Origin of the sequence: Streptomyces sp. NPDC049837, from assembly GCF_040674455.1 — a bacterium.
Classification (GTDB): domain Bacteria; phylum Actinomycetota; class Actinomycetes; order Streptomycetales; family Streptomycetaceae; genus Streptomyces.
This window is the reverse complement of the sequence record NZ_JBFAMP010000007.1, coordinates 1-115343: the sequence shown is the minus strand read 5'-3', so window position 1 is coordinate 115343 and position 115343 is coordinate 1. Positions and strand designations below refer to the sequence as shown.

The 115343-nt window shown below is 72.5% G+C and carries 90 protein-coding genes and 1 tRNA gene (1 of these 91 running past the window's edge); 33 read left to right on the top strand and 58 right to left on the bottom strand.

Annotated elements, in window-relative coordinates; all coding sequences use genetic code 11:
• Window positions 1-540 carry the 5' portion of an IucA/IucC family protein gene (locus AB0J57_RS20655; RefSeq protein WP_366129688.1) on the bottom strand. Its footprint begins 1431 nt before the window's first position, so 540 of the gene's 1971 nt are visible here — the first part of the coding sequence; the start codon lies at window positions 538-540; its stop codon lies off the left edge, out of view.
• A 31-nt stretch (window positions 541-571) separates the two neighbouring features.
• Window positions 572-1939: a diaminobutyrate--2-oxoglutarate transaminase family protein gene (locus AB0J57_RS20650; RefSeq protein WP_366129687.1), complete on the bottom strand. Its 1368-nt coding sequence runs from the start codon at window positions 1937-1939 to the stop codon at window positions 572-574.
• A 288-nt stretch (window positions 1940-2227) separates the two neighbouring features.
• On the opposite strand from AB0J57_RS20650, the gene AB0J57_RS20645 reads away from it, so the two are divergent.
• Both AB0J57_RS20645 and AB0J57_RS20640 read left to right on the top strand, forming a co-directional pair.
• Entirely contained in the window at window positions 2228-3403 is a 1176-nt protein-coding gene (locus tag AB0J57_RS20645) for a hypothetical protein (protein WP_366129686.1), read from the top strand.
• 247 nt (window positions 3404-3650) lie between these two features.
• On the top strand, window positions 3651-4832 hold the full coding sequence (locus tag AB0J57_RS20640) for a hypothetical protein (protein WP_366129685.1): 1182 nt from the start codon (window positions 3651-3653) through the stop codon (window positions 4830-4832).
• Window positions 4833-4916: 84 nt separating this feature from the next.
• On the opposite strand, the gene hflX is transcribed toward AB0J57_RS20640, so the two are convergent.
• From hflX to miaA, 6 genes are all read right to left on the bottom strand, one after another.
• Complete coding sequence (gene hflX / locus AB0J57_RS20635; RefSeq protein ID WP_366129683.1) at window positions 4917-6422, bottom strand: GTPase HflX; 1506 nt, start codon at window positions 6420-6422, stop codon at window positions 4917-4919.
• Window positions 6423-6620: 198 nt separating this feature from the next.
• Window positions 6621-8135, bottom strand: a complete 1515-nt coding sequence (locus AB0J57_RS20630) for a M1 family metallopeptidase (protein WP_366129682.1) — start codon at window positions 8133-8135, stop codon at window positions 6621-6623.
• Window positions 8136-8253: 118 nt separating this feature from the next.
• Window positions 8254-10560, bottom strand: a complete 2307-nt coding sequence (locus tag AB0J57_RS20625; protein ID WP_366129912.1) for an HD domain-containing protein — start codon at window positions 10558-10560, stop codon at window positions 8254-8256.
• A 229-nt stretch (window positions 10561-10789) separates the two neighbouring features.
• Window positions 10790-11662, bottom strand: coding sequence for a diaminopimelate epimerase (gene dapF, locus AB0J57_RS20620; RefSeq protein ID WP_366129911.1), 873 nt, complete (start codon window positions 11660-11662; stop codon window positions 10790-10792).
• A gap of 81 nt (window positions 11663-11743) precedes the next feature.
• Complete coding sequence (locus AB0J57_RS20615; protein WP_366129910.1) at window positions 11744-12211, bottom strand: hypothetical protein; 468 nt, start codon at window positions 12209-12211, stop codon at window positions 11744-11746.
• Window positions 12212-12318: 107 nt separating this feature from the next.
• Window positions 12319-13257: a tRNA (adenosine(37)-N6)-dimethylallyltransferase MiaA gene (miaA, locus tag AB0J57_RS20610; RefSeq protein ID WP_366129681.1), complete on the bottom strand. Its 939-nt coding sequence runs from the start codon at window positions 13255-13257 to the stop codon at window positions 12319-12321.
• 182 nt (window positions 13258-13439) lie between these two features.
• Here miaA and AB0J57_RS20605 point away from each other — a divergent pair, with 182 nt between their 5' ends.
• Together AB0J57_RS20605 and AB0J57_RS20600 are read left to right on the top strand one after the other, a co-directional pair.
• A complete protein-coding gene (locus tag AB0J57_RS20605; protein ID WP_366129680.1) occupies window positions 13440-13688 on the top strand; it encodes a gliding motility protein in 249 nt (82 codons plus the stop codon).
• 36 nt (window positions 13689-13724) lie between these two features.
• Window positions 13725-13979, top strand: coding sequence for an antitoxin (locus tag AB0J57_RS20600; RefSeq protein WP_366129679.1), 255 nt, complete (start codon window positions 13725-13727; stop codon window positions 13977-13979).
• A 106-nt stretch (window positions 13980-14085) separates the two neighbouring features.
• Here the strand turns inward: AB0J57_RS20600 and AB0J57_RS20595 are convergent, their stop codons facing one another.
• The 3 genes from AB0J57_RS20595 to AB0J57_RS20585 all read right to left on the bottom strand — a co-directional run bounded on the left by AB0J57_RS20595 (window position 14086) and on the right by AB0J57_RS20585 (window position 17141).
• Window positions 14086-14796 (bottom strand): class III extradiol dioxygenase subunit B-like domain-containing protein, encoded by a 711-nt coding sequence (locus tag AB0J57_RS20595; RefSeq protein ID WP_366129678.1) that lies wholly within the window; start codon window positions 14794-14796, stop codon window positions 14086-14088.
• Between the two features lie 73 nt (window positions 14797-14869).
• The gene (miaB, locus tag AB0J57_RS20590; RefSeq protein WP_366129677.1) at window positions 14870-16396 is read right to left on the bottom strand and encodes a tRNA (N6-isopentenyl adenosine(37)-C2)-methylthiotransferase MiaB; all 1527 of its coding nucleotides are present in this window, start codon (window positions 16394-16396) and stop codon (window positions 14870-14872) included.
• Between the two features lie 115 nt (window positions 16397-16511).
• Window positions 16512-17141 carry a TetR/AcrR family transcriptional regulator C-terminal domain-containing protein gene (locus AB0J57_RS20585; protein WP_366129676.1) on the bottom strand — a complete coding sequence of 210 codons (630 nt, stop codon included), beginning with the start codon at window positions 17139-17141 and terminating at the stop codon, window positions 16512-16514.
• A 128-nt stretch (window positions 17142-17269) separates the two neighbouring features.
• Here AB0J57_RS20585 and AB0J57_RS20580 point away from each other — a divergent pair, with 128 nt between their 5' ends.
• Window positions 17270-18814, top strand: a complete 1545-nt coding sequence (locus AB0J57_RS20580) for an APC family permease (protein WP_366129675.1) — start codon at window positions 17270-17272, stop codon at window positions 18812-18814.
• 52 nt (window positions 18815-18866) lie between these two features.
• Window positions 18867-19997, top strand: a complete 1131-nt coding sequence (locus AB0J57_RS20575) for an agmatine deiminase family protein (protein ID WP_366129674.1) — start codon at window positions 18867-18869, stop codon at window positions 19995-19997.
• Between the two features lie 7 nt (window positions 19998-20004).
• On the opposite strand, the gene AB0J57_RS20570 is transcribed toward AB0J57_RS20575, so the two are convergent.
• On the bottom strand, window positions 20005-21366 hold the full coding sequence (locus AB0J57_RS20570; protein WP_366129673.1) for a cytochrome P450: 1362 nt from the start codon (window positions 21364-21366) through the stop codon (window positions 20005-20007).
• A gap of 146 nt (window positions 21367-21512) precedes the next feature.
• Here AB0J57_RS20570 and AB0J57_RS20565 point away from each other — a divergent pair, with 146 nt between their 5' ends.
• Window positions 21513-22238, top strand: coding sequence for an alpha/beta fold hydrolase (locus AB0J57_RS20565; protein ID WP_366129672.1), 726 nt, complete (start codon window positions 21513-21515; stop codon window positions 22236-22238).
• Here the strand turns inward: AB0J57_RS20565 and AB0J57_RS20560 are convergent.
• On the bottom strand, window positions 22210-23580 hold the full coding sequence (locus tag AB0J57_RS20560) for a class II 3-deoxy-7-phosphoheptulonate synthase (protein ID WP_366129671.1): 1371 nt from the start codon (window positions 23578-23580) through the stop codon (window positions 22210-22212). The two genes, AB0J57_RS20565 and AB0J57_RS20560, sit on opposite strands and share 29 nt — an antisense overlap.
• Window positions 23581-23771: 191 nt before the next feature.
• On the opposite strand from AB0J57_RS20560, the gene AB0J57_RS20555 reads away from it, so the two are divergent.
• Together AB0J57_RS20555 and AB0J57_RS20550 are read left to right on the top strand one after the other, a co-directional pair.
• Window positions 23772-25304 carry an anthranilate synthase component I family protein gene (locus AB0J57_RS20555; protein WP_366129670.1) on the top strand — a complete coding sequence of 511 codons (1533 nt, stop codon included), beginning with the start codon at window positions 23772-23774 and terminating at the stop codon, window positions 25302-25304.
• A complete protein-coding gene (locus AB0J57_RS20550) occupies window positions 25301-25936 on the top strand; it encodes an aminodeoxychorismate/anthranilate synthase component II (RefSeq protein WP_366129669.1) in 636 nt (211 codons plus the stop codon). Before AB0J57_RS20555 ends, AB0J57_RS20550 begins: the two co-directional genes overlap by 4 nt.
• Here the strand turns inward: AB0J57_RS20550 and AB0J57_RS20545 are convergent.
• Window positions 25911-27305, bottom strand: coding sequence for a PLP-dependent aminotransferase family protein (locus tag AB0J57_RS20545; protein ID WP_366129668.1), 1395 nt, complete (start codon window positions 27303-27305; stop codon window positions 25911-25913). The genes AB0J57_RS20550 and AB0J57_RS20545 overlap by 26 nt on opposite strands.
• A gap of 131 nt (window positions 27306-27436) precedes the next feature.
• Between AB0J57_RS20545 and trpD the strand changes: the two genes are divergently transcribed.
• Entirely contained in the window at window positions 27437-28540 is a 1104-nt protein-coding gene (trpD, locus tag AB0J57_RS20540; RefSeq protein ID WP_366129909.1) for an anthranilate phosphoribosyltransferase, read from the top strand.
• Between the two features lie 202 nt (window positions 28541-28742).
• On the opposite strand, the gene trpC is transcribed toward trpD, so the two are convergent.
• Entirely contained in the window at window positions 28743-29561 is an 819-nt protein-coding gene (trpC, locus tag AB0J57_RS20535) for an indole-3-glycerol phosphate synthase TrpC (protein WP_366129667.1), read from the bottom strand.
• Window positions 29562-29740: 179 nt separating this feature from the next.
• Between trpC and AB0J57_RS20530 the strand changes: the two genes are divergently transcribed.
• Window positions 29741-30529 carry an FkbM family methyltransferase gene (locus AB0J57_RS20530; protein ID WP_366129666.1) on the top strand — a complete coding sequence of 263 codons (789 nt, stop codon included), beginning with the start codon at window positions 29741-29743 and terminating at the stop codon, window positions 30527-30529.
• A 75-nt stretch (window positions 30530-30604) separates the two neighbouring features.
• On the opposite strand, the gene AB0J57_RS20525 is transcribed toward AB0J57_RS20530, so the two are convergent.
• The 14 genes from AB0J57_RS20525 to sbnB all read right to left on the bottom strand — a co-directional run bounded on the left by AB0J57_RS20525 (window position 30605) and on the right by sbnB (window position 56295).
• Entirely contained in the window at window positions 30605-31570 is a 966-nt protein-coding gene (locus AB0J57_RS20525; RefSeq protein WP_366129665.1) for a TauD/TfdA family dioxygenase, read from the bottom strand.
• A gap of 1 nt (window position 31571) precedes the next feature.
• The gene (locus AB0J57_RS20520; RefSeq protein WP_366129664.1) at window positions 31572-32867 is read right to left on the bottom strand and encodes a cytochrome P450; all 1296 of its coding nucleotides are present in this window, start codon (window positions 32865-32867) and stop codon (window positions 31572-31574) included.
• 26 nt (window positions 32868-32893) lie between these two features.
• Entirely contained in the window at window positions 32894-33721 is an 828-nt protein-coding gene (locus AB0J57_RS20515; RefSeq protein ID WP_366129663.1) for an ABC transporter permease, read from the bottom strand.
• Window positions 33718-45264, bottom strand: a complete 11547-nt coding sequence (locus AB0J57_RS20510) for an amino acid adenylation domain-containing protein (protein ID WP_366129662.1) — start codon at window positions 45262-45264, stop codon at window positions 33718-33720. The genes AB0J57_RS20515 and AB0J57_RS20510 overlap by 4 nt, the downstream gene beginning before the upstream one ends.
• Before the next feature lie 102 nt (window positions 45265-45366).
• Window positions 45367-46074 carry a DsbA family protein gene (locus tag AB0J57_RS20505; protein ID WP_366129661.1) on the bottom strand — a complete coding sequence of 236 codons (708 nt, stop codon included), beginning with the start codon at window positions 46072-46074 and terminating at the stop codon, window positions 45367-45369.
• Window positions 46075-46109: 35 nt separating this feature from the next.
• Complete coding sequence (fabG, locus tag AB0J57_RS20500) at window positions 46110-46856, bottom strand: 3-oxoacyl-[acyl-carrier-protein] reductase (RefSeq protein WP_366129660.1); 747 nt, start codon at window positions 46854-46856, stop codon at window positions 46110-46112.
• Window positions 46857-46979: 123 nt separating this feature from the next.
• The gene (locus AB0J57_RS20495; RefSeq protein ID WP_366129659.1) at window positions 46980-48065 is read right to left on the bottom strand and encodes a beta-ketoacyl synthase N-terminal-like domain-containing protein; all 1086 of its coding nucleotides are present in this window, start codon (window positions 48063-48065) and stop codon (window positions 46980-46982) included.
• On the bottom strand, window positions 48065-49300 hold the full coding sequence (locus AB0J57_RS20490) for a beta-ketoacyl-[acyl-carrier-protein] synthase family protein (RefSeq protein WP_366129658.1): 1236 nt from the start codon (window positions 49298-49300) through the stop codon (window positions 48065-48067). The genes AB0J57_RS20495 and AB0J57_RS20490 overlap by 1 nt, the downstream gene beginning before the upstream one ends.
• Window positions 49301-49329: 29 nt before the next feature.
• Window positions 49330-49605: an acyl carrier protein gene (locus AB0J57_RS20485; RefSeq protein ID WP_366129657.1), complete on the bottom strand. Its 276-nt coding sequence runs from the start codon at window positions 49603-49605 to the stop codon at window positions 49330-49332.
• A 55-nt stretch (window positions 49606-49660) separates the two neighbouring features.
• The gene (locus AB0J57_RS20480; protein ID WP_366129656.1) at window positions 49661-50626 is read right to left on the bottom strand and encodes a LysR family transcriptional regulator; all 966 of its coding nucleotides are present in this window, start codon (window positions 50624-50626) and stop codon (window positions 49661-49663) included.
• Window positions 50627-50819: 193 nt separating this feature from the next.
• A complete protein-coding gene (locus AB0J57_RS20475) occupies window positions 50820-51614 on the bottom strand; it encodes an AfsR/SARP family transcriptional regulator (protein WP_366129655.1) in 795 nt (264 codons plus the stop codon).
• Window positions 51615-51785: 171 nt separating this feature from the next.
• Entirely contained in the window at window positions 51786-54020 is a 2235-nt protein-coding gene (locus tag AB0J57_RS20470; protein ID WP_366129654.1) for an MMPL family transporter, read from the bottom strand.
• Between the two features lie 220 nt (window positions 54021-54240).
• On the bottom strand, window positions 54241-55218 hold the full coding sequence (gene sbnA / locus AB0J57_RS20465; RefSeq protein ID WP_366129653.1) for a 2,3-diaminopropionate biosynthesis protein SbnA: 978 nt from the start codon (window positions 55216-55218) through the stop codon (window positions 54241-54243).
• A gap of 15 nt (window positions 55219-55233) precedes the next feature.
• A complete protein-coding gene (sbnB, locus tag AB0J57_RS20460) occupies window positions 55234-56295 on the bottom strand; it encodes a 2,3-diaminopropionate biosynthesis protein SbnB (protein WP_366129652.1) in 1062 nt (353 codons plus the stop codon).
• A gap of 312 nt (window positions 56296-56607) precedes the next feature.
• Here sbnB and AB0J57_RS20455 point away from each other — a divergent pair, with 312 nt between their 5' ends.
• The 8 genes from AB0J57_RS20455 (at window position 56608) to AB0J57_RS20420 (ending at window position 65358) form a co-directional block, all read left to right on the top strand.
• A complete protein-coding gene (locus AB0J57_RS20455) occupies window positions 56608-58158 on the top strand; it encodes a tryptophan halogenase family protein (RefSeq protein WP_366129651.1) in 1551 nt (516 codons plus the stop codon).
• A gap of 40 nt (window positions 58159-58198) precedes the next feature.
• Window positions 58199-59542: a cation:proton antiporter gene (locus AB0J57_RS20450; protein WP_366129650.1), complete on the top strand. Its 1344-nt coding sequence runs from the start codon at window positions 58199-58201 to the stop codon at window positions 59540-59542.
• Window positions 59539-60078 carry a flavin reductase family protein gene (locus AB0J57_RS20445; RefSeq protein ID WP_366129649.1) on the top strand — a complete coding sequence of 180 codons (540 nt, stop codon included), beginning with the start codon at window positions 59539-59541 and terminating at the stop codon, window positions 60076-60078. Before AB0J57_RS20450 ends, AB0J57_RS20445 begins: the two co-directional genes overlap by 4 nt.
• Window positions 60079-60229: 151 nt before the next feature.
• Entirely contained in the window at window positions 60230-60559 is a 330-nt protein-coding gene (locus tag AB0J57_RS20440; RefSeq protein WP_366129648.1) for a winged helix-turn-helix domain-containing protein, read from the top strand.
• Window positions 60556-60789 (top strand): hypothetical protein, encoded by a 234-nt coding sequence (locus AB0J57_RS20435; RefSeq protein ID WP_366129647.1) that lies wholly within the window; start codon window positions 60556-60558, stop codon window positions 60787-60789. The genes AB0J57_RS20440 and AB0J57_RS20435 overlap by 4 nt, the downstream gene beginning before the upstream one ends.
• Window positions 60786-61952 carry a sensor domain-containing protein gene (locus AB0J57_RS20430; RefSeq protein ID WP_366129646.1) on the top strand — a complete coding sequence of 389 codons (1167 nt, stop codon included), beginning with the start codon at window positions 60786-60788 and terminating at the stop codon, window positions 61950-61952. The genes AB0J57_RS20435 and AB0J57_RS20430 overlap by 4 nt, the downstream gene beginning before the upstream one ends.
• Window positions 61949-62776, top strand: a complete 828-nt coding sequence (locus AB0J57_RS20425) for an ABC transporter ATP-binding protein (RefSeq protein ID WP_366129645.1) — start codon at window positions 61949-61951, stop codon at window positions 62774-62776. Before AB0J57_RS20430 ends, AB0J57_RS20425 begins: the two co-directional genes overlap by 4 nt.
• Window positions 62773-65358: an FtsX-like permease family protein gene (locus AB0J57_RS20420; protein WP_366129644.1), complete on the top strand. Its 2586-nt coding sequence runs from the start codon at window positions 62773-62775 to the stop codon at window positions 65356-65358. The genes AB0J57_RS20425 and AB0J57_RS20420 overlap by 4 nt, the downstream gene beginning before the upstream one ends.
• Window positions 65359-65448: 90 nt before the next feature.
• On the opposite strand, the gene AB0J57_RS20415 is transcribed toward AB0J57_RS20420, so the two are convergent.
• From AB0J57_RS20415 to AB0J57_RS20375, 9 genes are all read right to left on the bottom strand, one after another.
• The gene (locus AB0J57_RS20415) at window positions 65449-66393 is read right to left on the bottom strand and encodes a winged helix-turn-helix domain-containing protein (protein ID WP_366129643.1); all 945 of its coding nucleotides are present in this window, start codon (window positions 66391-66393) and stop codon (window positions 65449-65451) included.
• Between the two features lie 78 nt (window positions 66394-66471).
• Window positions 66472-67413: an ATP-binding cassette domain-containing protein gene (locus AB0J57_RS20410; RefSeq protein ID WP_366129908.1), complete on the bottom strand. Its 942-nt coding sequence runs from the start codon at window positions 67411-67413 to the stop codon at window positions 66472-66474.
• A 19-nt stretch (window positions 67414-67432) separates the two neighbouring features.
• Entirely contained in the window at window positions 67433-67651 is a 219-nt protein-coding gene (locus tag AB0J57_RS20405) for an MbtH family protein (RefSeq protein WP_362319600.1), read from the bottom strand.
• Between the two features lie 135 nt (window positions 67652-67786).
• Window positions 67787-69355, bottom strand: coding sequence for an amino acid adenylation domain-containing protein (locus AB0J57_RS20400; protein ID WP_366129642.1), 1569 nt, complete (start codon window positions 69353-69355; stop codon window positions 67787-67789).
• A gap of 60 nt (window positions 69356-69415) precedes the next feature.
• A complete protein-coding gene (locus AB0J57_RS20395) occupies window positions 69416-70387 on the bottom strand; it encodes a TauD/TfdA family dioxygenase (protein WP_366129641.1) in 972 nt (323 codons plus the stop codon).
• 619 nt (window positions 70388-71006) lie between these two features.
• Window positions 71007-71240: a hypothetical protein gene (locus AB0J57_RS20390; RefSeq protein ID WP_366129640.1), complete on the bottom strand. Its 234-nt coding sequence runs from the start codon at window positions 71238-71240 to the stop codon at window positions 71007-71009.
• A complete protein-coding gene (locus tag AB0J57_RS20385) occupies window positions 71237-71626 on the bottom strand; it encodes a winged helix-turn-helix domain-containing protein (protein WP_366129639.1) in 390 nt (129 codons plus the stop codon). The genes AB0J57_RS20390 and AB0J57_RS20385 overlap by 4 nt, the downstream gene beginning before the upstream one ends.
• Window positions 71627-71653: 27 nt before the next feature.
• Window positions 71654-72346 carry a 4'-phosphopantetheinyl transferase superfamily protein gene (locus tag AB0J57_RS20380; protein ID WP_366129638.1) on the bottom strand — a complete coding sequence of 231 codons (693 nt, stop codon included), beginning with the start codon at window positions 72344-72346 and terminating at the stop codon, window positions 71654-71656.
• A gap of 7 nt (window positions 72347-72353) precedes the next feature.
• Window positions 72354-73646, bottom strand: a complete 1293-nt coding sequence (locus AB0J57_RS20375; protein ID WP_366129637.1) for an AMP-binding protein — start codon at window positions 73644-73646, stop codon at window positions 72354-72356.
• Window positions 73647-73780: 134 nt separating this feature from the next.
• Between AB0J57_RS20375 and AB0J57_RS20370 the strand changes: the two genes are divergently transcribed.
• Window positions 73781-74779: a TAXI family TRAP transporter solute-binding subunit gene (locus AB0J57_RS20370; RefSeq protein WP_366129636.1), complete on the top strand. Its 999-nt coding sequence runs from the start codon at window positions 73781-73783 to the stop codon at window positions 74777-74779.
• Here AB0J57_RS20370 and AB0J57_RS20365 read toward each other — a convergent pair whose 3' ends face one another.
• Together AB0J57_RS20365 and AB0J57_RS20360 are read right to left on the bottom strand one after the other, a co-directional pair.
• Entirely contained in the window at window positions 74780-76171 is a 1392-nt protein-coding gene (locus tag AB0J57_RS20365) for a HAMP domain-containing sensor histidine kinase (RefSeq protein WP_366129635.1), read from the bottom strand.
• Between the two features lie 15 nt (window positions 76172-76186).
• A complete protein-coding gene (locus AB0J57_RS20360; protein WP_366129634.1) occupies window positions 76187-76921 on the bottom strand; it encodes a response regulator transcription factor in 735 nt (244 codons plus the stop codon).
• 274 nt (window positions 76922-77195) lie between these two features.
• Between AB0J57_RS20360 and AB0J57_RS20355 the strand changes: the two genes are divergently transcribed.
• The 8 genes from AB0J57_RS20355 to AB0J57_RS20320 all read left to right on the top strand — a co-directional run bounded on the left by AB0J57_RS20355 (window position 77196) and on the right by AB0J57_RS20320 (window position 83679).
• Window positions 77196-77981 (top strand): amino acid ABC transporter ATP-binding protein, encoded by a 786-nt coding sequence (locus AB0J57_RS20355; protein WP_366129633.1) that lies wholly within the window; start codon window positions 77196-77198, stop codon window positions 77979-77981.
• A gap of 83 nt (window positions 77982-78064) precedes the next feature.
• The gene (locus AB0J57_RS20350) at window positions 78065-78985 is read left to right on the top strand and encodes a glutamate ABC transporter substrate-binding protein (RefSeq protein WP_366129632.1); all 921 of its coding nucleotides are present in this window, start codon (window positions 78065-78067) and stop codon (window positions 78983-78985) included.
• 204 nt (window positions 78986-79189) lie between these two features.
• Window positions 79190-79837, top strand: coding sequence for an amino acid ABC transporter permease (locus AB0J57_RS20345; RefSeq protein WP_366129631.1), 648 nt, complete (start codon window positions 79190-79192; stop codon window positions 79835-79837).
• Window positions 79834-80775, top strand: coding sequence for an amino acid ABC transporter permease (locus tag AB0J57_RS20340; protein WP_366129630.1), 942 nt, complete (start codon window positions 79834-79836; stop codon window positions 80773-80775). Before AB0J57_RS20345 ends, AB0J57_RS20340 begins: the two co-directional genes overlap by 4 nt.
• A 186-nt stretch (window positions 80776-80961) precedes the next feature.
• Window positions 80962-82560, top strand: coding sequence for an FAD-dependent monooxygenase (locus AB0J57_RS20335; RefSeq protein WP_366129906.1), 1599 nt, complete (start codon window positions 80962-80964; stop codon window positions 82558-82560).
• A 42-nt stretch (window positions 82561-82602) separates the two neighbouring features.
• Window positions 82603-82689 carry a putative leader peptide gene (locus tag AB0J57_RS20330; RefSeq protein WP_338015579.1) on the top strand — a complete coding sequence of 29 codons (87 nt, stop codon included), beginning with the start codon at window positions 82603-82605 and terminating at the stop codon, window positions 82687-82689.
• Window positions 82690-82768: 79 nt separating this feature from the next.
• Window positions 82769-83296, top strand: coding sequence for a cysteine dioxygenase (locus AB0J57_RS20325; protein WP_366129629.1), 528 nt, complete (start codon window positions 82769-82771; stop codon window positions 83294-83296).
• 2 nt (window positions 83297-83298) lie between these two features.
• Window positions 83299-83679 (top strand): rhodanese-like domain-containing protein, encoded by a 381-nt coding sequence (locus AB0J57_RS20320; protein WP_366129905.1) that lies wholly within the window; start codon window positions 83299-83301, stop codon window positions 83677-83679.
• Between the two features lie 227 nt (window positions 83680-83906).
• Here AB0J57_RS20320 and recX read toward each other — a convergent pair whose 3' ends face one another.
• From recX to AB0J57_RS20300, 4 genes are all read right to left on the bottom strand, one after another.
• Complete coding sequence (gene recX, locus AB0J57_RS20315) at window positions 83907-84470, bottom strand: recombination regulator RecX (protein ID WP_366129628.1); 564 nt, start codon at window positions 84468-84470, stop codon at window positions 83907-83909.
• 4 nt (window positions 84471-84474) lie between these two features.
• Window positions 84475-85611, bottom strand: a complete 1137-nt coding sequence (gene recA, locus AB0J57_RS20310; RefSeq protein ID WP_366129627.1) for a recombinase RecA — start codon at window positions 85609-85611, stop codon at window positions 84475-84477.
• Between the two features lie 207 nt (window positions 85612-85818).
• Entirely contained in the window at window positions 85819-87066 is a 1248-nt protein-coding gene (locus AB0J57_RS20305) for an AI-2E family transporter (RefSeq protein ID WP_366129904.1), read from the bottom strand.
• Between the two features lie 254 nt (window positions 87067-87320).
• Window positions 87321-87515 (bottom strand): DUF3046 domain-containing protein, encoded by a 195-nt coding sequence (locus AB0J57_RS20300; RefSeq protein ID WP_366129626.1) that lies wholly within the window; start codon window positions 87513-87515, stop codon window positions 87321-87323.
• A gap of 79 nt (window positions 87516-87594) precedes the next feature.
• Between AB0J57_RS20300 and AB0J57_RS20295 the strand changes: the two genes are divergently transcribed.
• Window positions 87595-88503, top strand: a complete 909-nt coding sequence (locus AB0J57_RS20295) for a hypothetical protein (protein WP_366129625.1) — start codon at window positions 87595-87597, stop codon at window positions 88501-88503.
• A 35-nt stretch (window positions 88504-88538) separates the two neighbouring features.
• Here AB0J57_RS20295 and AB0J57_RS20290 read toward each other — a convergent pair whose 3' ends face one another.
• Genes AB0J57_RS20290 through AB0J57_RS20280 form a run of 3 tightly spaced genes read right to left on the bottom strand, consistent with a single transcriptional unit; the run spans window position 88539 to window position 90466 of the window.
• Entirely contained in the window at window positions 88539-88847 is a 309-nt protein-coding gene (locus AB0J57_RS20290) for an AzlD domain-containing protein (RefSeq protein ID WP_366129623.1), read from the bottom strand.
• A complete protein-coding gene (locus tag AB0J57_RS20285) occupies window positions 88844-89584 on the bottom strand; it encodes an AzlC family ABC transporter permease (protein WP_366129622.1) in 741 nt (246 codons plus the stop codon). Before AB0J57_RS20285 ends, AB0J57_RS20290 begins: the two co-directional genes overlap by 4 nt.
• Before the next feature lie 9 nt (window positions 89585-89593).
• On the bottom strand, window positions 89594-90466 hold the full coding sequence (locus tag AB0J57_RS20280; RefSeq protein WP_366129621.1) for an AraC family transcriptional regulator: 873 nt from the start codon (window positions 90464-90466) through the stop codon (window positions 89594-89596).
• A 101-nt stretch (window positions 90467-90567) separates the two neighbouring features.
• Between AB0J57_RS20280 and AB0J57_RS20275 the strand changes: the two genes are divergently transcribed.
• The 3 genes from AB0J57_RS20275 (at window position 90568) to AB0J57_RS20265 (ending at window position 96996) form a co-directional block, all read left to right on the top strand.
• Window positions 90568-95199, top strand: a complete 4632-nt coding sequence (locus tag AB0J57_RS20275) for an ATP-dependent helicase (RefSeq protein WP_366129620.1) — start codon at window positions 90568-90570, stop codon at window positions 95197-95199.
• Between the two features lie 148 nt (window positions 95200-95347).
• Entirely contained in the window at window positions 95348-96166 is an 819-nt protein-coding gene (locus AB0J57_RS20270) for a DNA-formamidopyrimidine glycosylase family protein (protein ID WP_366129619.1), read from the top strand.
• 65 nt (window positions 96167-96231) lie between these two features.
• Window positions 96232-96996, top strand: a complete 765-nt coding sequence (locus AB0J57_RS20265) for an SDR family NAD(P)-dependent oxidoreductase (protein ID WP_366129618.1) — start codon at window positions 96232-96234, stop codon at window positions 96994-96996.
• Here the strand turns inward: AB0J57_RS20265 and AB0J57_RS20260 are convergent.
• The 10 genes from AB0J57_RS20260 to AB0J57_RS20215 form a co-directional block, all read right to left on the bottom strand.
• Window positions 96944-97210, bottom strand: coding sequence for a hypothetical protein (locus tag AB0J57_RS20260; RefSeq protein ID WP_366129617.1), 267 nt, complete (start codon window positions 97208-97210; stop codon window positions 96944-96946). The two genes, AB0J57_RS20265 and AB0J57_RS20260, sit on opposite strands and share 53 nt — an antisense overlap.
• A gap of 132 nt (window positions 97211-97342) precedes the next feature.
• Window positions 97343-97828: a DNA starvation/stationary phase protection protein gene (locus tag AB0J57_RS20255; protein WP_366129616.1), complete on the bottom strand. Its 486-nt coding sequence runs from the start codon at window positions 97826-97828 to the stop codon at window positions 97343-97345.
• A gap of 202 nt (window positions 97829-98030) precedes the next feature.
• Window positions 98031-98414: a helix-turn-helix transcriptional regulator gene (locus AB0J57_RS20250; RefSeq protein WP_019889909.1), complete on the bottom strand. Its 384-nt coding sequence runs from the start codon at window positions 98412-98414 to the stop codon at window positions 98031-98033.
• Between the two features lie 109 nt (window positions 98415-98523).
• Window positions 98524-99045 (bottom strand): CinA family protein, encoded by a 522-nt coding sequence (locus AB0J57_RS20245; RefSeq protein WP_366129615.1) that lies wholly within the window; start codon window positions 99043-99045, stop codon window positions 98524-98526.
• Window positions 99042-99716: a CDP-diacylglycerol--glycerol-3-phosphate 3-phosphatidyltransferase gene (gene pgsA, locus AB0J57_RS20240; protein WP_366129614.1), complete on the bottom strand. Its 675-nt coding sequence runs from the start codon at window positions 99714-99716 to the stop codon at window positions 99042-99044. The genes AB0J57_RS20245 and pgsA overlap by 4 nt, the downstream gene beginning before the upstream one ends.
• On the bottom strand, window positions 99713-101191 hold the full coding sequence (gene rimO, locus AB0J57_RS20235) for a 30S ribosomal protein S12 methylthiotransferase RimO (RefSeq protein ID WP_366129613.1): 1479 nt from the start codon (window positions 101189-101191) through the stop codon (window positions 99713-99715). Before rimO ends, pgsA begins: the two co-directional genes overlap by 4 nt.
• Before the next feature lie 267 nt (window positions 101192-101458).
• On the bottom strand, window positions 101459-102373 hold the full coding sequence (locus AB0J57_RS20230) for a helix-turn-helix domain-containing protein (RefSeq protein WP_366129612.1): 915 nt from the start codon (window positions 102371-102373) through the stop codon (window positions 101459-101461).
• 207 nt (window positions 102374-102580) lie between these two features.
• Window positions 102581-105427, bottom strand: coding sequence for a DNA translocase FtsK (locus AB0J57_RS20225; protein ID WP_366129611.1), 2847 nt, complete (start codon window positions 105425-105427; stop codon window positions 102581-102583).
• A gap of 130 nt (window positions 105428-105557) precedes the next feature.
• Entirely contained in the window at window positions 105558-106238 is a 681-nt protein-coding gene (locus AB0J57_RS20220) for a response regulator (RefSeq protein ID WP_366129610.1), read from the bottom strand.
• 244 nt (window positions 106239-106482) lie between these two features.
• Window positions 106483-112017, bottom strand: coding sequence for a HAMP domain-containing protein (locus AB0J57_RS20215; protein ID WP_366129609.1), 5535 nt, complete (start codon window positions 112015-112017; stop codon window positions 106483-106485).
• A 283-nt stretch (window positions 112018-112300) separates the two neighbouring features.
• Here AB0J57_RS20215 and AB0J57_RS20210 point away from each other — a divergent pair, with 283 nt between their 5' ends.
• Window positions 112301-114952 carry a SpoIIE family protein phosphatase gene (locus AB0J57_RS20210; protein WP_366129608.1) on the top strand — a complete coding sequence of 884 codons (2652 nt, stop codon included), beginning with the start codon at window positions 112301-112303 and terminating at the stop codon, window positions 114950-114952.
• 59 nt (window positions 114953-115011) lie between these two features.
• Here the strand turns inward: AB0J57_RS20210 and AB0J57_RS20205 are convergent.
• A tRNA-Thr gene (locus AB0J57_RS20205) sits at window positions 115012-115084 on the bottom strand.
• Between the last annotated feature and the right edge of the window lie 259 nt (window positions 115085-115343).

Here is a 115343-nt window from a genome sequence, read left to right as displayed (position 1 = left end):
CCGGTGTCCCTGATCGGCGCCGTCCCGGTGGTGGCCCTGCTGGTCCCGGTGGCCCCCCTGCCCCCGGTGCCCTCGGGCGTCACCGGCGGGGCCGGATTCGCGGCCGATGAGGGCGGCGACGGTCACCGCGTCGGCGGGCGGGGCGGTGTGCGGGGCGCCTTCGAGGGTGGGCGGGCCGAAGCGGTGCCAGCCGGTGGGCGACCAGTAGTGGACGGGGACGAGGAGGGCGGTTCCGCTGGCGTCGAGGGGGATCCGCAGGGTGTGCCCGGCCGGCTGGGCGAGGTTCTTCTCCCGTACCCAGCAGCGGAGGAGGTTCTCGATGGTCGCGGCGTCGGCGGCGTGGTGCGGGTCCGGGTCGTCGAGGTGATCGGCCCGGTCGGGGTGATCGCGGGTGCCGGCCGCTGTGGGGCGGCCGGGCAGGTCTTCGTACCCTCCCGAGTGCTGTCGCGGCACTGTCGTCGACTCGCCCGGGCGGGGGCCGCCGGGGGCGGGGGGAGGGCCGTCGGCGCCGGGCGCTTGGGGTACGGGAGTGGGGTTCACGGAGGGGTCTTTCTGGTGAGGAGGTTCGGGTTCAGCAGGACGGTCCTGGGTCGTTCGGATGGGAGGACGTGCGCTCGGCGGCGGCCAGGGCGTCGGCGAAGCGGTCGAGGACGGCCACCGCCTGTTCGTCGGTGAGCGTCAGCGGGGGCAGGAGGCGCACGACGGAGTTGTGCCGGCCGCCGAGTTCGACGATGAGGCCGCGCCGGAGGCAGGCGCGCTGGACGGCCGCCGCGAGGCCGGGGTCCGGGGGCGGGACGTCGGCGGTGGTGTCGGGGTCGACGAGTTCGACGCCGATCATGAGGCCCCGGCCCCGTACGTCGCCGATGCGGGGGTCGGCGGCGGCCAGGCCCTGGAGCTGTCCCAGCATGCGCCCGCCGAGGGTCGCCGCCCGCTCGGCGAGGCGGTTCTCGCGTACGAAGGCGAGGGTGGCCGCGCCGGCCGCCATGGCGAGCTGGTTGCCCCGGAAGGTGCCCGCGTGGGCGCCGGGCTGCCAGACGTCGAGCCCCGACCGGTAGACGATGACGGCCAGCGGGAGGGAGCCGCCGATGGCCTTGGACATGACCATCACGTCGGGGACGACGCCGCTGTGCTCAACCGCCCAGAACGCTCCGGTGCGGCCGACGCCGGTCTGCACCTCGTCGGCGATGAGCGGGATGGAGCGGTCGGCGGTGATCCGGCGCATCCGGCGCAGCCAGGTGTCGGGTGCGGGGATCACACCGCCTTCGCCCTGGACGGGTTCGAGGATCATCCCGGCCGGGGTGGGCACGCCGGACTTGGGGTCGTCGAGCAGGCTCTCGGTCCAGCGGGCGGCGATGTCGGCGCCGCGTTCCCCTCCGACGCCGAAGGGGCAGCGGTAGTCCTGCGGGAAGGGCAGGCGGGTGACCCGTACGTCGGTGGCGCCGCCGGAGGCGGCCAGGGCGCCGGCCGTCATGCCGTGGTACGCGCCGGTGAAGGCGAGCAGGCCGCGGCGGCCGGTCGCGTTCCGCACGAGTTTGAGCGCCGCCTCGACCGCGTCCGTTCCTGCCGGGCCGCAGAACTGGATCCGTGCGTCGTCGGCGAATTGGCGGGGCAGGGTGGCGAACAGCTCTGTGGTGAAAGCGTCCTTGACCGGTGTGGCCAGATCGAGGACGTGCAGCGGGGCGCCGGAGTCGATGACCTTCTTGATGGCCTCCAGGACGACCGGGTGATTGTGTCCCAGGGCCAGTGTCCCGGCGCCGGAGAGGCAGTCGAGGTAGCGTCGCCCGTCGGCGCCTTCGATCGTCAGCCCGCGTGCCCGCACGGGGACGATGGGCAGGGAACGCGCATAGGTGCGGGCGGCCGATTCGCGCAGCGACTGGCGCCGGAGGATTCCCTCGTGCGCGGACGTCGGTGCCACCGGGGCTGATTGGGTCACGGCCACGGTTTCGGGTCCTCCCGGTAACGGTTGTGTCGCTCATCGGTATGTAACTCGTCCGCCGCGAGGCGGCGTCGAGCGCCGACCTTGTGTCCCCCGTACGTACCAACGACGACATGTGTTCCGGATCACGGTCACCGCGAAGATCCTTGTGGCGGGGGAACCGTGGCCCTGCCGCACGCCGTCCCCATCGGCACCGGCATAGTGGGGGCCGCACTCCGGTGCCTTGAAGTTCAGCCATTCACATGTGCCATGCAGATGTGCTCTGACACGTAGTCCCAGGGGGATCACGACATGCGACCCATTCGTCCGCTGCTCGCCGCAGCCTCCGTCGCCGCGGCGCTGGCGCTGACGGCCACCGCCTGTGGCCCGACGGAGGACAACGCGGGCGGTGCGCCGACCGCCTCCGCGAGCCAGACGGCCGACGGCAAGATCACGATTCCGGACGACCTGAAGGACCGGCTCAAGGAGCACGGGATCGACCTGGACAAGTGGCGGAACGGCGAGTGGAAGAACTGGGACAAGGACAAGTGGCTGCGTGAGGCCAAGGACTACGTCAACCCGATCATCGAGGACCTGTGGGACCCGGACCGCATGCGGGACGCGGAGGAGCCCGAACGGCCGGTCGAGGACGGGGACATCGGCGGTGACGAGGGCGTGACGGACCCGACGCCCGAGCCGGTCGAGGCGCAGGCCGTGAAGGCGCCGTACCACTCCAGCGTCCCGGAGGCCGGGAAGGTCCTCTTCGACGGGCCCGAGGGCTCGATGGTCTGCTCGGCGACCGTGGTGAAGGACCCCGCGAACCCCGGCAAGTCCAACCTCGTGTGGACCGCGGGCCACTGCGTGCACGCGGGCAAGGAGGGCGGCTGGTACCGCAACATCGCCTTCGTCCCCTCGTACAACGACAGCGGCAGGACGGGGGCCGCGCTGGAGAACGCCACCCGCGAGGACATGGCGCCCTACGGCGTGTGGTGGGCCGACTGGGCGCAGACCTCCGAGCAGTGGATCTCCCAGGGTGCCGCCACGGGCGGCCAGGGCGCTCCGTACGACTACGCGGTCATCCACGTGACGCCGGAGAAGGGCGGTAACGGCAAGTCGCTGGAGGAGACGGTCGGTTCGGCGCTTCCGGTCGAGTTCGGCGCCCCGGCCGCGCCGGAGATCGCGAAGATGGAGGCGACCGGTTACCCGGCGGCGCCGCCGTTCGACGGCCAGCAGATGTTCCAGTGCGCGGACAAGCCGGGCCGGCTGTCCCTCGACGCGGCCCAGCCGACGATGTACCGCATCGGCTGCACGATGACGGGCGGTTCCTCCGGCGGCGGCTGGGTCGCGCAGGGCCGGGACGGCAAGCCGGCGCTGGTGTCCAACACCTCCATCGGCCCGGTCACGGCCGGCTGGCTCGCCGGCCCGCGCCTGGATGACGGGGCGAAGGGCATCTACGAAGCGGTCAGCAAGAAGTTCGCGGGCCGGTAGGGCCGGTAGGGCCGGTAGGGCCGGCAAGTCCGGTGAGACGGGCCCGCTCGCCGGTGGACGGTGACCTCGTACGGTGGAGACTCCGTGCAGGTCACCGTGGCCGGCAACTGCCCCTGCCGCGACCGGCATAAAGTAGTGGCGCATTCTCACGCGGGCGGTCCCGGAGGACCGCCCGCTTGCATGCAACGTTCATGACAGGTTCATGGCATTTCGCACGGCACATGCACTAACAGGGGGAATCGTTCTCATGCGATCCATACGTCCGCTCCTGGCCGTCACCGGCCTGGCCGCGGCGCTCACGCTGACGGCCACCGCCTGTGGCCCCACGGAGGACAAGGCGGCCGACAAGCCCGCCGCGGCGACGCCCGCCGACGGGCAGGGCGGCGGCCAGGGCGGCGCCGAGCTTCCCGCCGATCTCGCCGACAAGCTCAAGGAGCACGGCGTCGACCCGGAGAAGTGGAAGAACGGCGAGTGGAAGAACTGGGACAAGGACAAGTGGCTGCGTGAGGCCAAGGACTTCGTCAACCCGGTGATCGAGGGGCTGTGGAAGCCCGAGCGGATGCAGTCCGCCAAGTCCCCGCAGAAGACGATGGCCGCCGGTGCCGCCACGGGTGACCAGGGCGCCACCGACCCCGAGCCGCGGCCGGTCCAGGCCGTGGCGGAGGAGAAGCCGTACCACAAGAACGCCGCCCCGGTCGGCAAGGTGTTCTTCGACGCCCCCGAGGGCTCGATGGTCTGCTCAGCGACCGTCGTCAAGGACCCGAAGAACCCGGGCAAGTCCAACCTCGTCTGGACCGCGGGCCACTGCGTGCACGCCGGCAAGGCGGGCGGCTGGTTCCGCAACATCGCCTTCGTCCCGGCGTACAACGACCTCGGCAAGTCCCCGGCCGCGCTGGAGAAGGCCCCGCCGCAGGAGGTGGCCCCCTACGGCGTCTACTGGGCGGACTGGGTGGCGACCTCCGGCGAGTGGATCTCGCAGGGCGGTCCCACCGGCGGTGAGGGCGCCCCGTACGACTACGCCGTGATGCACGTGAAGCCCGAGAACGGCACCAAGTCGCTGGAGGAAACAGTCGGCGTCGCGCTCGACATCGACTTCAACGCCCCCGAGGCCGCGGGCATCCCCGCGATGGGCGCCTGGGGCTACCCGGCCGCCGCGCCGTACGACGGTGCGCTGATGCACAAGTGCGTCGACCGGCCCGGCCGCCTCACCCTGACGCCCGGGACGCCGACCATGTGGCGCATCGGCTGCACCATGACCGGCGGTTCCTCCGGTGGCGGCTGGTTCATCGAGAAGCCGGGCGAGAAGCTGGCCCTGGTGTCCAACACCTCCATCGGCCCGGTCACGGCCGGCTGGCTGGCCGGCCCGCGCCTCGACCGGGGCGCGGAGCAGATCTACACGATGATGAGTGACAAGTTCGCCGGCCAGTAGGCGGCCGGACAAGCCGAAGGCCCGCCCCCTCACCAGGAGGGGGCGGGCCTTCGGTCGTTCAGGCCGTTTTGGCCGGCACGGCCGTCAGTGCGCCGCGGGCACGTACGGCGCCAGCGCGGCGGCCAGCTCCTCGTGCACCCGCGCCTTGAGGTGCGTGCCCTCCGGCGTGTGCTCCTCGGAGAGCACCTCGCCCTCGGCGTGCGCACGCGACACCAGCGCGCCCTGCGTGTACGGCAGGAGCACCTCGACCTCGACCCGCGGCCGCGGCAGCTCGGCGTCGATGAGCGCGAGCAGCTCGTCGATGCCCTCGCCGGTACGGGCCGACACCGCGATCGAGTGCCGCTCGATGCGCAGCAGCCGCTGGAGGACGAGCGGGTCGGCGGCGTCCGCCTTGTTGATCACCACGATCTCGGGCACGTCCACCGCGCCGACGTCGCGGATCACCTCGCGCACGGCGGCGAGCTGCTCCTCCGGCGCCGGGTGCGCGCCGTCCACCACGTGCAGGATGAGGTCGGAGTCGCCGACCTCCTCCATGGTGGAGCGGAACGCCTCGACGAGGTGGTGCGGCAGGTGCCGTACGAAGCCGACGGTGTCCGCCAGCGTGTACAGCCGGCCGCTCGGCGTCTCGGCCCGGCGCACGGTCGGGTCGAGGGTGGCGAACAGGGCGTTCTCCACGAGGACGCCCGCGCCCGTCAGCCGGTTCAGCAGGGACGACTTGCCGGCGTTGGTGTAACCGGCGATCGCGACCGACGGCACCTTGTTGCGCCGCCGCTCCTGCCGCTTGATCTCGCGGCCGGTCTTCATCTCCGCGATCTCCCGGCGCATCTTCGCCATCTTCTCGCGGATCCGCCGACGGTCCGTCTCGATCTTGGTCTCACCGGGACCACGGGTGGCCATACCGCCGCCCGAGGAACCGGAGCCACCGCCACCCATCTGACGGGACAGGGACTGACCCCAGCCTCGCAGCCTCGGCAGCATGTACTGCATCTGGGCCAGCGAGACCTGCGCCTTGCCCTCTCGGGACTTGGCGTGCTGGGCGAAGATGTCGAGGATCAGGGCGGTCCGGTCGACCACCTTGACCTTGACGACGTCCTCCAGGTGGATCAACTGGCCGGGGCTGAGCTCACCGTCGCAGACGACGGTGTCGGCCCCGGTCTCGAGCACGATGTCGCGCAGTTCGAACGCCTTGCCCGAGCCGATGTAGGTGGCCGGGTCCGGCTTGTCGCGGCGCTGGATCACTCCGTCGAGTACCAGCGCACCCGCCGTCTCGGCGAGCGCCGCCAGCTCCGCGAGGGAGTTCTCCGCGTCCTCGACGGTCCCCGAGGTCCACACGCCGACCAGCACCACACGCTCCAGGCGCAACTGCCGGTACTCGACCTCGGTGACGTCCTCGAGCTCGGTGGAGAGGCCCGCCACGCGGCGCAGCGCCGCGCGCTCGGAGCGGTCGAACTGGTCGCCGTCCCGCTCTCCGTCGATCTCGTAGCTCCAGGCGACGTCCTCTTCCATCAGGGCATCGGCCCGAAGGCTCTCGGTGCGGTTCGTGTCCGCGAAGCTCTGCGCGTCCTGGGAAGGGGAAGAAGAGGAGGTCATTTGATCCTTACGTAGTGGGATTGCCCGGCCGGCTCACGCCGGTCGAGCGGCTCATCAGTCACAACGCGTGACTCCCCCGGATCATTCCCGGGGCGGGGCGTCGGCATTCCAGGGGCCCGGCAGCGCCGCCGACCCGTTGATGGTCGCATGGTACGGCCGGGCCCGTCACCCCGGTTTTCCGGGCCCTGGGCGCCCCGGTCAGCGCTTGGCGGCGGGGGCCGCCGGTGCCTTGGTGGCGCCCTTGGCCGGTGCCTTGCTGCGCCAGTCCGGGTGGCCCGGCATCTTCGGGGTGCGCTCGCCGTACAGCCAGCCCCGCATGAACTCGGTCAGGTCCCGCCCCGCCTCCGCCGAGGCGAGGCGTACGAAGTCGGCGGTGCTCGCCGTCCCGTGCGCGTACTCCGTCACCCAGCGCCGCTCCAGCCGCTCGAAGGCGTCCTCGCCGATCTCCTGCCGCAGCGCGTACAGGACCAGGGCGCTGCCGTCGTAGACGACCGGCCGGAACAGGCTGATCTTCTGGCCCGCAGCGGGCGGCCTGGGCGCGGCCGGCGGGCCGCCCGCGGCGCGCCAGCGGTCGGAGTCGAGGTACGCCTGGCGCATGCGCCGCTCCAGGGGCTGCTTGGCGGTCTCCTCCGCGTACAGCGCCTCGTACCAGGTGGCGTGTCCTTCGTTGAGCCACAGGTCCGCCCACCGGCGCGGCGAGACGCTGTTGCCGAACCAGTGGTGGGCCAGTTCGTGCACCATGATCGATTCGACGAACCACTTCGGGAGGGTGCTCCGGGTGAACAGCGAGCGCTCGAAGAGGGAGAGCGTCTGGGTCTCCAGCTCGAAGCCCGTGTCGGCGTCGGCGACGAGCACGCCGTACGTCTCGAAGGGGTAGCGGCCGACCTTGCGCTCCATCCACTCCAGGTGGGCGGGGGTCTTCTTCAGCCAGGGTTCCATCCGCTCGACGTCGGCGGCCGGTACGACGTCGCGTACGGGCAGGCCGTTCGGGCCGGTGCGGTGGAGCACGGTGGAGCGGCCGATGGACACCTGGGCCAGCTCGGTGGCCATGGGCCGGTCCCCCCGGTACAGCCAGGTCTGGGTGTCACCGGCGAGCGCCCGGGCGACCCTGCGGCCATTGGCCACCACCGTCAGGCCCTTCGGAGCGGTGACGCGGAAGGTGAAGTACGCCTTGTCGGCGGGGTGGTCGTTGCCGGGGAAGACGCGGTGGGCGGCGTCGGCCTGGTTGGCCATCGCCAGGCCGTCGGCGGTACGGACCCAGCCGCCCGCGTTCCTGGGGCCGGCCGGGTCGCTGGTGTGGGCGACGGCGATGTGTACCCGCTCGCCGGCCCCGACCGCCTGTGACGGCTCGATGACCAGGTCTTCGCCGCTGATCGCGAACTCGGCGGGCCGGCCGTCGACCTCGACCGTGCGCACGGTGCCGTGCGTGAAGTCCAGGTTGATGCGGTCGAGCCGGTCGGTGGCCCGCGCGTCGATCTTGGTGACCGCGTCCAGCGGCTTGCCGTTGTCGCCCCGGTAGGTGAAGGCGATGTCGTACGCGAGGACGTCGTACCCGGGGTTGCCGAGCTGCGGGAAGAGCGGGTCGCCGATGCCGAGGGGCTGGGGCGAGGGCAGCGCCGCGCCGAGGAGGCCGGCCGAGGCCGCCGCGACCAGGGCCACGCGGAGGCGTCGCGCGGTGCGGGCTGTGCGGGGTGCACGCGATGTGAGGGACATGGAGCAACCGCTACCAGCGCGCAGCGCCGGGACCGCGACGGCGCGCGCCCGGCGCACCACGAACGTACTCGGACGGACCCGGAGGGGGACTCGGCCCCGCGCCCGGGCCGGGGGCGGCTCAGCCGGTGGTGGTGGCCGGCTGCTGGGCGCGGCTCACGTCGTACACCCCCGGTACGTCGCGCATGGCGCGCATCAGGCCGGGCAGCTCGGCGGCGTCGGCGAGCTGGAGCGTGTACGTGTGCCGGACGCGCTGCTCGCTGGGCGGTTCGACGGTGGCCGAGACGATCGCCGCGCCCGCCGTGGCGATGGCCTCCGTGAGGTCGGCGAGCAGCCGGGGCCGTCCGAAGGATTCGGCGACCAGGGTGACCCGGCACTCGGCCGTCTCGCCCCACCGCACCTCGACCGGCACCCGCCCGGCCGCCTCCATGCGCCGTACGGCGGGGCAGCCGACGCGGTGGACGGTGACGTTTCCGCCGCGTACCGGAAAGCCGGTGACCGCGTCGGGCGGGACGGGCGTGCAGCAGCGGGCCAGCCGCACGTGGGCGTCCGGCAGGTCGGTCACCACGGCGTTCGCCCCGCTTGCGGTGTCCCGGGCCGGGGGGTCGGCGTTCAGGGTGGTGGACGGCGGGCGGGGGGCGGCCGCCGGGACCTTCGCGCCCTCGGGGTGCGCGGCGAGCCAGCCGGTGATGGCGATCCGTGCGGCCGGGGTACGGGCGTGCTTCAGCCAGTCGGGCGAGGGCCCGGCGGCGGGGTCGTCCTGGGCGGAGCCGTCGCGCGCGGGGCCGTCCGCCGCAGGGGCGCCGTGGGCGCGGTCCTCGGAGGCGTCGCCCTCGCCGGCCGGGCCGTCGGCGGCCGGGGCGGGGCCGGGGGCGTGGTGGGCGAGGTCCCCCGGGGCCCCGGTGGGGCGGCCCGCCGGGCGGCCCTTCGCGCGCCCCGGAGGCGCGGCCCCCTCCCCCCGCGCGAGCAGGAGCTGCACGGTGTCGCCGTCGTTCAGGACGGTCCCCAGCGCCGCCAGACGGCCGTTGACGCGGGCGCCGACGCAGGTGTGCGCCGCCTCGCCGTACTGCGCGTACGCGGCGTCCACGCAGGTCGCCCCGGCCGGCAGCGCGAGGGTGCCGCCGTCCGGGCGGAAGACGGTGATCTCGCCGTCCTGGGCCAGGTCGGCGCGGAGCGAGGTCCAGAAGGTGTCGGGGTCGGGCGTGGCCTGCTGCCAGGCGAGCAGCCGGGACAGCCAGCCGGGCCGGGTGGGGTCGGTGCGCTCGCCGTCCTCCGCGTGGTCAGCGCCTTCCGCGGGAGCGGCGTACGGGTTGCCGAGGGCGACGACGCCCGCTTCGGCGACCTTGTGCATCTGGTGCGTACGGATGAGCACTTCGGCGACGGCTCCGTCGGGCGCGGCGACGGCCGTGTGCAGCGACTGGTACAGGTTGAACTTGGGGGCGGCGATGAAGTCCTTGAACTCGGAGATCACCGGCGTGAAGCAGGTGTGCAGCTCGCCGAGCACTCCGTAGCAGTCGGCGTCCTCCCCCACCAGGACCAGCAGCCGTCCGAAGTCGGTCCCGCGCAGTTCGCCGCGCTTGAGCCGGACGCGGTGCACGGAGACGAAGTGGCGTGGCCGCACGAGCACTTCGGCCGGGATGCGGGCCTCCCTCAGCACCGTCCTGACGTCGTCGGCGATGGCGGCGAGCGCGTCCCCGGCGGTGGCGTTGTCGGCGATGAGCGCGCGGGTGTTCTCGTACTCGGCGGGGTGGAGGATGGCGAACACCAGGTCCTCCAGCTCCGTCTTGAGGGCCTGTACGCCGAGCCGCTCGGCGAGCGGGATGAGGACGTCGCGGGTGACCTTGGCGATGCGGGCCTGTTTCTCGGGGCGCATCACGCCGAGGGTGCGCATGTTGTGCAGCCGGTCGGCGAGTTTGATGGACATGACGCGGACGTCGTTGCCGGTCGCGACGAGCATCTTGCGGAAGGTCTCGGGCTCGGCGGCGGCCCCGTAGTCGACCTTCTCCAGTTTGGTGACGCCGTCGACGAGGTAGCAGACCTCCTCGCCGAACTCCTCCCTGACCTGATCCAGGGTCACGTCCGTGTCCTCGACGGTGTCGTGGAGGAGGGAGGCGGTCAAGGTGGTGGTCTCGGCGCCCAGTTCGGCGAGGATCAGGGTGACGGCGAGCGGGTGGGTGATGTACGGCTCGCCGCTCTTGCGGAACTGCCCCCGGTGCGAGGACTCGGCGAGCAGGTACGCCCGGTGCAGGACGGTCAGGTCGGCGTCCGGGTGGTGGGCGCGGTGGGCCTCGGCGACGTGGCTGATGGCGTCGGGCAGCTTGTCGCGGGTGCCGGGGCCGAGCAGTGCGGCGCGGCCGAGCCTCCGGAGGTCGATCCTCGGGCGGCCGCGCCGACGGCTGGGCGCGGGGTTCGTGGCCTCGGCACTCAGGTTGGTGGCCTCTGCGCTCATGGGCACCTCCGACGGCGTCGACCGGCGGTGGGGCGGGACAAGGCATGCCCGCCGGGCCGGTGCTTGATGCTACCGAGCCCACCACGTAGCGCTGACCCGCTCTCGCTCAGCGTGAACGGGATCACCCATTCGAGCGAAGGGTGCGCAAAGGTTCAGCAGGGGCCTCAGACGAGCGCTTTTCGGCCTCTTTCAGCGCCTTTCGGCCGCTTCAGGAGAGCGCGGAGGCGAACCAGGCCGGGTCGAGACGGCCTTCGGCGACGATGACGGCGGGTCCGGTCATCTCGATCCGGCCGTCGGGGTGCTCGGTGATCACGAGCGTGCCCCCGAGGACGTCCACGGTGTACGTGACCGGGGTGCCTGTCTCGGCCGGGTCGGCGCCGTCCCGGCGGGCCGCCGCCACGGCCACCGCGCACGCGCCCGTGCCGCAGGAGCGGGTCTCGGCGGCGCCGCGCTCGTGGACGCGCATCGCCACGTGGCGGGGGCCCCGGTCGACGACGAACTCGATGTTGACGCCGTCGGGGTAGACCGCGGCCGGCTCGTACGGCGGCTCGGTGAACAGGTCACCGGCGTGGGCGAGGTCCTCGACGAAGGCCACCGCGTGCGGGTTGCCCATGTTCACGTTCCGAGCGGGCCAGCTCCGGCCGCCGACGGTGACGGTGACGCCGTCCTCGGGGAGCCGGGCGCGGCCCATGGAGACGGTGACGTCCCCGTTCTTGGCGAGGTGGACCGGCTTGACGCCGCCACGGGTGGCGATGGCGATGTCACCGGCGGTGACATACCCGGCGTGCTGGAGGTACCGGGCGAAGACCCGGACGCCGTTGCCGCACATCTCGGCGACCGAGCCGTCGGCGTTGCGGTAGTCCATGAACCACTCGGCCTCGTCGGCCATGTCCCGCGCCTCGGGGTGGGCGGCGGACCGGACGACGTGCAGCAGTCCGTCGCCGCCGAGGCCGGCCCGGCGGTCGCAGACCCGGGCCACGACGCCGGCGGGCAGGTCGATGGCATTGTCCGGGTCGGGCACGATCACGAAGTCGTTCTCGGTGCCGTGGCCCTTGAGGAAGGCGATGGGCTCGGTGGTCACGGGATCGGTGGTCACGGGGTCAATCGTACGGGTGGGGTCCGACACCCGGCCGGTCAGCCCGCCCACCGGCCCCCGGGCGCCTCAGCGCAGCCGGGCCACGCGCCAGACCGCCAGGGCCACCGGGACGGCGACGCCGACGGCGTACAGGGCGATCACGCGCCAGTCGGGGCGCTCGCCGGAGCCCCGGGCGGGCAGGCCGGGCCAGGTGTACCCGACGCGGCGGGCGGCCATCATGCCCCAGCCGGCGGCGCAGCCGCACAGCAGCAGGCCCAGCATGGCGAGGACGGCGCCGCCGTCGCCCGAGCCGAAGGCGAGGGGGAAGCCGAACATCAGCGAACCGATCACGGCGAGGCCCACGATGGGGGCGAGCTGCCAGATGCGCAGCTTGCGCTGCGGGCGCAGTTCGACCTCGACCTCGTCGGGGGTGATCTCGGGTGTCCCGTCCTCGTTGAGGTCGGGACCGTCCGGGCTCAGGCCCGGTGCGTTGCTGGCCACCTGGGGTTCGTCCGGTGCTTCCTGGTGTTCTCTGTCGCGAGGGCCGGCCTCCATCGCCACGCGCCCTCCCAACTCGGGTTCCACTGGTCGATCGATGCTCGATGATGGCACGGCCCCGACCGTTGGAATGACGGGCAGGGCGTCCCGATGCCATCACGTGATCAGGCTGTAACCGCTCGTTCGACCAACGCCAGCGCCTGACGCGGAAGTTCCGCGCGGTCGGCGGCGGCGCCGCTCAGCCAGTGGACACGCGGGTCGCGGCGGAACCAGGAGTCCTGGCGGCGCGCGAAGCGCTTGGTGGCGCGTACCGTCTCGGCGCGCGCCTCCTCCTCGGTGCACTCCCCCGCGAGCGCGGCCAGTACCTGCTGGTAGCCGAGGGCGCGGGAGGCGGTGCGGCCCTCGCGCAGCCCGCGGGCCTCCAGGGCGCGGACCTCGTCGACGAGCCCCGCCTCCCACATCCGGTCCACGCGCGCGGTGATCCGGTCGTCGAGCTCCGGGCGGGCGACGTCGACGCCGATCTGGACGGTGTCGTACACCGAGTCGTGCCCCGGCAGGTTCGCGGTGAAGGGCCTGCCGGTGATCTCGATCACTTCCAGGGCCCGCACGATCCGGCGGCCGTTGCTGGACAGGATGGCGCGCGCGGCCTCCGGGTCGGCGGCGGCGAGGCGGGCGTGCAGGACGCCGGAGCCCCGCTCCTCCAGCTCGGCTTCGAGGCGGGCGCGGACGGCGGGATCGGTGCCGGGGAACTCCAGGGCGTCGATGGCGCCGCGTACGTACAGCCCGGAGCCGCCGACGAGGACCGGGGTGCGGCCGGCGGCGAGCAGCCGGTCGATCTCCGCACGGGCCAGCCGCTGGTACTCGGCGACGCTGGCCGCCTCGGTGACGTCCCAGATGTCCAGGAGGTGGTGGGGGACGCCCCCGCGCTCCTCGTGCGTCAGTTTGGCGGTGCCGATGTCCATCCCCCGGTAGAGCTGCATGGAGTCGGCGTTGACGACTTCCCCGCCCAGCTCCTGGGCGAGGTGGACGCCCAGATCGGACTTTCCGGCTGCCGTGGGGCCGACGACGGCGATGACCCGCGGGGCGGGAGCTGCGCTTCTCACCGTCCCAGTCTCGCAAACCTTCCGACCCGTCCCCGAACGAGTTACGTGACGGCATGACATCGGCGTCGTTGCCTGTTGCGAGGTTCCGACCGCCGGTTTACGGACCGGCTGCACCGGGCGACGCAATGGGACGCTCCGGACGAGGCGGAATTTCGCCCACACGAGTACGCTTTGGAGTAGATATGGGCGTGTTTTCACGGTTTCGTAGGAGGAAGTCCGAGGCCTCTTCCGAGGAGGCGGCAGCGGCGGCCGTCGTTGCGGAGGCCGAGTCGGAGGGCACGGAGCCGGAGGCGTCGGACACCGCCGAGGCCGCGGGGAAGCCGGACGAGGCCGCGGCCGCCGAAGGTGCCTCCGAGAGCGTGGAGATTCCCAAGCAGCAGTCGGCCGAGGAGGCGGCGGACAACGAGGCCGGCGAGAGCGCCCGCAAGTAGGATCCTTACGACGGTTACTCCGAGGGAAGGTGCCCCATGGGCTTCCTGGATTCGTTGAAGGCCAAGCTCGCCCCTGCCAAGGAGAAGGTCTCCGACCTCGCGCAGCAGCACGAGAGCAAGATCGACCAGGGGCTGGAAAAGGCCGCCAGGATGGTCGACCAGAAGACCAAGGGCAAGTACAGCGACAAGATCGAATCGGGGACGGGGAAGGCCAAGGACGCCTTGGGCCGGATCGCCCACAAGGACGAAGGCGGTACGCCGCCCACGCCGCCGGCCCCACCGGCCTCCTGACCTCGTTCAGCCGGCCACGGCACCACGACGGACGGCCGCGGAGCACATGCCGTGCTTCGCGGCCGTCCGTCTGTCCGTCGGTCTGTCCGCCCGGGGCGGACAGGGCCTAGGACCAGGCGGCCACGAAGTAGCCGACTCCGTACGGGGCGTCCTCGTGGAGCAGCCGGCCCTCCAGGCCCGCGCCTTCGGCGGCGCCCGCGAGGACCTGCCAGGGCGCCCGGCCGGCCACCTTCAGTTCGTGGGCCAGGCGCTCGTCCAGCGCCGCGAGGGCACCGGTGTCGGCGGAGCCCAGCGCCCGGGCGGCCCGTTCGTCGAAGGCGGCGGCGCGGTCGTCGAGGTAGCCCGGCGCCTTGAGGCTGCGGCACGCGCTGCCGTCCCCCAGCACCAGGAGGGCGACCCGCCCGGCCTGCGCGGCGAGCTCCCGGCCGGCCTCGGCGCACCGCACGGGCGCGAGCCGCTCGCTCACGGCGAGGCCCTCGACCGGGGCGTCGGCCCAGCGCACGCGCTCCAGGAGCCAGGCGCCCACGGCGAGCGGGGCCGGCAGCGGCCGGTCGCCGGCGGCGGTGCCGGTGCCGAGCCGTACCTGGACGTCGACCCCGAAGCCCCTGAAGTCCCCCACCGTCCCGGCCGGGTACCGCTCCAGCCCCTCTTCCGCGCCCGGCCCGACCACGACCAGCCGGTCCGGGCGCGACGCGGCGAGCACGGCGAGCGCGTCCGCACACGCCGTGCGCGCAGCATCGAGCTCGGGCGCGGCCCCGGAGGCGAGGTCGGGCACGAGGAGCGGCGGGCAGGGGCAGACGGCGGCGGCGACAAGCATGATCCGCAGCGTAGCCGCTGCACCACCACGCGGGCCGTCAGTGGCCGTCAGTGCCGGTGCGGCCGGCGGCGGGTCAGGTGAGGGCGCAGCCGCCCGTGACCGGCGGGAGCGGAGCCGGGGCGCCGATGGTGGGCAGGCCCAGCAGGACGCCCGCGGGCTTGGCGGCCTCCGCGGCGTTGCGCTTCTGCCAGGCGTCGCCCGCGCGGGTGCGGCGTACGTGGGCGGTGGGGCCCTCGGCGAGGAGGTGGTGCGGGGCCGCGTAGGTGATCTCGACGGTCACCACGTCGCCCGGGCGCACGTCCTGCTCCGGCTTGGTGAAGTGGACCAGGCGGTTGTCGGGCGCGCGGCCGGAGAGGCGGTGGGTGGCGCCGTCCTTGCGGCCCTCGCCCTCCGCGACCATGACCTCCAGGGTGCGGCCGACCTGCTTCTTGTTCTCCTCCCAGGAGATCTCCTCCTGGAGGGCGACCAGGCGCATGTAGCGGTCCTGCACGACCTCCTTGGGGATCTGCCCGTCCATGGTCGCCGCCGGGGTGCCGGGGCGCTTGGAGTACTGGAAGGTGAAGGCCTGCGCGAAGCGTGCCTCACGCACGACGTGCATGGTCTGCTCGAAGTCCTCCTCCGTCTCACCGGGGAAGCCCACGATGATGTCGGTGGAGATCGCGGCGTGCGGGATGGCGGCGCGCACCTTCTCGATGATGCCGAGGTAGCGCTCCTGGCGGTACGAGCGGCGCATCGCCTTCAGGACAGTGTCCGAGCCGGACTGGAGCGGCATGTGGAGCTGCGGCATGACGTTGGGCGTCTCGGCCATCGCGGCGATCACGTCGTCCGTGAAGTCGCGCGGGTGCGGCGAGGTGAAGCGGACGCGCTCCAGGCCCTCGATCTTCCCGCAGGCGCGCAGCAGTTGGCTGAAGGCCTCGCGGTCGCCGATGTCGGAGCCGTACGCGTTGACGTTCTGGCCGAGCAGGGTGATCTCGGAGACGCCCTCGGCGACCAGCGCCTCGATCTCGGCGAGGATGTCGCCGGGGCGGCGGTCCTTCTCCTTGCCGCGCAGCGCCGGGACGATGCAGAAGGTGCAGGTGTTGTTGCAGCCGACGGAGATGGACACCCACGCGGCGTAGGCGGACTCGCGCCGGGTCGGCAGCGTGGAGGGGAAGGCCTCCAGCGACTCGGCGATCTCGACCTGTGCCTCCTCCTGGATGCGGGCGCGCTCCAGGAGCACCGGCAGTTTGCCGATGTTGTGCGTGCCGAAGACGACGTCGACCCACGGCGCCTTCTTCACGATCGTGTCGCGGTCCTTCTGGGCGAGGCACCCGCCGACGGCGATCTGCATGCCCGGCCGCTGCGACTTCTTGGGGGCGAGCCGGCCGAGGTTGCCGTACAGCTTGTTGTCGGCGTTCTCGCGGACCGCGCAGGTGTTGAAGACGACGACGTCGGCGTCACCGTCGGAGCCCTCGGGAGCGCGGACGTACCCGGCATCTTCCAGCAGGCCGGAGAGCCGCTCGGAGTCGTGAACGTTCATCTGGCACCCGTAGGTGCGGATTTCGTAGCTCTTTGGTCCCTGAACGTCCACTGCGAGGCTCCGGTCGCTGCTGCTGGTCATTGTCCAAGGGTAAGCGGTCGCGGGAGGCCCGCTGCCGGCCCGGGCACCCCGCCCCGGGCGGCGTGCCTGACGTCCGCCGCACGCCCGCCGGCCCCGTCCGGCGGGCCGGAGCGGGTCACGCCACGGTGGCGGCGAGGCCGTCGAGGAGGAGGGCGAGGCCCGTCTCGAAGCCCCGCTCGTCGAGGCCGGCCAGGCCCGAGGCGTCGGCGCCGGCACCGTCGAGGGCGTCGGCGAGGGACGGGTACGCCGGGCGGTAGCCGTCCGGGGGGCGGGTGAAGCCCGCGGTGAAGGTCTCCAGGGCCGAGCCGAGGACCAGGTAGTCGAGGGCGGCGGCGACCTCGGCCGCCCTGGCGGGCGTGCAGCCGATCCGGACCAGGGCGGCGATGAGCGTGTCGTAACCGCGCAGGGCCTTGTCCGCCTCCACGCGCCGCCGGGCCACCAGGGCGATCATGTGCGGGTAGCGGAGGTACACGCGGCGGTAGCCGCGGGCGTACGCGGCGATGCCCTCGCGCCAGCGCGGGTCGTCGAGCGGGGTGAGGTCGATCTCCTCGTTGATCCGCTCCAGTGCGGCGTCCAGCAGGTCGTCCTTGGACGCCACGTGGTGGTAGAGCGACGCCCCGCTCACGCCCATGCGCCGGGCGAGGGCCCGCATCGTCAGGGCCTGGGGGCCCAGCTCTTCGAGCAGTTCGAGAGCGGTGCGCGCGATGCTCTCGCGGCTCAGCAGTGGCTGGCTCGGTCGGCCCATCGCGGTGCTCCCCCTCTTTTCCGCCGCCAGGTTACCGGGCCGAAGGGGTTCACATTCAGCCAGTGGCGCGTTAAGTTCCCCGCACCCCGATACCTAACAACGTTAGATTTAGTCAGCACGAGGTGACCATGACGCCCACGCCCTCCCCGCCCCAGCCGCATGACAGCGACGCCGACGCCGCACGCCTGGGCGACCTCGGCTACCGGCAGGAGCTGCGCCGCAGCCTCGGCATCCTGGGGAACATCTCCATGGGCTTCGCCGTGGTCTCCCCCGTGGTGGCCCTCTACGCGGTGGCCATGGTCGGCACGACCGTCGCGGGCCCCGCCTGGATCTGGGCGCTGCCGGTGGTGCTGCTCGGCCAGTGCCTGGTGGTGAACGTCTACTCCGAGCTCGCGTCCCAGTGGCCGCTCGCGGGCGGCCCGTACCAGTGGAGCCGCCGCCTGCTCGGGCCGGCCTTCGGGTGGATGGGCGGCTGGGTGTGGCAGTTCGCCGTGATGTTCGGCAACACCACCGTGGCCTACCTCGCCGCGCCCTGGGTCTTCGCCCTGTTCGGGATCACGCCCACGCCCGGGGCGATGGTGGCGGTCGCCGTGGGCATCCTGCTCGGCTGCATGCTGATCAACGCGTACGGCATCAGGGTCCTGAGCTTCATCGTGTCGCTGGGCATCGGCGCCGAGGCGGTGGCCTCCGTCCTGGTCGGCTTCTCCCTGCTGCTGTTCTTCCGGGAGCACGACTTCGTCCTGTTCACCGACACCATGGGCGCCGAGGCCCTGTCCGGCGGCTCCACCCCGCTGGCCTTCCTCGCCGCCGTCGCCGTGGCCGGCTGGGCCTTCATCGGCTTCGACGCCTGTGTCTCCACCTCCGAGGAGACCAAGGACGCGGGCCGCCAGGTGCCGCGCGCCATGTGGTGGGCGCTGCTCAGCGTCGGCGCGGTCGTGATCCTCAACGCCATGGCCGTCGCCCTCTCCCACCCCGCGCCCGAGAAGGTCGTCCTGGGCGAGGACATCGACCCGGTGACCACGGCGGTGGTGCACTCCTTCGGCTCCTGGTCCGACAAGCCCTTCGTGGCCGTCGTCCTGGTCGGCTTCCTCGCCTGCGCCATGGCGTCGCAGGGCGGCGCGGCGCGCGGCCTGTACTCGCTGGCCCGGGACGGCGTCTTCCCCTTCTCCCGGCAGGTGCGGAAGGTCAACAAGCGCCAGGCGCCGATCGGCGGGCTCGTCGCGTCCACCCTGGTCAGCGGTACGGCGCTGCTGCTCGGCCTCGACGCGACGGCCATCGGCAGCCTGATCGCCTTCGGTACGGCGGCGACGTTCCTGCCGTTCTTCCTCACCTCGCTGGCCGCCCTGGTCGCCCGACTGCGCGGCACCTGGGTGCCGTCCGGGCACATCCGGCAGGGGCGCAAGGGCACGGTCCTGAACGTGCTGGCCGTGCTGTGGACCGGCTTCGAGGTGGTCAACGTCTGCTGGCCGCGCGCCATCCTCGCCCCGCCGGGCGCGCCCTGGTACCAGGTGTGGGCCGGGCTGCTGGGCACGGCGGTGATCATCCTCGCCGGGCTGGTCTACCTGGTGGTCCGCCGCCCGCAGGACAAGATCCGCGACGACCGGCCGTCAACTGCCGCTCCCGCCGCGCCGGACGCGGACGAGCCCGCCGCGCTCGCGGCCGACGCCTCCTGACGCCACCCCCTCGCACGTGCACATCCACCGTTTCCCTGCAAGGAGATACGAGATGAGTCTGCCCCGCGTACCGCACCTGAGCAGAAGGGTCTTCGGCGGCGCCGCCCTGACGGCCGCCGCGGCCGCCCTGATCGGCTCCGGCCGCGCCATGGGCGCGATGACCAAGGAGGTCACCACCGTGTTCCACGCCCCCGCCGAGTGGGAGGCGCACTCCGGCTGTGTGATGGCCTGGCCCTGGGACCCGGCCGTCGGCTGGGGCGGGCTGCTGCGCGACGTCCAGGACGAGATAGCGGGCATCGCCCGGCAGATCGCCCGCTTCGAGTCCGTCCTCATGGTCGCCGAGCCGGGGCACGCCGCCGCGGCCCGCGCCCGGTGCGGCAGCACGGTCACCGTGATCGAGCACCCGATCAACGACTGCTGGACGCGTGACACGGGCCCCGTCTTCGCCGTCGACGCGGGGAAGACGCAGAAGATCGGGCTCGACTTCCGGTTCAACGGCTGGGGCGAGAAGTACCCGTACGACAAGGACGACTTCCTGCCCGTCGGGGTCTGCGACCACCTGGGCGTGGAGCGCCGGCCCGTCGACATGGTGCTGGAGGGCGGGGCGGTCATCACGGACGGGCAGGGCACCCTCATCACCACCGAGGAGTGCCTGCTCCACCCCAACCGCAACCCGTCCATGAGCCGCGCCCAGATCGAGGCCACGCTGCTGGAGGCGTACGGGGCGAGCAAGGTCGTCTGGCTGCCGTACGGCCTGAACAACGACGACATCACCAACGGGCACGTCGATCTCGTCGCCGCCTACCTCGGCCCGGCGAAGGTCCTCCTCCACATCCAGCCCGACCCCACCAGCCCCAACCACGCCCGCATGGCGGCCAACCAGGCGGTGCTGCGCAACGCCACGGACGCGCGCGGGCGCCGGTTCGAGATCGTGGAGCTGCACCACCAGCCCCACTACCGTCTCAACGGGCTGCTCGTGGAGACGTTCAGCCACACCAACTACTACGAGACCAGCGGCAGCGTCGTCGTGCCGCTGTCCGGAGAACCGGCGGACTCCCTGGCGCTCGCCCAGTTCCGCACCCTGTTCCCCACCCGGGAGGTCGTGGGCGCCCCGGCCCGCGTCCTCGGCTGGGGCGGCGGCGGGGTCCACTGCGTCACCCAGCACATCCCGAAGACCCTGTAGGTCACGGTCACCGCCTGGCGCGGAGGGTGGCGACCAGCGGGGTGGCCGGCTGGAGCAGCAGGCCGACCCGGGGCGTCACCTCCGTGGCCGGCAGGTCCAGGTGGAAGCGCTGCGCGAGCGTGGCGAGCAGCAGGACGGCTTCCACCTGGGCGAACCGGGCCCCGAGGCAGGTGCGCTGGCCGCCGCCGAAGGGGTACCAGGCGTGGTCGGTTACGGCGTCGGGGCCGTCGGCGTCCCAGCGTTCGGGGCGGAAGGCCGCGGGGTGGGGGAACCAGCGCGGGTCGCGGTGGGTGGTCCACTGGCTGCACCAGACGATGGTCCGGGCCGGGACGCGGGTGCCGCCGAGGGTGGCGCCGTCGCGGGCGACGCCGGCGAGGAGCCAGGCGGGCGGGTAGAGCCGCAGGCTCTCCTTGACGACCTGCTGGGTCCAGGTGAGCCGGTCGTGGTCGTCGATGGTGGGCGGGCGGCCGCCCAGGACGCGGTCGAGTTCGGCTTCGAGCCGGTCCCGGACCGAGGGGTACGCCGACAGCAGGTGCCACATCCAGGTCAGGGCGGTCGACGTCGTCTCGTGGCCGGCCGCCCACAGGGTGACCGCCTCGTCGCGCACCTCCCGGGGCGACAGGGGCCGGCCGTCCTCGTCGCGGGCGGCGAGCAGCCGGCTCAGCAGGTCGTCGCGGTCCTCCTCCGCGTCGGCGGGGCCCCGCAGCCGGGCCCGGATGAGCCGGTGCACCTCGCCGTCGATCGTGGCCACCGCCGCCCGCAACCGCCGCCGCGCCGGGGTGGTGACCCAGCCGGGCATGAACAGCGTCATGCTCCGCAGCTCCGCGCCGATCACGTGCTCGGCCACGTTCATCGCCTCGGCCAGCGCCCCGGTCCGGTCACCGAGGTCGTTGCCGAACAGGCTGCGCAGCACGACCCGTTGGGTGATGAGCGCCATCTCGCGGTGTACGTCGATCCGGTCGCCGTCCCGCCACCGGTCGGCCGCCCGGCGGGCGCAGTCGACCATGGTGGTGGCGTAGGTCTTGACCTGGCGCGGCCGGACCGTCGGCTGCACCAGCGAGCGCTTGCGGCGCCAGTCGTCGCCCTTGCTCATGATCACGCTCTGGCCGACGACCCGCTTGAACGCCCAGCCGATCTCCAGGATGTCGTACATCTGCTCACGGGCGGCCAGCAGCTCGGTGATGTGCGCGGGGTGGGACAGGAACAGGCTCTGCCGGGGCCCCAGCGACCAGCGCACGGCGTCCCCGAACTCATCCCGCAGCTTCGTCAGGAACGCCAGCGGGTCCCTGCCGAACTCCGGCAGGTTGCCCAGCAGGGGCAGGCCACGGGGCCCGGGTACGGGGTTCAGGGGAACGCTGCACGTGGTCACGGGGGCTCCAGCGGTCGGCGCACGGCTCGGTGGTCGACACGCTTAACGCGGCGGGCCCGGCCGAGGTGGCGGCGTCAGCGGCGTGTCAGTCCCGGTCAGGATCGTGGAGGCGACACACACAACGCGGGGGCCTTGGGGGCAGGAAGATGTGGACACAGTGCGTCGAGCCACGGCCGTTCGCGGACCGGCGGCTGGTCTGTTTTCCCCACGCCGGCGGCTCGCCCTACTTCTTCCGGGGCTGGGGCAAGGCGCTCACGGGGTTCGAGGTGCACGCGGTGTGCTATCCGGGCCGTGCCGAACGCATCGCGGAGCCGCCCGCCACGGAGCTCGCCGCGATGGCGGGTGACATCACCGCGGCGCTGCTGCCGTGGATGGACGGCCGGCCCACCGTGTTCTTCGGCCACAGCATGGGCGCGATCGTCGCGTACGAGGTGGTGGGGGCGCTGGAGGAGGCGGGGGTCGAGGTGGCGCACTTCGTCGCCTCGGGCGCCCGGGCGCCGCACCTGTTGCGGCCGGACCCCGACGTGGCCACCACCTGGGACGACGAGTCGATCGCGAGGACGCTCGTGGAACTGGGCGGCACCGACGCGGAGTTGCTGCGCAACCCGGCCTTCGTGGAGCTGGTCATGCCCTACATCGGCGCCGACTTCCGCATGCTCGCCTCGTACGGGCCGGACCGGAGCACGCCGCTGCGGTGTCCCGTCACCGCGCTCGTCGGGGACCGCGACCCCAGGGTCGGGGCCGACGACGTCGCGGCGTGGCGGTCGGAGACGCGGGGGCCGTTCCGGTTCCGGACGTTCCCCGGCGACCACTTCTACCTCGCCGGGGAGCCGCCCTTCACGGTCATCGACGAGGCGCCGGCCGGGAGCTGAGCGCGCCGGGGCGGTCCCGGTACATCTCGGCGAGCAGGAAGGCCAGGTCGAGCGACTGGGTGTGGTTCAGGCGGGGGTCGCAGGCCGTCTCGTAGCGGTGGTGCAGGTTCTCGGCCAGCACCGCGTTGCCGCCTCCGACGCACTCGGTGACGTCGTCGCCGGTGAGCTCGACGTGCACACCACCGGGGTGGGTGCCCAGCTCCCGGTGGACCTCCACGAAGCCGCGCACCTCGTCGAGGATCGTGTCGAAGCTGCGCGTCTTGTGGCCGCTGGGCGCCGTGATGGTGTTGCCGTGCATCGGGTCGCTGACCCAGCAGACCAGGGCGCCCTCGGCGGTGACCTTCTCGATCAGGTCGGGCAGCACGTCACGGACCCGGTCGGCGCCCGCGCGGACCACGAAGGTCAGCCGGCCGGGTTCGCGCCGGGGGTCGAGCCGGTCGATGAGACCGAGCACGGTGTCGGGGGTCGTGGTGGGGCCGAGCTTGACGGCGATGGGGTTGTGCACCCGGGAGAAGTACTCGACGTGGGCGCCGTCGAGGTCGCGGGTCCGCTCGCCGATCCACAGCAGGTGGCCGCTGGTGGCGTAGGTGCGGTCGGTGCCCGGCTCGGTGCGGGTGAGGGCCGACTCGTAGTCGAGCAGCAGGCCCTCGTGGCCGACGAAGAACTCGGCCGTGTCCAGTTCACCGGTGTCGACGCCGCACGCCTGCATGAAGGCGAGGCTGCGGTCGATCTCGTCCGCGAGCTGCTCGTAGCGCTCACCGGCCCGCGAGTCCGCGACGAAGCCCTGGTTCCAGGCGTGCACCTGCCGGAGATCGGCGAACCCGCCGGTGGTGAGGGCCCGTACGAGGTTGAGGGTCATGGCGGAGCTCTCGTACATGCGCCGCATGCGCCACGGGTCGGGGCGCCGCGCCCCGGCCGTGAACTCCAGGCCGTTGACGGCGTCGCCCCGGTAGGAGGGCAGTTCGGTGCCGTCCCTTCTCTCGACCGGTGACGAGCGGGGCTTGGCGTACTGGCCGGCCATCCGGCCGATCTTGACGACGGGCAGGGCGGTGGCGTGGGTGAGCACCACGGCCATCTGGAGCAGGGTCTGGAGCTTGCCGCGAATCGCGTCGGCGGTGACCCGGTCGAAGGTCTCGGCGCAGTCGCCGCCCTGGAGGAGGACCGCCTCGCCACGGGCCACCGCGGCCATGCGGCGGCGCAGCAGGTCGCACTCGGCGGCGAAGACCAGCGGGGGCGCGGCGGACAGCCACCGGGTCACGGCGCCCAATTCCGCCTGGTCCGGCCAGTGCGGCTGCTGGGCCGCGGGGAATTCCCGCCAGGATTCGGTGGGTGAATGCGTCATCCTCGGTTCCCTTCGCTGTTACCTGTGGCCGTCTTGCCCGTGCCAAGTGGAAACACGGATCAGCTCAGTGCACCCGGCGTACCGGGTCAAGGGATTGGCCAAGTGGTCCGCATGAACGGCAATTGATTGGTCTGGCACGGCCGCCGCACCCGCTGTTTTGCTGATCGCAGTGCTGTCGACGGGAGTTCACCATGCGAATAGCGGAACGGATCGCGGTGCGGGTCACCGCGACCGGATTGCCCCACCACGATTCCCTTGATGTGTACGAGCGGCTGCTCGCCGTGCGCGGGGAGGAGGACGTCTTCCTCTTCGAGAGCGCGGACGGCGCCGAGCCCGACCGCCGGTGGGCCGTCGTCGGGTTCGGGCGCCTGGCGGAGATCCGGGTGTTCGACGGGTACGTCGAGATCGACGGCGCCCCCGGAGTGGTGGCCGCCCTCGTGCCGGCCGCCGAGGAGGCGGGCCTGCGGCCGGAGCCGGCGGCGCCGGGAGGGCCGGCGCACCGGTTGCGGCTGCCGGGTGACGGCGGCGGGGTGTGGGAGCTGCTGGCGCGGGCACAGGGGCTGTTCGACGTCGGCACGGACGTCCCCGCCACGTCGTACGCCTTCGGGTTCCTGACCTCGTTCGCGTACGAGTCGGTCTGGCACATGGAGACGCTGCCCGCCCGCACCAAGGCCCCGAACGGGCCCGACATCACGCTCACGCTGTTCCGGGACACCGTCTGGTACGACCTGACGACGGGTGAGGTACGGCTGCTGCGCGCCGAGAGCGCCGCGTTCCCGGAGCGGACGGCCGGCGGCACGGACACGGACGCGGTCGTGGCGATGGCCCGCGAGGCCGCCCGGGAGCGGGCCGGCGGGCGCCCGGCGGCCGTTCCGGAGGCACCCGTCCCGCTGTCGGTGAGCGACAGCGTCAGCCGCGAGACGTTCCTGAAGTGGGCCGATGTCTGCCTGGAGCACATCAGGGTCGGTGACATCTACCAGATCCAGATCGGCCACCGTATCGACGTGACGACGACGCTGACGCCCGTCGACGTGTACCGGCGGCTGCGCGCCCGCAACCCCTCCCCGTACATGTACCTGATGCCCCGGGCGGGCAACACGCTGATCGGCGCGAGCCCTGAGCTGTTCTTCCGGATCGAGGGCGACGAGATCGTGATGCGCCCGATCGCGGGGACCGCGCGGCGCGGCGCGGACGAGGAGGAGAACCAGCGGCGGGTGAAGGAGATGCGCGAGAGCACCAAGGAGCAGGCCGAGCACATCATGCTGGTCGACCTGTGCCGCAACGACATCGGACGGGTCAGCCGGCCCAGCACCCAGCCGGTGGACCGGCTGATGGCGGTGGAGAGCTACTCGCACGTGTTCCACCTGGTCTCGACGGTCTCGGGCAGGCTGGAGGAGGGCGTCGACACCTGGCAGGCGGTGCGCGCGACGTTCCCGGCGGGGACGATGACGGGCGCGCCGAAGGTACGCGCCATGGAGATCATCGACGGCCTGGAGCGGGAGCGGCGCGGCAGTTACGCGGGCGCGGTCGGGCTGGCCGACGTGCGCGGCTGGAGCGAGTTCGCGCTGTGCATCCGCACGGTCGAGTACGACGGGACGACGTACTCCACGCAGAGCTCGGCGGGCATGGTGGCCCAGTCGGAGCCGGAGGCGGAGTGGCGGGAGACGCTGGCGAAGATGGGGGCCGCCCACTGGGCGCTGACCGGTGAGGAGTTGCTGCCGTGAGCGAGGCGAGGGTTCTCGGACCGAGGGTTCTGCTGATCGACGCGTACGACAGTTTCGTGCACATCATCGACCAGTACCTGCGCACGCTGGGCGCCCGGACCGAGGTGGTGAGGTCGCTGACCCGCTCCCCGGAGGAACTGGCCGCCTCCCGGCCGGACGCCGTGGTCCTCGGGCCCGGGCCCGGTCACCCCGCCGAGTCGGGCCACGTCGAGCTGGTGCACCGGTTCGCCGGGCGGGTGCCGCTGCTCGGGGTGTGCCTGGGCCACCAGGCGATCGCGCTGGCCCACGGCGGGCGGATCGAGGTGGCGGACCAGGTGATGCACGGGCGGACCAGCACGGTGCGGCACGACGGGGCGGGGGTGTTCGCGGGGCTCGGCCATACGCTGGAGGCCACCCGGTACCACTCGCTGGTGGTCGCCGAGCCGCTGCCGGACGACCTGGTGACCACGGCCGTCGCCGTCGACCACGGCTATGTGATGGGCCTGCGGCACCGCACGCTGCCCATCGAGGGCGTGCAGTTCCACCCCGAGAGCATCATGACGACCGGTGGGCTGACGATGATGGAGAACTTCCTGGCGATGGCCCGTGGTACGGGGGCGACGGCCCTCACCGGAGGCGGCGCGCCTCGCTGATGGCCCGGACGGCCTCCGCCACGCCGGAGCGCGGCAGGTGCGCGTGCCCCACCACCAGGGCGGGCGCGTCCCACCGGGGGCGTACGTGGAAGGCGGCGCCACCGCGCACCACGACCGAGCGGCGCAGCGCGGCGGCCACGAGCGCCGCCTCGTCGGTGTGGCGGGGCAGCGTGACGTAGGCGTGCAGGCCCGCCGCCCGGCCGATGACCGAGGCGCCCGGCAGGTAGCGGCGTACCGCCTCCTCAAGGGTGTCGCGGCGGTCGCGGCAGTGGGCGTTGAGGCGGCGCAGGTGGCGGTCGAACAGTCCGCTGCGCAGCAGTTCGGCGAAGGCGAGCTGGGTGAGGCTCTCGGTGCCGAGGTCGTGGCGGGCGCGGGCGCGCAGCAGTCGGGCCAGCAGGTCCGGGGGCGCGGCCAGCCAGCCCAGGCGGAGGCCGGGGGCGAGCGACTTGCTGGCCGTGCCCGCGTAGACGACGTGGTCGGGGGCCAGGCGCTGGAGGGCGAGGGGGCGCGGGCCGCGCTCGTACCAGAGGCCGCCGTCGTAGTCGTCCTCGATGACCAGCCCGTCGACGTCCCGCGCCCAGCGGACGAGTGCCTCGCGGCGGCGCGCCGAGAGGGCGGCGCCGGTGGGAAACTGGTGCGCGGGGGTGACCAGGACCGCGCGCACCCCGGTCGCGGCGAGCGCGTCGACGTCGATGCCCTCCTCGTCGACCGGGACGGGCACGGGGCGCAGTCCGGTCTCCTGGACGAACTGGCGCTGGCCGGGGTGGCCCGGGTCCTCGATGCCGATGGCGTCGACGCCGTCCTGGCGCAGCACGGTGCACAGCAGGCCCAGCGCCTGCGCGAACCCGGCGACGACCATGACCTGGTCGGCGGCCGCGCGCACGCCGCGTACCCGGCCCAGGTAGTGGGCGAGTTCGACGCGCAGGCCGGGCTCGCCGGCGAGCGGCGGGTAGTCGTGGTCGGCGGGGCCCGCCGACTGGAGGACGCGCTGGTAGCAGCCGAGCCACTCGCGGCGTGGGAAGGCGGGCAGGTTGCGGCCGCCGGTGCGCAGGTCCCAGCGGACGGCGGGCACGTGCCCCTCGTCCAGCAGGGTCGGTACGACGGGCGGCGCGGCGTCGATGTGGGCGACGACCCGGGTGCCGGCGCCCTGGGTGGCCTCCAGGTAGCCCTCGGCGACGAGTTGGCCGTACGCCTCCACGACGACGCTGCGGGAGACGTCCAGGTCGTGGGCGAGCCTGCGGCTGGACGGCAGGCGGGTGCCGGGGTGGAGAATTCCCTCGGAAATCTCTCTCTTGATGAAGCTCTGGATCTGGGCGGTCAGGGACGTCTCGGAATCCCTGACGACCTCGACGGCCATGTGCAGGGCCATGGGCCCTTCCCCCTTCGAATTGGTCCGTATATCTCAACGGGCAGTGGTCTGGTGGGCGCTCGTCGTCATTCGGAGACTGGACGGAGAAATTTCCTCAGGTGCCGTCCAAGGAGAATTCCGTGACCGCCGAAGTGACCGCCGAAGCGACCGCCGAACCGACCGCCGAACCGCAGGTTTCCCCGAGCTGGCCGGAATTGCTGAACGCGCTTCTGGAGCGCAGGAGTCTGTCCGCCGACGACACGGACTGGGCGATGGACCAGGTGATGTCGGGCGCCGCCGGGCCGGTGCGGCTGACCGGGCTGATGGTGGCGCTGCGCGCCAAGGGCGAGACGGTGGAGGAGATCGAGGGCCTGGTGCGGGCCATGGGGCGGCATGCCGTGCCGCTGGACGTGCCCGGGCCGGCGGTCGACATCGTGGGGACCGGCGGGGACGGTTCCCACAGCGTCAACATCTCCACGATGTCGGCCGTCGTGGCGGCCGGGGCCGGGGCGCGGGTGGTGAAGCACGGGAACCGGTCGGCGTCGTCGGCGTGCGGATCGGCCGATGTGCTGGAGGAGCTGGGTGTGGCGCTGAGCCTGCCGCCGGCCGATGTCGCGGAGGTGGCGGAGGAGACGGGCATCACGTTCTGCTTCGCGCCGGAGTTCCACCCGGCCATGCGGCACGCGGCCGGGCCGCGCCGGGAGCTGGGCGTGCGCACGGTGTTCAACGCCCTGGGGCCGCTGGTCAACCCGGCGTCCCCGGCCGCCCTCGCGCTGGGCGTGGCGGACGCGCGGCTGGCACCCCTGCTGGCGGGCGTGCTGGCGCGGCGCGGGGTGTCGGCGCTGGTGTTCCGGGGCGACGACGGGATGGACGAGCTGACGGTCACCACGACCTCCACGGTCTGGTCGGTGGGCGGTTCGGCGGTGCGTACGGAGGTGTTCGACCCGCGTGACCTGGGCATCGCGCTCGCGCGCCCGGGCGCCCTCCGGGGCGGGGACCGGGCCCACAACGCCCGGGTCGCACGGGAGGTGCTCGCCGGCGCACCCGGCCCGGTCCGGGACGCGGTCCTGCTGAACGCCGCGGCGGGCCTGGCGGCGCTGGCCCCGCCGGACGGGCGGGGCGTCGGCTCCGTCACGGAGCGGCTGGCGGCCGGTGTCGAACGGGCCGCCGAATCCATCGACTCGGGCGCGGCGGCGGCGGTCCTGGAGCGGTGGGCCGCCGTCACGACGAAACGGTCGGAGGCGGTGGGGAGGTGAGGGCTGGGGGTGAGGGCCGGGGAGTCGGATCGCGGGGCGGTGGGTGGTTGGCGCGGGGCCGTGGGTGCGGGCGGCGTGGCCCCTCCGGGCTCACCTCCTCGAGGCCGGCGGCCTTGGGTCACGGGCTCGGGAGCCCATCCTTCGCCTCCCCCAAGCTCTGCGGGGGCGACCCTGCACGGCCCCGCCTCGGGCCGTTCGGCGGCTATCGGCCGGTGGGTGAGGAGGGCCGCAGTGCCGGGCGGGTGGCCGTGAGGAAGGAGGCGAGCGTGGCGCGGGGGTCGGGTCCCGTGACGAGGGCCTCGCCGACCAGGACCGCGTCGGCGCCGGCGGTCGCGTAACCGGCGACGTCGACCGGGCCGCGTACCCCCGACTCGGCGACCTTGACCACGTCGTCCGGGAGGTACGGCGCCACCCGGGCGAACGTCCCGCGGTCGACGTCCAGGGTGCGCAGGTCGCGTGCGTTGACGCCGACCACCCGGGCCCCGGCGGCGACGGCCCGCTCCGCCTCCGCCTCGTCGTGCGCCTCCACCAGCGGCGTGAGACCGATCTCCGTGGCCAGCGCCACGAGGTCGGCCAGCCGGGGCTGGTCCAGCGCCGCGACGATCAGCAGCGCCAGGTCGGCACCGTGTGCCCGCGCCTCCCAGAGCTGGTAGGCGCCGACGATGAAGTCCTTGCGCAGCACCGGGACGGAGACCCGTGCCCGTACCGCGTCCAGGTCGTCCAGCGAACCGCCGAAGCGGCGCTGTTCCGTCAGGACGCTGATCGCGGCGGCGCCCCCGGCGGCGTACTCGGCCGCGAGGGCCGCCGGGTCGGCGATCTCGGCGAGCGCGCCCTTGGAGGGGCTGGCCCGCTTCACCTCGGCGATGACCGACGGCCCCTCCCCCGCGCGCAGCAGCGCGACGCAGTCCACCGGTGGCCCGGCGGCGGCCGCCCGCTCGCGCAGTGCCGCCTCGGGCACCTTGTTCCGGCGTACCGCCAGATCGGCACGCACTCCTTCGACGATCTCGTCGAGAACGCTCATCGTGTCTCTCCGACAGGTTGGTTGAGGATCGACACTAGGGAGGCGGACAGGTCTCAACCACCTCCTTAAGGGTCCGGCGAAAGTCCCTGGTGGCGGCGGCGACCGGGCATCAGCCCGCCGTCAGCACGCTTCGGCACGCTGGCAATCGCCGTATGTCCGCGACCAGTCAGGAGAGCGCCATGGGGATCGATCCGAGCCGGATCGCCGGCGTCAACGCACACGAGACCGCGTTCCTCTACGAGGAGATCTTCGTCCGCCGCGCCTACCTCCCCGACGGGATGACCCTGCCGCCGGACGCCGTGGTCTTCGACGTGGGGGCGAACATCGGGCTCTACTCGCTGTTCGTGCGCACGGTGTGCCCGGACGCCACGATCCACGCCTTCGAGCCGCTGCCGCCGGTCTTCGAGAAGCTGGAGCGGAACATGACCGCGTACGGCGTACCGGCGAAGCTCTTCCGGTGCGCGCTGTCCGACACCGACGGCGAGGTGGACTTCACCTTCTACCCCGGCTACACGACGATGTCGGCCCGCTCCTCGCACGCGGCGACCGAGGCGGACCGGGAGTTCATCAAGCGCCAGGTGCTGGACAAGCCGGCCGCCGCGGAACTGGGCGAGGACGTCGGCCTGCTGGACGAGATGCTGGCGTACCAGTTCCGTGAGGTGCCGTACGTGTGCCCGACCCGGCGGCTGTCGGACGTGATCGCGGAGGAGGGCGTGGACCGTGTCGACATGCTCAAGGTGGACGTCCAGCGGGCCGAGGCCGAGGTGCTGCGCGGGGTGGACGAGGCGCACTGGCCGCTGATCCACCGGATCGCGCTGGAGGTGCACGACGAGCCGGGCACGGTCACGGAGGGCCGGCTGGACGTGCTGTGCGCCGAGCTGCGCGACCGGGGGTTCACGGTCGCCCCGCTCGCGGACGACGGTCTGGTGGAGTCGGGCCGTTACTCGGTCTTCGCGTCGCGGTCGTAAGAGAGCTGCGGTCGTAAAAGACCTACGGAGGCCCGGTCACGGTGACCGGGCCTCCGTACGTATGGCGCGCGCGAGTCAGGTCATCGAGACGACGACCTTGCGCGGTCCCGTGTACGCCTCGCGCCCGTGCAGCACCGACATATTGGCGACGATCATGATGTCGCCGCGCTGCCACGGCTCGACGAGCCTGTTGCGCCGCGCGGCCGCGCGCACCTCGGCGAGGTCCTCCTCCGGGATGGGCGTGCCGTCGCCGTAGGTCACCCAGTGCGGCAGGTCGTCGACGTCGTCGATCAGCGACAGCAGCGTCTCGCCCTCGTCGCCGGGCAGGTTCGACGGGTGCCACTGGTCGGCCTGGTTGAACCAGACGTCCCGGCCGGTGAGCGGATTGGTGCGGACGCCCGGGCGGTGCTGGCTGACGCGCAGGCCGCCCTCGGCGGTCCACCGGTACTCCGCCTCCGAGGCGTCCAGGAACTCCTCGACCACGCCGCGGTCGTCGGTCTCGAAGGTGTCCTGCCAGGACTTGCCCAGCCCCAGCCCGCCGTGCAGGTGCTGCCGGTAGACGACCCCCGACTCGAAGCGCTCCCGGACCCCCGGGTCGAGGTCCTCCAGCAGGGCGTGACCGTCGCAGACCGGGGTGGCCCCGCCGGTCTCCGGCGCCACCAGGCAGCAGAAGAACAGCCGGCTGGGCCAGCGGTGGGCGTACGACAGTTCGTTGTGCAGCGAGATGTCGAAGCGCGCCGGGTACTCGGTCGACGTGAACACCCCGTCGGAGACCGTCATGCGCGGGGTGTTCCCGCCCCGGTAGCTGTCGATCAGCGGGTCGCCGAAGGCGGTGACGGCCCGGTGGAACTCGTCGGCGTCGGCCACGCCAAGGCCGCGCAGCATCACCGCGCCGCACTCGGCCAGCAGCTCCTCCACCCGGTGGCGCACCTCGCCCAGCGTGCCGGTGTCCCACGACTCGACGCGCCCCTCGATGTGCAGGATGGCCAGGGTGGTGCCGCCCGTCGTCCGCCTCTCCTCCCGCATGCCGGCGTCCCCCATGTCAGCCCGTCACCTTCCCCGCCGCGCCCGCCGCGGCCGGCGTCGCCGGTTCGGCGGTGAGGGCGACGGGCAGTCCGCTGTACCCGTGCACGAAGTTGGAGTAGAGGCGCTGCGGCGGGCCCTGGAGCCGGATGCCGGAGACCATGGTGCGCAGCGCGTCGACCATGGCGTTCACATGGACCCGGCCGAGGAAGGCCCCGAGGCAGAAGTGCGGCCCGTGTCCGAACGCCACGTGCTTGTTGGGCGTGCGGCCGATGTCGAAGCGGTACGGGTCGTCGAAGGCGTCCTCGTCGAAGTTGGCCGAGCTGTTCCACAGGGTGACGACGTCCCCGGCGCGGATCACCTGGTCGCGGACGGGTACGTCGACGAGGGCGCGGCGCCCGAAGTGCATGGCGGGGGTGGTCCAGCGCAGCACCTCCTCGGTGGCGCTGTCGACGCCGACCTCGCCGTCCTTCAGCTTGCGCCACTCCTCCGGGTTCTCGGAGAACGCGATGAGGCCGCCGATGGAGGACATGCGGCTGGACTCGTCACCGCCGAGGATGAGGCTGTAGCAGTTGAAGACGATCTCCTCCTCCGACAGCGGCTTGCCGTCGACGGTGGCGGTGGCGAGGGCGCTGATGACGTCGTCGCCGGGGTTGCGGCGGCGCTCGGCGGCCAGTTCGGAGAAGTAGAGCAGGATCTCGTTCCGGGCCATCACCTCGTCCAGCATGCTGTCCTCGGAGCTGTGCCGGGACAGGGTCTGGGTGTTCCACTCGACGAGCCGTTCCCGGTCGGCGGCGGGTACGTCCATGAGGTCGCCGATGGTGTTGATCGGGATGTGGTCGGCGACGTCGGTGACGAAGTCGAGTTCGCCGCGTTCCAGGGCCTGGGCGACGAGTTCGCGGGTGCGGCGGTGGACGCCGGCGACGACGGGTTCCAGGACGCGGGGCGAGAACGACTTGAGCATCAGGTTGCGGATCTCGCGGTGGCGCGGCCCGTCGGTGACGGCGAGCATCTTGCGGGAGGCGGAGTCACCGCCCTGGAGCAGGGTCGCGAGGACGTTGCCCTGCTCGGAGGTGAACTGCTTGTTGTCCCGGTAGATGGTGACGACGTCGGCGTACGTGGAGACGACCCAGAAGCCGGGGACCGGGGTGTCGGTCGCGTGCCAGTGGACGGGGCTCTCGGTGCGGAACCGGCGCCACAGGGCGTGCGGGTCGACGTCGAGGAACGTCTGCGGGTCGGTGAGGTCGTACGCGCCGAGCGGGGGTGGCGGCGTGGTGCCGGTCGCGCCCGCGGGCGCGGGCTGCTGCGTGGTCATGGCTGGTTTTCCTCCAGGCGGCGGGTTCAGGAGCCCGCGGTGCGGTAGCGGCGAAGGCTCACGGCGGAGCAGACGGCGAACAGCGCGCCCAGCGTCACGGCGGCCACGGCCACCGGGTGCTCGGCGGGGAAGCTGCCCCCCGACGTCGCCGGGTTGCCCCACAGGTCGCGGCAGGCCGCGATGACGGCGCTGACCGGGTTCCACTCCGCGATGGGGCGGATCGGCGCGGGCATGGACTGCGGGGCGAGGAAGGCGTTGGACAGGAACGGCAGGACCACGACGATGAACGGGGTGACGACGCTGATGGTCTCCACGCTGCGCAGGGTCATCGCCAGCAGGACGCCGAGCCACAGCATCACGTACACGAAGAGCGCGATGAGCCCGAACGCGGCGAGCGTCGGCAGGACGCCGGTGCGCGTCCGCCAGCCGAGCAGCAGCCCGGCGCCGGTGACGACGGCCAGTCCGAGGAGCCCCACCAGCAGGTCCGCGAGGGTGTGCCCGAAGAGCACCGCGGACCGGCTGATGGGCAGGGACCGGAACCGGTCGACCAGGCCGCCCTTGAAGTCCATGGCGACCGAGATCGCGGTCGGCCCGACGCAGGCCAGGGCGACCTGGACGGCGCCGCCGGCGAAGACGTACTCGCCGTACTCCCCGCCCGCCGGGAGCCTGATGGCGTCCCGGAAGAGGTAGCCGAGCATCACCATCGACACGAGCGGGCTGAGCGCCACGCCGACCACACGTCCCGGTGCACGGCCCAGGTGGTGCAGCCGGCGGCCGGTGACCGCGAGGACCTCGGTGAGCAGGGCGCCCAGGGCGCCGGGGCGGCCGGTCCCGTTGTACGTCGCCGTCGTCATGATCCGTCACGTCCGTCCCGCGCCTGGTGGAACCGGTCCAGCTCGGCGGCGACGACCGGGCCCAGTTCGGCGAGCGGGCCGGGGTTGAGGATGTCGTCGTGGGTGCAGGCGAGCCGGTGGACGCGCAGGTCACCGCTGAAGTACGGCTTCCAGAGGCGGTCCTTGTCGGGGCCCTTCTCCACCTGGCCGGTGCCGGCCTCGCCCCACGCCGACAGCTCGGCGAGGAAGAGCTGCATCGTGCCGTCGAAGTCGCGGGGCCGGTAGCGGGTGTTGAGCGACTGGTGGTGGATCATCAGGTCCACCATGCGGGTCATGCGCTGCTCCCCCATGCGTGCCATCGGGCTGTTGTCGCGCCGCAGCGCGTCGAGGACGTCCCCGGCGACGAGGTCGCGGTCGCCGAACTCGGACCGGTGGTGCCCGATGCCCTCCAGGAGCCAGGCGAGCAGGCTCTGTTCGTCCCGCTCGTCGGTGACGCCGGTGCGCGGGTAGGAGTCGAGGTTGGCGACCAGGCCGACCTCGTCCCCGGCCAGCCGGAGCTGGACGGCGATCTCGTAGGCGAGCAGTCCGCCGAGGGACCAGCCGAGCAGGTGGTACGGGCCCTCGGGCCGCACCTCCTTGATCATCCGGATGTAGTCGGCCGCGATCTCCTCGATGCTGCCGGGCAGCGGCGCGTCGGCGACGACGCAGGGCGCCTGGATGCCGTACAGCGGGTACTCCTCGCCGAGGTGGCGGGCGAGCGGCAGGTACGACAGGGCGAACCCGACGCCGCTGTGCAGGCAGAAGACGGGCGGGCGGCTGCCGGTCGGCTTGATGCACAGCACCGGGGCGAACGGATCGGCGTGGTCGAGGCGGTCGGTCTCGTCGATGGCGTCCGCCATGATGCGAGTGCTGTGCCGGGCGGCGGGCGCGGTCGCCGGGGCGGGGGCGGGCTCGGGTGCCGGGGCTGCCGTCGGCTTCGCCGTCAGGGTGGCCGCGAGGGCCCGGACGGTCTGGTGGACGAAGACGTCCGCGATGCTGACCTCCAGCCCCGCCTTGCGCGCCAGACTCACCAGCCGCAGCGACTTCATGCTGTCCATGCTCGCCCCCGGCGCCTCGAAGAAGTTCTCCTCGACACCGAACGACTCCACACCCAGCACGTCCGCCACGATCCCGCACAACACCTCCTCCGCCGGGCTCAGCCGCTCCACCGTGAGGGTGGCCGCGAGGGCGCGGACCGTCTGGTGGACGAAGACGTCCGCGATGCTGACCTCCAGCCCCGCCTTGCGCGCCAGACTCACCAGCCGCAGCGACTTCATGCTGTCCATGCTCGCCCCCGGCGCCTCGAAGAAGTTCTCCTCGACACCGAACGACTCCACACCCAGCACGTCCGCCACGATCCCGCACAACACCTCCTCCGCCGGGCTGAGTTCCCGCGCGGCCGTCTCGGAGGATGTGTCCGGAAGGGGCGCCGGCGCGGTGGCCGCGTCGGGGGCCAGCAGGTTCCCCTCCGTGTCCCACTTCACGCGCACACCGGTCCGGTGGAGCCGTGAGCCCGCCGGGCCGAACGGGTCGGCCACGAACCGCTCGGCGGTGGCGCCCGGGCGGCTCGCGTAGCCACGGGCCAGCCCCGAGCCGCCGACGTACAACTCGCCGGTCACGCCGGGTGGTACGGGGGCGAGCCACTCGTCCAGGACGTACACCCGGGTGTTCCAGGCGCCCCGGGCGGGCGTGAACGTCGGCGGCGTCGCCCAGTCCAGCGGCAGGGGCTCCCCGGCCGGTACGCCGGTACCGGCGAGCAGCGGGGCGAACAGGCCGCTCGCCGTCGCGGCACCGCCGTTCTCCAGGACCCAGGCGAGGTGGCCGGCGGCCGCCCGGTGCTCCACGACGGTGCCGCGCGGGCGGCCCGCCGCGTCCTCGGTGCGGATGAGGTAGGCGGCGTGCTCGGGCCGCAGCGGGCTCGTGCGGTCGGCGTCGGTCACCGGCTCGGCCGAGCCGGCGCGCACCTCGGGCCCGTCGAGGACCACGGTGGGCACGCCGGTGCTGCGGAGCCGGCCCGCGAGGCCAGCCGTGGTCAGGACGCACACCGGGCGGGTGTCGGCGAACAGGGCCTTGATCCGGCCGGCCGGCTCGTCCGCCGCCAGCGGGACGTACGCCGCGCCCGCCTTGAGCACCGCCAGGACGGCGACCGCCCGGTCGGCGGGCCGGGGCACCGCGACGGCGACGACCTGCTCGGGACCGGCGCCCGTCGCGATCAGGTGGCGGGCCAGCCGGTGGGAGCGGGCGTCGAGATCGGCGTACGTCAGGGCGTGGGCGCCCGTCCCGACGGCAGGCGCGTCCGGGGTGCGGGCGGCCCGCTCGGCGAACAGGTCGGGCAGCGTCACCGGCGGCAGCTCCCGCGCGGTGTCGTTCCAGGTGCGCAGCACCCGCTCCCGCTCGTCGCCGGTGAGCAGCTCCAGGCCGCTGAGCCGGACGTCGGGGTCGGCCGCCACCGTGCGCAGCACCTGCTGGAACTGCGCCACCATGCGCTCGGCGGTCGCCCGGGTGAACAGGTCGGTACTGAAGTTGAACAGGCCGCGCATGCCGCCCTCGCCGGGCCACGGCAGCAGTTCCATGACCAGGTCGAGCTTGGCCCGGTCGGAGCCGACGTACTCGGGCTTGACCGTGAGGCCGGGCAGGGTCAGCGGCTGGTCGCCGTGGCTCTGCACGCTCAGCACCACCTGGAACAGCGGGTGCCTGGACAGCGAGCGGGCCGGCTTGAGCGCGTCGACGACCTGGTCGAACGGCACGTCCTGGTGGGAGTAGGCCGCGAGGTCGGTCTCCCGGAGCCGGTCGAGCAGCTCGCGGAAGGTGGGGTCGCCGCTGGTGTCGCCGCGCAGCACCAGGGAGTTGATGAACATGCCGACGAGGTCGTTGAGCGCTTCGTCGGTGCGTCCGGCGACCGAGACGCCCAGCGGGATGTCGGTGCCGGCGCCGAGCCGGGTCAGCAGCGCGGAGAGGGCCGCCTGGAAGACGATGAACTCAGTCGTCCCGGTCTGCCGGGCGATCTCCACCAGGGCGCCGTGCAGTTCGGGCTCCAGGTCGAACATCACCACGTCACCGGACGAGCCGGGCACCTCGGGGCGCGGGAAGTCGGTGGGCAGGGCCAGCTCCTCCGGCAGCCCCGCGAGGGCGTCCCGCCAGAAGGCGAGCTGTCCGGACACGACACTGTCCGGGTCGTCCTCGGAGCCGAGCAGCTCGCGCTGCCAGACCGCGAAGTCGGCGTACTGCACGGGCAGCGGCGCCCATTGCGGGGCGCGCCCGGCGCAGCGGGCCCGGTAGGCGGTGGACACGTCGGTGAGCAGCGGCACGATCGACCAGCCGTCGAACGCGATGTGGTGGAAGACCAGCAGCAGTACGCACTCGTCGGGCCCGGTGGACAGCAGCCGTACCCGCAGCGGCGGTTCGGCGGTCAGGTCGAAGCCCTGGTCGGCCTCGGCGGCCAGCGCCCCGGCCAGCCCTTCCTCGGTGACCGTGCGGGCCTTGAGCACCGGTCCGCCGGTGCGCGCGTCGAGCACCCGCAGCGACGGCACGCCGTCGTTGTCGGGGATGACGGTCCGCAGGACCTCGTGCCGCTCGGCCACGTCGGTCAGGGCTGCCTGGAGGGCGGCGGCGTCGAGCCGGCCCGTCAGGCGGAAGGCCATCGGCGTGTTGTACGTGCCGTCGGCGCGTTCCTGGCGGCGGTTGAGGAACCACTGCCGCTGCTGGGTGAAGGACAGCGGGCGTTCGGTGTCCTTCGGCGCGGGCAGCAGCGGCGGCCGGGCGTGGCCGGCGGCCTCGACGACGGCGGCGAGGGCGCTGACGGTCCGCGCTTCGAACAGGGCGCGGATCGGCAGTTCGACACCGAGGGCGGTGCGGGCCCGGCTGATCAGCCGGGTCGCCAGCAGCGAGTGCCCGCCGATCTCGAAGAAGTCGTCGTCGATGGAGACGTGCGGTACGGAGAGGATGTCGGCGAACAGGCCGCAGAGGATCTCCTCGACGGGGGTGCGCGGGCCCCGGCCGCGTGCCGCGCCGGCGATGTCGGGCGCGGGCAGCGCCTTGCGGTCGAGCTTGCCCTGCGGGGTGAGCGGCATGGCCTCCAGGGCGACGACCGCCGAGGGCACCATGTAGTCGGGCAGGGACTGGGCGAGCCGTTCGCGGAGGGTGCCGCTGAGCGAGGAGTCGGAGAGCGCGGCGGGGTCGGCGGCCACGACGTACGCCACCAGGCGGCGGTCGCCGGCCTCGTCCTCGCGGACGATCACGGTGGCCTGGTCGATGCCGGTCTGGGCGAGCAGGGCGGAGGTGATCTCGCCGAGCTCGATGCGGAAGCCGCGGAGCTGGACCTGGTCGTCGGCGCGGCCGACGTAGTCCAGTTCGCCGTCGGGCAGCCAGCGCACCAGGTCGCCGGTGCGGTACATGCGCTCCCCGGCGGGCCCGAACGGGTCGGCCACGAACCGCTGGGCGGTCAGCTCCGGGCGGGCGAGGTAGCCGCGGGCGAGGCCGCCGCCGACGTACAGCTCGCCGACGACGCCGACGGGCGCGGGTGCCAGGTGCCGGTCCAGGACGTAGACGCGGTGGGCGGTGGTGGGCCGCCCGATGGGCGGGCGTCCGGTGCCCGTGAGGGGGCCGCTGACGGTGGAGCTGACGACGGCTTCGGTGGGGCCGTAGCCGTTGTAGAGCCGGACGTGGGCGGACCAGCGTTCGACGATCTCGGCGGGGACGGCCTCGCCGGCCACGGCCAGGCGCAGGTCGGCGGGCAGGTTGGCGCCCTCGGGCAGGCCGCCGACGACGACGGGCGGCAGTCCGGCGAGGTTGATCCGGGCCCGGTTGATCAGGTCGACGAGCGGCGCGCCGGGGGTGCGGCACTCCTCGTCGGCGATCACCAGGGTGCCGCCGGTGAGCAGCGCCAGCATGAACTCCCAGACGGAGGCGTCGAAGCTGAAGGACGCGAACTGGAGCACACGGGTATCGGCGTCGAGCCCGAAGCGCTCGACGAGGCTGTCGACCATGGCCAGCAGCCCGGTGTGGGCCACGACGACGCCCTTGGGCCGGCCGGTGGAGCCCGAGGTGTAGATGATGTACGCCGGGTGCCCGGGCCGCAGCGGGCTCACCCGGTCGGTGTCGGTCAGGTCCGTCCCGGGCAGTGCGGCGAGCCGCCCGGCCGTCTCCGGTTCGTCGAGGACCAGGGTGTCGACGCCCAGTCCGGCGGTGCGCCCGGCGGTCGCCGTGTCGGTGAGCAGGGCGACCGGGTGGGCGTCGTCGAGCATGTAGGCGATGCGGTCGACCGGGTAGGCCGCGTCGACGGGCAGGTACGCGGCGCCCGCCTTGAGCACCGCGAGGGCGGCCACGACCATCTCGGGGGTGCGCGGCAGCATCACGGCGACGACCTGCTCGGGGCCCACGCCCCGGTCGGCGAGGAGCCGGGCGAGGCGGTTGGCGCGGGTGTTGAGCTCCGCGTAACCGACCTGGCCGGCGCCGAGGACGACGGCCTCCTTGTGCGGTGCGGCGGCGGCGCGGGCCTCGAAGACGTCGGTGGCCCGCGTGGTGGCGGGTGCCGCCGTGGCGGCCGCGCCGGACCAGTCGTCGAGCAGCAGGCGGCGCTCGTCGGCGCCGAGCGCGTCGAGGGTGCCGAGCCTGGTGCCGGGTGCGTCGGCGAGGGCCTCCAGGACGCGGGTGAACCGCCGGAGGATCGCGTCGACCTCGTCGGCGCCGAAGATGTCGGGCCGGTACTGGGCCTCCAGGCGCATCGGCTCGCCGGTCCGCGAGCCGGGGAACACCCCGAGGGCGAGCGGGTATTCGGCGATGACCCGCGCCTCCCAGGCGCGCATGCTCAGGCCCGGGATGCGCTCGCCGATGCGGTCGAGCACGCCGGAGGGGTAGTTGTGGAAGCTGACGACGGTGTCGAACAGCTCGCCGATCCCGGCGCCCTGCTGGACGTCGGCGAGGCCCAGGTGCTGGTGCCGCTCCAGGCGGAGCTGGCGGTCCTGGAGGTCGGCGAGCATCGCTTCGAGCGTGAGCGACGGGTCCAGCTTCACCCGCACCGGGAGGGTGTGCATGAAGGCGCCGACCATCTGCTCGACGTCGGGGAGTTCCTCGGGGCGACCGGATGCCACGGCGCCGAACGTGACGTCCTGCCGGCCGGTGAGCCGCCCGAGGGCGACGGCCCAGCAGCCCTGGGCGACGGTGTTCATGGTCAGGCCGTGGGCGTGGGCCCAGGCGGTCACGGCGTCGGTCAGCCGCTGGGGCAGGTCGGCGGAGAGGGTCTCGGGCAGGACGGAGACGCGGCTCCGGTCGGCGGGGCCGAGCCGGGTCGGCTCGTCGATGCCGGCCAGTTCCTTCTGCCAGGCCTCCCGCGCGGCTCCCTTGTCCTGGGCGGCGGACCACTCCAGGTACGCCCGCACGGGGGCGACGGGCGGCAGCGCGGACGGGTCGGCGCCGTTGGACCAGAGGGTGACCAGCTCTTCGGCGAGGACGGCGGACAGCGACCAGCCGTCGACCAGGATGTGGTGCGCGGTCCACACCACGCGGTGCCGGTCGTCGCCGAGCCGGTAGACCGTGAAGCGGGTCAGCGGGGCGCGGGTGACGTCGAAGCGGTGCAGCCACTCCTCGTCGGTGCGCCGCTTCACCTCGGCGTCGACGTCCGCCGCCGGGACGCCGGTCAGGTCGACCTCGGTCCAGGGCAGTTCGACGGCGGCCGGGACGAGCTGGACCGGGTCGCCGGTGTCCCGCTCGCGGAACGCGGCCCTCAGGCCCGGGTTGCGGTCGAGGAGGGCGGCGACGGCGGCGCGCAGCGCGGACCGGTCGAGCGGGCCGTCGACGTCCATGACGACCTGGAGGGTGTAGGCGTCCATGCCGTGCCGGTCGAACTGGGCCTGGAAGAGCAGGCCGCGCTGGAGCGGGGAGAGCGGCAGGATGTCCTGGAGCCCGTCGGTGTCGTTCTCGTACGCCTCGATCTCCGCCTGGGAGACGGTGACGAGCGGGAACTCGGAGGGGGTGCGGCCGCCCGTGCCGGGCCGGCCGGCGTGCGTGGCGAGGGCGTCGAGGGCGCGGAACCAGTCGTCGGCGATGCGCCGGACGTCGTCCTCGGCGAGGACGCCGTCCGCCCAGGTCCATTCGGCGACGAGCACGGGGCCTTCGGGGCGGTCCTCGGTCATCGAGACGACTTCCAGGACGTGCCGCAGCGGGGTGTCGGGCGCGGCGGTGAGGCCGGAGGCGCCGGCCCGCATGGACCAGTCGCCGCCCGCGTCCGTGCTGAAGCGGCCCAGGTAGTTGAAGCCGACGCGGGGGGTGGTGCGGCGGGCGAGGGCGCCGGCGGTCTGCGGGTTGAGGTGGCGCAGCAGCCCGTGGCCGAAGCCGTGGTCGGGCAGGGCGCGCAGGGTCTCCTTGACCCGCTTGAGCGCGGCGCCGCAGGCGTCGCCGCCGTCCCACACGGACGCGCGGTCGAGTTCGCCGACGTCGAGGCCGACGGGGAAGACGCTGGTGAACCAGCCGACCGTACGGGACAGGTCGGTGTCGTCCCCGAGGTGTTCGCGGCCGTGGCCCTCCAGTTCGACCAGGGCGCGGGTCGCGGACCGGCCGGTGCGGCGGTCGTGGTCGGTGAGGGCGAGGGCGAGACCGGTGAGCAGGACCTCGTTGACCTCGGCGTGGAAGGTGGCGGGGACCCGGGTGAGGACGGCCGCCGTGCGGTCGGCGGGCAGTTCGATCCGCAGCCTGCCGGCGGTGCCGTGGACGTCGCGGGCGGGGTCCAGGGGACGCTCGCCGAGTTCGACGGCGTCGCCTTCGTACTGGGCGTTCCACAGGGGCAGTTCGGCGACGCGCGTGGCGGTGCGCGCGTGGTCGGTGAGGGTGCGTGCCCAGCGCCGGTAGGAGGTGGGGACCGGGTCGAGACGGATGTCCCGCCCCGCGGTGACGGCGTGCCAGGCGGTTTCCAGGTCGCCGAGCAGGATGCGCCAGGACACCCCGTCGACGGCCAGGTGGTGGACGACGAGCAGGAGTCTGCGGGGCTCGGCGGGGCCGGCGTCGAGGAGCACGGCCCGCACCAGCCTGGCGTCCTCGGGGCTCAGCTCGCTGCGGGCGGCCTCGACCTGCTCGGCGAGGGCCGCGTCCGGGTCGGCGCCGGCCGGCACCCGGACCGTGCCGAACACGTCGGAGGCGGCCACGGCGCCCGGCGGGAGCGCCTCCAGGTTCCACAGGCCGGGCACGGGCGCGGTGAGCCGCATGCGCAGCGCGTCGTGCCGGTCGAGGAGGGCGCCGATGACGGTCTCCAGGCGGGCGGGGTCGGCGCCCTCGGGGACGGAGACGGTCACGTACTGGGCGTACTGGCGGGTGGCGGCGGGGAGGTGGGAGACCTCCTCGCGGAACTGGTCGATGACGGGCGTCAGCGGGATCTCGCCGATCCCGTCCTCGACGGCCACCTCCGCCCGCCGGCCCGTCAGGTGGGCGACGGCCGCGATGGCGGCGGGGGTGCGGTGCTGGAAGACGTCCCGGGAGGTGACGCTCAGGCCGGCCTTGCGGGCGCGGCTGACGACCTGGATGGCGCTGATGCTGTCGCCGCCGAGGGCGAAGAAGCTGTCGTCCACGCCGATCCGGGGCAGGCCGAGGACCTCGGCGAGCACCTCGCACAGGATGCGCTCCGCGTCGGTGCGGGGCGCGCCGCCGGTGTGGGTGGTGGCGAAGTCGGGGGCGGGCAGCGCCTTGCGGTCGACCTTGCCGTGCGGGGTCAGCGGCAGCTCGGGCAGGGCGATCAGCAGTGACGGCACCATGTGCTCGGGCAGCACCTCGGCGAGCCGCTCGCGTACGGCTGCCGTGTCGGCGTCGGTCACGACGTAGCCGACCAGCCGCTGGTGCCCCGCCGGGTCGGCGACGGCGGCGGCCACGGCGTCGTTGACCGGGGGCAGCGCGCGGAGCGCGGACTCGACCTCGCCCAGCTCGATGCGCTGGCCCCGGATCTTGACCTGGTGGTCGCGGCGGCCGGTGAACAGCAGTTGCCCGTCGGCGAGGAGCACCACCTGGTCGCCGGTGCGGTACATGCGGGTGCCGTCGGCGGCGAACGGGTCGGGTACGAAGGTGGTGGCCGTGCGGCCGGGGTCGCCGAGGTAGCCGCGGCCGACGCCCGCGCCCGCGATGAACAGTTCGCCCGGCACGCCTTGCGGGACGGGCCGCAGGTCGTCGCCGAGGACGTACAGCCGGGTGTTGCGCAGCGGGCGGCCGATGGGCATGAAGGCGTCGTCGGCCCGTACGTCGGCGGCGGTGCGCGCGTAGGCGTGGGTGACGTCGTCGGAGCACTCGGTGGGGCCGTAGACGTTGGCCAGCGCGATGTGCGGGTGGCGGGCGAACCAGCGGGTGCACAGGTCGGCGGGGAGGGCCTCGCCGTTGGAGATCATCCAGCGCAGGGCGGGCAGTCCGGGCGCGGTCCCGGTGGTGTCCCAGGCGTCGAGGGTGGCGCGCAGCAGCGACGGCACGACCTCCAGGACGGTGAGGCGCTCGGCCGCGATGATGCCGAACAGGGCGTCCGGGTCGGCGGCGGCGTCGCGGGGCACGGCACGGACGCGGCCGCCGACGAGCAGGGTCGTCAGGGTCTGCCAGACGGTGACGTCGAAGGTGACAGGCGCGTTGTGGACGAGCGCGTCGGTGTGGTCCAGGCCCAGTTCCTCGACCTTGGCGAGCAGGTGGTTGACCATGCCGCCGCGCTGCACCATGGCGCCCTTGGGCTTGCCCGTGGAGCCGGAGGTGTAGATGACGTACGCCAGGTCCAGCGGCCCTCCCACGACGGGGGCGAGGTCGTCGGCGGGGTCCTCGGCGCCGTCGAGGAGGAGGACGGGGAGGTCACCGGCCGCCTGCCGGGCGAGGGCGTGGTGGGTGGTGTCGGCCAGCACGCGGGTCGCGCCGCTGTCGGCGAGCAGGCCGGTGAGGCGGGCCAGCGGGGCGCGCGGGTCGAGCGGCAGGAAGGCCCGGCCGGAGCCGAGCACGCCGAGCTCGGCGGTGATGAAGTCGCGCCCCGGTTCGGTGAGCAGGGCCACCGGTCCGGTGCCGTCGGTGAGGCGGCGGGACAGGGCGCTCGCCCGGCCGGCGAGCTGTGCGTACGTCAGGGTGCCGCCGTCGTCGGTGACGGCCGGTGCGCCGGGGCGGTCGGCGGCGTGGTCCCGTACGCGCTCGACGACGCCTCGGTAGGGCTCGGCGCGTACGGGACCGGTCAGGGCGGCGTCCAGCCGTTCGGCTTCGCCGGGGGCGAGCAGGTCGAGGGTGTCGAGCGGCGCGTCGGCGGCCACGGTGACGAAGCGGTCGAGGAAGTCGGTGAAGCGGCGCAGGTGGGCGCGTACCTCGGCCTGTTCGTACCGGGCCTCGTTGCCGCTGAGGTCGACGCCGATGCCGTCGGCGCCCTTGTCGGCGACGGTGAACTCCAGGTCGTCGACGAGGCCGGTGGAGGGGCTGTAGAGGGTGGCGTCGCAGGGGCCGATGGCGAGCTTCTCGATCTGCGGCATCATGTTGATGAACGGCCCGAACGGCCGCCGGTCGTCGCTGGCCAGGCCCATCGCGCGGCGGATGCGGCTGACCCGGTGGCGCTGGTGCTTGAGCGCCTGCGAGAAGGCCTGGTACGTCGCGGTGAGCAGGTCGCCGCGCGTCATGCCGGGCGTCACGGGCAGCCGCAGCGGCACGTAGTTGACGACCATGCCGGGTATCCCCTGCATCGTGCCGCCGACCCGGGCGGTGACGGGCAGGGAGAGGATGACGTCGTCGGTGCCGGCCATCCGCCGCGTGTACGCGCCGAGGGCGGCGACCAGGACGGTCTGCCAGGTGACCCGGGCGTCCCAGGCGACGGCGCGCAGTCGGTCGGCGGTCCGCTCCGGCAGGACGGTCTCCTCGCGCCGGAAGGCCTGGGCGGGCTCGGCGTCGCGGGTGGCGAGGCTGACGGGCTCGGGGCGGTCGGCGAACCGCTCCTCCCAGTACGCCCGGTCGCGCTCGGCGCGCGGCGAGTCCCCGTAGGCGGCCTCGGCGTCGATCAGGGTGCTCAGCGGCGGGAAGCGGCCCTCGTCGAGGGAGGTGCCGGCGAGCATCGCCTCGTAGATGGCGGACAGCCGCTGCCAGTAGATGACGTAGCTGAACCCGTCGGAGACGAGGTGGTGGTTGAGGAGGCAGAAGAACGTGCGGTCCTCGGCGAGGGTGAAGACGCTCAGCCGGAACAGCGGCACGTACGGGTCGGCCGTCGGCACGAGTGGTACGCGCAGGTCGGCGCGGATCGCCTCGCGGGCCGCCGCGGCGGGGTCGTCGGCGCCGCTGACGTCGGTGACGGTCAGCGGCAGCTCGTCGAGCTCCTCGATGAACTGCCGGGGCTCGCCGTCCACGTTGGTGAAGCGGGCGCGCAGGCACTCGGACTCGTCCACGAGCCGTTCCAGCGCGGCGCGGAAGAGCGCCTGGTCGAGGGGGCCGCGGATGTCCCAGTAGATGGCGGTGTTGTAGGTGGCACCGCCGCCGGACAGTTGCTCGTCGAACCAGATGTCCTTCTGCCCGGCGGTGAGCGGCAGGCCGGCCGTGTGGCGTTGAGTCGTCATACCAATCCCCTAGCGAAGGTCATCGAGTTCACTCCGTCGATCGTCGACGAGCGCGCTGACAGCGGGCTGACCGTGAGCTGACGCCCACGCCTGCCCGGCGGGTCAGCCGCAGCCGCCCGCGTGCCCGTCGTCGGCCGACCGGCCGAGGCCCACCGCGCCGACGAGCGGCTCGGGTACGGAGGTGGCGGGCAGGGCCTTGGCGCGGAGGTGTTCGACGAAGGCGTCGAACCTGTCCAGGCCCCAGAAGCGGGTGAAGCCGTGCACGAAGAACGGCACCCCGAAGACGCCGTCCCGGCACACGTCGAGCAGGGCGTGGACGCCCTCGGCGCGCAGCCCGGGGTCGTCGCTCGCGTCGGCGAGCCGCCGCTCGTCGAGGCCGAGTTCGGCGCCGATGGCGGCGATGGTGGCGCGGTCGCAGATGTCGCGGCCCTCGCCGAAGCGGGCCCGGTAGCAGGCGGCGATGTAGTCGTGGCCGCGCCCCTCGCGGGCGGCGACGAGGTAGCCGAGGTGGGGCACCTCCCACACCGGCTTGCGGTCGACGGGCCAGGTCACGGTGATGCCCCGGGCCTTGGTGAGGCGGCCGACGTCCTGGAGGACGTAACGGTTCTTCTCGCGGGACATCTCCGAGTACGGGAAGGTGCCGCCCTGTTCGGCGAGGAGGCGGGCGCTCTCGGGGTCGGGTTCGAAGAACGGCACCCATTGGAGCCGGTCGACCAGCTCCGGGTGACGTGTCGTCAGTTCCCGGTACGCGAGCCAGGAGTAGGGGCTGCGCAGGGAGAAGTAGAAGCGTGGCGTCTTGTTCTTGGGCATGGTGGTGTCCCGCCTTCCGGTGTGGGGTGGTGGCTTCAGACGACCAGGCCGCCGTCGACGCCGAAGACCTGGCCGGTGATGTAGGAGGCGCGGTCCGAGGCCAGGAAGGCGACCAGGTCGGCGACCTCCTCGGGCCGGCCGAACCGGCCGAGCGGGATGCGTTCGGTCATCTTGGCGACGTGGTCGTCGGCGAGACCGGAGAGCATGTCGGTCTCGATGAAGCCGGGGGCGACGGCGTTGGCGCGGATGCCGTAGCGGCCGGACTCCTTGGCCAGCGCCTTGGTGAAGCCGATGATCCCGGCCTTGGTGGCCGAGTAGTTGGTCTGCGTGGCGTTGCCGTACACGCCGGCGACGGAGGACAGCGTGATCACCGCTCCGGTGCGGCGCTTCATCATGGCGAACACGGCGGCCTTGCAGACGTTGTACGTGCCGTCGAGGTTGACCCGCAGCACCGCGTCCCAGTCGGCCTCGGCCAGCATCACCAGCGGGTTGTCGCGGACGATGCCCGCGCAGGAGACCACGGTGCTCAGCGGGCCGAGCGCCTTCTCGCTGTCGCGGACGAAGCCGCGTACGGCATCGTGCCCGGCCACGTCGACCTGCGCGGTGTACACCCGCGCCCCGGCCGCGCCGGCCTCCTCGGCCACGGCGTCGGCGGCCTCCTTGTTCGACTGGTAGCAGAACGCCACGTCGTACCCGTCCCGGGCGAGCCGGGTCACCACGTGACGGCCGATCCCCCGGGAGCCTCCGGTCACCAGGGCGACGGGGCGGTCGTTCGCTGACATGCTGATGTCTCCTCGTTGGCTGTGACGTGGTGGCTTCCGCGTGCGGGCAGGCCGCCGCCCCGGCCCACCGGGGCGGCGGCCCCGGCCGACCGGGGCCGTGGGGGGTGGCGGTCGTGGTGCCGGTCAGGCGCCCGTGAGCAGGGCGCAGCCGACGGTGCCGTCGCGTTCGATGCCGGTGACCAGGGCCGCTTCGCCGGGCGCGAGGCCGGACTCGCCGGCGGCGGCGAGGACGGCGGCCAGTTGCAGGCTGGTGGAGGCGGCGGAGGTGTCGCCGAGCAGCGGGCGGCAGCGGATCCACCGGGGGGCCGTCGCGCCGAGCGCGTCGGTGACCCCGGCCTCCTCCAGGGCGGCCAGTTCGCCGCCCGCGCCGAGCGGGGCCACCAGACGGACGTCCTCGGCGGACACGCCGGTCGTCTCCAGGGCGTCGCGTACGCAGGCCGCGAGGGCCGCGCGTGCCTCGCCCTGCTCCCCGTACGCCCGGAAGCGGGTCGTGCGGATCCTGGCCAGCGGAGTCCGTCCGGCGGCCGCCGCGTCCTCGGGCGTCTCCAGCAGGAACACCGCGCTGCCCTCGCCGAGCGGTGCGGACCGCTCCTCGGCGGTGCGGCCGTGCCATTCGAGCCAGGCCCGCTGGGTGGAGTACTCCTCGGCGGCGCCGCACAGCACCCGTTCGCAGTGCCCGCCGCGGTGCAGCCGCACCGCGTAGCTCAGGGCGAGCAGGCCGGTCAGCCAGCCGCCCGCGACCGTGGTGTTGGGGCCCTTGATGCCGTGCCAGATGGCGCTCTGCCCGGCCGCCCGGTTCATCACGGTGTTCGGGAAGCGGGCCGGGTCGACGTGGTAGGGCCGCTCACCGGCGAGGGAGTCGCGGGTGAAGTCCATGATGCTCTGGACGCTGCCGGAGCCGGTGCCCAGGACGAGGGCGGTCTGCTCGGGCCGCAGCGTGGGTTCGGCGTCGCAGGACGCCAGCAGCCGGCCGACCGCGGTGACGGCGATCGCGGTCACCCGGTCCATCGTCCGGGTGCCCTTCCTGCCGACGTACTCGGCGGCGGTGAAGTCGGGGACGAGCCCGCCCCGGTCGAAGGGGCCGGGGAACGCGGTGCGGTCCAGCGTCCCGACGGCGCTGCGCCCGGCGTTGATCCCGTCGCTGAAGGGCACGCTGCCGACCCCGTACGGGGAGACCGCCGACCAGGCGGAGAGGACCAGTGGGGACATCACTCCGCCTCCCGGTAGCGGCCGAGGATCAGCACGGCGTTGTTGCCCGCGAACGCGAGCGCGTTGTTCTGGACGACGTTCAGTTCGGCGGGCCGCGCCTCGTTCGGTACGCAGTCCAGGCCGCACTCCGGGTCGGTCTCCCGGTGGTTGATGGTGGGCGGGATGAAGCCCTCGGTGATGGCCAGCGCGCAGGCGGCCGAGGCGAGGGCGCTGGCCGCGCCCATGGAGTGCCCGATCATCGACTTGATGGAGATGGTGGGCGGGGGCGCGGCGAAGACCTGCCGGATGGCCCCGGCCTCCGTCACGTCATTGGCCCGGGTGCCGGTGCCGTGCGCCGAGATGAAGTCGATGTCCTCGGGCTTCACCCCGGCGTTGCGGTGCGCGACCTCCATGCAGCGGGCGAGGCTGCCCTGGTCGGGGGCGACGGGGTGGTGGGCGTCGCAGTTGAGCCCGTACCCGAGCACCTCGGCGTAGATCCGGGCGCCGCGCGCCCTGGCCGACTCCAGGCTCTCCATCAGCAGGATGCCGGCGCCCTCGCCGGTCAGGATGCCCTTGCGGTCCTTGTCGAACGGCTGGCACACCTCCGGCGCGATGGTGCCGAGCCGGTAGAAGCCGGCGAACGTCTTGCGGCACACCGCGTCGGCGCCGCCGCAGAGCGCGACCTCCACCTCGCCGCCGCGGATGGCGTCGAACCCGCTGCCGATGGCGTAGTTGCCGGCCGCGCAGGCGGTGGGGATGGTGAGGGCCTCGACGTCGGTGAGGCCCAGCTCCCGCACGATGCCGGTGGACAGCCGGCCCGCCTGCGCCCGGCGCACCACGCCGGGCGGCAGGTGTTCGGGGCCGTCCTTGAGCTGTACGTCCACGAGGGCGTCGAGGTCGCGGGACTCCGCGTCGGTGGTACCGACGGAGACCAGCGCCCGCCGCTCCCGGAGTTCCTCCAGGGACAGGCCCGCGTCCGCCACCGCCATGTGGGCCGCGGCGACCGAGAACTGCGTGGCGCGCCCCAGCTCGTCGGGGTCGACCCGGCGGATCCAGTCGGCCGGGTCGAAGTCGTCCACCTCGCACCCGTTGGCGTGTGCGAAACCCGTCGTGTCGAAGGCGGTGATCGGCTTGACCCCGCTGCGTCCGGACCGCAGTCCGTCCAGGAAGGCCGCGACGCCGAGCCCGATGCTGCTGACCGTGCCAAGCCCGGTGATCACCACTCGGCGTGGCGGCCGCTGATCGTTGTCGTACACCTTGCGCTCCCGTCGTCCGGTGCCGATGCCTAGTGGGAGGCCGCCTTGGCCGCCACGGCCTCGTCGACGACGGTGACGACACCTTCGAGGTTGACCATCCGGGCCAGTTCGGCCTGGTCGATGTCGATCCCGAAGGCACGCTCGAGCTGGGAGAGGATCTCGATGGCGCCCATCGAGTCCGCCTCGTGGTCCTCCTTGAAGCGGCTGGTGTCGGTCATCTCGTCCGCGTCGATCTCGAGGATGTCGCAGATGATTTCCTTGATCGTGGCACGGCCGTCGGCGTCCACGCGGTTCGCTGTCGTCATGCCGACGATGCTGGCGAACGACCCTGACAGCGGGCTGATGGCCGACTGACAGCCCTCAGGCGGTTCTGAGGTAGCGCAGCAACTCGGGGAAGTCGGCCGGGTGTTCCTTCATCCAGGCCCAGTAGCGCGGGATCGTCCGGGCGTACGCGCAGTAGTAGCCGCGGACCGTCTCCACGAGCCTGGCCAGGGTGTGGCGGGAGACGGAGCCGCTGCGCCAGACCATCACCATCTCGGTGCTCTCCGTCCCGGAGATGGGCACCAGCGACACGTCGCTGGTGGCGCCGGTGGGGGTGGTCAGGGCGGCCGCGTTGGCGTCCCGTACCCAGCTCATCGCCTCGTGGTGGCCGTCCACGTAGTGCAGCACCTCGGGTTCCGTGCGCGGGAACCTGGTGAACAGTTGCTTCTCGATGGGGTGGAACCAGTGGTCGCGTGCGTAGCAGACCCAGTTGAGGGAGGCGAGGTGGCGGGTCTCCACGGCCGGCTCCTCGGAGAGCGGATGGCCCTGGGGCACGGCGAGCCATACCGGTTCGCGCACGATGACGGCGGTGTCGAGGGCCAGTTCGGTGCCGTCGCCCGGCTCGACGAGGGACATGCAGGGCACCAGCGCGGCGCTGAGCCAGCCGCGGCGCACCGCGTCCACGGCGGCGGCGGGGCTGAGCGTCTCGGTCTGCACCTCCGTGGCGGGCAGGGACGACTGGAGGGCGCTGTGCAGGGACGGTGGCGTCCATTCCGAATTCCCGAACCGGAACACTTTGGAGGCGTGGGCCGCCGCCTCGACAATAACCATGTCGGCGCGCTGGACGAGTTCGGTGAGCATGGGGATGAGCCGTTCACCCAGTGAGGTGGGGACGACACCGGCGGAGGAACGCACGAAAAGCCTGCCGCCCACCGCATTTTCAATGCGTCTCAACTGCGCGGTCAGACTGGATTGCGGGACGCTTAACTCGGCCGCCGCCTTGGATATACTCCCGACCCGGTCTATGACCGTCACTATTCTGGCATGCCGTAACTCTATGTTCACAGAACCCCCGTGGCACCCGAATACTCAACGTGCGATACCCCGGCATATAAATGCCGAGGTGATTCACACGCTAACAGGAGCCCCACACGACGTCCACCGCACTTTTCTGCACGGGGACTTCACAAAGTTTGCCCCGAATGAATGCCGTGTGAACACGGATCGGACGGAACAAGCCGTTGGGCGGGGATCGCCACTATCTGTGCCCGGCGGACAGCAGGACCTGACGGGGCTCCCCCAGGACGTCGTCCTGGGTCAGGATCGCCTGGTACGCGCGGTGCAGCCCGCGCCCCGGTTCGAGGCCGAGGTCGTCGGCCAGCCGGCGGCGCGCGCCGTGGAACACCTCCAGGGCCTCCGCTTGCCGGCCGTCGCGGTAGAGCGCGAGCATGAGCAGCTCACTGAGCCGCTCGCGACCGGAGTGCTCGATCGCGAGCTGTCGCAATTCGGCCAGGGGGACGCGTTCCGCGTCGACCCGCAGCCTGGCCGCCGTCAGGTCCTCGTACGCGGTGATCCGGCGCTCCTCCAGGTGCGCCGCCTGCACGCGGCACCGCAGGCCGTCGCATGTGTCGAGCAGCGCCGGCCCGCGCCAGAGCGCGAGCGCCGATTCGAGCGTCACAATCGCCTCGGCCGGGTTGTGCGGGACGAGCGCGGCACCCGTATCGGCCAACTCGACAAACCTGTGTGCGTCTACCACATTGGCCGGAACATCGAGCACGTAACCGCTGCCGACGGTCCGGACGAGCGAGTCGCCGTCCCGGCCCGTCACCATCTTCAGGAATTTACGAAGCCGTCCGACGTTGGCCTGGAGTGCGTTGCGCGCGTTGGTCATCGAGCGGTCCGCCCACAACTCGTCCACGATCTGGTCGAAGAGCACCGGCGTCCCGGGCGAGAGCGCCAGCAGCGTCAATACGACGCTCGCCCGCTTCGACGCCATGGTGTACTGCTCGCGCCCTTGCGCCAGGTAAAGCGATCCCAACAGGTTGATCTCCACAGCCTGAAACCCCCATAGCTATCGGCAGCCGCTGGAAATTCTGCCCAGGATCACTCGACCGGAGGAAATACCATCTCGGTGGCGTTCGCGCACCGAAATGGTATGGGCCCGACGGGAACAGGCGCCGAACCGGCGGGGGATCCGGTCCGACGCCCGTCTGTGGGCCGGCGGCTAGCGGAGGCGAGCCGCCGGGGCGGTGGTGGTGGCCGACCGGCCACCACCGGTTCCCGACGCGGCGGCGGTCTGCGCGCGCCGCATCTTCTTCGAGGGCCACCAACTCGCGTCACCCAGCAGGATGAGGGCCGAGGGCAGGATCATGACCCGGATGATGAAGGCGTCCAGCAGGACGGCGACCGCGAGGCTGAAGCCGATCTGCTTCATCTCGGCCAGGTGCAGGAACATGAAGCTGGCGAACACGGTCACCATGACGATGGCCGCACTGGTCACGACCTTGGCCGACTTCTCGATGCCATCCAGGACCGCCTGACGGGTGGGCACGCCGTTCATCGCCGCCTCCTTGATGCGGCTGACGACGAAGACCTGGTAGTCCATCGACAGGCCGAAGAGGATCACGAAGAGGAACAGCGGCACCCGCGATCCGATGGCGTTGGTGGCGCTTTCGTCGAACCCGAAGATGGTCGAGGCCAGGCCCCACTGGAAGAAGACGACCACCAGGCCGAAGGCCGCGCCGACGGACAGCAGGTTGAGCAGGACGCCCACCAGGCCGATGACCATCGAGCCGAAGACCAGCACCGTCATCAGGAAGGTCAGCAGCAGCAGGAACCCGACGACGATGGGCAGCTTGTCGTTCTGGTGCTTGAGGTAGTCGACGTCGACCGCGACCGGCCCGTCCACGCCGTACTCGGCGCCCTGGACCTTCCCGAGCGTGGCCGGCAGGTAGTCCTGGCGCAGGTGCTCCAGGGAGCCGGTCGCCTCGGGCGAGCTGAGCCGGTGCGGCACGGCCAGGGTCATCACGCTGACCCGCCCGTCCTTCGAGGTCTCCACGGCCGGCGGGTTCTTGGAGAACATCGGGTCGTCCTTGGCCCGCTGGGCGAGTGCGTCCAGTGCCGTGGCGACCTCGGCCTTCCGGTCGCCGTCGGCGCGCACGACGACCCAGTGCTCCGAACGGCGGTCGGGGAAGGCGTCGTTGAGCTTGTCGTAGGTCTGCATCTCGGGGATCGCCCGGGAGTGGGTGTCCTTGTTCAGTACGCGCAGCTCCATGCCGAGCGCGGGGAGCGCAAGGCCCACCATGACCAGCGTGGAGACGACCAGGGTGGCCACCGGGTGCTTGCGGGCCGGGTTCAGCAGGGCGGTGAAGATCCGGCCGGTGCGCTCGGGGTGGCGCTGGCGGAGCTGCTTGCCGCGTGCCGCGGCGCGGGCCGCGCGGCGGTCGGTGCGCCGGCCGATCTTGACCAGGAGGCCGGGCAGGACGGTCACCGAGCTGACCATGGCGACGAAGACCACGAGGATGGTGGCGGTGGCCAGCGAGGAGAAGATGATGTCGGTGGCCAGGAACAGGGTGGCACTGGAGATGATCACCGCGAGGCCGGAGACGATGATGGCGCGTCCGGCGGTCGCCGCGGCGATGCCGACGAGCGCCTCGGGGCTGAGGGAGCCGGCCGCCTTGTCCCGTTCCTCGCGTTCCCGCTTGAGGTAGAAGAGCGTGTAGTCGACGCCGACCGCCATGCCGATGAGCAGGATGACGTTCATGCCGACGCCGGCGTCGGGGATCAGGTGCGAGACCACCATGGACAGTCCGACCGCGGCGGCGATCGAGGAGAGCGCCAGCAGCAGCGGGACGCCGACCATCACGAGCGAGCCGAACACGATCAGCAGGGTGACCAGGGTGACCGGGAAGGTGATCATCTCGGTCTGGGCGAGGTCGTCGCTGCGCTGCTTGTTGAGGCCCTTGCTGACCGAGGCGTCACCCGTCTCCTCGACGACGAGGTCGGGGTTGGCCTTCTGCACGGCGGCCGTCTGTTCCTGGAGCGGCTCGACGTGCTTCAGCGCCTCCCGCTTGACGCCCTTCATGGTCACTTCGACCATGAGCATCCGGCCGTTCTCCGACAGGACCGGCTCCTCGACCTCGAGGACCTCGGGCAGCCCCTTCATCCGGCCGCTGAGGTCCTGGGCCGCCTCCCGTGCCTTCGCCTCGTCGAGCGGGCCGGACTTGGCGCTGAACATGATCTGCTCGGTCGGCTTGCGCTCCAGGCCCGCCTCGGTCGCGATGGCCTCGGCGCGGCCGGACTCGCCCACCTGGTAGTCCTTGGCGACCGCGCTGTTGGTGCCCACCGCGATACCCACGGCCAGGCACAACGCGACGAACGCGAACCATGTGGCGATCGCACGCCCCGGGTGTAAGGCGCTCCAGCTCGCCACCCTCACGGTGATCGGCTGCTTCTTCACTGTCCCAGCTCCTTCAGGGTCGTCATGACCGCCCAACGGGTGTAAGTCGACGATGACAGGTGATGGTGAGATGCGTCAACCGTAAGCCCGCATGGTGGCCGGATCGGTGCCCGTTGGCGCGCTCCCGACGCCGGGCACCCGTCGGCGGGTGCCGGGCACAACGACACGGCTCCCGTCACCGGTGGGGAACGGGAGCCGTGCTGACCTGCCGGGACGTGCGTCAGCGGGACCGGATGGCGTCCCGGTCCAGCGCGTGGGCGCCGTAGATGTCACTGACCCAGTTGGTCTGGTAGACCGAGTCCAGATACCGCTCACCCAGGTCCGGCGAGATGGCCACCGCGGTGGCCCGCCCGTCCGGCCGGTGCTCGGCCAGCCAGCCCGAGGCCCCCGCGATGACCGTCCCGGTGGAGCCGCCGAACAGGAAGCCGGCCGTCGCCAGGCGGTGCGCGACCCGGATCGCCTCCACCTCCGGTACGTGCACCACGTCGTCCACGAACGACTCGTCGAGCAACTGCGGTCTGACGCCGGCCCCGAGGCCCGGGATCATCCGCAGCCCCGGCGGCCCGCCGAAGGTGACCGAGCCGACCGAGTCGACGGCCACCACCGTCACCGGGCGCCCGGACTCCTTGAAGTAGCGCGCGCAGCCCATCAGCGTGCCCGTCGTACCGGCGCCGACGAACAGCACGTCGAGGTCGGGGAAGTGCGACGCGATGGAGGGGGCCGTCGTGCGGTAGTGGGCCAGCCAGTTGTACGGATTGGCGTGCTGATTCAGCCACAGGTGGCGGTCGTCGGAGGCGCAGAGCTGGCGTACGTAGTCGAGTCTGGCACCCAGGAACCCGGTCTCCGGATGGGGCTCGGTGATGATGTGCACCTGGGCGCCCATCGCCTCCATCAGCCGCCGGGTGACCAGGTTGCAGCGGGTGTCCGTGACGCACAGGAAGCGGTAACCCTTGTCGGCCGCGATCATGCTCAGTGCGACACCGAGGTTCCCCGACGAGGACTCCACGATGACCGAGTCGCCGGTGAGCGCACCTCTGCTCTCGGCGTCGGCGATCATCGACGCCGCCGCCTTCAGCTTGATGGAGCCGGCGAAGTTGAAGCCCTCGCACTTCAGGTAGACCGACGTGTCGAGGGCCGGCCGGAGATCCACGTAGAGATCGTCCACATGGAAGTCCTCCGGCGCGGAGATCACGGGCACTGCGACCACCCCGTCTCAGGTACGGCCGCCGGCCTCGCCGGCGCGCCCGTAGCGGTCGATCTCGTGGAAGAAGCCGTCGACGACGTGCAGGTCCCCGCCGGCGCGCACCATGTCGTACACGTGCTTGCCGACCGCGAGGTCGAGGACGCCGAGCCCGAACGGGGAGAACACCACGGGCCGGTCGGCGGGCATCCGGACCTGTCCGGTGAGCACGTCGTACAGCGTCCCGTCAATGAAGTCCCGGCTGCCGGTGAGCTTTTCGGTCAGGTGCGGGGAGGTGTCGGCCTTGAGGCAGTGCTCGATGTCGTCGACCACGTTCGCCGAGGCGAGCAGCACCTCGGGCGCGAGGTCGCGCAGCGAGACGTTGAGGACGAGCGGGTTGTGCGTGAACCAGCCCGGGTCGGTGACGTGCGGGGCGGCGGCGACGGTCGCGAACACCACCAGGTCGCTGGAGCGCACCAGGTCCTCGGCGCGCTCGTGCACGGTGATCCGGCCACCGGAGCCGCTGTTCTCCAGGTACGAGCGGAAGCCGGCGGCGTGCTCGGCGGACAGGTCGTGCACGCCCACCTCGTCGAACTCCCAGCCGGTCCGGGTGAGGTAGGTGTGGATGTGGCGGGCGATGAGCCCGGTCCCGATGAAGCCCACCCGGGCCGGCCGGGCGCGGTCGCGGGAGAGCCGGTCGGCCGCCAGCGCCGCCGAGGCGGCCGTACGCGCCGCGCTGATGATGGAGCTCTCCAGGCAGGCGAACGGGTAGCCCGTGTCGTAGTCGTTGAGCACCAGCACCGCCGAGGCCCGGGGGATGCCCCGGCCCACGTTCTGCGGGAAGCTGGATATCCACTTCAGCCCCTCGACCCGGGTACCGCCGCCGATCGACGCGGGCAGCGCGATGATGCGTGCGGAGGGGCGGTCGGGGAAGCGCAGGAAGTACGAGGGCGGGTTGACCGTGTCGCCCTCGCCGTGCACCCGGTAGGCCGCTTCCACCAGGTCGACGGTGCCCTTCTCGTTGCCGGACAGCACACGGTCCACCTGTGCGCCGGGGATCACGGCGAACGGCGGGACATGGACTTGCTGTGTCATGCACAACTCCATTGCAGTAGGCGGGCGACCCGTTGCCACCCCGGGCGGAACGCCACTCGGCCGACGCCCGCCACCATTCGCGCGGCAATGTTGCCGCTTCCCGCTGACACAGTGCTGACATCGCGTCAACCGCCGTGGCGGCCTGCGATTTTCGTCCAACGCTTAATGATCTGTCCCGCTCTTCCCCGCCTGCCTAGGGTTCTTCATCGGTGGCGCCACCCCGAGGAATGCACGGTCGGGCCGGTGCCATCGGCGACCGGAAATCCGGCCTTCCGGAACCGGAACTCGTGGAGCTACCGACGGGAGTAATCAGTGCTCAACAACGTAGTGATCGTGGGCGGCGGAACGGCGGGCTGGATGACGGCCTCCTATCTCAAGGCCGCCTTCGGTGACCGAATAAACATCACGCTCGTGGAATCGGGCAACGTCGGCACCGTCGGCGTCGGCGAGGCCACGTTCAGCGACATCCGCCACTTCTTCGAGTTCCTGGGACTCAAGGAGAAGGACTGGATGCCGGCCTGCAACGCCACGTACAAGCTCGCCGTCCGGTTCGAGAACTGGCGCGAGAAGGGGCACTACTTCTACCACCCCTTCGAGCAGATGAGGTCGGTCAACGGCTTCCCGCTCACCGACTGGTGGCTCAAGCAGGGCCCGACGGACCGGTTCGACAAGGACTGCTTCGTGATGGCGTCCGTCATCGACGCCGGTCTCAGCCCGCGCCACCGCGACGGCAGGCTCATCGACCAGCCCTTCGACGAGGGCGCGGACGAGATGCAGGGCCTGACGATGTCCGAGCACCAGGGCAAGACGCAGTTCCCCTACGCCTACCAGTTCGAGGCCGCGCTGCTCGCCAAGTACCTGACGACGTACTCGGTCGAGCGCGGCGTCAGGCACATCGTGGACGACGTCCGGGAGGTCTCCCTGGACGACCGGGGCTGGATCACCGGGGTGCGCACGGCCGAGCACGGCGACCTCACCGGCGACCTGTTCATCGACTGCACCGGATTCCGCGGGGTGCTGCTGAACCAGGCCCTGGAAGAGCCGTTCATCTCCTACCAGGACACCCTTCCCAATGACAGCGCGGTCGCGCTCCAGGTGCCGATGGACATGGAGCGCCGGGGCATTCTGCCGTGCACGACGGCGACCGCCCAGGACGCCGGCTGGATCTGGACGATTCCGCTGACGGGCCGCGTCGGCACCGGATACGTGTACGCCAAGGACTACCTCTCCCCGGAAGAGGCCGAGCGCACTCTGCGGGAATTCGTCGGCCCGGCCGCCGCCGATGTCGAGGCCAATCACATCCGTATGCGCATCGGCCGCAGCCGGAATTCCTGGGTCAAGAACTGCGTGGCCATCGGCCTGTCCAGCGGATTCGTCGAGCCGCTGGAATCCACCGGTATCTTCTTCATCCACCACGCCATCGAGCAGTTGGTCAAGAACTTCCCGGGCGCGGACTGGAATTCCACGCACCGCGATCTGTACAACAGCGCCATTTCCCATGTCATGGACGGCGTACGGGAGTTCCTGGTGCTGCACTACGTGGCGGCCAAGCGGAACGACACGCAGTACTGGCGTGACACCAAGACCCGGCAGATCCCCGACTCCCTCGCCGAGCGCATCGAGAAGTGGAAGGTGCAGCTCCCCGACTCGGAGACGGTCTTCCCGTACTACCACGGGCTGCCGCCGTACTCGTACATGTGCATCCTCCTCGGGATGGGCGGCATCGAGCTGAAGCCGTCGCCCGCGCTCGCCCTGGCCGACGCCGGCGCCGCGCAGCGGGAGTTCGAGCAGATCCGGGAGAAGACGGAGCGGCTGACCCAGGTACTGCCGAAGGCCTACGACTACTTCACGCAGTTGCGCTGACCGGCGCTCACCGAGCCGATCGGGAAGGACCCCCCACGCCATGGACGTCCAGGACCTCCTGCTGCGGAGCGCACACGCGGTGGCGGCGCTCGCCGTCGTGCTGCTGCTCGCCGCGGCGGGGAGGTCGGCCGCCCGGCGGCTGCGTCAGCCGGAGGTCATCGGGGAGATCACGGTGGGCCTGCTGGCCGGGCCCGCCGTGATCGCCCTGTTCGGCAAGACCTCCCTCGACGCGCTGCTGCCCGGCCCCGTGTTCGACATCCTCAAACTCCTCGGCCAGGCCGGCCTGGTGCTGTTCCTCGTCGGCCTCGCCCACAAACTGCGGATCGGTCCCGACCGGCCGCCGCGCCACACCATGGGCTGGGTGGTCGCCGGCTCCCTGGTGCCGCCCCTGCTCACCGGACTGCTGCTGACCGGCTGGGTGGCCCTCACCGGGGGCGCGGCGGTCCGGGGCACCGCGCCGCTGCCCGCCTTCGTCCTGATGGTCGCCGTGGCCATGTCGATCACGGCGGTGCCGGTGATGTCGCGGATCCTCTCCGACCGGGGCATGGGCGAGTCGGCGGCGGGCCGGCTCGCGCTGGCGTCGGCCATCGCCATCGACGCGGTCGGGTGGCTGCTGCTCACCGTCGCGATCAGCCTCGGCGCGGGCGACCTGACGAGCTCGCTGGACTCCGCGCGGGCGCTGCTGTTCGGCGCGGTGTGCGCGCTGGCGGTCCGGTACGCGCTGCGTACGCGCGCGGCGCGCGGGCTCTGCGTACGAGTCCCGAGGACCACGGCGGTCGCGCTCGGCGCCTCGGCGCTGGGCGTGGCGCTGGCCATGGAGCACATGGGCATGACCGCCATCCTCGGTGCCGCCCTGGTCGGGCTGGCCGTCCCCGGTGACGAGCGGGCCCCCTGGGCCGGCGCGGTGTCCACGGTGTCCCGGGCGGGGCGCGCGCTGGCGCCCGTGTTCTTCGTGGTCACCGGCATCACCGTGCTGACCGGCGCGTTCTCCGCCGGCTCCTGGTCGCTGATCGTGGTGGCCGTGGTGCTCGGCTGCGCCGGCAAGCTGTTCGGCGGTTACGCCGGTGCCCGCCTCGGCGGCCTGCCGCGCTCCACCGCGTGGCGGATCGGCGTGCTGGTGAACACCCGGGGCCTGACCGAACTCATCGTGCTCCAGGCCGGGTTCAGCGCGGGCATCCTGTCGGCGCCGCTGGTGCTGGCGCTGGTGGTGATGGCCCTCGTGACGACCGCCATGACCGGCCCGCTGCTGAACGTGCTCGACCGCCGCGACGAAAGCCGTGCGCGGCGCCGCACGGAGCGCCTCACGGGGCGTCCCGCCCTCGCCCGGCACGACGTTTCCGACCGCGACAAGCTTCCCGTAGAGACAGAAAGCGGTACGCGATGACCGACCCCGCGATACGGACCCCGACCCCCACCGCCCCCCCGGTGTCCGCTCGGGCCACCCCCGACGGCTTCCGCGCCATGATGAGCGGCTTCCCCACCGGTGTCTGCGTGGTGACCACCACCGACCACGAGGGCGCCCCGCGCGGGATGACGTGCTCCTCGGTGTGCAGCGTGTCGCTCGATCCGCCGACGCTGCTGGTCTGCCTCCGGGACGGCAGCCCGACGCTGGAGGCGATCATGAAAAGCGGCGTGTTCGCGGTCAACCTGCTGCACGAGGGCGCCCAGGAGGCCGCCGAGCTCTTCGCCTCGGGCAACCCGCGCCGCTTCGACCTCCTCCCGTGGGAGCAGACGCCGGACATGGCGGGCCCCCACCTGTCCCGGGACGCGCACACCGTCGCCGACTGCGACGTCGTCCTGACCCAGAAGATCGGCAGCCACGTCACCGTGTTCGGCACCGCACGCCACATCGTCGAGCGGCACGACCATCCCCCGCTGCTCTACGGGCTGCGGCAGTTCCGCTCCTGGTCCGCCATGTGACGGCCCGTCGTACACCAGGCCCGGTTCCCCTTCCGGGGGCCGGGCCTTCGCGCTGCCCGGACAGGAGAAGGTCCTGCATGACGTTTGACAGCCCTCCAAGGCATGTGTAAGTCTCGACTTACATGCTTCCGGCAGTGAGAGGGCGTGGACCATGACGAGCGAGGAGCTGCTGGCCGTGCTCGCCGCCGTGGGCCACGCACAGCGCCTCCGGGTCATCGCGGAGATCGCCGGCGGGCGGATGTACGTCAGCGAGCTGGCCCGCCGGCTGGGGATGTCGAGACCGCTGCTGTACATGCACCTGGAGCGGCTGGAAAAGGCCGGCCTGGTGGTCGGCAGCCTGGAGCTGTCGAAGAGCGGCAAGGCGCTGAAGTACTTCGAGCTGGCCCCGTTCGACCTGCGTGTGAACGCCCGCACGATAGCCGCGGCCGTGGCGGCGGACACGGAAGGCACAGTCAGTGACGTGAAGGGAATCCCCACATGACCGGCGCCGTCATCACGATCGCCATCATCCTGATCATCGCCGGTGGCAGCACCCTCAGCGTGGTCGCCTACTTCCGGCTCCAGCGCCACCGCGCCGACGCCGTCGCCATGGCCTCCTACCGCAAGCTCGCCGAGGAGGCGAGCGCCGGCCACGAGGCCCTGCGCCGGCAGCTCGGCGCGCTCGACGACCGGCTCAAGTCGATCGAAACCCTGCTCCGGAGCGTGGGATGACCACCCCCGCCCACCCGTTCGGCACCCCGCCCGGCACCACGCCGGGGGTTACGCCGACGACGCCGCCCGACGCCACCCCCGGCACCCCGCCGGGTACCCCGCCCGGTACCTCGTCCGGCACCGCGCCGGGGACGGCCCGGGAGGCCGCCGCCGACCCGTCCTGGACGCGCCAGTCGGCCTCCTCCGGCACCCCGTCGGGCGCCGGGCCGGGGATTCCGCCCGGCACCCGGTCCGGCGCCGAACCCGACGCCACGTCAGCACCCGGGCTCCGCACCCCGACCCGCACCGCGCCCGGCTCGCCGTCCCGGGGGCTGGCCCCCAGGAGGGCCCGGGCCACCCGGGCGCGGCGGCGGCCTTCCGTCGTGGCGGCCGTGCGGGCGTCGATGCTGCCCGCACGGCGGTTGACGCGGCAGCGGAACCCGCTGCGGATGCTGCTGTCCGCCGCCCCGTGGCGGGCGACCGGGTACCTCGCGGGGTACGTGGTGGCCGGCACCGTGTTCTTCGCGGTGGCGACCGCCGCGGTCCTCGTGGGCATCGTCTTCAGCCAGTTGACCGTGACCGTGGCGCTCACCATCGGTTCGGTGTGGGTGGTCCGGTGCTGCGCCCAGGTCGAGCGCGGCCGGGCCGTGCTGGTCGACGCGCCGGTCCCGTACGCGTACCAGGAGGTCACCGAGCCGGGGCTCGTCGGGCACCTGAAGGCCCGCTGCACCGATCCCGCCTTCTACCGCGACTGCTGCTACCTGATCCTGCTCCACCCGTTCCTGCTGCTCCTCGACGCGCTCACGCTGGCGGTCTGGCTGCCCCTGCTCACCGGGGTGTCACTGCCGCTGTGGTTCTGGGCCGTCGAATCCCGCCAGGCGGACGGGGGTTTCGCGGACGGCGTGCGGCTCGGCCGGTCGGACGGCACGGGCGCGGGGATCTGGATCGACACCTGGCCGGCCGCGCTGGCCGCCTCGGCCGTCTTCCTCGTCCTGGCCATGTACGCCTCGTACGCCGTGGTCGCTGCCGCCCGGCTGCACCTGACCGTCGCCCACACCCTGCTCCGCCCCCCGCCGGACCCGCTCGCCGAGGCCAAGCACGTGCTCGCCGCGCCCGGCCCGCTCTCGCTCACCCCATCACGCCCGGTCCCCGGGCCCACCGCACACGGAGGACACCGCACATGAACGGGACACCGAGCCCGCACGGTTACGCAGGAAACGGCGGCGGCTACGAGGTCGTCAAGCTCGATTCCGTACGCAAGGTCTACGGCGGCTCGAAGAACCAGGTGGCCGCCCTCGACGGCGTGACCATCGGCTTACCGCGCGGCAGCTTCACGGCCGTCATGGGCCCCTCCGGTTCCGGCAAGAGCACCTTCCTGCACTGCGCGGCCGGGCTCGACCGGCCCACGTCGGGGACCGTGCTGCTCGACGGCGTGGACCTCGCCCCGCTGGGCGAGAAGGAGCTGACCAAGCTCCGCCGCGAGCGCATCGGCTTCATCTTCCAGGCGTTCAACCTGCTCCCCGCGCTCAGCGTGGTCGACAACGTCACCCTGCCGCTGCGCCTCGCCGGCCGCCGGCCCAAGCGGGCCGAGGTCGACGAGGTCATCGAGCGCGTCGGCCTGTCGGCCCGGCGGGGCAACCGCCCCGGTGAACTCTCCGGCGGCCAGCAGCAGCGCGTCGCGATCGCCCGGGCGCTGATCACCAAGCCCGCCGTCATCTTCGGTGACGAGCCGACCGGCGCCCTGGACACGTACACCGCGCGCGAGGTGCTCACGCTGCTGCGCGAGGCCGTCCAGTGGGCCGGGCAGACCATCGTGATGGTCACCCACGACCCGATGGCCGCCGCGCACGCGGACCGTGTGCTGTTCCTGGCCGACGGACGGATCGTCAGCGCCCTGGACCGGCCGACCGCCGACCAGGTCGCCGAGCGGATGACCCACCTCGGCGCCTGGGGCAACGAGCCCGCCGCCGCCCCGGGCTCCTCCCACGGCCGGGGGGCACGGCGATGATCAGGCTCGCGCTCAAGACCCTCCGGTTCCACAAGGGCGGCTTCATCGCGACGTTCATCGCGCTGTTCTTCGGCGCGGCGATCGTCGTGGGGTGCGGCGGCCTCTTCGAGACGGGCCTGCACCGGGCCGCCCCGCCCGAGCGCCTCGCCGCCGCCCAGGTCGTCGTCACCGGCGACCAGCGCTACCCCGGCACCCGGCGCGACATGTTCCCCGAGCGCATCCGCGTCGACACCGCGCTGGTGGACCGGATCAAGGCGGTGCCGGGCGTCACCGACGCCGTCGCGGACGTCTCGTTCCCGGCCGCCGTGCTGGGCGACAAGCAGGCCGGCGCACAGCAGGCCGGCGCCCAACTGACCGGCCACGGCTGGTCGTCCGCCAAGCTCGCCCCGTACCGCGTCGAGCAGGGCAAGGCGCCGTCGGCGGCGGGCGAGATCGCCCTGGACGCGCGGTTCGCGGCCGGGAACGGCGTACGTGTCGGCCAGGAACTGCGGCTGGCGCTGCGCGGCACGGCCGACAGCTACCGCGTCACCGCCCTGGTCTCCGGCCCCGGTTCCGGCGACCCGGCGACGGTCTTCCTGACCGACACCGAGGCCGCCGAGGCCACCGGCCGGCCCGGGCAGGCCGACACCATCGGCGTGTTCACGGCACCCGGCACCGCCCTCGGACCGGTCGAGCAGGCCATCGAGAAGGAGGTGGGTGAGGGACCGGCGCAGGTGCTGTCCGGCGACGAACGCGGCTGGGCGGAGAACCCCGACGTCATCGCCGAGGGCAGCAAACTCGTCACCCTCGCCTCCGTGTTCGGCGGCCTGTCCGCCGCCGTCACCGTCTTCGTCGTCTCCAGCACGGTCGGCCTGTCGCTCAACCAGCGGCAGCGGGAGTCCGCGCTGCTGCGGGCGATCGGTGCCACCCCGGCCCAGCTCCGGCGGATGGTGCTGGGCGAGACGCTGTTCATCGCCGTGTTCGCCACCGCGCTCGCCTGCTTCCCCGGCCCGATGATCGGCCGGTGGCTGCTGGACGCCTTCGCCGGTGCGGGCGTCGTCCCGGAGACCATCGCCTTCCGCGCGGGCTTCGTCCCGATGGCCGTCGGCGTCGCCACGGCGCTGCTCACCGCGCTCGGCGCGGCGTTCCTCGGCGCACGGGCCGCGACCCGCACCCGGCCGACCGAGGCGCTGGCCGAAGCCTCCCTCCAGCAGCGCTGGTTCAGCAAGTCCCGGCTGGTCTTCGCGCTGCTCTTCCTCGGCGGCGGCACCGCGCTCGCCCTGGTCACCGCGAACATGGCCGGCCCGTCGGCGGGCAGCACGGCGACCCCGGCGGCGATGCTGTGGACGGCCGGTTTCGGCCTGCTCGGTCCGGGCCTCGCCAAGATGATCACCGCGGCGCTGCGCGGGCCGCTGCGCGCCTTCACCGGCCTCGCGGGCTCGCTCGCCTCGCTCAACGCCAAGGCGCGCACGAGCCGGTTCGCGGGCGCGGTGATGCCCGTCATGCTCGCCAGCGGCCTGGCCCTGGCGCTGATCTACCTCCAGACCACCCAGTCCAGCGGCGGGGAGCGGGCGTTCCGGGAGAACCTGCGGGCCGACCTGGTCGTCACCTCCGTCAGCGGCGGTCTGCCGCTGGACCTGGTCGAGACCGTCGCCCGGCAGCCCGGCGTCGAAGCCGCGTCCGCCCAGGTCTCCACCATCGGCTACATCGACCCGCCCGCCCCCAAGAAGCCGGCGCCCGGCAGCGAGGACGAGGGCGACGAGCCCGACGAGCCCGAGCCCACCGAGGTGCCGATGCAGGGCGTCACCCCCGCCGGGCTGGACCGGACGACCGCGTTCCGGGCCGCCCGCGGCAGCCTGACGGAGCTGACCGGCGACACCGTCGCCCTGCCGACCGCGTTCGCCGAGGCGTCCGGGCACAAGCTCGGCGACAAGGTGCCGATGCGGCTGGGCGACGGCACCCGGGTCGAACTGACCCTGGTCGCCACGGTCGACGGCCGGCGCGGCTACGAGACCGCGCTGCTGCCCGCCGCCCTCCTGGTGCCGCACACCGACTCCGGTCTGCTGCCGCAGATCATGGTGAAGGCCGAGCCGGGGGCGGACCAGGCCGAGCTCGCCCGGACCCTGTCCGCGCTCGCCACCGACCACCCCGGTCTGCGGGTCGCCGACCGCGCGGCGCTGGCCGTCGTCCAGGCGGAGGCGGACGAGACGCAGACGTGGATGTCGTACCTGCTGCTCGGCATGGTGGTGGGGTACGCGACGATCGCCCTGGTGAACACCCAGGTGATCTCCACGACCGAGCGGCGGCGGGAGTTCATGCTCCAGCGGCTCATCGGCTCCACGCGCCGCCAGGTGATGCAGATGATGACGGTCGAGGCGTTCCTGGTGGCCGCCGCCGGCATCGTGCTCGGCGTGCTGGTCGCGGCGCTCACGCTCGTACCGCTGAGCATCAGCGTGCTGGGCTCACCCGTCCCGGACGGCTCCCCGTGGATCTTCGTCGGGGTGGTCGGGGCCGCGCTGGGGCTGACCCTGGCCACCACGCTGCTGTCGGCGAGGCTGGTCCTGCGCGGCAAGCCCGGCGAGATGGCGGGCGTGCGCGAGTAGGGGAACACAAGGCACGGAAGAGCCCCGGTACGCTGCCCGTACCGGGGCTCTTGCCTGTGCGGCATACGCGACGTGCGCGGCCTACGCGGGTTACGAGGCGCGCCGCTGGTGCGGGAAGCTCTCCAGGGCGGAGCGCCCCCGCTGACGGACGACGTTCTGGGGCGGTAGCTGGCGGACGACCCGGCCGTCGAGCAGGGCGACACCCAGCGGGGTCACCGTGTGCAGCACGGTGTTGCGGATGCGGCGGGTGGTGATCAGGCCGGTCTCGCGCAGCACCGCGGTGTGCTGGCTGGCGCCCGCCGCGGAGATGCCGAGCTGGTCGGCGAGCTGGCTGGTGGTGCAGGTGGCCCGCAGCACGCGCAGCGCCGCCGCCCGGGTCTGGCCGACCAGGGCGCCGAGCGACTGCTCCCGGCCGTCGGGCTCCTCCCACAGCGCGGCGGCGCGCGCGGGGTCGGGCGGCGCCGCGAACGCCAGCACCGCCTGGCCGTTCTCCGCCGTGGCCGCCATCAGCCGGCCGGGCCGGTGGTTGAGGAACACCGACGGCGTGAGGACCAGGCCCCGCCCGTCGAGGTGGATGTCCTCGTCGGGCCCGCCCGGGATCTCCAGGACGGGGGCGCGCCAGTTCATCCGGGGGTGCAGCGTGGCCAGGAGCTGCTCCACTCCCCCGGCCATCACGATCCTGCCGCGCGCCTCGCACTCGGCCTCCAGATACGCGCGCAACTGGTCCCAGTACGGGGCCACCGCCGCGCGCCAGACCTCCGGCAGCCCGGCGGGCCCGTTCGCCGTACCCGGGTCGTCGCCATACCGCTCGGCGTGCGCGACGAGCAGCTCCGGGTCGAGGGCGCCACCGCCGTGCGCGGGCGGCGACGACCATCGGGGCAGCCGTTTGGAGACCTGGCTGCGCCACCGTGCGTAGGGCGCGCCGACGCTGCGGCTGAGGAGGCCGGCCGCGAAGGCCGTCTCCACGAGCGGCCCCACGGTGGGCCGCAGCCGGGTTCTGGCGAAGTCGGCGGCGTCGAAGTGGATTCTCTGCATGGTGGCCCCCGTAGTCCCGCGGGCAGGCGCGGGAAGAGAAAAAGAGAAGAGAAGACGCGGAGAAACGCGGAGAAACGTTTAGGCGGAGCGGCCGGTGAGGGAGACGAAGACGTCGTCGAGAGTCGGCCGCCGCAGTGCGAAGTCGGCGACCTCGACGTTCTCCCGGCGCAGCGCGGCGGCCGCCGTGGCGATGCCGTCCATGCTGTCCACGCCGTCACCGACGGCGATGGAGACGACGCCCTTGTCGCGGTCCACGACCGGCTCGCCGGCGGTCACCCGGCGCAGCGCGGACACCGCCGCCGGCACTCCGTCCGGGTGCGTGACAACGATTTCCAGCCGTTCCTCGCCGACCTTGCGCTTGAGTTCGTTGGGCGTGCCGTCGGCGATCACCCGGCCGGCGTCCACGACCACGATCCGGTCGGCGAGGTAGTCGGCCTCCTCCAGGTACTGCGTGGTCAGCAGGACGGTGACGCCGTCGGTGACGAGTTCCCGCACCGCCGACCACAGGGCCATCCGGCTCACCGGGTCCAGCCCGGTGGTCGGTTCGTCGAGGAAGAGCACCGAGGGCCGCGCGACCAGGCAGGCGGCCAGGTCCAGGCGCCGCCGCATACCGCCCGAGTACGTACGGGCCGGCCGGTCGCCCGCGCCCGTCAGCTCGAAGCGGTCGAGCAGCTCCGCCGCCCGCTCCCGCGCGGCCCGCCTGCCCAGGTGCAGCAGCGTGCCGATCAGCACCAGGTTCTCGCGCCCGGTGAGGAGTTCGTCCACCGCCGCGTACTGGCCGGCCAGGCCGATCCGGCGGCGCACCTCGCGCGGCCGGCGCACCACGTCGTACCCGGCGACCTCGGCGCGGCCGCCGTCCGGGACGAGCAGCGTCGCCAGCGTGCGCACCGTGGTGGTCTTGCCGGCGCCGTTCGGCCCGAGCAGACCCAGCACCGTGCCGGCCGGCACCGCGAGGTCGACCCCGCGCAGCGCCTGGGTCCGCCCGTACCCCTTGCGCAGCCCCTCGGCCTGAATCGCCATGTCCACGGGTCGGGATCCCTCAAGAGGCCCGCGGGGCACTGGACTCGCGCAGGCTCAGGGGGCGCATGTCCGTCCAGTTCTCCTCGACGTACGCGAGCGCCGCGTCGCGCGGGCTCTCGTCGAGGGCGACCGTCCAGCCGTCCGGCCGCTGGGCGAAGGCCGGCCACAAGGAGTGCTGGCCCTCGCCGTTCACGAGTACGAGAAACGTTCCGTCCTGGTCGTCAAAGGGGTTCGACACGTCGCCCACTCACTCCCGTATCAGAGTCGTATGTCGCGCACGTCGTGTGCCCGACGCATGGTCATGCTGTCGGATTCCGCTGACACGCCACTGACCGTCCTCTGATACGCGGTGCTCCCCCGCGCGGTGCTCCCGCTAACGGGCCAGGCGCTCCAACTGCCGCCTCGTGGCGGCGACATCGCACTTGCCGTTGGAGTTGAACACGATCTCCCGGACGACGTGCACCTCATTGGGTACCAGGCCCGAGGGCAGCGCCTCGGAGAGCGCCTTGCGCAGCGTCCCGGCGAGCGCCTCGCCGTCGGTGCGCTCCGGGTCGGTGGCGCGGACGAACAGCTCCAGGCTGTCGACGGGGCCCCGGACGACGTCGAAGGCCGCGTCGGCGACGCCGGGGACGGCCAGCACGTGGTGGCGCAGCTCGCCCAGCTCGACGCGGTAGCCGTTGACCTTCCACTGGTCGTCCCGGCGCCCGAGGTGGAGCAGGAGCCGCTCGGGGAGCAGCTCGGCCATGTCGCCGGTGCGGTACGCCGGGCCGGGCGCGCCGCCCAGTTCCCGCTCGTCGATGAACCGGTCGCCCGCCCCCGCGCCGCCCAGGTACCCGGCGGCGACGGCACGCCCGGCGATCACCAGTTCGCCGGGGCGGCCGGGCGGAAGGGGCCGCAGCTCCTCGTCCACCACGTAGGCGCGGGTGTTCCAGGCGGGTGTGCCGATGGGCACGGTGGGCGTGCCGGGCAGGGCGGTGTTGTCGAAGCGGTGGGCGCAGCAGCCGATCGTGGTCTCGGTCGGCCCGTAGTGGTTGACCAGCCGCACCCCGTCGAGCCGGGGGCCCAGCGCGGTGATGAGCGCCGGGTCGAGCGCCTCGCCCCCGAACATCAGCAGCCGGGTCGTCCGGTCGTAGCGGGGAGGCTCGGCGAGGGCCTCGAAGAACCGGGCGTGGGACGGCGTGAGCTTGATGAAGGTGTACGGGTCCGCCCCGGCGCCGAACAGCGTGGCCTGGTCCCACAGCCCGGGCACGGTGACCACCCGCGCGCCCTGGGCGAGCGGCACCCACAGGGACGTCATGGCCAGGTCGTAGCCCAGGCTGGCGAACAGCGGGCTGCCGCTGCCGTCCGCCCCGACGAGGGAGCCGCACCAGGCCACGTAGTTGGCGAGCGAGGCGTGCGGGACCATCACGCCCTTGGGGGTGCCGGTCGAGCCGGAGGTGAACACGACGTACGCGATGTCCTCGCCGCGCGGCGGTTGGCGCTCCGGCGGGGCGGGGACGTCCGCGAGCTCCGCCACGTCGATGACGGGCACGTCGACGAGCGGCAGCCGGCCCCCGGCCACGGGTCCGTCGTGGACGAGGGCCGCCGGGCGGGCCCCGGCGAGCACCGTGCCGACGCGTTCGGAGGGGTGGGTGGGGTCGATGGGCACGTAGGCGGCACGCAGCGACATGGCGCCGAGCGCGGCGGCGATCACCCCGGCGGTACGGTCGGCCCACACGGCCACCCGGTCGCCGGGACCCACCCCGGCCTCCTCCAGCACGGCGGCCACGACGAGGGCGCGGTGCCACAGCTCCCGGTACGTCGTGGACGTGCCACCGGACCGGACGGCCACGGCATCCGGCCGCAGCCGCGCGTGCGCCCGTACGATCCGCACCACCGAGTCCGCTTCGATGTCGCGCACCTCACCGGACAGCATGCCGGGGTGCGCCGCTGACGAGACCATCGCTGCTCCTGTTGTGTGGGGGCCCGGGCGCGGGCGCCCGGGCCCGGATGGTGAAGGGGGTCAGCTCACCGCGGCACGGCTGACCATGTCCCCCATGGCCACGATGATCTTCCGATCGCCCTCGAAGGGGTCACGGCCGTGCGAGACGAGCATGTTGTCGATGATCGCCACATCGCCCCGCTCCCACGGGAACCGCTGCGCCAGGGAGTCGTACAGCGAGCGCAGCAGGGCGACGGTGTCGTCGTCGATCGGCGAGCCGTCACCGAAGGACGCGCTGCGCGGGTACGCGGTCTCGTCGTCGCCGAACAGCGACCTCATCACCTCCCGCACGGACGGCTCCAGGCAGGCCGTGTGGTGCAGGAAGAGCTGGTTGAAGAAGACCTGCTCCCCGGTACCGGGGTGCTGGACGACGGCCGGCGCGTTCTGCACCGTCCGCAGGACACCGTCGGGCAGCCACTCGCACTCCACGCCCTGGGCGCGGCAGCGCTCCTCCACCTCGTCGCGGTCACCGGTGCCGAACATCTGCTCCCAGCCGACGTCGAGCCCGGGGATGAAGTTGCGTACGTAGCGGATGCCGAGCGCCTCGAACCGGCCCCGCAGCTCCTCCGGGAGCGCCGCCCACACCTTGCGCCCGTCGACGATCGGCGTCGCGCCGCCCTTGGCCGACGGCTGTATGCAGCAGAAGAACTGGCGGCTGGGCCACTGCGGCATGTGCGAGCTCTCGTGGTGGAACAGGATCGACTGCTGCGCGGGGTACGGCGTCGACTTGTAGACCCGGTCGGCGTCCTTCTCGTGCGGGAGGTCGCCGTAATCGCCGTACAGGGTGTTCACCAGGGAGGAGGCCACCGCCTCGAACGCGTCGGCGTCCGCGACGCCGAAGCCGCGCAGGACGACGGCGCCGTGCGTGAGGAGCAGTTGGTCGATGGCCGGGCGGTGCCGTGCCGCCCACTCCACCGCGTCGAGGCCCGGTGTCTCGCACCGGAGCAGGGGCGGATAGATCTCGTCATTGAATGAGACGCCAGGACCGAACATTCCCGACCATCCCTTCCTCTCGTGGTCGCAGACACCGGCCGCGCCTCGTCCGAGGCCGCTTCGGTCTGCCCGACGGAGTGACACCGCCGGGAGCCCGGCGGCACCATGGGACGTGTTCGGCTTCTGGTCGTGCGTCAACAGGCTTGGCGCCGTGCTCAGTAGGAACGGGCACGAGTCTAGGAACGCGGACGGGGCCGGGCCATGCCCTTAAGTCCGGGGCGAAAATCGCAGGTCACCGGGGCTTTCCCGCCAGGCCGCGGGGCGCTGCGCCGCTCCCGCGCCCACGGTCCGGGGCCGCTGGCCGCCGCTCCGTCGTGGGCAGTCGCCCGGCCCGTTGTGGGCAGTCGTCCCGGCCAATTGTGGGCAGTCGTCCCGCTCGGGGCACCCCTTCCCGTTGTGGGCAGTCGTTCCGCAGGGCGATGGGGGTCCCCCCTGCTCGAGCGAAGCCGAGAGCTTGGGGGAGGGTGGGCACAACGGGACCGCGGCGGTGCCCTCTCTCGTTGCCCCCCCGGTGCGGTGCCTGTTCCCGGTGACCCCGGGTGCGGGTCGGCGGGCCGGGCGGCCCACCCCCGGTGCGTGGGGGCGGCCGACCGCGGACCGTGAGGAGTCGGGGTGCCCGCTAGTCGACGCTGCGGAGCAGCGCTTCGACGGCCTTCACGCGGTCGCCGAGCTCCGCGAGCTGCCCGCGCAGGGACTCCTGCTGGGCCACCGCCTCCTCGGCGAGCTTGCGGTACGAGGCCATGGCGACGGCATCGGCGCGGTGGCGCTGGAGTCTGAAGTACGAGACCACGCTCGCTGTGATGCCGCCGACGACGATCAGGACGACGGCGATGGCGATGATGGCCCCGGTCATGTGCGTTTCCCCTTCACGTCTTTCAGGCCCTTCTGGTCTTTCGGGCCCTCCGCGGCCGCCCGCTCCGGCGCGGCACCGGCGTCCCCCGCCCTGGCCTCGTCGGCCCGTACGGCCGCGAGGATCGTATCGACATTCAAGTGCAGGTCGAACGCGCCCAGTTCGAAGTACTTCAGCGCCTTGCCGTCGTCGGACAGCTCCAGGTTGCCGACGACCAGGCCGGCCTTCTCCAGCCGTTCCAGGTGCATGTACAGCAGGGGGCGGGACATCCCGAGGCGGCGGGCCAGTTCGCTCACGTACATCCGGCCCTCGGCGAGCTCGGCGATGACGCGGAGGCGCTGTGCGTGGCCCACGGCAGCGAGTACAGCCAGAAGCTCCTCGCTGGTCATGGCCCACCTCTGACATCCCGGGAAACTTTAGGACGAGACTTTCCCACGACCTGCGCCGATGTCAAACGACGCAAGGGCCACCACGGCCGCCACCACACCGTGGCCGGCGACCCACCGGCCGGTCAGCCGCCCGTCGAAGAACGCGGGCTCGTTCGCCTCCTCCCCGCCCGCCACCACCCGCGCCCGGAACCGGTCGGTACCCGGCTCGAAGTCGACGTCCACGTCGTGGAAACCCAGCCACACGCCCGTGAGCGGGAACCACGCCTTGTACACGGCCTCCTTGGCGCAGAACAGCAGCCGGTCCCAGCACACCGCCGCACCAGCGCCTTCGAGCCGGGCGCGCTCGCCGGGGCGGGCCACGCTCGCCAGCACGCCGTCCCGCAGCGGGCGGTGCGGCTCGGCGTCCACCCCGAGGGCCCGCGCGGCTGTGCGCGGCGCCACCACGGCGGCGCGGTAGCCGCCACGGCAGTGCGTCATGCTGCCGACCACCCCGTCCGGCCACCGGGGGGCGCCGCCGGGGCCGGGCAGGAGCGGTACCGGTGGCCGGCCGAGCCGGGCGAGGGCGAGGCGGGCGCAGTGCCGGACGGTCGTGAACTCGCGCCGGCGCCCCTCCGCGGCGTCTGCCACCACGGCCTGCTCCTCCGGGAAGAGGCGGGCGCCCAGCGGGTCGGAGAAGGCCTCGACGGCGGCGGCGTACGGCGGCAGGATCCGCTCGATCACGCCGGGGTCAGCCCGTCACGAACAGCTCGCCGCCATCGAAGAAGCCCAGGTCTCCGGTCGGGCTCCCGGCGCACCCCGGCGCGTCCGCCCGGATCTCGCCGACGACCCGCTCGGGGAGTGCCCGGCCCGACGCGGGGTCGACGATCCGCACAGCGGTGCCCGGCAACGGCGTTCCCCGGCCGACCAGTTCGACCCCGCCGCGATGTGCCGGGGGTACGGGCACTGCCTCGCCCCGGGTGAGGGCCTCGCGGTCGTAGCGCCCCGTCACGGTGGGGTAGAGGGGCCGGGCCAGCGTGCCGCCGAGCGTGCCGTCGCCGGGGCTGTAGCCCGGGGCGAACATCTCCTCACGGAAGAAACCGGGCCGGAACGCGTCCGCGAACCGGCGCAGCGTCCGGGCCCTGACCGGCCGCCGGCCACCGACGGCGGCCACCCGCCAGGTCGACAGGTCGATCCGCATCCGCTCCGCCACCGGGACGCGCCTGACGCACAGCTCGTACGCGCTGTCCGGCGCCGCGGCGAAGACGTCCTCCTCCGCCTCGATGGCTCGCAGCCACACGCGCGGGTCGCGGACGAACGCGGCGGGTTCCAGGGTCACGGCGGCCGCCCCCGAGGTGAGCGGAAGGATCAGCGCGGTGGCCAGTCCCGTGCCGTGCCAGAGGGGCAGCCAGCTCACGACGGTCGTGCCGGGGTCGACGTCGCACCGGTCGCGCACCGCCGCCTGCCCGGCCACCAGGGCGCCGTGGCCGACGGCGACACCGCTGGGCCGGCCCCCGGGCCGCGCGGCGTACTGGAGCAGCGCCGGCGCCAGGGGGTCCGGGGCCACGGGGGCGCCCCGCCCCAGGAGGGTCCGCCCCCGTACGGCCACCCGGGGCAGGCCCGGCAACGGCCCCGGAGCGGCGGCGTCCGGCACCAGCACCGCGCCGGCGCGGCAGTCCCGGGCGATGGCGGCGGCGGCCGGCCCGGTCGCGTCGGCCACCGGTACGGCGACCATCCCGGCGTACAGGCAGCCGAAGAAGCCGACGTGGAAGTCGAGGCCCGGCAGCGGCGGGATGATCACCCGGTCGCCGGGCCGTCCGGTCCGGTGCAGCGCGGCCGCCACCGCGCGGGCCCGCGCGTCGAGCTCGGCGGGGGTGATGCGCGCGAGCCGTTCGCCCGCCGCTCCCAGGGCGGTGAACAGGGGCCGGCCGGCGCCCGGGCCGGCGGCGCGGTCGAGCAGCATGGCCACGACCGTCCGGGCCGGTGGCGGGGCGGCCGCCCGGAGGTCCTCGGTGACGTTCTCGATCGGCGGTGCGCTGCTCATCGGCTCGTCCTCCCGGTCCAGCCACTCGTCCCACCGTCATGCTGCCGGGCCGCGCTGACGTGTCACTGACAGCGATCCGAACCGTTGCCTGCCCGGCCTGGCCAGCACCGGGAGTGAGCTGGCAGGATCGCGCCATGCTCCAGGCCCTGTCCCGCATCACCCGCCGCCGCGCCCTCCAGGGGTCGGCGGTGGGCCTCGTGGTGCTGGGTCTGCTCCTGTGGTGGCTGCTTCCGCCCGGGGAGCCGTCCCCGCGCGGGAAGGTCACCTTCAGCACCGGCGTACCGACCGGGGTGTACCAGCGGTACGGCGAGCTGCTGGAGGAGGCGCTCGGCCGCACCGTCCCGGACGTCGCCATAACCCTCCAGAACAGCGAGGGCTCCCGGCAGAACCTGGAGCGGCTCGCGTCCGGGGAGGCCGATTTCACGATCGCCACGGCCGACGCCGTGGCGACGTACATCCGCGACAGCAGGCCGGGCGCGTACGACCTGCGCGGCTGTGCCCGGCTGTACGACGACTACGTGCAGCTCATCGTGCCCAAGGGCTCGAAGGTGCGGTCCACGGGCGATCTGCGGGGCCTGAGGGTCGGTGTGGGACAGGACGGGTCGGGCGTACGGCTGATCGCCAACCGGCTGCTCCAGGCCGCCAGGATCGATCCGGACAAGGACATCAAGCCGGTCTCGGCCGGGATCGACACCATGCCGACGCTGCTGGAGCAGGACCGGCTGGACGCGTTCTTCTGGTCGGGCGGTCTGCCGACCAGTGCCGTGCAGAAGCTCTCGGAGCGCTTCCCGATCCGGCTCGTCCCGCTGGAGGGCGACCTGATCAACCGGGTGCACGAGGGCGGCGGCAGCGGCCGCTACTACCGCTCGGCCGTGATACCCGCCGATGCCTACGCCCTGGCCACCGAGGGCCGGCCGGTCGAGACGGTGGCCGTGGCCAACCTGCTCGTCACCACCGACCGTACGGACGCCGCGCTGGTGGAGGCCTTCACGCGCACGGTAATCCACAGCCGGGACCGGATCGGCCGCGAGGTGCACCCCGCGCAGCTCGTCGACCTGCGGACGGCGCTCTACACGGACCCGCTGCCGCTGCACGAGGGGGCGCGGCGCTACTACCGCTCGGCCAAGCCCTGATCACTGCGGCGCGGTGCGCGGGACGGTCAGCGTGACGCGCAGGCCGCTCGGCTCGTGGTGGGAGTACGCGATCGAGCCGCCGCCCGCCGCGAGCAGGGCGCGTGAGATCGACAGGCCGAGGCCCGACCCCTTGACGTTCTGGTGGCGGCCGCTGCGCCAGAAGCGGTCGCCGATACGGGCCAGCTCCTCGTCGGTCAGGCCGGGGCCCCGGTCCGTGACGACGATCGTGGAGGTGTCGCCGTCGGCGGTGACGGTCACGGTGACCTCCTCGCCCGCCGGTGTGAACTTCAGCGCGTTGTCGATCACGGCGTCGAGGGCGCTGGAGAGCGCCACGGGGTCGGCCCAGGCGGTGACGGCGGAGCCGCATCCGGTCAGCCGGACGCCCTTCTCGTCGGCGAGCGGCCGCCAGGCGGCCACCCGCTCGGTGGCCAGCTCGCCGATGTCGGTGAGCCGCAGGTCGGCGGGGGCGTGCTCGGCCAGGGCGAGGTCGAGCAGGTCGTCCAGGACCTGGGCCAGGCGCTTGCCCTCGGTGCGTACGGAGGCGATCTCGTCGTTGCCCGGCGGCAGCTCCAGCGCGAGCAGCTCGATGCGGAGCAGGAGCGCGGCGAGCGGGTTGCGCAATTGGTGGGAGGCGTCGGCGACGAAGGCGCGCTGCTGCTCCAGTACCTCTTCGACGTTGTCGGCCATCTCGTTGAACGATCGGGCCAGGCGGCGCAGTTCGGGCGGGCCGCCGGCCGCCGCGACGCGGGAGTTCAGCCGGCCGGTCGCGATGTCGTGGGTGGCCGCGTCCAGGACGCGGACGGGCTTGAGCACCCACCCGGTGAGCCGGAACGCCGCACCGACGGCGAGGAGCATCGCCGCGACCTCACCGGCCGCGATCAGCAGCCAGCCGTGCAGGATGCGTGAGCGCAGTTGGCCGGTGGGCGAGTCGGTGAGCACGACGGCGACGACGTCCCCGTCCCGTACGACGGGCGAGGCGACCGCGAGGCGGGCGTCCCGCTGCCAGGGCCACACCTGGGGCGGGTCGTGGCTGCGGCGGCCCAGCAGGGCCTCGCGGAAGGCGCGCCGGGGCTCGCCGCTCGCGGGGACGTCCCAGTCCTTGGGGGCGCGGGCCATGGCGGTGGTGTCGCGGTAGAAGACGCCGACCTCGATCCCGTACACCTCGTGGTAGCGGACGAGTTCGCCGTGCAGGGTGGACTGCCGTTCGTCGATGCCGGGGCCGCGCTCGGTGACGAACTGGGCGAGGGCCGCGAAGCGCGCGGTGTCGTCGATCCGGTCGACGACGACGGTCTGCTGCTGGGCGGCGGCGAGGGCGGCCGCGAGCGGGAAGCCGAGCGCGAGGAGCACGCCCGCCATGAGGACGAGGAGCAGGGGGAGCAGACGGGTGCGCACAGGGGCTTCAGGGTGTTACGCGGCCGGCGCGACCAGGCGGTAGCCGACGCCGCGCACGGTCTCGATCAGGGCGGGCATCCGCAGCTTGGCGCGCAGGGACGCCACGTGGACCTCCAGGGTGCGGCCGGTCCCCTCCCAGCTCGTGCGCCAGACCTCGCTGATGATCTGCTCCCTCCGGAAGACGACGCCGGGCCGCTGCGCGAGCAGCGCGAGGAGGTCGAACTCCTTGCGGGTGAGCTGGACCTCCGTACCCGCCACGCTGACCCTGCGGGTGGGCAGCTCGATGGTGACGGAGCCCAGGCGCAGCGGCGCCGCCGTGTCCGTACCGCCGCCGGCCGTGCCGGTCGTGCCGCCGGGGTCGTCGGTGTCCGGGGCGCCGGAGCGCCGGCTGACGGCGTGGATGCGGGCGAGCAACTCGCCGGTGTCGTACGGCTTGACGACGTAGTCGTCGGCGCCGAGGTTGAGCCCGTGGATGCGGGAGCGGACGTCGGCCCGCGCGGTCACCATGATCACCGGCGTGGTGGTGAGCTTCCGGATCTTGCCGCACACCTGGTAGCCGTCCTGGTCGGGCAGGCCGAGGTCCAGGAGGACGACGCCGAAGGGCGGCCGGCCGGCGTTGGCGGCCGGCAGCACGGCCTGGAGCGCCTCCTCGCCGTTGCGGGCGTGGGTGACCTCGAATCCGTGCTTCTTGAGGATCGCCGACAGGGCCGCGGCGACGTGGTCGTCGTCCTCGACGAGCAGCAGTCTCATGGCCCCCCTCCGAAAGGTGCGATCGCTTCGGTGACCATATGGCCACCTGGGCATGAACGCCGATGGGCGGCCTGCCAGTCAAGAGGGTTCCGGGGGCATCGATGGTTCCGTTATGCACCCGTTCTCCGGACCGCCGTCCCGGCGCCGTCCCGTTCACGCATAGTGTCCGGTTGCAGCCGGATCGTTATGCTCAATTTCCGCTCAGATGTAATGACGCTGGTCGCACTGCGTGCTTAATGTCCTCTGCAACCGAGGAGGACGGAGCAAGAAGCCGATGAGCGGAGTGTCAGTGACCAAGGGCGCGGAGGACGCCGTACCGACGGCAAGCGACCTGGTCGTGCTGAGCAACGTCAACAAGCACTTCGGCGCGCTGCATGTGCTCCAGGACATCGACCTGACCATCGCCCGTGGCGAGGTCGTGGTCGTCATCGGACCGTCCGGGTCCGGCAAGTCCACGCTGTGCCGCACCATCAACCGCCTGGAGACGATCGACTCCGGCAGCATCACCATCGACGGCAAGCCGCTGCCCCAGGAGGGCAAGGAACTCGCCCGGCTGCGGGCCGACGTCGGCATGGTCTTCCAGTCGTTCAACCTCTTCGCGCACAAGACCGTGCTGGAGAACGTCATGCTGGGCCAGGTCAAGGTCCGCAAGGCGGACAAGAAGGCCGCGGAGCAGAAGGCCCGGGCGCTGCTCGACCGGGTGGGCGTCGGCTCCCAGGCCGACAAGTACCCGGCGCAGCTCTCCGGTGGTCAGCAGCAGCGCGTCGCGATCGCCCGGGCACTGGCGATGGACCCGAAGGTGATGCTCTTCGACGAGCCCACGTCGGCGCTCGACCCCGAGATGATCAACGAGGTCCTCGAGGTCATGCAGCAGCTCGCGCGGGACGGGATGACGATGATCGTCGTCACCCACGAGATGGGCTTCGCCCGGTCCGCCGCGAACCGGGTCGTCTTCATGGCGGACGGCCGGATCGTCGAAGAGGCGACGCCGGAGCAGTTCTTCAGCAGTCCGCGCAGCGACCGGGCCAAGGACTTCCTGTCGAAGATCCTTCACCACTGACGGATGCCACCGACGGATCCCGCTGATCATTCCCGTACAGCGGCGATGACGACCAACGAACCACGACATAAGGGATGTTCACCATGAAGCTCCGCAAGACGGCCGCGCTGGCCGTTGCTGTGCTCGCGCTGTCCGCGACCGCCTGTGGTGGTAAGGAGGGCTCCGCGGGCGACAAGCCGGCCGGCGTCCAGCCCGGTGCCACCAACGCCCCGGCCCTGCCGAAGTACGTCGTCGCCACGGGTGTGAACCTGGACTCGCCGACCTTCAAGGCGGCCAAGGAGCGCGGCAAGCTGATCATCGGTTCCAAGGCGGACCAGCCGTACCTCGGCTTCGAGGACCAGGCCACCAAGAAGCGCTCCGGCTTCGACGTCGAGATCGCCAAGATGATCGCCGCCGAGCTGGGCTTCACCGAGAACCAGATCGAGTGGAAGACGGTCGACTCCAGCACCCGCGAGACCGCCATCTCCAAGGGCCAGGTCGACTACTACGTCGGTACCTACACGATCAACGACAAGCGCAAGGCGCAGGTCGGCTTCGCGGGTCCGTACTACAAGGCCGGCGCCGACCTCCTGGTCCGCAAGGACGACACCTCCATCACCGGCCCGGACGCCGTCAAGGGCAAGAAGGTCTGCTCCATCAAGGGCTCCACGCCGCTCCAGGAGATCAAGCAGCCGAAGTACGGTGCCCAGACCACCGAGCTCGGCAAGTACTCCGACTGCGTCCAGCAGCTCCTGACCAAGCAGGTCGACGCGGTGACCACGGACGACGCGATCCTCAAGGGCTACGCCGCGCAGAACCCGACCAAGCTGAAGGTCGTCGGCAAGCCGTTCACGCAGGAGCCGTACGGCATCGGCATGAACAAGGAGGACAAGGTCCTGCGCGACGCGGTCAACAACGCGCTGGACAAGCGGATCAAGGACGGCACGTACAAGAAGATCTACGAGGCCACCCTGGGCCTGTCCGGCTCGGCCTACACCCCGCCGCCGGCGCTCGAGCGCTACTGATCGCGCCCCGCACCACCGCTTCACGACGAAGCGCCCCGTACCGATGCGTACGGGGCGCTCCGCCCCGTGCCACGCGCGCACGCCGCCCGTACCGCACGCACCGGACCGCAAGCCGGCGGACCGCACGTACCGGACCGGGCGCGCCGCACCGCACGACCGCACGCACTTTGACCGCCAGCCGCTGACCGCCGACGCGGAGACCCCATGAACGTACTGCTCGACCACTTCTCAGAGTTCCGCGACGGCTTCATAGGAACCGTGTCGATCACCGCCGTCAGCACCGCCATCGCGCTGGTCCTCGGCATCGTCATCGCCGGTTTCCGGGTCTCCCCGGTCCCGCCGCTGCGCTGGTTCGGCACCGCCTGGGTCACCCTGCTGCGCAACACACCGCTGACGCTGCTGTTCCTGGTGACGACGTTCGTGGTGCCCGAGATCCTCTTCCCGGGCATGAGCGCCTTCGTCCTCGGCTCGATCGCGCTCGGCTTCTACACCTCCTCCTTCATCTGCGAGGCGGTCCGCTCCGGCATCAACACGGTGCCGCTGGGCCAGGCCGAGGCGGCCCGCTCCCTGGGCATGACGTTCTCGCAGACGCTGCGGCTCATCGTGCTGCCGCAGGCCACCCGTACCGTGCTGCCGCCGCTGAGCTCCATCCTCATCGCGCTCACCAAGAACTCGGCCATCGCGGGCGCCTTCAGCGTCACCGAACTCTTCGGCTGGCAGAAGCTGATGAGCGAAGAGGGTTACGACATCATCCCCATCTTCATCTGGGTCTCCCTCGCCTACCTGGTGGTCACGTTCTCCATCAGTGGTGTCTTCCGAGTCCTCGAGCGCCGCCTGGAGGTCGCCCGATGAGCGCCAGCGTTCTCTTCGACGCCCCCGGCCCCAAGGCCGTCGTCCGCAACCGCGTCTACGCCGTGCTCGGCACCCTCGCGATCGTGGGCCTGCTCGCCGTCACGATCATGCGGCTGAGCGACAAGGGGCACCTCGCCCCCGAGATGTGGGACATCTTCAACTACGCGGGGATCCGGCAGAACATCGCCGACGCCATCCTCGCCACCCTCAAGGCGTTCGGCATCGCGGCCGTCGGCTCGCTGGTCCTCGGCGTCCTGCTGGCCGTCGCCCGGCTCTCCGACCACAAGCCGGTCCGGTGGCTGGCGACCGGCTTCATCGAGCTGTTCCGCTCGATCCCGCTGCTGATCACCATCTACGCCGTGTGGGTCGGTTTCCTGACCGACTACTCGATGTGGGCGCTGGCGGTCGGCCTGTCGATCTACAACGGCTGCGTCCAGGCCGAGGTGTTGCGCGCCGGCGTCAACTCCGTGCCGAAGGGCCAGCGCGAGGCCGCGTACGCGCTCGGCATGAGCAAGACGCAGGTCATGACGACCGTGCTGCTGCCGCAGGCCGTCCGCGCGATGCTCCCGACGATCATCAGCCAGCTCGTGGTCACCCTCAAGGACACCTCGCTCGGCTTCATCATCCTGTACCCCGAGCTGCTCCAGACGGCCCGCCTGATCGCCTCCAACACGCAGGTCAACGGCATGTACCCGTACGTGTCGACGATCGTGGTGGTCGGTGCCATCTACGTCGCGATGTGCCTGGCGCTGTCCGCGCTCGCCACCTGGATCGAGAAGCGCGGCCGCCGCGCCAAGACGGGCATCGGCACGGCCGCGGCCGCCGACCCCGCCTCGAACGCCGTGCTCGCGGCCGAAGCCGGCAACGCGGTCGCCAAGGGTCCGCTTCCCGGCGGGCCGGGCGGGGGCGACGGTGGTACCGGTACACCGGGGAACTGACGGCATGTGACATCATCCGGGTGTCTTACGCGTTGAACGGGGGCAGTGGCGGTCGCGCCGCTGCCCCCGTCACTTGACGCAAGCAGCGGCAGTGGGTTGCATACGTTCTGTGATCACGTCGCGTCGGGCTCCAGCCGTATTGTCCCGTGTTTCCCCTGCTCACGTATGGGTCTCAGGAGCCGCGCCGTGGACCCGGTGATCGTGGTCGGCGGCGGCCCGGTCGGGCTGGCGCTCTCCCTGGCACTCGCCGCCCAGGGCGTGCCCTCCGTCGTCCTGGACGAGGGCCCCGGCAAGGAGGAGCCGCGCGCCGCGCGCACGGCCGTACTGCGCCCCGACACGGCGGCGTTCGTGGAGCGCCTCGGCTGCGCCACCGTACGGGACGAGGGCGCGCGCTGGACCGGCTGGCGGTCGATGCGCCGCAGGCAGCAGATGCGGCACTTCGAGTTCGGCCTGGAGGCGCCCTCCCCGCTGCACATCCCGCAGCACGCCCTGACGCGCGGCCTGCGGGAGGCCATCGCCTCACTCCCGGACCCGGAACTGGTGCGGGTGGTCACGCACAGCCGCGTGGACGGCATCGAGCAGGACGCGCACGGCGTCACCGCGCACACGCGCGGGCCCGGGGCGGTCTCGTGGCGCGGCAGCCACCTGGTCGGCTGCGACGGGGCCCGCTCGACCGTGCGCAAACTGCTCGGCGTCCGCTTCCCGGGGCGTACGGCGGTCGAACGGCACGCCGTCGCCGCCCTCCACGTCGAACTTCCCTGGCCGGACGAGGCCCTGTTGCACCGTCAGCCGCCGTGGCGCGGCGTGGGCGAGGAGGTCACGGCCCGGCCGTTGCCGGACGGCGGCTGGCGGCTGGACTGGCTGCTGCCGCCGCGCGGCGACCTCGTGACGCCCGACGCGCTGGTGGCACGGATCCGCGAGACGCTGTCCGGCTGGTGCGGTGCGACACCGGCGTACGACCTGGTCGACACCGGCGTGTACACGCTGCACCACCGGCTCGCGAAGCGCTGGCGGGTGGATCGCGCCTTCCTCGCCGGGGACGCCGCCCACCTGCTGGGCGCGCTCGGTACGCAAGGGCTCGACGAGGGACTGCGGGACGTCGAGAACCTGGCGTGGAAGCTGGCGCTGGCCTGGCGTCACGGAGCCTCGGACGCCCTGCTGGACAGCTACCAGGCCGAGCGGCGCACGGCGGTCGCGGCCCGGCTGCGGGCCGCCGACCAGTCACTGCCGGTGCTGCGCGGCGCGGGCGGGCTGCGGACGTACCTGCGGGGCGGCGGGCACGACGCGCTGCTGATGGACGGGCACGTGGGGCGCGGCCCGCTGGGTGCGCCGCCCGCGTACCCGCACTCCCCCCTCGCGCCTCCGTACGCCGAGGCGCACACGAGCGTGGGTACGCCGCCCGGTGCGCCGGTCGCGGATGTGCGGGTCACGGCTCCGGAGGACGGCACGACCGTGCGGCTGCGGGACCGGCTGGGCCGCGGCAGGCTGCTGGCGGTGCTGGTCGCGCCGGGTACGGGGGTGTGGGACCGGCGGCACTGGATGTCCGCGGGGGTGATGCCCAGGCTGGTGGAAGCGGTGGCGGGGCTGCCGGTCGAGGGGGAAGTGCTGGTCACGGAGGCGTACCCGGGGGCGGCCGCGCACACCGTGCTGCTGGTACGGCCCGACGGGCACCTGGCGGCGGCCTTCTCCGGGGTCCGGCCGGCGGAACTGCACGCGGCGGCCGACGCGGTGCGGGGCGGTGCGCCGTCGCCCGAGCACAGCGACCGGACGGCCGATGTGAACTGACGTCGATTGACGTGATAGGGAGGACGTGCTGTACTCCCGATCATGAACGGCACCGATGTGCGCCTGTGGCGGAGGGTCCACATGGACCTGGTCCGCTATGCGGGCTGCGTGTGTCGTCGGTCCTGCTGAACTCGCTCTTTTCCCTTACGCGCCGTTTCGCCGTGCGCGTTTTCCGCGACTTCATGTCCAGGACCCAGGACGGTTTCCCGTGTCCCAGCCTGTCTCTGCCCCCGTGGTCGCCGATGTGCCAACGGCTGCCCAACTGCTCGCTTTCGTCCGCCGCACGGCGGCCGACACCGAACTGATCGCCTCCCTTCCGCTCGACCCGGAAGGCCGCACATGGGTGCGGCTCGACGGGCCCGGCGGCAGCGAGGCCTGGCTCATCGGCTGGCCGCCCGGCACCGGCACGGGGTGGCACGACCACGCCGAGTCACTCGGCGCCTTCGCCACCGCGCGCGGCGCCCTGAAGGAGAACTCCCTTTCCGTGCGCCTGCCTTCGGGCGGCTGGCGGGCGCTCGAACTGAACGAGGGCGTCGACCGCGAGCGCCTGCTCCGGGCGGGCCAGGGGCGGGCGTTCGGCCGGCACCATGTGCACGAGGTGCTGAACGCCTCCCCTGCCGAGCACGCCGTGTCGGTCCACGCGTACTACCCGCCACTTCCGCTGATCCGGCGCTTCAGCCGCACCGGCCCGGTGCTACGACTGGAGCAGGTCGAGCGTCCGGAGGACTGGCAGTGAGCATGAACATCGACGAGTTGCTGGAGCACACCCGGGCGGGCCTGAACCGCCTGACCGCCCCGGAGGCGTTCGCGGCCGCCGAGGCGGGTGACGCGCTCCTGGTGGACATCCGGTACGCGGCACTGCGCGAACGCGACGGGCTGATCCCCGGAGCCCTGGTCGTCGAACGCAACGAACTGGAGTGGCGCCTCGACCCCCAGGGCAGCCACCGCGCCCCGGAAGCGGTGAGCCACGACCTACGCGTCGTGGTCGTCTGCGACGAGGGCTACGCATCCTCCCTCGCAGCCGCCTCCCTCCACCACCTGGGCCTCCACCGCGCCACCGACCTCATCGGCGGCTTCCAATCCTGGAGGGCTCACGGCCTCCCCGTCACGTCTCCCTGACCCGGGCACGGCTCCCTGACCCGGCACGGCCCCCTGACCCGGGCAGGACCACCGGGCTGGGGGGCGGGGGCCTGGGGGCGGGGGCACGGGGGGCGGGTCAACCGCCTTGGGGGCCACCGGGCGCGGAGCCCCACCCGGCACAAGCCCACCAGGCGCGGAGCCCACCGGGCGTGGGCCACCGGGCGCGGAGCCCCACCCGCGCACACCCCCCCGGCGGGCCCGGCAGTTCAGAGGGCGTCGAGGTCTTCCACGTCCTCGCCCTCTTCCGCCAGCGCTTGGCGCACCACTCGCAGGGCCATGCCCTCGGGGTAGCCCTTGCGGGCGAGCATGCCCGCGAGGCGGCGGAGGCGGCGATCGCGGTCGAGGCCGCGGGTCGCCCTGAGCTTGCGGGCCACCAGCTCGCGGGCCGTCTCCTCCTCCTGCTCGGAGTCGAGCTGACCCACCGCTTCGTCGATCAGCTCGGCGTCCACCCCCTTGGTGCGCAATTCGCGCGCGAGGGCACGACGGGCCAGGCCCCGGCCGTGGTGCCGGGACTCCACCCACGCGCCCGCGAAGGCCGCGTCGTCGATCAGGCCGACGTCCTCGAAGCGGGAGAGGACCTCGTCGGCGACCTCGTCCGGAATCTCACGTTTGCGCAACGCGTCCGCGAGCTGCTTGCGGGTGCGCGGGGTCCCGGTGAGCAGGCGCAGGCAGATCGCCCGCGCCCGCTCAGCCGGATCCTGGGGCGACAGCTCCTTCTCGGCCCTCGACGAGTCGTCACTGTCGCCCGGCCATTCGGTGCGCCGGACCACGGGGTCAGGCCTTGGCGGCCGCGGTCTTGGTCGCCTTGGTGGCCTTGGCCGCCGGAGCCGGGACCGACTTCGCCGGCTCGTCGGTGGCCGACGCACCCGCCGCGCCCGCCGCGTCCGTGCCGGGCTCCGCCGCCGGGGCCTCGGGCCGGACGCCCACGCCCAGCTTCTCCTTGATCTTCTTCTCGATCTCGTTGGCGAGGTCGGGGTTGTCCTTCAGGAAGTTGCGGGCGTTCTCCTTGCCCTGGCCCAACTGGTCGCCCTCGTACGTGTACCAGGCGCCCGCCTTGCGCACGAAGCCGTGCTCGACGCCCATGTCGATCAGGCCGCCCTCGCGGCTGATGCCCTGGCCGTACAGGATGTCGAACTCGGCCTGCTTGAACGGCGGCGCGACCTTGTTCTTGACGACCTTGCAGCGGGTGCGGTTACCGACCGCCTCCGTACCGTCCTTCAAGGTCTCGATCCGGCGGATGTCGATACGCACCGAGGCGTAGAACTTCAGCGCCCGGCCACCGGTCGTGGTCTCCGGCGAGCCGAACATCACGCCGATCTTCTCGCGGAGCTGGTTGATGAAGATCGCCGTGGTCTTGGACTGGTTCAGCGCGCTGGTGATCTTCCGGAGCGCCTGGCTCATCAGACGGGCCTGGAGACCCACGTGCGAGTCGCCCATCTCGCCCTCGATCTCCGCACGCGGCACGAGCGCGGCGACGGAGTCGATGACGATCAGGTCGAGCGCACCGGAGCGGACCAGCATGTCCACGATCTCCAGGGCCTGCTCGCCGTTGTCGGGCTGGGACAGGATCAGGTTGTCGATGTCGACACCGAGCTTCTGCGCGTACTCGGGGTCGAGGGCGTGCTCCGCGTCGACGAACGCGACCTGGCCGCCTGCCTTCTGCGCGTTGGCCACGGCGTGCAGGGTCAGGGTCGTCTTACCGGAGGACTCCGGGCCGTAGATCTCCACCACACGGCCGCGCGGCAGGCCGCCGACGCCGAGCGCGACGTCGAGCGCGGTCGAGCCGGTCGGGATGACCTCGATGGGCTCCCTCGACCGCTCGCCCATGCGCATCACTGCGCCCTTGCCGAATTGCCGTTCAATCTGTGCGAGCGCGGCGTCGAGCGCCTTCTCGCGGTCGGTTCCTGCCATGGGTTCCACCCGATTTGCTTGAGTCGATCGCTTCACGTCAAAGACGCTAACCCCTGCCACTGACAATGGGCCCCGACGTCCCTCCGACCTGTGGATAACTCAGCGGCCGACACCTCGTCGCCCCCGTAATTCCGGGCCGGAACCCCCATAAGAATGGATGTTCGATTTTGCTGTCAAGCGAGCCACACCGCACCTCGCGGCGCGGCGTCAGGAGCCGTCGGCGGGCGGCACCCGGTGGCCCAGCTCCTTCTCCTTCTTCGCCCGCAGGGCCCGCTGCACACGGTCCAGCACGGCCTCCCCGTGCCGCCGGTGGCCGTGCATGCGCGGGTCCTCCGTCACGTCGTACCGCTTCACGTAGGCGCCGAGGAACGCCTGGAGCGTCGCGACCGCCGGGATCGCGATGAGCGCGCCGACCGCGCCGAGCAGCGCGGTGCCCGCGACGACCGAGCCGAAGGCCACGGCCGGGTGGATGTCGACGGTCTTGGCGGTCAGCTTGGGCTGCAGCACGTAGTTCTCGAACTGCTGGTACACCACGACGAACGCCAGCACCCACAGCGCGTACCAGGGGTTCTCGGTGAAGGCGATCAGCATCGGCAGGGCGCCCGCCAGGTAGGTGCCGATGGTGGGCAGGAACTGGGAGACCAGGCCCACCCAGACCGCCAGCGCGGGCGCGTACGGCACCCCCAGGAACTCCAGCAGGACGTAGTGGGCCACGCCGGAGATCAGCGCCATCAGACCGCGCGAGTACAGATAGCCGCCGGTCTTGTCCACGGCGATCTCCCAGGCGCGCAGCACCTCGGCCTGCTTGGCGGGCGGCAGGACGGAGCACAGGGCCCGGCGCAGCCGTGGGCCGTCCGCCGCGAAGTAGAACGAGAACAGGAAGATCGTCAGGAGCTTGAACAGCCCGCCGAGCACGGTCGCGGAGACGTCCAGCACTCCGCTCGCGCTGTTCTGGACGTACTTCCTCAGCCAGTCCGAGCGCAGCAGGCTGTCCTGGACCTCGACCCGGGACAGCTCGGTGTGGAAGGTGCGGTTGATCCAGTTGATCAGCGAGTCGAGGTACCGGGGGAAGTCCTCGACGATCTCGACGATCTGGCCGGCCAGCATCGAGCCGAGCAGCACGACGAACCCGATGCTCGCCGCCAGGACGGCGAAGAAGACCAGGAAGGTGGCGAGGCCACGGCGCATCCCCCGGGCGGCCATCCGCCCCACGGCCGGCTCGATCGCCAGCGCCAGGAAGAACGCGATGAGGATGTTCATCAGCAGGCCGATGAGCTGGTGGAACGCCCAACTGCCCAGTTGGAAGCAGGCGTACAGGGCGAGCGCCAGGACCATGGCCTTCGGGAGCCAGCGGGGCATGCGGGCGGCGGGGGACCCTCCCCGGGCCGACGCGCCGCCGGCCGACCCGCCCCCGGCCGACGCGGCGGCGGTCGGCCCGGCCGTCGCGGCCGGCACGGACGCCGCCGCGGTCGTCGTGGTCGTCGCCGGCTCTGCGGTCCTGCTCGGCGGCACGGGGACCGCATGGGTGGCCGGTGACGCGGGGTCGCTGGTCACCGGCTCGGTGGTCGTCGTCTCGGTCTCGTCAGTCGGGGCCACGCAGCAAGTCTCGCGTACGGCGGTGACAAGCGGCCGGTCAGCCCGGGGAGCATCGCGTCACACCACCACCGCGCCACGGGTTCACCGCATCACCGAGGCACACCACCACCGCGTCACCGCTTGTCCGCGGGCACGTCCACGGCCGCGCAGACCGCGCGCCACACGTCCTTGGCCTCCCACCCGTCCTCCAGCGCCTGGTACACCGTCCGGCCGCCCAGCTCGGACATGACATGGTCCCGAGCGAAGGACTCGGCGTACACCTCACCGAAGTGGTCCGCCATCCGCTCCCAGAAAATCGTCAACCGCATGCCTCGAGTATCCCGCTCCTGAGAGTGCAGCCCGGTCCACGCCGCTTGCCGAAAGCCCTTTCCGCCCTACGGTCGGAACATGGCTGGAACTCCCCTCTCGCGCGCCGAGCACTTCATCTGGCTGACGGCCCGCGTGCTCGAACAGCGGCGGTTCGCTTACCACTTCCTGGGTGGTGGTGCCGACCCCGTGGAGGCCGCCCTGAGCGCGTACCTCAACGAGGACGGGGGCTACGGCCACGCCCTGGAGCCGGATCTGCGCGGGCCCGTCAGCCAGCCGCTGCACACCGCGCACGCGCTGCGGGTGCTGGACTCCATCGGCCGCTGCGGCGGGCTGCGCGTGGAGCGCGTCTGCCGCTACCTGACGGGGGTGTCCACGCACGACGGCGCCCTTCCGGCCCTCCACCCCTCGATCCGGGGCTATCCGGTCGCGCCGTTCATGCCGGTCGTGGACGATCCGCCGAGCGAGCTGCTGGCGACCGGCCCGGTCGTCGGGGTGCTCCACCGCAACCAGGTGTGGCACGCGTGGCTGTTCCGCGCCACGGACTTCTGCTGGGCCGCCGTGGAGGCGCTGGAGAAGTCGCACCCGTACGAGATCCAGGCCGCCGTCGCGTTCCTGGACGGCGTTCCGGACCGTGCCCGCGCGGAGGCCGCCGCGGACCGGCTCGGCCGCCTGGTGCGGGAGCAGCGGCTGGCGGTGCTGGACCCGGACCACGTCGACGAGTATCCGGTCGCGCCCGGTTACGCCCCGGGCGAGCACCACTTCCCGCACGACTACGCGCGCGTGCCGGACTCGCTCGCCCGGCGCTGGTTCACGGACGAGGAGATGGCCCGCTCCCTGGACCGCCTCGCGGCCGACCAGGAGGAGGACGGCGGCTGGCCGGTCAGGTGGCGCCAGTGGGCGCCGGGCACGGCCCTGGAGTCGCGTCCGGTCGTGACGATCGAGGCGCTGCGCACGCTGCGGGCGCACGGCCGCCGCATCGGCGGCTGACCGGCGCCCGCCGAGCGTGCGGACAGGGCGCGCCGTCAGCCCCCGATGGCCCGTACCCCCGCCGTCACCACGACCGCGGCGGCGACCACGACCAGGAAGGGAGCCCGCAGCACCAGGGCGAGTGCCGCCGCGGCCAGACCGGCTCCCCGCGCGTCCACGACGAGCGCGCCGTTGGTGCTGAAGGTCTGCTGCGCGGTCAGCGCGGCCAGCAGGGCGACGGGAAGCAGCGCCGCCAGCCGCTGCACGAGCGGCCGCTCCAGCGCCCCGGCGGGCACCAGGAGGCCGATCAGCTTCAGGAGGTAGCAGCCGGCGGCGGTCAGGCCTATGGCGATCCAGATGTTCAACGGTCCGTCCCCTCCGCGTCCGCACGGCCGGTCTTGCGTCCCCGGAGCCACAGCACGACGGGCGCGGCGAGTGCCGCGACCAGTACCGGCACCCCGGCGGGCAGCACCGGCAGGAAGCCGAGCCCCAGGACGACGGCGAACGCGGCGACGGCCCGTTCGGTGGTCGTGCGCAGCATGGGCGCCAGCAGGGCGAGGAAGACGGCGGGCCCGGCGGCGTCCAGTCCCCACGCGTTCGTGTCCCCGATGGCCTCGGCGCCCAGCGCTCCCAGGAGCGTGGTCAGGTTCCACAGCACGTAGAGGGTGAGTCCGGTGACGGTGAAGCCGATACGGGCGGCTCGCCGGTCCGGCTGGGCGAGCGACACGGCCGCCGTCTCGTCGATGACCCAGTGGGCGGCGAACGGCCTCACCGACCACCGCAGGGCGAGGACCTGTGACAGCCGCAGCCCGTAGAAGGCGTTGCGGGTACCGAGGAAGAACGCGCCCGCGGCGGCGGTGAACGGGTTCCCGCCCGCCGCGAGCGCCCCGACGAGCGCGAACTGTGAGGCGCCGGTGAAGACGAGCAGGCTGAGCGCGCAGGTCTGGAGCAGGCCGAGCCCGGCCCCGGCCGAGGTCACGCCGAACGCGAAGCCGGAGAGCCCGACGGCCACGCCGACGCCGAGCGCGTCACGGACGACGGCCCGGTCCGGCTTGGTCGCGGCTGGTGGGCCTGTTTCTATGAGTGCTGTCTGTTCTGCCACGCCCCGACGTTACGAACCCGGGGGCTCCCCGGTCTTGTACGTTCTTGCGCGCTCGCGCTGGTAGGCGCCCGGCGGCACCCCGACGATCCGGGTGAAGTGCCGGTTGAGGTGGGGCTGGTCGGTGAAGCCGACCGCGGCGGCGGCAGCGGCCGGGGACGTGCCGGACTCCAGCAGGTGCCGGGCGGTACGCACGCGCGCGTTGGTCAGCCAGGTGTGCGGGGGCATGCCGTAGGTCGCCTTGAAGGCGCGCAACAGGGCGAAGGGGCTGGTGCCGAGCTCCCGCGCCAGCTCGTCCAGGGACGGCGGCTCGGCCATGCGCTGCTGGAGGAGCTCCCTGGCCAGGGCGGCCGTGCGGGCCCCGGCGGCGAGCGGCCGGCGCCGGGGCAGCGACTGGCCGTGGCGGCGCAGCAGGCGGGCGACGGCCACCCGGAGGAGGCTGTCGGCGGCCAGCGCGTTGCCTTCCTCGGCCGCCCGGTGAACGGCGCTGATGAGCTGGGCGGTGTCCTCGTCCTCGACGATGGTCTCGGCGAAGCCGGCGGTGCCGCGCAGGGTCGTCTCCTCCTCCGCGATCGCGGCGACGAGCGCCGACGACGGGTAGAGGGTGGCGTAGGACCAGCCCTCGGGCACTCCGGCGTGCGCGGAGTGCGGCACCTCGGGGTTGATCATGACAACGGTGCCGGGGCGGGCCCGGATGGTGCCCTCAGGCATGATCACGTCCTCGACCCCGCGCCGCACGGCGCCGAGGACGAACCCCTCATGGCTGTGCCGGGTGAAGGAATGGCGTACGTAGCGGGCGCGGAGCAGGTCGAGCCCGGGCACACCGGGGTACTGCCAGTGCCGGGCCCATTCGCCTTCGCTCTCCCGTCCCCGCCTGCTCGCCATGCCTCCATTCTGCGTCCCGCGCACGCCGCTGACCCGAGCGTCCACGGTGCGGACAGCGCTGCCGCGCCGGATTGTCAGTGGCGGGGTGCACGATGGGGGGCATGGCCAGGACTGCGCTCGATTCCTTCTCCCCCGCGACCCGCGGCTGGTTCACGGGGGCCTTCCGCGCGCCCACCGCGGCCCAGGAAGGTGCCTGGCGGGCGATCGGCGAGGGCTCGGACGTCCTCGTCGTGGCCCCGACCGGGTCCGGCAAGACGCTGGCCGCGTTCCTCGCCTCGCTGGACCGGCTCGCGTCCACACCGCCGCCGGCCGACGCCAAGAAGCGCTGCCGTGTGCTGTACGTGTCTCCGCTCAAGGCGCTCGCGGTCGACGTCGAGCGCAATCTGCGCAGTCCGCTGACCGGCATCCGCCAGGAGTCCGTCCGCCTCGGCCTGCCCGAGCCGGACGTGCGGGTCGGCATCCGCTCGGGCGACACCCCGGCCGCCGAGCGGCGCTCGCTCGCCACCCGCCCGCCGGACATCCTGATCACCACGCCCGAGTCGCTGTTCCTGATGCTCACCTCCGCCACGCGGGACGCCCTGTCCGGCGTCGAGACGGTGATCCTGGACGAGGTCCACGCCGTCGCGGGCACGAAGCGGGGCGCCCACCTCGCGCTCTCCCTGGAGCGGCTCGACGAGCTGCTGCCGCGCCCGGCCCGCCGTATCGGGCTGTCCGCGACGGTCCGCCCGGTGGACGAGGTCGCCCGCTATCTGTCCCCGCGGCGGAAGGTGGAGATCGTCCAGCCGCCCTCCGGCAAGGAGTTCGACCTGTCCGTGGTCGTCCCGGTCGAGGACCTGGGCGAGCTCGGGGGCTCCCCCGCGACGGACACGGACCAGGCCGAGCGCCCGTCGATCTGGCCGCATGTCGAGGAGCGGATCGCCGACCTCGTCCAGGCTCACCGCTCGACGATCGTCTTCGCCAACTCCCGGCGGCTGGCCGAGCGTCTGTGCAACCGGCTCAATGAGATCGCCTACGAGCGGGCCACGGGAGAGGCCCTCCCCGACGACCAGTCCCCCGCCGAGGTGATGGCCCAGTCCGGCGCGGCGAAGGGCGCCCCGCCGCTGCTGGCGCGGGCGCACCACGGCTCGGTCTCCAAGGAGCAGCGGGCCCTGGTCGAGGAGGACCTCAAGGCGGGCCGGCTGCCCGCCGTGGTCGCCACCTCCAGCCTGGAGCTGGGCATCGACATGGGGGCGGTCGACCTGGTCGTCCAGGTCGAGTCGCCGCCGTCCGTGGCCTCCGGCCTCCAGCGCGTCGGCCGCGCCGGGCACCAGGTGGGCGCCGTGTCGACGGGCGTGGTGTTCCCCAAGTACCGGGGCGACCTGGTGCAGGCGGCGGTGGTCACCGAGCGGATGCGCTCCGGTTCCATCGAGTCGATGCGGGTCCCGGCCAATCCGCTGGACGTGCTGGCCCAGCAGCTCGTCGCCATGGTCGCCCTGGACACCTGGCAGTTCGACGACCTGCTCGCCGTCGTCCGGCGGGCCGCGCCCTTCGCCTCACTGCCCGAGTCGGCGTTCACGGCCGTCCTGGACATGCTCGCCGGGCGCTATCCGTCCGACGCGTTCGCCGAGCTGCGCCCGCGCGTGGTGTGGGACCGCGTCGCGGGCACGGTGACGGGCCGCCCGGGGGCGCAGCGCCTGGCCGTCACCTCCGGCGGAACGATCCCCGACCGGGGCCTGTTCGGGGTGTTCCTGGCGGGCGCCGACCCGAAGAAGGGCGGCGGGCGGGTCGGCGAGCTGGACGAGGAGATGGTGTACGAGTCGCGGGTCGGCGACGTGTTCACCCTGGGCACGTCCTCGTGGCGCATCGAGGACATCACGCGCGACCGGGTGCTGGTCTCCCCCGCCCCGGGTGTGCCGGGCCGGCTGCCGTTCTGGAAGGGCGACCAGCTCGGCCGCCCGCTGGAGCTGGGCCGTGCGGTGGGGGCGTTCCTCCGCGAGGTGGGCTCGCTGGCGCCGGACGACGCGCGGCTGCGCCTGCTGGCGGCGGGCCTGGACGCCTGGGCGGCGGACAACGTCCTGGCGTACCTGGACGAGCAGCGCCAGGCGTGCGGCCATGTGCCGGACGACCGCACCATCCTCGTGGAGCGGTTCCGTGACGAGCTGGGCGACTGGCGGGTGGTGGTGCACTCGCCGTTCGGCGCGCAGGTGCACGCCCCGTGGGCGCTGGCGCTGGGCGCCCGGCTCAGCGAGCGGTACGGCATGGACGCCCAGGTGATGCACGCCGACGACGGCATCGTGCTGCGGCTGCCCGACGCGGACCTGATGGGCCTGGACCTGCTCGACCAGGACCCGGCCGCCCCGGGCCTGGAGTACGACGGCGACCAGGCGCCGGTCGGCGCCGCCGACGTCCTGTTCGACAAGGGCGAGGTCGACCAGATCGTCACCGATCAGGTCGGCGGCTCGGCGCTGTTCGCCTCCCGCTTCCGGGAGTGCGCGGCCCGTGCCCTGCTGCTGCCGCGCCGCAGTCCGGGGAAGCGCACGCCCCTGTGGCAGCAGCGCCAGCGCGCCGCCCAACTGCTCCAGGTGGCCAGCGAGTTCGGTTCGTTCCCCATCGTCCTGGAGGCGGTCCGCGAATGCCTCCAGGACGTCTTCGACGTCCCCGGTCTCAGGGAGCTGATGGGCGACATCGAGGCCCGCCGCGTCCGGCTGGTCGAGGTCACCACCCCCGAGCCGTCCCCGTTCGCCCGCTCGCTGCTGTTCGGCTACGTGGCGCAGTTCCTGTACGAGGGTGACTCGCCGCTCGCCGAGCGGCGGGCCGCCGCGCTGTCCCTGGACTCGCGGCTCCTGGCCGAGCTGCTGGGCCAGGCGGAGCTGCGCGAGCTGCTGGACGCGGACGTCCTGACCGAGCTGGAGAGCGAGCTCCAGTGGCTGACCGAGGACCGCCGCGTCAAGGACGTGGAGGGCGTGGCCGACGTGCTGCGCGTCCTCGGCCCCCTCACCGACGCCGAGCTGGTCGAGCGGGGCGCCGACCCCGACTGGCCCCGGCACCTGGCGAAGACCCGCCGGGCCATCCGGGTCCGGGTCGCGGGCGCCGACCACTGGGCGGCCGTCGAGGACGCGGGCCGGCTGCGCGACGCCCTGGGCACCGCCCTGCCGGTCGGCGTCCCGGAGGCGTTCACCGAGCCGGTCAAGGACCCGCTCGGCGACCTCCTGGCGCGGTACGCGCGCACGCACGGGCCGTTCACGTCCGCCCAGGCCGCCGCCCGGTTCGGCCTCGGCGTCGCCGTCACCGACGGCGCCCTGCACCGCCTGGCCGCCGCCGGCCGCGTCGTCCAGGGCGAGTTCCACCCGTCCGGCATCGGCCAGGAGTGGTGCGACGCGGCCGTGCTGCGCCGGCTGCGCCGCCGTTCGCTGGCCGCCCTCCGCCACGAGCTGGAGCCGGTCCCGCCGGCCGCGCTCGCCACCTTCCTGCCCCAGTGGCAGCACCTGGGCAGCAACAGCCTGCGCGGCATCGACGGCCTGGCCCGCGCCATCGAACAGCTCCAGGGCGCCCCGGTCCCCGCGTCCGCCCTCGAAAAGCTGATCCTGCCCTCCCGTGTCACCGGCTACAGCCCGGCCATGCTCGACGAGTTGACCACCACCGGCGAAGTGGTGTGGGCCGGCGCGGGCGCCCTGCCCGGCAAGGACGGCTGGGTGTCGCTCTACCTGGCCGACGCCGCGCCCCTGCTGCTCCCACCGCCGCACCCGCTGGAGCTCACCGCCCTCCACGAGTCGGTCCTGACCGCCCTCTCCGGCGGCTACGGCCTGTTCTTCCGGCAGATCGCCGACCAGGTCCGCGCCACCACGCACCCCGACGCCACCGACCCCCAGCTCGCCGACGCCCTGTGGGACCTGGCCTGGTCCGGGCGACTGACCAACGACACCCTGGCGCCGCTGCGCTCCCTGCTCGGCTCCGGCCGTACGGCGGGCTCCACCGCCCACCGCACCAAGCGCACGGTCCCCCGCGGCCGGTACGGCACACTGACCGCCGCCGCCCGCCCGGCCGGCCGCCCCGCGTCCCGCTCCGGCCCGCCCACCGTCAGCGGCCGCTGGTCCCTCCTCCCGCCGCCCGAGCCGGAGCCCACCCACCGCGCCCACGCCCTGGCACGCACCCTGCTGGACCGGCACGGCGTGGTCACACGCGGCGCGGTGGCCGCCGAAGGCGTGGAGGGCGGTTTCTCGGCGACGTACCGCGTCCTGTCGGCCTTCGAGGACAGCGGCCAGGCCCGCCGCGGCTATGTCGTCGAGGGCCTGGGAGCCGCCCAGTTCGCGATGGACGGCGCCGTCGACCGGCTCCGCGCGGCGGCCACCGCCCGCGACCGCGCCGACTCCGCGGCCGCCCCGCGCGCGGTCGTCCTCGCCGCCGCCGACCCGGCCAACGCGTACGGCGCCGCGCTGTCCTGGCCCGAGCCCCCCACCGGCGCCGGCCACAAACCCGGCCGGAAGGCGGGCGCCCTCGTCGTCCTCGTCGACGGGGAGCTCACGCTCTACATGGAGCGCGGCGGCAAGACCCTGCTGTCCTGGCCCACCGAACCGGACGACCCTGCGCTCCGTGCCGCCGCCGACGCCCTCGCGGCGGCCGCCCGCGCGGGCTCGCTGGGCACCGTCACGGTCGAGCGGATCAACGGCGCCGCCGCCCTCACCTCCCCCCTCTCCCGTTCCCTGGAGGCGGCCGGCTTCCACGCGACGCCGAGAGGACTCCGCCTCCGCGCCTAAAGCCCCCGGACGGCTCCGGACACTCCTTGGCCCCGCACCCAAGCCCGGCCCCGCACGCACGCACCCGGAGCCGCCCCCACCCCCGCCCCGAAAAGCAGGCCGGCGCCCCGCCCCCCACCACCACCCCCTCCTCCCGCATCATGGACGCATGCCCGAAGGAGACACCGTCTGGCTGACCGCCCGGCGCCTGCACACCGCCCTCGCGGGCAAGCTCCTGACCCGCTCCGACCTGCGGGTCCCGCGCCTGGCCACCGCCGACCTCACCGGGCGGACGCTGCTCGACGTCACCCCGCGCGGCAAGCACCTCCTCACCCGCATCGAGGGCGGCCTCACCCTCCACTCCCACCTCCAGATGGACGGCGCCTGGCGCGTCTACGCAGCCGAGGAGCGCTGGAGCGGCGGCCCCGGCCACCAGATCCGGGCCATCCTCGGAACCACCACCCACACCGCCGTCGGCTACCGCCTTCCCGTCCTGGACCTGATCCGCACGAAGGACGAGCCGTCCGTCGTCGGGCACCTCGGGCCCGACCTGCTCGGTCCCGACTGGGACTTCGAGGAGGCGGTGCGCAGGGTGTGCGCCGACCCCTCCCGCCCGCTCGGCGAAGCGCTCCTGGACCAGCGGAATCTGGCGGGCATCGGCAACGTCTACAAGTGCGAGCTCGCCTTCCTCGCCCGGGTCACGCCCTGGCTGCCGGTCGGCGAGCTCCCGCCCGGCGTTCCCGAACGGCTGGTCGCCACCGCGCACCGCCTCCTGGAGGCCAACAAGGAACGCTTCGACCGCCGCACGATCACCACCACCGACCGCCCCGACCGCAAGCTCTACGTCTACGGCCGCAAGAACCAGCCCTGCTACCGCTGCGGCACCCCCATCCGCCACAAGGAGGAGACCGGACGGGACCGAGTCTCCTACTGGTGCCCGGGCTGCCAGTCGGGCCCCGGGCCGGACCCGGCCCCTCCCACCAACTGACGGCCAACCGACGCCCCATCGACGACCAATTGACGGGCCGTCAGATCACGTCGTACGGTCCCGGCATGCCACTCCCGGCGTACGACCTCACCGGCCGCACCGCGTTCGTCACCGGGGCCGCGGGCGGCATCGGCCGCGCGACCGCCGTCCTGCTCGCCGAGGCGGGCGCCACCGTCCACTGCGCGGACCGCGACGCGGTGGGCCTGCACGGCACACGTGCGCTGATCGGGAAGCAGGGCGGCACGGCCCACACCCACACCCTCGACGTGACCGACCGCGCCGCCCTCCGCACGGCCGTGGGGGACGCCGGCGCCCTCCACGTCATGGCCGCCATCGCGGGCGTGATGCACACCAGCACGGTCCTGGAGACGACGGACGAGGACCTCGACCGCGTGTTCGCCGTCAACTTCAAGGGCGTCCTGTACGCGGGCCAGGAGGCGGCCCGCGCCATGATCGCGCACGGCGTGCCCGGCTCCATCGTCACGATGGCGTCCGGCGCGGTGGACGCGGCGAGCCCGGGCCTGCTCTGCTACAGCGTCGCCAAGGCCGCCGTGGTCCAGCTCACCCGGACCCTCGCCACCGAGCTGGGGCCGCAGGGCATCCGCGTCAACGCCGTCGCGCCCGGCTGGGTCCGTACACCCATGACACAGCGCCATGAAGCCGAGCAGCAGCGGCGGATCGAGGCGGGCATGGTGCGGATGTCCCCTCTCGGCCGGGTCGGGGAGCCGGAGGACATCGCCCACACGGTCCTCCACCTCGCCTCCGACGCCTCACGTTTCATGACGGGTCAGATCCTCCGCCCCAACGGCGGCGTAGCCATGCCCTGGTAGGCGGCACGGCGCGACGCGGAGCGGTACGGGCGGTACGGGCCGAGGCCACGTGCACGGGTAGCAGGCTCAGCCCCCAGCCCCCCGCCGCCATGGTGCCCTCGACGAGTCCGGCCTGCCCGGGTGCCAGCGCCAGTCTCAGCACCGCCCACCACCACAGCCCGCCCAGCACCAGCGCGAGCGCGAGCGCCGGCAGGGGAACCCGTCGCCGTACCATGGCCGCCTCCTCCGGTCGACGCTAGACCGGGACGATCACATGACGGGAGGGCGTACCGTTGCGCGCCTCCGGCGCACGCCGGGCACCGCGGTACACCCTCCCGTCCGGTCCATCTCCGTGCTCGCCGGCTCGCTACGGGTTGTCCGCCTGGCGGCTTTCCGCCTGGAACATCCACGCGTGCTTCTCGAGGTCCGCGGTGAGCTCGATCAGCAGGTCCTGCGTCACCGGGTCGGGCTTGTCGGTCTCTTCGATCCGCTCACGCATCCGCCCGATGACGGTTACGAGCGCGTCGACCATGATGCGCACGGCTTCGTCGTCCTTGATCCAGCCGGTCGGCACATTCTTGATCGCCGTACTGGACGCGATCGTGCCGGCTCGCCCGTCCGGGGTGACGCCCAGCGCCGAGGCGCGCTCCGCCATGACGTCGGAGTGCTGGCGGGCAGTGGCCACGACCTCGTCGAGCTGAAGGTGAATGGAGCGGAAGCGCGGCCCAACCACGTTCCAGTGCACCTGCTTGGCCACCAGGGACAGGTCCACCGCGTCCACCAGTGCGCCCTGCAGGGCTTCGCCGACCACCTTCAGGTCGGCGTCGGACAGCGGGCTCTTCACGACAGACATCCGAATCCTCCGTTCCCGGCGTGCGACGGGAGCGCACGCCCGACCACCATTGCACATACGACCTAAAACGGGCATTCGGAGTAAACGAAAGCCCCGGTCGGCCATTCGGGTACCCGACCGGGGCTCAGCCCAAAACGTGCGCTTCCCATCCGCGCAGCGACAACTTCACGCGAAGCCGCCGACGTCACGCGGAGAGGGATGTTCAGGCGGCGACGACGTCCACCGCCTCCGCGGGCGCCTTGATCGTCACCCGCTCCGTCGGCACACCCGCCACCGACGTCACGGACACAGAATTGAGCATTGGGCGTACTGGTGCCGGCACCGGCTCACTCGCCGCTGCCGATTCGGCCAGCTCAGCCAGCGAGAGCTCGTCGCTCACCTCTCGCATGAGCTCGGACATCCGTACGTCAAGCGCGTCGCAGATGGCGGAGAGCAGCTCGGAGGAAGCCTCCTTCTGCCCCCGCTCCACCTCGGAGAGATAGCCGAGCGAAACTCGGGCGGACGAGGAGACTTCGCGCAGAGTACGGCCCTGGCGCTGGCGCTGCCGACGCAGCACGTCACCCAACAGGCGACGGAGCAGAATCATCGGTGGCTCCCTCCTCGGACCGTGTAGCCGCATCCTTCACGCCCCACCGTACCGCCTCGCGCTGCGGCCGTGCGGGGAGCGATGACGTGTTCACTCAGGGCTGCAAACATCAGTTCCCCCCGTTCTGTTCCGTATCCTGTGCCCGCGCGTTCTCCGAGAGTTGGTCCGCGAGCAGTTCCAGCACGCTCCGTACACTCTCTCTACGGATTTCCGCACGGTCGCCGTTCAATCGCAGTGCGGCGACTTTCCCCGCACCGAGGGGCCCGCCGACCGGCCCACAGACGGCCACGTACACCGTGCCCACGGGCTGCCCGTCCTGTGGCTCGGGCCCCGCGACGCCGGTCGTGGCGATCCCCCATCCGGCCCCCATCCGGGCCCGTACACCTGCCGCCATCTGCAACGCGACCTCCGGGTCGACGGCTCCGCGCTGCGCCAGCAGGGCCCCGTCGACGCCGAGCAGGTCCTGCTTCAGCGCGGTCGCGTACGCCGTGACCGACCCCAGGAACGATTTCGAGGCCCCGGGCACGGACGTCAGCTCCGCCGCCACCAGACCACCCGTGAGTGACTCCGCGACCGCGACCGTCTGATTACTCTCCGCAAGGAGAGTGAGAGCCCGCACCGCCGGATTCATCGCCCCGACTCCCTCTGGGAGCGCTCCGCCCGTTCCGCGGCGAGTCCCTGACGTCGCAGCACCACCGCCTGCCGCACGTAGTCGAGACCGGTGACGACCGTCAGCACGACGGCCACCGCCATCACCCAGAAGCGCAGTGTCGCGAGCGGCCCGGTCAGCATCAGAACGTACATCCCGACCGCCGTGCCCTGCGCCAGCGTCTTCATCTTGCCGCCGCGACTGGCCGGAATGACTCCGTGCCGGATCACCCAGAACCGCATCAGCGTGATGCCCAGCTCACGGAAGAGGATCACGCCGGTCACCCACCAGGGCAGGTCCCCGAGCGCCGACAGACAGATCAGCCCGGCCGCCATGATCGCCTTGTCGGCGATCGGGTCGGCGATCTTCCCGAAGTCCGTGACCAGGTTGTACGCGCGCGCCAGGTGGCCGTCGAAGATGTCGGTGATCATGGCGACGGCGAACGCCGCCCACGCCCACGCGCGCCAGGCCGGGTCGTACCCGCCGTCCTGGAGCATGAGCACCACGAAGGCCGGCACGAGCACCAGCCGCACCATGGTGAGGATGTTGGCGATGTTCCACAGGCTGGCCTGATTGACGGCCGCAGCGCCCAGCTTGCCGCCGGGCGCCGGCCTACCCGAACCGCCCGCCGCGGATGCCGGGGCTCCGGTCATCTGCCCGCCTCCTCAAGGCACTGGGCCAGCAGGTCGACGCCCTCCGTGCCGACGACCTTGGCCGAGACCATACGGCCGGGCACCAGGCCCTCAGCCGTGGTGAAGACCACCTGGCCGTCGGTCTCGGGCGCCTGGTGCGCGGCGCGGCCGACGGCGCCGTCCCCGTCCGGCGTCTCGTCCACCGACTCGACCAGTACCTCCAGGGTCTCGCCGAGCCGCTCCTCCGCACGCTGGGCGGTCAGCTCCTCGGCGAGCCGGGACAGGTGGGCGAGCCGCTCGTCGACGACCTCCTGGTCGAGCTTGTTCTCGTACGTGGCGGCTTCCGTGCCGTCCTCGTCCGAGTACCCGAAGACGCCGATGGCGTCGAGCCGGGCGTGCGTGATGAAGCGTTCCAGCTCCGCGAAGTCCTCCTCGCGCTCGCCGGGGAAGCCGACGATGAAGTTGGACCGCACACCGGCCTGGGGCGCCTTGCCCCGGATGGTGTCCAGCAGCTCCAGGAACCGGTCGGTGTCCCCGAAGCGCCGCATGGAGCGCAGCACGTCGGGAGCCGAGTGCTGGAAGGACAGGTCGAAGTACGGCGCGACCTTCTCGGTCGACGTCAGGACGTCGATGAGTCCGGGCCGCATCTCGGCGGGCTGGAGGTAGCTGACGCGTACGCGCTCGATCCCGTCGACCGCCGCCAGCTCCGGCAGCAGGGTCTCCAGGAGGCGGATGTCGCCGAGGTCCTTGCCGTACGAGGTGTTGTTCTCGGAGACCAGCATGATCTCCTTCACGCCCTGCTCGGCCAGCCAGCGCGTCTCGCCCAGGACGTCGCTGGGGCGCCGGGAGACGAAGGAGCCGCGGAAGGAGGGGATGGCGCAGAACGAGCAGCGGCGGTCGCAGCCGGAGGCGAGCTTCACCGAGGCGACCGGGCTGGTGTCGAGCCGGCGGCGCAGCGGGGCGCGCGGCCCGGACGCCGGGGCGACGCCCTCGGGCAGGTCCTCCGGGGCCGGCGCGGGCTCCTGGGAGTGGCCCGGCAGGGCGACCTCGGCGGCGGCCTGCTGCCGCTGCACGGGGCTGAGCGGGAGCAGTTGGCGCCGGTCGCGCGGGGTGTGGGCCTCCACGCTGCCGCCGCTCAGGATGGTCTGGAGGCGGCTGGAGATGTCGGCGTAGTCGTCGAAGCCGAGCACCCCGTCGGCCTCGGGCAGCGCGTCGGCGAGCTCCTTGCCGTACCGCTCGGCCATGCAGCCCACGGCGACCACGGCCTGGGTGCGGCCGTGGTCCTTGAGGTCATTGGCTTCGAGCAGGGCGTCGACGGAGTCCTTCTTGGCGGCCTCGACGAAGCCACAGGTGTTGACGACCGCGACGTCCGCGTCGGCGGCTTCCTCGACGAGCTCCCAGCCGTCCGCTGCCAAGCGGCCTGCGAGCTCCTCCGAGTCCACCTCGTTACGGGCGCAGCCAAGAGTGACAAGGGCGACGGTACGGCGTTCGGGCATGGACTCAAGACTACTTTGTCCCAGCGACACCCCCGCCGCTCAGGGGTCACACCCCTGAGCGCTGTCCGGGGCCACCCCCGATGCCCCGTCCGTAAACCACCCGACCCGGTGGTCCGCCGCCCCACAGCGCCCGCCACAGCGCCCCACAGCCCCACAGCGCCGCCACGGCCGCGCGCCGCCGGGACTGCGCCGAGGACGGCGCCCCGCACACCCGCCCGCCAGGTGCGGCGGGCCCGGATGCGGCGGGCACCGGCGCGGGCGCGGCGGTCAGCCGACCTGGGGGTCGCCCTTCGTGTACGACAGGCGCTCGACCTGGCCGGCCTCGAACTCGTCCTCGACCTTCTTGCCGTTCACGAAGAGCTCGATCGCCCCGGCGTTGCCCAGGATGAGGTCCAGCCGCTCGTCGTCCTGGAACGTCTTGGTGTCGCCCTTGAGCAGCAGCCCGTCGAACAGCAGCTTGCCGTCGCGCGCCTTGGCCGAAATCCAGCTCTTGTCGTCCGTCGCGGTCAGCCGGACCGTGACCTTGTCCTTGGGCGCCGCCGCGATGGCGCTCTCCGACGGCGCGGGCGGCGGGGCGACCGCCTTGGGCGGCTTCGGCTTGCTGGTGGGCTTCTGCGCCGGAGCCGGGCCCTCGGCCACGTTGTTGCTGCGGGAGCCGCCGCCGTCACCGTTGAACATGGTGAAGCCGACGAAACCGATCACCGCGACGATCGCGGCAACCATCGCGGCCGTCCAGTTGGGCCGCCGCCGGTCCGGGCGGATGCGTTCGGCCTCGAACAGCGGCGCCGCGGGCGTCGGCGCGGGACGGCCGCCGTGCTCGGCGTCGTACTGCTCGACCAGGGCGACGGGATCGAGACCGACCGCACGCGCAAGCGTACGGATGTGGCCACGGGCGTACACGTCGCCGCCGCATCGCGTGAAGTCGTCGTCCTCGATCGCGTGGATGATCGGGATGCGGACGCGGGTGGAGGTGCTGACCTCCTCGACCGTCAGGCCGGCGTCGGTGCGTGCCTGCCGCAGCACACGGCCGATCGAGGGCCGGGCGTCCTCGGGAGTGTCCGGGACGTCCGGAGCGTCGGGAGCGTCCGGGACATGGGAGGCGTCCGGAGCCCCGGGAGCGTCCGGGACAGCGTCGTCGGGGGTCGAAGGCCGGTCGTCTTCGGGGGAGTTGCCGATGGACACGGGGGCGCCTTTCGAGCGTGTAACCACCTGCTGGAGGTTCAGTCTATGGGTGGTACGAAAGGGTGGAGCAACCGGGCGGACGCACTTTGTACGCCATCGGAATGGCCGCGCGTCCGAGGGGCGGGACAACTATTTTCCGCCTCTCCCTCCAACTTGACGTACAAGAGGGGGAAACGGTTGCTCACGGTTCCCTAACGAGTGAGAGTCCTACGAGTCCGACTCCCCACGGATGACAGCGAGTACTCCATCCAGCTCATCCGGTTTGACAAGGACGTCCCGCGCCTTGGACCCCTCGCTCGGTCCGACGATGTTGCGCGACTCCATCAGGTCCATCAGCCGGCCCGCCTTGGCGAAGCCGACGCGCAGCTTGCGCTGGAGCATCGACGTGGAGCCGAACTGCGTGGAGACGACCAGCTCGGCGGCCTGGCACAGCAGGTCCAGGTCGTCGCCGATGTCCTCGTCGATCTCCTTCTTCTGCTTCGTCCCGACCGTGACGTCGTCCCGGAAGACCGGCGCCATCTGCTCCTTGCAGTGCCGGACGACCGCCTTGACCTCCTCCTCGGTCACGAAGGCGCCCTGCATGCGGATCGGCTTGTTGGCCCCCATGGGCAGGTACAGGCCGTCGCCCTTGCCGATCAGCTTCTCGGCGCCCGGCTGGTCCAGGATGACCCGGCTGTCGGCGAGCGAGGACGTGGCGAAGGCGAGCCGGGAGGGCACGTTCGCCTTGATCAGGCCGGTCACGACGTCGACCGAGGGCCGCTGGGTGGCGAGCACCAGGTGGATGCCGGCGGCCCGCGCGAGCTGGGTGATGCGGACGATGGCGTCCTCGACGTCCCTGGGCGCGACCATCATCAGGTCGGCCAGCTCGTCGACGATGACCAGCAGGTACGGGTACGGCTGGAGCTCGCGCTCGCTGCCCGGCGGCGGCTCGACCTTGCCGGCCCGTACGGCGGCGTTGAAGTCGTCGATGTGCCGGTACCCGTACGCCGCGAGGTCGTCGTACCGCAGGTCCATCTCGCGCACGACCCACTGGAGGGCCTCGGCGGCCCGCTTGGGGTTGGTGATGATCGGGGTGATCAGGTGCGGGATGCCCTCGTACGCGGTCAGCTCGACCCGCTTGGGGTCGACGAGCACCATCCGGACGTCTTCGGGGGTCGCCCTTATCATCACGGACGTGATCAGGCAGTTGATGCACGACGACTTGCCGGAGCCGGTCGCACCGGCGACCAGGATGTGCGGCATCTTCGCGAGGTTGGCCATCACGTAGCCGCCCTCGACGTCCTTGCCGAGCGCGACCAGCATCGGGTGGTCGTCCTCGGCGGCGTCCGCGAGGCGCAGCACATCGCCGAGGTTGACCATCTCGCGGTCGGTGTTCGGGATCTCGATGCCGACGGCGGACTTGCCCGGGATCGGCGAGATGATCCGTACGTCGGGGCTGGCGACGGCGTAGGCGATGTTCTTGGTCAGCGCCGTGATCCGCTCGACCTTCACGGCCGGGCCGAGCTCCACCTCGTAGCGGGTGACCGTCGGGCCGCGCGTGAAGCCGGTGACGGCCGCGTCGACCTTGAACTCCGAGAAGACCGTCGTCAGTGAGGCGACGATCGCGTCGTTGGCGGCGCTGCGGGTCTTGCCCGGCCCGCCGCGCTCCAGCAGGTTCAGCGAGGGCAGGGCGTACGTGATGTCCCCGGCGAGCTGGAGCTGCTCGGCGCGCGGCGGCAGCCCCTCCGGCTCGTCCCGGACGGGTGCGGGCTTGGTGAGGTCCGGTACGAGGCCGCCCGGCGTCTCCGCCTCCCGGGCAGAGTCCCGACCGGGCTCCCGGCCGGGCTCCCGCGCGGGCGGTACGGAGCCGGTGTCGCCGCCCCTGGCCGGCCGGCCGCTCCTCGCCTCGCGTGCGTCCCGCCCCCGGTCGCCGGTCACGTCCCGCGTCAGGTCGGCGACCAGCGGCGAGGGCGGCATGCCGTTCAGCACCGCCCCGTCCAGCGCGGCGGCAGCGGCCGCGGCGACGTCCACGGCGTCCATGGGCCGGTCGAAGTCGGGCTCCACGGGTGCTGCCGCCTTCCGGGGCCGCCTGCGCCGGGTGAGCGCCTCCTCCTCGGCCCCGTCGGGGTCGTACGCCCCGGCACCGGCACCGCGCCGCCGCGACCGGGCGGGCAGCGCCTCGCGCCACTGGTCGTCGTACCGCTCGTCGTCCTCGCTCGCCTCCCGTACGCCGGGCTCGACGAGCCCGAGGCGCGCGCCGAGCGCCCGGAGGCGCTGCGGGATGGCGTTGACGGGCGTGGCCGTGACGACGAGCAGCCCGAAGACGGTGAGCAGGACGAGCATCGGTACGGCGAGGACCTCGCCCATCATGAAGATCAGCGGCTTGGAGGCGCTCCAGCCGATCAGCCCGCCCGCGTCCCGCACCGCCTCGCTGCCCTCGTCACGCCCGGGCGAGCCGCAGGCGATGTGGACCTGGCCGAGCACGCCGATGACGAGCGCGGACAGCCCGATGACGATCCGGCCGTTGGCCTCGGGCTTCTCGGGATGGAGGATCAGCCGGACGGCGATCGCGCCCACGAGGAGCGGTACGAGCAGGTCGAGCCGGCCGAAGGCGCCGGTCACGAGCATCTCGACCAGGTCGCCGACCGGTCCCTTCAGGTTGGCCCAGGTGCCGGCGGCCACGATCAGGGCGACGCCGAGCAGCAGCAGGGCGAGGCCGTCCTTGCGGTGCGCCGGGTCGAGCCCCTTGGCGCCGCGCCCTATGCCACGGAACATGGCGCCGACCGCGTGCGCGAGGCCCAGCCAGAGGGCGCGCACGAGCCGGTACACGCCCCCGGTGGGCGACGGCGCGGGTTTGGGTGCGGGCTTCTTGGCCGCCGCCCTCTTGGCGGGCCTGGCGGGCGCCTTCTTCGCGCTCTTGGCGGCGGACTTGGCCGCGGGCGCGGCCTTCTTGGCGGGTTTCGCGGGTGACTTCGCGGGCGCCGCCTTCTTCGCAGCGCCGGTCGTACGGCCGGCGCGCGGCTTCGCGGTGCCCGCCGTGCCTGGGGAACCCTTGCCGGACGTACGTGAGGCCATGGGGGTGAGGTTACCGGTGTGGGGCGCGGTGGACACGTGTGCCCACCGCTTCACCCGTTCGTGTCGTTCCGGTCGAGTACGAGAAGCTGACGCCCGCTCAGCCGGGCGGCGGCCGGACCGTGAGAAGACGTCAGTTCTGCGCCGGCAGTGTGGGCGAGCCGCCGCCCCCGGTGCCCGGTTCGAGCGCGTCCAGCGCCCGGCGCAGCCCGGTGAGCTTGCGCTCCAGGTGCGCGGCGGTGGCGACGGCCGCGGCGTCCGCCGAGTCGTCGTCGAGCTGTTTGGACAGCGCTTCCGCCTGCTCCTCAACTGCCGCGAGCCGCGCGGACAGTTCCGCCAGGAGACCGGGCGACTCCTTGACGGCTCCGCCCTGGCCGCCGCCTTCGAGCTGGAGGCGCAGCAGGGCGGCCTGCTCGCGGAGCTGACAGTTCTTCATGTACAGCTCGACGAAGACCGAGACCTTGGCGCGCAGCACCCAGGGGTCGAAGGGCTTGGAGATGTAGTCCACGGCGCCCGCCGCGTACCCCCGGAAGGTGTGGTGCGGGCCGTGGTTGATCGCCGTCAGGAAGATGATCGGGATGTCCCGTGTCCGTTCCCGACGCTTGATGTGCGCGGCGGTCTCGAAACCGTCCATACCTGGCATCTGGACGTCCAGCAGAATGACCGCGAAGTCGTCCGTCAGCAGCGCTTTGAGCGCTTCCTCCCCTGACGATGCCCGCACCAGCGTCTGATCGAGCGCAGAGAGGATGGCCTCCAGCGCCAGCAGATTCTCCGGTCGGTCATCGACCAGGAGGATCTTGGCCTTCTGCACCATGGCCCGTCCTCCTCGCCCCGGCAGTTGGCCGGGCGCCGCCCCAGGGGACGACTCCCTTGCGCCGTCCGTCCTTGTGCCGGTCATGGTAGCCGCACCCCGCCTGTCACCACACCCTGTCACCGCGATGTCACTGTGCACGTAGCAGAAACGCGGTGGGAGACCAGAAGGTTCCCCGAATACCGCCCTCTCACACGCTTTCGACCACAGTCAGTCAGCAACTCGCCAGGATTCGACCCTCCTCCGCTCACTCTCCGCGCATCCACTGCTCCATGACCGACAGCAGATGATCCGGATCCACCGGCTTCGTAACGTAATCGGAAGCGCCCGACTCGATCGCCTTCTCCCGGTCGCCCTTCATCGCCTTGGCGGTGAGCGCGATGATCGGCAGCCCGGCGAACTGCGGCATCCGGCGGATCGCCGTCGTCGTCGCATAGCCGTCCATCTCGGGCATCATGATGTCCATCAGCACGACCGTCACATCGTCGTGCTGCTCCAGGACTTCGATGCCCTCCCGGCCGTTCTCCGCGTACAGCACCGACAGGCCGTGCTGTTCCAGCACGCTGGTGAGCGCGAAGACATTGCGGATGTCGTCGTCGACGATCAGCACCTTCTCGCCGTGGAACTCGAAGGTGGGCCTCGGCTCGCTCGCCTCCTGCCCGGCCGCCGCCCACGCCTCCGGCGCCCCGGACGCCCCCGGCGCCCCGGCACCCGACGAGCCCGCCGCCCCGGACGGCGCCGCGCCCGGCTGCCCGGGCTGGCCCGGCAGCGCGGTCCGCTGCTCCACGGCGCCCAGCGCCGCCCGGCGGCGGTGCCGGAACAGGGCACCCGCGCCGGAGCGCCGGTCGGAGCGCTCGGGGCGGTCGGAGTCGGCACCGGTACCCGGCTCGGCGCCCTGCCCGTCCAGTACGGCGTCCTCGGCGCTCTGGCGCAGGTCCGCGCCGGGGCCGTGCCCGTAGCCCTGCGGGGGCAGCTCGCTCGGGTGCAGCGGCAGGTACAGCGTGAACGTCGACCCGCGGCCCGGCTCGCTCGCCGCGTGGATCTCACCGCCCAGCAGCCGGGCGATCTCGCGGCTGATCGACAGCCCCAGCCCCGTACCGCCGTACTTGCGGCTGGTCGTGCCGTCCGCCTGCTTGAACGCCTCGAAGATCACCCGCATCTTGCTGGCCGCGATACCGATACCGGTGTCCGTCACCGAGAAGGCGATCAGGTCGCCCTCCGGGTCGCGCAGCGAACCGGCCTCCAGGAGCTGCTCCCGGATCGACTGCGGTACGTCCGCCCTGGCCGGCCGGATCACCAGCTCGACCGCCCCGCTGTCGGTGAACTTCACCGCGTTCGACAGCAGGTTCCGCAGCACCTGGAGCAGCCGCTGCTCGTCGGTGTGCAGCGTCGCGGGCAGCTCCGGCGAGACCCGCACCGAGAAGTCGAGCCCCTTCTCGGCGGTCAGCGGCCGGAAGGTGGCCTCCACGTAGTCGACGAGCTGGACCAGCGCGATCCGGGTCGGGCTGACGTCCATCTTGCCCGCCTCGACCTTCGACAGGTCCAGGATGTCGTTGATCAACTGGAGCAGGTCCGAGCCCGCCCCGTGGATGGTCTCGGCGAACTCGACCTGCTTGGGCGACAGGTTCCCGTCCGCGTTGTCGGCGAGCAGCTTCGCCAGGATGAGCAGCGAGTTCAGCGGCGTACGCAGCTCGTGCGACATGTTCGCCAGGAACTCGGACTTGTAGCGCATGGAGACCGCGAGCTGTTCGGCCCGCTCCTCCAGGACCTGCCGGGCCTCCTCGATCTCGGTGTTCTTCACCTCGATGTCGCGGTTCTGCTGGGCCAGCAGCTCGGCCTTCTCCTCCAGCTCGGCGTTGGAGTCCTGGAGGGCCTTCTGCCGGCTCTCCAGCTCGGCCGAGCGCTCGCGGAGCTGCTCGGTCAGCTCCTGCGACTGCTTCAGCAGCACCTCGGTCTTGGTGTTGACGCTGATGGTGTTGACGCTCGTCGCGATCATCTCGGCGATCTGGTTGAGGAAGTCCCGCTGGATCTGGGTGAACGGCTGGAACGACGCCAGCTCGATCACCCCGAGGACCTTCCCCTCGAAGAGCACCGGCAGCACGATCACATGCGCCGGGGCCGCCTCACCGAGCCCGGAGGAGATCCTCAGGTAACCCGGCGGCACATTGACCTGGATGGTCCGCTTCTCCTCGGCCGCCGTACCGATCAGCGTCTCGCCCGGCCGGAACGACGTGGGCATCGACCCGGACGAGTAGCCGTAGCTGCCGCGCATGACCAGCTCGTACGAGCCGTCCTCGTCCGCCCCGATCTCGCCGCCGCCACCGGTCGGCATCGCCAGGAAGAACGCGCCGTGCTGCGCCGAGACGACCGGGGTGAGCTCGCTCATGATCAGCGAGGCCACGTCGTCGAGGTCGCGCCGGCCCTGCATGAGGCCGGAGATCCGGGCCAGGTTGCCCTTGAGCCAGTCCTGCTCCTCGTTGGCGAGGGTGGTGTCGCGCAGGTTGGCGATCATGGTGTTGATGTTGTCCTGGAGGACCTGGATCTCGCCCGCCGCGTCCACGTCGATCTTCAGGTTCAGGTCGCCGCGGGTCACCGCCGTGGCGACGGCCGCGATGGCGCGCACCTGGCGGGTCAGGTTCCCGGCCATCTCGTTCACCGACTCGGTCAGGTCGCGCCAGGTGCCGTCGACGTCCCGTACGCGCGCCTGGCCGCCCAGGATGCCCTCCGTGCCCACCTCGCGGGCGACGCGGGTGACCTCCTCGGCGAACGACGAGAGCTGGTCGACCATCGTGTTGATGGTGTTCTTCAGCTCCTGGATCTCACCGCGCGCGTCGATGTCGATCTTCTTGGTGAGGTCGCCCTTGGCGATGGCGGTGGTGACCGTGGCGATCTGGCGCACCTGACCGGTCAGGTTGGACGCCATCGAGTTCACCGACTCGGTCAGGTCCTTCCACGTACCCGAGACGCCGGGCACCCGGGCCTGGCCGCCCAGCTCGCCCTCCGTACCCACCTCACGCGCCACTCGCGTCACCTCGTCGGCGAACGAGGACAGCGTCGTCACCATCGTGTTGACCGTGTCGGCGAGCTCGGCGACCTCGCCGCGCGCCTCCACCGTCACCTTCTTGGTCAGGTCACCGTTGGCGACCGCCGACGACACCCGCGAGATGTTCCGCACCTGAGAGGTCAGGTTGTTGGCCATCACGTTGACGTTGTCGCTCAGGTCCTTCCAGATGCCGGTGACGCCCCGCACCCGGGCCTGACCGCCGAGGATGCCCTCCGTACCCACCTCACGGGCGACTCGCGTCACCTCGTCCGCGAAGTTGGAGAGCTGGTCGACCATCGTGTTGACGGTGGTGACGAGGTCGAGGATCTCGCCCCGGGCATCGACGGTGATCTTCTTCGACAGGTCGCCCTTGGCGACCGCCGTCGTCACCTCGGCGATGTTGCGCACCTGGGAGGTGAGGTTGTTCGCCATCGAGTTGACGGACTGGGTCAGGTCCTTCCAGGTGCCGGAGACGCCCTGTACCTCCGCCTGACCGCCCAGGATGCCCTCGGTGCCCACCTCACGGGCCACCCGGGTCACCTGCTCGGCGAAGTTGGAGAGCTGGTCCACCATCGTGTTGAGGGTGTTCTTCAGCTCCAGGATCTCCCCGCGCGCGTCCACGTCGATCTTCTGCGACAGGTCACCCCGCGCCACGGCGGTCGCGACCTGCGCGATGTTGCGCACCTGGGCGGTCAGGTTCCCGGCCATGCCGTTCACCGAGTCCGTCAGGTCGCGCCACACACCGGCCACGCCCGGCACCTGCGCCTGCCCGCCGAGCCGCCCGTCCGTGCCCACCTCGCGGGCCACCCGGGTCACCTGCTCGGCGAACGCGGAGAGCTGGTCCACCATCGTGTTGATGGTGTTCTTCAGCTCCAGGATCTCCCCGCGCGCGTCCACGTCGATCTTCTGCGACAGGTCACCCCGCGCCACCGCCGTCGTCACCTGCGCGATCTGACGCACCTGCGAGGTGAGGTTGCCGGCCATGAAGTTGACGGAGTCGGTGAGCTCCTTCCACGTACCGGAGACACCGGGTACGCGTGCCTGCCCGCCGAGGCGGCCCTCCGTACCCACGTCCCGCGCCATCCGCGTCACCTGGTCGGCGAACGACGAGAGCTGCGCCACCATCGTGTTGACGGTGTTCTTCAACTCCAGCATCTCGCCCGCGACATCGACGGTGACCTTCTGCGTCAGGTCGCCGTTCGCCACCGCCGTCGTCACCTGCGCGATGTCCCGCACCTGGCCCGTGAGGTTGCGGAACGCCGTGTTCACCGAGTCGGTGAGGTCCTTCCACGTCCCCGCCGCGCCCGGCACCTCCGCCTGGCCGCCCAGCCGGCCCTCGACGCCGACCTCCCGCGCCACACGGGTCACTTCGGAACCGAACGCCGAGAGCTGGTCCACCATCGTGTTGACGGTGTTCTTCAACTCCAGCATCTCACCGGCCACGTCGACCGTGACCTTCTGCGACAGGTCACCGTTCGCGACCGCCGTCGTCACCGTCGCGATGTCCCGCACCTGCGTCGTCAGGTTCCGGAAGACCGTGTTGACCGAATCGGTCAGGTCCTTCCACGTGCCCGCCGCGCCCGGCACCTGCGCCTGACCGCCCAGCAGCCCCTCGGCGCCGACCTCGCTCGCCACCCGCGTCACCTCGTCGGCGAACGTCCGCAGCGTCTCGGTCATCTGGTTGATCGTGTCGGCGAGCTGCGCCACCTCACCCCGCGCGCTCACCGTCACCTTCTGCGACAGGTCGCCGTTGGCGACGGCCGTCGTCACCTCGGCGATGCCCCGCACCTGGGAGGTCAGGTTCCCCGCCATCGTGTTGACGGAGTCGGTCAGGTCCTTCCACACACCGGCCACGCCCGGCACCTCGGCCTGGCCGCCCAGCTCGCCCTCCGTACCCACCTCACGCGCGACCCGCGTCACCTCGGACGAGAACGACGAGAGCTGGTCCACCATCGTGTTGACGGTGTTCTTGAGCTGGAGCATCTCACCGGCCACATGGACGGTGACCTTCCGCGACAGATCGCCCTTGGCGACCGCCGTCGTCACGAGAGCGATGTCACGCACCTGAGCGGTCAGCCGGTACGCCATGGTGTTGACCGAATCCGTCAGGTCCTTCCACGAACCCGACATACCGCGCACCTGCGCCTGGCCGCCCAGCTTGCCCTCGGTACCGACCTCCAGCGCCACCCGCGTCACCTCGTCGGTGAACGCCGACAGTTGGTCAACCAGGTTGTTCACCGTACGGGCGACCTTCAGGAACTCGCCCCGCAGCGGCCGCGCCGACCCGTCCGTACCCTCCGAACGCAACTCCATGCGCTGCTCGAGGTCACCCTCCGCGACCGCGGACAGCACCCGCCCCACCTCGGAGACGGGCCGCGTCATGTCGTCCACCAGCGCGTTCGCGGCCTCGATGGCCTGGGCCCACGCCCCCTCGCCGGCCCCGACCTCCAGCCGCTCGGACAGCTTGCCCTCCCGCCCGACGACCCGCCGCACCCGCGACAGCTCACCGGTCAGGTGCATCTGCCGGTCGGCGACCTCATTGAAGACGGAGGCGATCTCCGCCATCACGCCGTCACCCGTCACGGTCAGGCGCTTGCGGACATTGCCGTCCCGCATCGACACCAGAGCCGCGAGCAGCCGCTCCAGGGCAGCGGCGTCCACCTCGACGGTCCCACCGCTCCGGGTCCGTCCGCCCTTCGCGCGCGTGCTACCGCCCCGCGCCGTCACGCCAGACTCCACCGTGTCCCTCCCGCAGGGGTTGACCGTACTGCTCGGGCATTGCCGCTCCCTCTGCCGCCGGAAGCCTTCCCAGTGTTTCACCACGACAGAACCAGGCCATAACAGTTCGGCAGCTTCGCATAACGTCCCCGTCCTCGGGGGACGGAAACAGCGGTGACCACCATCCGCCCGGACAGCGAAGGTAAGTAACCTGGCATCCGGCTGTCCAACCGCCCCGGTCCGCCCGGCAGGGGCGGCGCGACGCTGTATGACCACCGGGCACCGGGGAGGGGCAGGGCCGATCATGGCAGAGCCGGGCGTCGAGACGCGTACGAGGAGTTCTGTGATCACCGCTCGGGCGGCCGCCACCTTCGAACCCGTGGGACGGTCCGTGGCGACCGCCCGGGCCTTCGTCCGGGACACCCTCCAGGGCTGGGGGTACACCGACGTCGTCGACGACGCCGTGGTCCTGACCAGCGAACTCGTCACCAACGCCGTCATCCACGCCGGCACCGCCGCCGACGTCCTGTGCCTCCGCACGGAGAACGGCGTACGCATCGAGGTCGCCGACCGCTACCCCGAGCGCGAGGTGCCCCTCCAGGGCACCGGCCGCTCCCTGAGCAGCCCCGACAGCGAGAACGGCCGGGGACTGCTCCTGTGCGCCGCCCTCGCCTCCCGCTGGGGCGTGGAGTACTCCCCCACCCACAAACAGGTCTGGTTCCAGCTCGACCTCCCCGAACGCCCCGTCGGCACCCGCTCCGCCGGCCCCCTGCTGCCCACCGACCTCCTCCCGGTCGCCGACGACCGGGTCCGCGTCGCCGTGGCCCAGATCGACCGGCACGGCACCATCACCGCCTGGAACGAGGACGCCGAGCACCTCTTCGGGTACGCCGCCGACCAGGTCGTCGGCAAGCCCCTCGGCGACTTCGCCGCCTGGCCCCACACCCCCGGCATCGGCACCGGCATCGCCGAGGCCCTGCGCCTCTCCCGCTGGGAGGGAAGCTACGGCATCCGCGGCACCGACGGCCGCGTCATCCCCGTCTACGCCTCCCACCTGCGCGTACGTGACACCCAAGGTGAGCCGTCCACCGTCTGCCTCCTCGTACGGGACTACGAACGCGCCATCCTCCAGTCCCCGCAGCGCACCCCCGTCGACTCCAGCAGCGAGAGCCGCACCACCGACCCGTTCGAGGTCTTCATCGGCTCCCCCGCCCCCGACGACCTCGACGGCCTCCTCCAGCGCACCGTCGAGCGCGCCCGCGACATGCTGGACGGCGACGCCGCCTTCCTCCTGCTCGCCACCGACGACGAGACCGAGCTGGAGGTACGGGCCACCACCGGCCTGCCCTCCGCCCGCCAGCGCTTCGCCCGCGTCCCCGTCGAGGCCGCCGGCACCGGCCGCTACTCCTCCGCCCGCATGCCCGCCGTCCACGAGGACCTCCTGGCCGTCCCCGGCTCGGTCCCGCTCCTCAACGGCACCGGCATGCGCTCGGTCGTCACCGTCCCGCTCAAGGTGGAGGGCCGTCTCACCGGCTCCCTGGGCGTCGCCGCCGAGGCCGCCGGGCGGTACTCGAACGAGGAGGCCCTCCGCCTCCAGTTCGCCGCCGACCGCATCGCCCTCGCCGTCGAGTCCGCCCGCCTCGGCGAGCTCGAACGCCTCCGCCGCGGCTCCCTCAGCTTCCTCGTCGAGGCCTCCGACCTGCTCGCCGGCACCCTCGACCGCGACCAGACCCTCGCCCTGATGGCCCAGATGACGGTCCCCACCCTCGCGACCTGGTGCGCCGTCTACACGATCGCCGACCCGACCTCCGAGCCGTACCTCTCGTACGTCCTCCACGAGGACGAGGAGCGCATCGACGGCCTCAAGGCCCTCCTGTCCAAGATCCCCCCGCCCGAGCCCGTCCCGTCCCCGGGAGCGCGCGTCTGGACGGCCCCCGCCGACGCCGCCCACCAGGCGGCGCTGCGCACCTCCATGCGCGAGCTGGGCCTCGCCTCCAGCCCCGTCTCCTCCGGCATCGGTACGACGCTGGCCACGGCCGCCGCGGTCGGCGGCGAGACCGTCGTCCTCCCCCTGGTCGCCCGCAACCGCGTCATCGGCATGCTGACCCTCGGCAAGCCCTCCGACGACCACTTCCGCCAGGAGATCCTGGAGCTCGCCGAGGACCTCTCCCGCCGGGCCGCCCTGGCCCTGGACAACGCCCGGCTGTACTCGGAGCGCATGGCCATCAGCCAGTCCCTCCAGCGCAGCCTGCTGCCCCCGGGCCTCCCCCAGGTGCCCGGCGTCGAGGTCGACGTCATCTACCGCGCGGCCGGCGAGGGCAACGAGGTCGGCGGCGACTTCTACGACCTCTTCCCGATCCGTGACAACGCGTACGGCTTCGCCATCGGCGACGTCTGCGGTACGGGCCCGGAGGCGGCCGCCGTCACCGGCCTCGCCCGCCACGCGCTGCGCCTGCTGGCCCGCGAGGGCTTCGGCGGCCCGGCGGTCCTGGAGCGCCTGAACGCCGCCATCCTCGACGAGGGCGCCCGCAGCCGCTTCCTCACCCTCCTGTACGGCGAGCTGTGGCCCCAGGAGGACGGCAGCGCCCTCCTCAAGGTCGTCTGCGCCGGCCACCCGCTCCCGCTGCGCCTCCGCCAGGACGGCACGGTCGAGCCGGCCGCCGACCCGCAGCCGCTCCTCGGCGTCATGGACGACCTGGAGCTGTACGAGCAGACCGTCACCCTCGACCCGGGCGACGTCCTCCTGTGCGTCACCGACGGCGTCACCGAGCGCCGCGAGGGCCCGCGCATGCTGGGCGACGACGGCCTCACCGAGGTCCTCACCACGTGTACGGGCCTGACGGCCGGCGCGGTCACCGCCCGCATCATGCGCGCGGTCGAGCGCTTCGCCGCGGAGCCGCCGTCCGACGACATGGCCATCCTCGCGATGCGCGTCCCGGAGCCCCACCAGGAGTGATTCCCCGTCAACATGAAGAAGGCCCCCGCCACTTGGGCGGGGGCCTTCTTTTCGTTCAGAGCCCCCAAACGGAATCGAACCGTTGACCTTCTCCTTACCATGGAGACGCTCTGCCGACTGAGCTATAGGGGCCGGCTAGTCGCTTCGGGGTTTCCCCCTCGGCAACGGGATAAAGCATACCCCGAACGAGCGGGAATGCCTAACCGGCGCTGACGCAGCGCATGGTGACCCTCCCTCAAGTCCCCACCGTCCGCCCGGGGGCAGAGCGCGGCGTATGAACGCAGAAAAGCCTCAGGCCCCGGACACGAAGTCCAGGGCCTGAGGCCAATAATTGTTCGGCGGCGTCCTACTCTCCCACAGGGTCCCCCCTGCAGTACCATCGGCGCTGAAA

What these genes read in the sequence shown, in the direction of transcription:
- AB0J57_RS20395 (WP_366129641.1), bottom strand. Translation starts at nt 70,387, where the DNA reads ATGTTCGGTCCTGGCGTCTCATTCAATGACGAGATCTATCCGCCCCTG.
- fabG (WP_366129660.1), bottom strand. Translation starts at nt 46,856, where the DNA reads ATGTCAGCGAACGACCGCCCCGTCGCCCTGGTGACCGGAGGCTCCCGG.
- sbnB (WP_366129652.1), bottom strand. Translation starts at nt 56,295, where the DNA reads ATGACACAGCAAGTCCATGTCCCGCCGTTCGCCGTGATCCCCGGCGCA.
- AB0J57_RS20430 (WP_366129646.1), top strand. Translation starts at nt 60,786, where the DNA reads ATGACCACCCCCGCCCACCCGTTCGGCACCCCGCCCGGCACCACGCCG.
- rimO (WP_366129613.1), bottom strand. Translation starts at nt 101,191, where the DNA reads ATGCCCGAACGCCGTACCGTCGCCCTTGTCACTCTTGGCTGCGCCCGT.
- AB0J57_RS20645 (WP_366129686.1), top strand. Translation starts at nt 2,228, where the DNA reads ATGCGACCCATTCGTCCGCTGCTCGCCGCAGCCTCCGTCGCCGCGGCG.
- AB0J57_RS20270 (WP_366129619.1), top strand. Translation starts at nt 95,348, where the DNA reads ATGCCCGAAGGAGACACCGTCTGGCTGACCGCCCGGCGCCTGCACACC.
- AB0J57_RS20360 (WP_366129634.1), bottom strand. Translation starts at nt 76,921, where the DNA reads ATGAGACTGCTGCTCGTCGAGGACGACGACCACGTCGCCGCGGCCCTG.
- AB0J57_RS20400 (WP_366129642.1), bottom strand. Translation starts at nt 69,355, where the DNA reads ATGGTCTCGTCAGCGGCGCACCCCGGCATGCTGTCCGGTGAGGTGCGC.
- AB0J57_RS20580 (WP_366129675.1), top strand. Translation starts at nt 17,270, where the DNA reads ATGACGCCCACGCCCTCCCCGCCCCAGCCGCATGACAGCGACGCCGAC.
- AB0J57_RS20220 (WP_366129610.1), bottom strand. Translation starts at nt 106,238, where the DNA reads ATGGTGCAGAAGGCCAAGATCCTCCTGGTCGATGACCGACCGGAGAAT.
- AB0J57_RS20355 (WP_366129633.1), top strand. Translation starts at nt 77,196, where the DNA reads ATGAGCGGAGTGTCAGTGACCAAGGGCGCGGAGGACGCCGTACCGACG.
- AB0J57_RS20410 (WP_366129908.1), bottom strand. Translation starts at nt 67,413, where the DNA reads ATGGCGATTCAGGCCGAGGGGCTGCGCAAGGGGTACGGGCGGACCCAG.
- AB0J57_RS20440 (WP_366129648.1), top strand. Translation starts at nt 60,230, where the DNA reads ATGACGAGCGAGGAGCTGCTGGCCGTGCTCGCCGCCGTGGGCCACGCA.
- AB0J57_RS20255 (WP_366129616.1), bottom strand. Translation starts at nt 97,828, where the DNA reads ATGTCTGTCGTGAAGAGCCCGCTGTCCGACGCCGACCTGAAGGTGGTC.
- AB0J57_RS20340 (WP_366129630.1), top strand. Translation starts at nt 79,834, where the DNA reads ATGAGCGCCAGCGTTCTCTTCGACGCCCCCGGCCCCAAGGCCGTCGTC.
- AB0J57_RS20300 (WP_366129626.1), bottom strand. Translation starts at nt 87,515, where the DNA reads ATGCGGTTGACGATTTTCTGGGAGCGGATGGCGGACCACTTCGGTGAG.
- AB0J57_RS20425 (WP_366129645.1), top strand. Translation starts at nt 61,949, where the DNA reads ATGAACGGGACACCGAGCCCGCACGGTTACGCAGGAAACGGCGGCGGC.
- AB0J57_RS20595 (WP_366129678.1), bottom strand. Translation starts at nt 14,796, where the DNA reads ATGCTTGTCGCCGCCGCCGTCTGCCCCTGCCCGCCGCTCCTCGTGCCC.
- AB0J57_RS20265 (WP_366129618.1), top strand. Translation starts at nt 96,232, where the DNA reads ATGCCACTCCCGGCGTACGACCTCACCGGCCGCACCGCGTTCGTCACC.
- AB0J57_RS20630 (WP_366129682.1), bottom strand. Translation starts at nt 8,135, where the DNA reads ATGTCCCTCACATCGCGTGCACCCCGCACAGCCCGCACCGCGCGACGC.
- AB0J57_RS20435 (WP_366129647.1), top strand. Translation starts at nt 60,556, where the DNA reads ATGACCGGCGCCGTCATCACGATCGCCATCATCCTGATCATCGCCGGT.
- AB0J57_RS20210 (WP_366129608.1), top strand. Translation starts at nt 112,301, where the DNA reads ATGGCAGAGCCGGGCGTCGAGACGCGTACGAGGAGTTCTGTGATCACC.
- AB0J57_RS20615 (WP_366129910.1), bottom strand. Translation starts at nt 12,211, where the DNA reads ATGGAGGCCGGCCCTCGCGACAGAGAACACCAGGAAGCACCGGACGAA.
- AB0J57_RS20225 (WP_366129611.1), bottom strand. Translation starts at nt 105,427, where the DNA reads ATGGCCTCACGTACGTCCGGCAAGGGTTCCCCAGGCACGGCGGGCACC.
- AB0J57_RS20545 (WP_366129668.1), bottom strand. Translation starts at nt 27,305, where the DNA reads ATGGCCCTGCACATGGCCGTCGAGGTCGTCAGGGATTCCGAGACGTCC.
- AB0J57_RS20280 (WP_366129621.1), bottom strand. Translation starts at nt 90,466, where the DNA reads ATGGCGAGCAGGCGGGGACGGGAGAGCGAAGGCGAATGGGCCCGGCAC.
- trpC (WP_366129667.1), bottom strand. Translation starts at nt 29,561, where the DNA reads ATGAGCGTTCTCGACGAGATCGTCGAAGGAGTGCGTGCCGATCTGGCG.
- AB0J57_RS20530 (WP_366129666.1), top strand. Translation starts at nt 29,741, where the DNA reads ATGGGGATCGATCCGAGCCGGATCGCCGGCGTCAACGCACACGAGACC.
- AB0J57_RS20505 (WP_366129661.1), bottom strand. Translation starts at nt 46,074, where the DNA reads ATGCCCAAGAACAAGACGCCACGCTTCTACTTCTCCCTGCGCAGCCCC.
- AB0J57_RS20575 (WP_366129674.1), top strand. Translation starts at nt 18,867, where the DNA reads ATGAGTCTGCCCCGCGTACCGCACCTGAGCAGAAGGGTCTTCGGCGGC.
- AB0J57_RS20605 (WP_366129680.1), top strand. Translation starts at nt 13,440, where the DNA reads ATGGGCGTGTTTTCACGGTTTCGTAGGAGGAAGTCCGAGGCCTCTTCC.
- AB0J57_RS20375 (WP_366129637.1), bottom strand. Translation starts at nt 73,646, where the DNA reads ATGAGCAGCGCACCGCCGATCGAGAACGTCACCGAGGACCTCCGGGCG.
- AB0J57_RS20520 (WP_366129664.1), bottom strand. Translation starts at nt 32,867, where the DNA reads ATGACCACGCAGCAGCCCGCGCCCGCGGGCGCGACCGGCACCACGCCG.
- miaB (WP_366129677.1), bottom strand. Translation starts at nt 16,396, where the DNA reads ATGACCAGCAGCAGCGACCGGAGCCTCGCAGTGGACGTTCAGGGACCA.
- AB0J57_RS20600 (WP_366129679.1), top strand. Translation starts at nt 13,725, where the DNA reads ATGGGCTTCCTGGATTCGTTGAAGGCCAAGCTCGCCCCTGCCAAGGAG.
- AB0J57_RS20515 (WP_366129663.1), bottom strand. Translation starts at nt 33,721, where the DNA reads ATGACGACGGCGACGTACAACGGGACCGGCCGCCCCGGCGCCCTGGGC.
- AB0J57_RS20275 (WP_366129620.1), top strand. Translation starts at nt 90,568, where the DNA reads ATGGCCAGGACTGCGCTCGATTCCTTCTCCCCCGCGACCCGCGGCTGG.
- AB0J57_RS20320 (WP_366129905.1), top strand. Translation starts at nt 83,299, where the DNA reads ATGAACATCGACGAGTTGCTGGAGCACACCCGGGCGGGCCTGAACCGC.
- AB0J57_RS20485 (WP_366129657.1), bottom strand. Translation starts at nt 49,605, where the DNA reads ATGACGACAGCGAACCGCGTGGACGCCGACGGCCGTGCCACGATCAAG.
- AB0J57_RS20245 (WP_366129615.1), bottom strand. Translation starts at nt 99,045, where the DNA reads ATGAATCCGGCGGTGCGGGCTCTCACTCTCCTTGCGGAGAGTAATCAG.
- AB0J57_RS20385 (WP_366129639.1), bottom strand. Translation starts at nt 71,626, where the DNA reads ATGACCAGCGAGGAGCTTCTGGCTGTACTCGCTGCCGTGGGCCACGCA.
- AB0J57_RS20565 (WP_366129672.1), top strand. Translation starts at nt 21,513, where the DNA reads ATGTGGACACAGTGCGTCGAGCCACGGCCGTTCGCGGACCGGCGGCTG.
- AB0J57_RS20295 (WP_366129625.1), top strand. Translation starts at nt 87,595, where the DNA reads ATGGCTGGAACTCCCCTCTCGCGCGCCGAGCACTTCATCTGGCTGACG.
- AB0J57_RS20510 (WP_366129662.1), bottom strand. Translation starts at nt 45,264, where the DNA reads ATGACGACTCAACGCCACACGGCCGGCCTGCCGCTCACCGCCGGGCAG.
- AB0J57_RS20260 (WP_366129617.1), bottom strand. Translation starts at nt 97,210, where the DNA reads ATGGTACGGCGACGGGTTCCCCTGCCGGCGCTCGCGCTCGCGCTGGTG.
- AB0J57_RS20390 (WP_366129640.1), bottom strand. Translation starts at nt 71,240, where the DNA reads ATGACCGGGGCCATCATCGCCATCGCCGTCGTCCTGATCGTCGTCGGC.
- AB0J57_RS20420 (WP_366129644.1), top strand. Translation starts at nt 62,773, where the DNA reads ATGATCAGGCTCGCGCTCAAGACCCTCCGGTTCCACAAGGGCGGCTTC.
- AB0J57_RS20525 (WP_366129665.1), bottom strand. Translation starts at nt 31,570, where the DNA reads ATGGGGGACGCCGGCATGCGGGAGGAGAGGCGGACGACGGGCGGCACC.
- AB0J57_RS20330 (WP_338015579.1), top strand. Translation starts at nt 82,603, where the DNA reads ATGAACGGCACCGATGTGCGCCTGTGGCGGAGGGTCCACATGGACCTG.
- recA (WP_366129627.1), bottom strand. Translation starts at nt 85,611, where the DNA reads ATGGCAGGAACCGACCGCGAGAAGGCGCTCGACGCCGCGCTCGCACAG.
- AB0J57_RS20585 (WP_366129676.1), bottom strand. Translation starts at nt 17,141, where the DNA reads ATGGGCCGACCGAGCCAGCCACTGCTGAGCCGCGAGAGCATCGCGCGC.
- AB0J57_RS20415 (WP_366129643.1), bottom strand. Translation starts at nt 66,393, where the DNA reads ATGCAGAGAATCCACTTCGACGCCGCCGACTTCGCCAGAACCCGGCTG.
- AB0J57_RS20370 (WP_366129636.1), top strand. Translation starts at nt 73,781, where the DNA reads ATGCTCCAGGCCCTGTCCCGCATCACCCGCCGCCGCGCCCTCCAGGGG.
- AB0J57_RS20640 (WP_366129685.1), top strand. Translation starts at nt 3,651, where the DNA reads ATGCGATCCATACGTCCGCTCCTGGCCGTCACCGGCCTGGCCGCGGCG.
- AB0J57_RS20345 (WP_366129631.1), top strand. Translation starts at nt 79,190, where the DNA reads ATGAACGTACTGCTCGACCACTTCTCAGAGTTCCGCGACGGCTTCATA.
- AB0J57_RS20560 (WP_366129671.1), bottom strand. Translation starts at nt 23,580, where the DNA reads ATGACGCATTCACCCACCGAATCCTGGCGGGAATTCCCCGCGGCCCAG.
- AB0J57_RS20555 (WP_366129670.1), top strand. Translation starts at nt 23,772, where the DNA reads ATGCGAATAGCGGAACGGATCGCGGTGCGGGTCACCGCGACCGGATTG.
- AB0J57_RS20450 (WP_366129650.1), top strand. Translation starts at nt 58,199, where the DNA reads ATGGACGTCCAGGACCTCCTGCTGCGGAGCGCACACGCGGTGGCGGCG.
- AB0J57_RS20350 (WP_366129632.1), top strand. Translation starts at nt 78,065, where the DNA reads ATGAAGCTCCGCAAGACGGCCGCGCTGGCCGTTGCTGTGCTCGCGCTG.
- pgsA (WP_366129614.1), bottom strand. Translation starts at nt 99,716, where the DNA reads ATGACCGGAGCCCCGGCATCCGCGGCGGGCGGTTCGGGTAGGCCGGCG.
- AB0J57_RS20495 (WP_366129659.1), bottom strand. Translation starts at nt 48,065, where the DNA reads ATGTCCCCACTGGTCCTCTCCGCCTGGTCGGCGGTCTCCCCGTACGGG.
- hflX (WP_366129683.1), bottom strand. Translation starts at nt 6,422, where the DNA reads ATGACCTCCTCTTCTTCCCCTTCCCAGGACGCGCAGAGCTTCGCGGAC.
- AB0J57_RS20250 (WP_019889909.1), bottom strand. Translation starts at nt 98,414, where the DNA reads ATGATTCTGCTCCGTCGCCTGTTGGGTGACGTGCTGCGTCGGCAGCGC.
- AB0J57_RS20445 (WP_366129649.1), top strand. Translation starts at nt 59,539, where the DNA reads ATGACCGACCCCGCGATACGGACCCCGACCCCCACCGCCCCCCCGGTG.